The sequence below is a fragment of the Curvibacter gracilis ATCC BAA-807 genome (genome assembly GCF_000518645.1).
Taxonomy (GTDB): domain Bacteria; phylum Pseudomonadota; class Gammaproteobacteria; order Burkholderiales; family Burkholderiaceae_C; genus Curvibacter; species Curvibacter gracilis.
Map to the genome: position 1 here is coordinate 172,242 of NZ_KI912466.1, position 113,457 is coordinate 285,698.

The following is a 113,457-nucleotide window of genomic DNA, read 5'->3' on the forward strand; positions in this document are numbered from 1 at the left end:
TGGCCGCCACGCGCTGGCGCAGGTAGTCGCCCGCCGTGATGGCCGGGTACTTCTTCGCCGGGCCTTCGATCACCGCATCGCGGTTGGCCTGGCAGAAGAAGGCCACGCTGTAGCGGGGCCCCATGTACTCGCCGGGTTGGGGGTTCTTCACGCGGTGGAAGTTCGAGGGCAGCAGGTCGTCGCTCCAGCGCATCAGCATGTCGCCGATGTTGCAGGTGATGGCCGCCTCGTCGGGCTCCACCGAGGTCCAGGCCTGCGAATCCATCTCCTTGCCCGGGCACACCTGCAGGCCACCCTGGCCCGGGCGCTGGAACAGCAGGGTCAGGCAGTCGAAATCGGTGTGCGCGCCGGCACGCCACAGGTCCAGATGGGCCTGGGCCTCGGGCGGGATGGCGTAGTAATGCAGCAGGCGCAGCGTGCTCTGGTACTCGGGGCTGGCGGGATCGTGCGCACCGGTGAAAAAGTCACTGGCAAAGCCCAGCTTGTCGGCAAAGCACGACAGCACCTTCATGCCCAAGGCCCAGCAGTCGGCCTCGAAGGCCAGCATGGTGGCCTTGAAGCCCGGCAACTCGGCCTCGCTGGGCCACAGGCCCGCCATGTGGGGGCGCGTGATCTGATACGACTCCTTCTGGTCCGGCGTGCCGGTGCTGGGCCGCACCTGGGCCTTGGTCTCCCAGCCCACGTTGTTGGCCTTCTGGTGCGGCCACTGGGCCTTCACGGCATCGGGCAGGGCAAAGAAGCGCTCTGAGGTGGCAAAGGCCTCGCGCACCGCCGCCAGGTCGATGCCGTGGTCCACGATCTGGAAGAAGCCGACGTCCACGGCGGCCGACCACAGCTCATCGGCGATCTGGGCCTTGCGCTGCTCATAGTCGGCCAACGAGATGCGGCGGATCTCACGCTGGCCGGTTTCAGAGCCCAGGGCGCCCATGCGCGACTCCTTGACCAGTTCAGACTGGGCCGAGGCGGTGGGGGAAACAGGGGAATCAGAGGTCATGGAAGACAAAAGGGTGGCAGTGCTCATTCGGGGCTCCTTGAATCGGAATCGGTGGGTGTGACAACACAGCCCGCGCCCCGGAGACACCCGCCCTTTCCATCGGAAGTATTCGATCGAAGACGATCCGAATCGATCCAGCCGGCCGGGCAGGCCCCTGAAGCGCATGCGGGCACCGGCTTCCTGGGAAGCAGGCCCCGCCGGGCCTCAAGAGCAATTCCCGGTCTGCCCCAGGCCCGGCACACCGGCCGGATCGGGCAGCTGAACGCTTCTACTCTTGCCAGCGATCAAGCAGGTTTCAGGCCAGGCCCAGGCGGCCTGACACGCACCAGCGTGGCGCAGAACGCCTCAGGCCGGTGCCGGTTCCTGCGCTGGAGAGGCCCTTGATCGCACTTCGTGCCCTCGTGTGGCGCCCCAGCCGAGGTGGCATGAAAACTGCACCCGGTCCCGCTCAAGAGTAGAAGCGTTCAGCGGCCCAGCCGCCCGGAAATTGCTCTTGAAGTCAGGCGCAGGCCACCGGGTTGCCCCACCCGGTGCAGCGCTGCCTTCAGGATGCGGGCCGGTCGCCCGGGCCGCATCCCGGGAGCGCGCCCGCCCGTGCCTCCCGACCCACGTGCCCCACACGCCACTTGAGGAGTGCTCTTTCCATGCAACGCCGTTCCCTTCTGCGCGCCAGCGCCGCCGCCACACTCGCCGTCACCGCCCCCCTGGTCACCCCCTGGGTGCGCGCCCAGGGCTCGCTGCAGAAATTCAAGTTCAACCTGGGCTGGAAGATCGAAGCCTCGGGCGCCGGCTTTCTGCTGGCCCAGCAACGCGGTTACTACAAGGACGTGGGGCTGGACGTGAGCATCGACACCGGCAACGGCTCGGCCGCCGCCATCAGCCTGGTGGGCAGCGGCGCCTACGACGTGGCCTCGGCCGACCTGTCGACCATGATCGAATTCAACCTGGCCAACCCGACGGCGCAGCTGCTGGCCGTGGCCATCCAGTACGACCTGAACCCCAACTCGATCATCGTGCGCAAGGACGGCCCCATCAAGAAGCCGGCCGATCTGGCCGGCAAGACCTTGCTGGGCCAGCCCTTCAACGCCTCGCGCAAGCTGTTCCCGGCCTTTGCCAAGGCCCAGGGCTTCGACCCCTCGGGCGTGAAGTGGGAGAACGTGTCGCCCGACATCGGCGACACCCGCTTCGTGAAGGGCGACTTCGACGGCGCGGCCTACTTCTTCTTCACCGGCCTGCTCAACCTCAAGGCGCGCGGCATGGGCCCCGAACAGCTCACGGTGTTCCGCTTCTCCGACCTGGGCATGAAGTCTTACGGCAACGGCCTGGTGGCCAACCCCAAGAGCCTGCAGGAACACCCCGACGCCATGAAAGCCTTCGTGAAGGCCACCACCCGCGGCTGGATTGAGGTGATGGCCGACCCGCGTGCCGGCGCCGCCGCCATCAAGACCCGCGAGCCACTGGCCAATGAAGAGCTGGAGTACGAACGCCTCAAGCTGATCGTGGACGGCACCATGAAGACCGCCGACACCCGCGCCAACGGCTGGGGCGCGGCCACCCCGGCACGGCTGCAGGCCACCATCGACGAGACCGTGACCGCCTTCGGCCTCAAGGGCTCGCCCACGCTGGCCGAGTTCTGGACCGACCGCTTCCTGCCCACGGCGGCCGAGCGCAAGCTCAAGGCCTGATCCGCCGCGCCATGCCCCCAGACAGCCGAGCCGCCACCATGCCGCAACTGCCCATCCTGGACCTGACCGATGCCCTGCTGCCGGGCGCCCCGCGCAGCGCCGACGTGGCGCGCCAGTTCGGCGCCGCAGCCCGCGATTCGGGCTTCTTCTACGTGCGCCACCACGGCGTGCCCGAGGCGCTGATCGCGCAGCAGTTCGCCCTGGCCGAGCAACTGCTGACCCTGCCGGCCAGCGTGCGCGAGGCCTTCTCGATCCGCCACTCGCCCTCCTCACGGGGCTTTGAGGCCCTGGGCGCCCAGACCCTGGACGCCCAGGCCCACCCCGACCTCAAGGAAAGCTTCTACTGCGGCCTGGCCTACCCCGACGACCACCCCTATGTGCGCGCCGGCTACCAGACCTACGGCCACAACCAATGGCCGCCGCAGCTGCCCGAGGCGCCGGCCCGCTGCGAGGCCTACATGCAGGCCATGCTGGCCCTGGCCCGCCGCCTGATGCAGCTGATGGCGCTGTCGCTGGGCCTGGCCGAAACCTACTTCGACCCCAGCAACGGCAGCCCCATGGTGACGCTGCGCATGGTGCGCTACCCGCCCCACCCTGAGGGCGCCGACGAGCGCACCTTCGGGGCCGGCGCCCACACCGACTGGGGCGCGCTGACCCTGCTGGCGCAAGACAGCCACGGGGGCCTGGAGGTGTGCACGCCCTCGGGCGAGTGGATCGATGCCACGCCCCTGCCCGGCACCCTGGTGGTCAACCTGGGCGACATGATCCCGCGCTGGACCAACGGGCTGTATCACTCCAACCCGCACCGGGTGCGCAACCGCCACTCGGGCGGGGCGGCCCGGCACTCCATCCCCTTCTTCTACGAGCCCGACTACCTGGCCCCGATCGAGCCCGTGCCCGGCACCGTGGCCCCGGGCGAGACGCCGCGCTACAGCCCCTGCACGGCGGGCGAGCACCTGCGCCAGATGTACCTCAAGACCTACGCGCCCGCGGCCCTCCCACCCTCCACCACACCCGCCACCGCCACCACCTCTGCCCCCGCTGCGCAGGCCACCGCATGAAACTCTGGTTCAACCTGTTCACCCCCGACCCGCAGGCCCTGCTCGACTTCTACCAGGCCCTGCTCGGCCTGCCCGAGGCCGTGGCCAGCCGCTCGCCCATCTACCGGGCGCTGGAGACTGAAGACTTCCAGTTGGGCTTCAATGCCCGCCCGGCCTACGAGCTGCTGGGCCTGCCCGAGCGCGCCCCGGCGCTGGGCAGCGTGCCGCCGGTGACGGCCTACTGCACCTTCATGCTCGACACGGCCGAAGCCGTGAGCCGCTGCGCCGAACGCGTGGCAGACCTGGGCGGGCGCCTGATCAAGCCGCCCTACCCCACCTACTACGGGCAATGGCAGGCGGTGCTGGCCGACCCGCAGCACAACGTGTTCCGGCTCAGCGCCCTGGGCCTGCCAGCGGGGGTGCCCACGCCGGCGTTTCCGCTGCCGGATTGAGGGGGCCTGGCGCCCCACCCCCAGCGGGCCCTGACACGGCAGCCAGAATCCTTGGCGCGGAGGGCCCAAGCGCTCCGAGGCCTCTTCGGCTCACCTACACTCCAACGCATGTCCTGGCACGCCCGACTCGATCTCCAATACCGCCTGCAAGCCAGCCCCGTGGCCTCCGGGGCCAGCGCCGATGCTCCGGCCTCGCGCACCGTGGCCCACCACCAGCATGACGGCCCGCTGCGCATCCTCAAAAGCCTCTACCCCGAGGGCCCGATCTGCCACAACGTGCTGGTGCACCCGCCCGGCGGCCTGGTGGGGGGCGACACGCTGGACATCCGGGTGCAGGTCGAGCCGGGGGCCCACGGCCTGGTGACCACGCCGGGCGCGACACGCTTCTACCGCTCGCTCGGCGAGCCGGCCCTGCAACGCAGCAGCCTGCACCTGGCCGAGGGCGCGCGCCTGGAGTGGCTGCCGCTCGAAGCCCTGGCCTACAACGCCTGCGACGCGCACAACGAGCTGCGCATGCACCTGGCCCCCGGCGCCGAGCTGATGGGCTGGGACATCACCGCCCTGGGCCTGCCCCACGCCAACCAGCCTTTCGAGCAGGGCAGCTTTGCCCAGCACATCGAAGTGCCCGGCGTGTGGCTGGAGCGCGGCCGCATCGCGGCCAGCGACACCCGGCTGCTGCAAAGCCCGCTGGGCCTGGCCGGCCAACGCTGCGTGGGCTCGCTGTTCCTGGTGGCCGGCAGCCCCCTGGGCCGCGCACGCAGCGAGCAGGCCCTGGCCCTGGCCCGCGAAGCCAGTGCCGGCCACACGCTGGCCGACTGGAGCGGCGCCACCTGCCCCAATGAGCAGGTGGTGGTGGTGCGCGTGCTGGGCCCGCAGGTCGAGCCCGTGATGCAGCTGCTGCGCGCCGTCTGGGCGAGCTGGCGCAGCCAGCTGTGGCAACTGGGCAGCACCCCGCCGCGCATCTGGGCCATGTAGGGGTGGCCGGGCCACGCCGGGCCGCGCTGGGCTTAGACTGCCCCGACCCACCGGAGGTCCCGCATGAACCCTTCTGCCGCCGCAGCACACCCTGTGCGCCCCCCCAGCACCGACCTCCAGGTGCTGGCCTTTGACATCTTCGGCACCGTGGTCGACTGGCACGGCAGCATCCGCGCCGAGGTCGAAGCCCTGGCCCCGGGTGTGGACGGCGACGCCTTCGCCAACGCCTGGCGCGCCGGCTACAAGCCGGCCATGGCGCGGGTCATGAGCGGCGAGCTGGGCTGGACCCGCATCGACGAGCTGCACCGCCTGATCCTGGACGAGCTGCTGCCCCGCTTCGGCCTGGCCCAGCTCGACGAGCCGGCGCGCCAGCACCTGAACCGTGCCTGGCACCGGCTGAACCCCTGGCCCGACAGCGTGCCCGGCCTGCACCGGCTGAAGCAGCGCTACACCCTGTGCACGCTGTCCAACGGCAACCTGGGCTTGCTGACGGACATGGCCAAGCGCGCCGGCCTGCCCTGGGACTGCATCCTGAGTGCCGAGGTGTTCCGGGCCTACAAGCCCGACCCGGCCACCTACCTGGGCGTGGCCCGCGTGTTCGACGTGGCCCCCCATCAGGTGATGCTGGTCGCCACCCACCACGACGACCTGGCCGCCGCACGCCAATGCGGCCTGCGCACGGCCTACATCGAGCGCCCGCTGGAGCATGGTGCGGCCCACCCCAAGGACAGCACGCCCCAGCCCGGCAACGAGCTGCACTGCGCCAGCCTGCTGGCCCTGGCAGACCAGCTGGGTTGTTGAATGAACCCGCCGCCGCAGGGGGCGGCCCAGATCAAATCAATTCAGATCGCCACCAACTGGCGCACGCCCTTCTCGGCCATCTCGCTGCCCGGGCCCCGGGCGATCACCTCGCCGCGCTCCATCACCAGGTAGTCGTCGGCCAGTTCTTCGGCAAAGTCGTAGTACTGCTCGCACAGCAGGATGGCCATGTCGCCGCGGTCGGCCAGCATGCGGATCACGCGGCCGATGTCCTTGATGATGCTGGGCTGGATGCCTTCGGTGGGCTCGTCCAGGATCAGCAGGCGCGGCCCGGCAGCCAGGGCCCGGGCGATGGCGAGCTGCTGCTGCTGCCCGCCCGAGAGGTCGCCACCGCGGCGGTGCAGCATCTGCTTGAGCACCGGAAACAGCTCGTACAGCTCGGCCGGTACCGGGGTGCTGCCAGGCTTGTAGGCCAGGCCCATGCGCAGGTTCTCTTCGACCGTGAGGCGGGCAAAGATCTCGCGGCCCTGGGGCACAAAGCCGATGCCGGCCCGGGCCCGTTCATAAGGCGTGGCCTTTTCGATGGCCCGGCCGTCGAACTCGATGCTGCCGGTCTTGATGGGCACCAGGCCCATCAGGCTTTTCAGCAGGGTGGTCTTGCCGACGCCGTTGCGGCCCAGCAGCACGGTGACTTTGCCGAGGGTGGTTTGCAGGCTCACGTCACGCAGGATGTGGGAGCCGCCGTAGTACTGGTTGATGTTCTTGACGGTCAGCATGGTGGGATCTCCGGTGTTACCGGGTTGAGGGATCGAGCGGTCTGCTGCATCTGCTGCGTCGCTGCGCTCTTAAGCTTCTGCTCTTCGGTTGAGGTCGGAGGCCGGGATTGCGCCCCGGCGGGCGCCTCACTTTCTTTGTCTCGCCAAAGAAAGTAAGCAAAGAAAGGCGACCCGACGTGCACGCCCTGCTGCGCAGGGTCCGCTGCGCTGCTCAACTTGGGCGGGGTCTCGCTAAACTCGCTGCGCTCAAACAGACGCGAGCCCTTTATCCGCCCAAGTCTGCGCTGCTCGCCGTGCCCGACGGGAGGTGGGGTACGGGAACCGACGGCTGCTGCTGCGCAGCGACGCCTGTTTGTTTCAATCGGAGGGCGCGGCTGCTTCGCAGCGCGGGGGCACATGGGCGCTCTGCCCAACACATCAAACAGCGACACACCAGCGCCGCTGGATGCACAGGCACTCCTGATTTCGTCAGTACCTTCGCAAGCTCGCCCGCTCCCGATCCCGCTTGCCCCGTGGGGCAGGGCCGAGCAGCGGAGTGCCAGGTGGATAAGGGCTCGCGTCTGTTTGAGCGAAGCGAGTTTAGCGAGACCCCACCTGGCGCGAGCAGCGCAGGGAACCACGAAGTGGCCCTGACTTCGGGTCGCCTTTTCTTTGGCTACTTTCTTTTGGCGAAGCAAAAGAAAGTGGCTCGGCCGCCGGGACGAACCCCCGGCCTCCGCCCTCGAACAAAGAGCAGCAGAAACAGAGCGCAGCGGCAGCACGGAACCTGCAACGAGTGGACAAGGCACAGCATCCATTTGCCCCCCCACCAGAGACGCCCCATCCTCCGCCCAGAAACGAAGAGCAGAAGAAACAGAGCGCAGCGAAGGGCGGACGCCAAACATCAACACGCCCTCACCTCCCAAGGTAAACCTCAATCACCCGCTCATCCGCCTGCACCTGGTCCAGCGTGCCCTGCGCCAACACCGACCCATCACACAACACGGTCACGATGTCGGAAATGGTCCGGATGAAGCTCATGTCATGCTCGACCACCATCAGCGAGTGCTTGCCCTTCAACGTCAGGAACAGCTCGGCCGTGCGGGCCGTCTCTTCATCGGTCATGCCGGCCACGGGCTCGTCGAGCAGCAGCAGCTTGGGGTCCTGCATCAGCAGCATGCCGATCTCCAGCCATTGCTTCTGACCGTGGCTCAGGTTGCCCGAGAGCCGCGACACCGCATCAGCCAGGTGGATGGTGTGCAGCACCTCGGCCAGGCGGTCTTTCTGGGCCGAGTCGAGCTTGAAGAACATCGAGGCGCGCACGCCCTTGTGCGTCTTCAGCGCCAACTCCAGGTTCTCGAACACCGTCAGATGCTCGAACACCGTGGGCTTCTGGAACTTGCGCCCGATGCCCAGCTGGGCGATCTCGGCCTCGCGGTAGCGCAGCAGGTCGATGGTGCTGCCGAAGAACACCTTGCCCTCATCGGGCCGGGTCTTGCCGGTGATGATGTCCATCATCGTCGTCTTGCCCGCACCGTTGGGGCCGATGATGCAGCGCAGCTCGCCCGGGGCGATGTCCAGCGACAGCTTGTTGATGGCCTTGAAGCCGTCAAAGCTCACGCTCACGTCCTCCAGGTAGAGGATGCGGCCGTGGCTCACGTCCACCTCGCCGGGCACCATCACGCGGCCGAAGCCGGCCGTGCGGCCCCCCGATTCGGTGTTGTTCTTGCCACTTTCCAGTGCGGCCATGCGGGCTTCGACGCGGCGCGCGCCCTGCTCCAACAGATCTGGCGTCATTTGCCGCCCCCTTCACGAATCTTCTTCACCAGGCCCACCACACCGTGCGGCAGGTACAGGGTCACCGCGATGAACAGCGCCCCCAGGAAATACAGCCAGAACTCAGGCGCCGTCACGGTCAGCCAGCTCTTGGCGCCGTTGACGATGAAGGCCCCGATCACCGGCCCGATCAAGGTGGCACGCCCGCCCACCGCGGCCCACACGGCCATCTCGATCGAGGCCGCGGTGCTCATCTCGCTGGGGTTGATGATGCCCACCTGGGGCACGTACAAGGCCCCGGCCACGCCGCACATCACGGCCGACAGCGTCCAGATGGTGAGCTTGTAGGGCAGCGGGTTGTAGCCCGAGAACATGACCCGGCTCTCGGCGTCACGGATCGCCTGCAGCACGCGGCCGAACTTGCTGCGGATCAGCCAGCGCGCCATCAGGAAGAAGCCCAGCAGCGTGAGCCCGGTCAGCACGAACAGCGTCATGCGCATGCTGGGGGTGGCGATGGGCAGGCCGAGGATGCGCTTGAAATCGGTGAAGCCGTTGTTGCCACCAAAGCCGGTCTCGTTGCGGAAGAACAGCAGCATGGCCGCGAAGGTCATGGCCTGGGTGATGATCGAGAAGTACACGCCCTTGATGCGCGAGCGGAAGGCGAAGAAGCCGAACACCAGTGCCACCAGGCCGGGCACGAGCACGATCAGCAGCAGCGTGGCCACAAAGCTGTCGGACAGCGCCCAGTGCCAGGGCAGCGCCTTCCAGTCGAGGAACACCATGAAGTCGGGCAGGTCGCTCTTGTAGTTGCCGTCGCGGCCGATCTGGCGCATCAGGTACATGCCCATCACATAGCCGCCCAGGGCGAAGAACAGGCCATGCCCCAGGCTCAGGATGCCGGTGTAGCCCCAGATCAGGTCCATGGCCAGGGCCACGATGGCGTAGCACATGATCTTGCCGATGAGGGCCACGGCGTAGTCGCTGAGGTGCAGGGCGCTGTCGACCGGCACCAGCAGGTTGAGCGCCGGGGCCACCGCGCAGACCACGATCAGGGCCAGCAGAAAGGCGCCCCAACCGGCTCCGGACAGCAAAGGCGCTGGCGCCGGCAGGGTGAACGATGACGGGGAGGAAGTGCGTGAAGAGTGGGTCATGATCATGGTCATTGGATACGCTCCTGGTTCAGGCTTCGGCGGAGCGGCCCTTCATCGCGAAGATGCCTTGCGGGCGCTTCTGGATGAAGACGATGATGAACACCAGCACCGCGATCTTGGCCAGCACGGCCCCGGCGATGCCTTCGAGGAACTTGTTCAGGATGCCCAGGCCGAGCGCGGCGTACACCGTGCCGGCCAACTGGCCCACCCCGCCCAGCACCACCACCATGAACGAGTCCACGATGTAGCCCTGGCCCAGGTCGGGGCCCACATTGCCCACCTGGCTGAGTGCACAGCCGGCCAGACCGGCGATGCCCGAACCCAGCGCGAAGGCGTAGGTGTCGATGCGGGCGGTGTTGACGCCCATGCAGGATGCGATCGGACGGTTCTGCGTGACGCCACGCACAAACAGGCCCAGGCGGGTCTTGCCGATCAGGAAGGCCATGGCCAGCAACACGGCGGCGGCAAAGGCGATGATGATGATGCGGTTCCAGGGCAGTTGCAGATTGCCCATGAGCACCACGCCGCCACTCATCCAGCTGGGGTTTTCCACGCCCACGTTCTGGGCGCCGAAGACCGAGCGCACCAGCTGCATCAGCATCAGGCTGATGCCCCAGGTGGCCAGCAGGGTTTCGAGCGGGCGGCCATACAGGAAGCGCAGCACGCTGCGCTCGAGCACAGCCCCCATCAGGGCCGAGGCGGCAAACGACACCGGCACGGCGGCCAGCAGGTACCAGTCGAAGGCGCCGGGCAGGTACTTCTGGAACAGGCCCTGCACCACATAGGTGGCGTAGGCGCCGATCATCATCAGCTCGCCGTGGGCCATGTTGATCACGCCCATCAGCCCGTAGGTGATGGCCAGGCCCAGGGCCACCAGCAGCAGGATGGAGCCCAGGCTGATGCCCGAGAACAGCGCACCCAGGCGGTCGCTCCAGACCAGCGAGGCCTCGATCCTCTGCAGCGAGACCTGGATCACGCCTTTGACTTCGGGGTCGGTCTCGTCTTTCAGGCGCTCCACCAGCACGGTCTTGGTGCTGGCGTTGTGGCTGTCGCCCAGCAGGCGGGCGGCCTCGACGCGCTTGGCCCGGTCGCTGCTGCCCAGCAGGATGCGGGCACGCACCAACGTGAGTTGGTCCTTCAGGCTGGCCACGGTCTCGCCGGCCAGCGCTTTTTCAATCAGGGGCAGGCGGGCCTCGTCGGTTTCCGCCTCCAGGGTCTTGAGGGCCTCGCGGCGCAGCTTCTCGTCGGGCGAGAGCAGCTTGAGGCCGGCCAGCGCGGCATCAAGCTCGGCGCGCATGCGGTTGTTGTTGATGACGTCTTCGGCATCGTCGGGCAGCGCGCTTTCGGTGCCGGTGGCGGGGTCGATGCCCTTGCCATCACGCACCAGCCAGACCTGCACCGACTTGTCGCCGGCCTTGATCTTGACGGCGTCGTCGGCCAGGGCCTGGATCAGGGCCACGGTCTTGTCGTCGGGGTTGGCCGTGGCCTTGGCCAGGGCTTCAATGCGGGCGTCGGTGTCGCCGGCGGCCAGGGCCTGGGCCAGTGCGGGCTCCAGGGCGTGGGCCTGGAGGCTGGTCAGCACGGCGGCGAGTAAGAGGAGAAATCGGGTCAGCATGGCGCCTCGGCAATCAGGATCGGGCGCCGCACCCGGCAGCCAAGCCGGTGCGGCGCCCAGGGGACCTGCAAGGCGGGTTGCAGGTCGGTCTAAGCGGGGTGGGTGGTCCACCCCGCATCAGGCCTCAGAAGGCTCTCACTTCTTTTCAGGTTCGTCGGCCTTCTTGTCGTTGCCTTCGATGTAGGGGCTCCAGGGCTTGGCCTTGACCGGGCCCGGGGTCTTCCAGACCACGTTGAACTGGCCGTCAGCCTTCACTTCGCCGATGAACACCGACTTGTGCAGGTGGTGGTTCTTTTCATCCATCTTGGACACGATGCCGCTCGGGGCCTTGAAGGTCTGGCCGGCCATGGCGGCGATCACCTTGTCCACATCGGTGCTCTTGGCCTTCTCGACGGCCTGCTTCCACATGTTGATGCCGATGTAGGTGGCTTCCATCGGGTCGTTGGTCAGCGGCTTGTCCTTGTGGCCGGCCACGTTGTGGGCCTTGGCGTAGGCGCTCCACTTCTTGATGAACTCGTCGTTGGTCGGGTTCTTGATCGACATGAAGTAGTTCCAGGCGGCCAGGTGGCCCACCAGCGGCTTGGTGTCCACGCCGCGCAGTTCTTCTTCACCCACCGAGAAGGCCACCACCGGCACGTCCTTGGCCTTCAGGCCGGCGTTGCCCAGTTCCTTGTAGAAAGGCACGTTGGAGTCGCCGTTGATGGTGGACACCACCGCGGTCTTGCCGCCCTGGCTGAACTTCTTGATGTCGGCCACGATGGTCTGGTAGTCGGAGTGGCCGAAGGGGGTGTACTTCTCGTCGATGTCCGATTCCTTCACGCCCTTGCTCTTCAGGTAGGCGCGCAGGATCTTGTTGGTGGTGCGGGGGTACACATAGTCGGTGCCCAGCAGCACCCAGCGCTTGGCCGAGCCGCCGTCCTTGCTCATCAGGTAGTCGACCGCAGGGATGGCCTGCTGGTTGGGAGCGGCACCGGTGTAGAACACGTTCTTGCTCAGCTCTTCACCTTCGTACTGCACCGGGTAGAACAGCAGGCCGTTGAGCTCTTCCACCACCGGCAGCACCGACTTGCGGCTCACCGAGGTCCAGCAGCCGAAGATCACGGCGACCTTGTCCTGGGTCAGCAGCTGCTTGGTCTTCTCGGCGAACAGCGGCCAGTTGGAGGCCGGGTCCACCACCACGGGCTCGAGCTTCTTGCCCAGCACGCCGCCCTTGGCGTTGATTTCTTCAATCGCCATCAGCACGGTGTCTTTCAACACGGTTTCGGAAATGGCCATGGTGCCCGACAGGCTGTGCAGCACGCCGACCTTGATGGTGTCTTCGGCGGCGTGGGCCGGGATGGCGCTGATGCCCGCCAGCGCGACGGCGGCGGTGAGGGCCTTGAGGGTGAAGCGACGTTGCATGAGGGGACTCCGGTTGAGGTTGGATCGTTGCGTCACCGCGGCGGGGGCCAGAGAAATCAGTGACGACGGAAGTGATCGTAGGAACCGGGGGGCGATGCGGAAATACGCCGGGTGGCGTATGCGGTGTCTTGAACCGCCCTTCAGGCTCGGCGGTCCTCGCCCATGAAACGTCGCGTCAATCCAACACAGCTGTCACCCAGAGCAACCTTTGAGCGGCATCAAAAATGCCGCCTGTCGAACAAGGGCCAGCCAAACGCCCCATAATGTTCGATGACGTTTCTGCCAGATTCATCAGTACGTTTCGTCTCGATCCCACTCTTGCCAACACCACCTATCAAGCGATACATGCGCTGCAAGCAACCGTGACAACACCAGCCGTACAACGCCTTGACCGACGGATTTTCCGGGGCTTGTTCGGTTTCTCGGCCTACCTGCTGCCAGCCCTGATCGCGCTGTTGTCCCTGTGGGCGCTCATCAGTTGGCCCTCGATGTATCCCGAGGCGGACTCCAGGAAAGTCACATTTCAGGCGGTGCTCCCTGAGCGCGACCTGACAGATCCCTTGCGCGCGGCGCGCCTGCTGGAGAATGCTCCTCGGGTCGATTTTTTGGACACGCATCTGTCTGAAATGCCTGTCTGGTTTTCATTCCGGATCGACAACCAAAAAAATGAAAAAGATGAAACCATTGAGTTTCCATCTCGCCATTTGACAGAACTGGCGTGCTGGGATTCAGAAAGCTACCGTGCATTGGGCCAGGCCACCAGGGAAGGCACCCAGGGAGAGCTGCAGGCCATCCGAAGCGGCTTCTCCTATACACCGGACAGCACCGACCCCACGATCGGCTTGCTTTGCAAAGCCCGGTTCATCGGCCCCGCCCGCCTCACTGTGGAGCTTTGGAAAAAATCAGAGCTCGACAAGGCTGCACGGGTCTATGAGCACAACTCGGCCTTGCTCGACGGGGGCCTCATCGTGCTGTCGCTGTTCGTGTTCATCACGGCCCTGATCAACCGCAACAGCACCTATTTGCTGTTTTCCGTCTGGCTGATCGTCAATCTCCGGATGGGTGCCCTGTCGGCTGGCTGGGACGTGCAATGGCTGGGGCGTGTGATTCCGCATGAAGTGCTGCTGCGCATCCGACTGATCACGGTGGCGCTCCAGTACGCGGTGACCTACACCCTGTACCGCAAGCTTTTCCACGACCACCTGGATCGTGTGGGGTATCAGCCTTTGCTGAGACTGGCGCAATGGAGCTGCTTGCCGCTGCTGGCCATGTCCTTGGTGCTGTCCTACCAAGTCTTCCTGCCCATTGTCTGGGTAGCGGTGAGCCTTGGGGCCGCCACATTGGTCTTTTTTGTATTTCGCATCTTGATGCAAACCCGGTCACCGGTGGCCGTCTGGTACGGCGCCTCGATCATGATCATGCTGGCGGCCAGCGTCTATGAAGTGGCTGCTGCTGCGATGGGCATCAAGTCCTTGATCGGCTCGGTCAACAGTGTGACTGCAGCGCTGTCGTCCAGCCTGCTCGCATCGCTGGCCATCGCGGCCCAGATGCGTGAAGAGCACCATCACCGTTTGCAGGCCCAGGCAGAATTGCAGCACGCCTACACAGTGATCCCGATTGGCCTGTTCACGCTCAATCTGGACGGCGAATTCCTGAGTGCCAACCCGGCGCTGCAGAGCCTGCTGGGCCCCGCTGTGCTGGCTCCGGGCAGCAAGCGCTGGGATCAGTACTTCCCCCGAGACAGCTGGCATCGCCTGCTGCACATGCTGGACGCCCAGACCGATGCCGAAATCGAATTGGAAAGCACTCGCGAGGGAAGAAATGCGGAAAGCAAGAAATTTCTGATCAAGGCCACCTTGGCTGGCGACCGGATTGAAGGCTCACTGGAAGACATCACGGAACGTGCTCGCGCCACGGCACGCCTGCAATACCTGGCGCACCATGACCCCCTGACCAAGATACTGAACCGCACCGGCATCCAAGGCGTGCTGGAGGATGCACTCAATCGCACCCAAGGCACAGAGACCTTGACGCTGGCCTATCTGGATCTGGATCGTTTCAAACTGATCAACCATCTTTACGGTCACGCCGCAGGCGATGAAATCCTGCGCCAGGTCTCTGCACGGGTGACCAACATGCTCACGGGCACCATGCAACTGGGTCGCATGGGCGGCGATGAATTCCTGCTCACGATGCCGGACACCCGGATTGCCCACGCCACACTGCTGTGCCAAGGCATCGTCAACAGCATCAGCAGCCGCCCTTACAAGGTGGGAGACCACGCCTTCCATGTGCGCGGCTCCATTGGCTTGATCGAGGTGGCGCGCGGGACGTCCTCCAAAGATGCCATCTCGACCGCGGACCGCGCATGCCGGGAGGCCAAGGTCAGTCACGGCAGCCACCTCGTGGTGTTCGAGCGCGACTCCAAGCTCTTCCAGGCCCATGATGCCGAAATGCGATTGGTGGGACAGTTGTCGGCCACCAGCACGGTGCCCGATGGGCTGTACCTTGAAATGCAGCCCATCATGTCGCTGCAGCGTCCGATGGACTCCCTCAATTTCGAGGTTCTGCTGCGCATGCGTGATGCCAACGGCCAGATCGTGCCCACGCCCCGCCTGATTGCGGCCGCCGAATACGCAGGTCGCATGGGCGTGATCGACCGCTGGGTTCTGTCCCAAAGCCTGAGCTGGCTCAGTGCGCATCAGGCTGACTTGAAGAACACTCTTTTTGTCTGCATGAACCTGAGCGGAGCCTCTCTCAATGATGAGCGCTTCGTTCAGGAAGTCAGCCGACTTTTGGAGGCCTACCCCGAGGTGGCCCCGTCGATCTGCCTGGAGATCACCGAGAGCATTGCGCTGCATGACCTGGAAAACACGCGCCGCTTCATCGACCGGGTTCGCGGCCTGGGGGCCAAAGTTGCCCTGGATGATTTCGGTGCCGGATACACCTCGTTTTCCTACCTCAAGGACCTGCCTGCCGATCTGCTGAAGATTGACGGCAGCTTCATCGTCAACATGAACCAGCACCCGGCCAACGTCGCCATTGTCGAAGCCATCGTCAACCTGGCCCGCAACCTGGGCATGAAGACGATTGCGGAGTGGGCGGAGGATTTCGCCACGGTCCAAGCCCTGGCCGAAGCCGGCGTGGACTATGTGCAAGGCTACGCCATCGCCCGATCGATGGCGCCGGAAGACATTCTGACCGCCCAGTCCTCCGGGCACTTCGTGGCCGAAAACGTCATGGCTCAATACCAGCAGACGTTGAAGGACACGAGACTGGAAACGGGGCTGTCATTGCCCTCACGCCTTCACTGAGGCAGCCTGGCCGCAGTGCCGAGGCTGGAAGGCTTCGGTGAAGGTTTGACCGTACTGACGTCAGGACCGGGCTGATCCAGCATCAGGTCCGGGTGCTGCGTCTGCACCATGAATTTGTAAAGCGGATGCCCTGCGCGTGCCCAACGTGCCTCCGCAGTCGCCACGTCAAAGCACATGATGCGATGGGGCAGGTTGCTGACGTGGCGCAGTGGTACATAGCCCTGACCAGGAAACACGTCCTGGAAGAGCAAGCGCTGGTATTGGCGGTCGATCGGTGAACGCCCTGCAATCACCATCCAGTCAATGCCGGAATTCAGGCAATACAGATAGAAGGCCTTGAACAACACCGTCTTCACGAGGTGCCCAGTCATGCCTTCGGTCACGCCCAGCCGGGCGGCTTCCGCGGAATTGCCTTGGCACAACCAATCCGGCAACTGAACCGACTGCTCCAGTGGGAGTGGGTCGCGGCGGTTGGTGTGAATCCGGATGGTGCCCAGCGGCGAGCCATCCAGCCGAGACTCCGCCAGCAGCACGGCGCACTCATCGCTGAAGTCCGACAACTCAGGCTGGCGAAGCTGTTCGGCAAACTCGGGCAGGTGCCGCGCATAGGCCGCATGACGGACCGCCACCGCCTTGGCCAACTCGTGCTCGGTGCGCACCAGGCGCACCGTGAAAGGAAGCCGCTCCTCCGACATGACCATCACCCCATCGCCATGCGCTGGGAAGGTTTGTGGAAGTGTGCCCGACATGCGGATTTCCGAAGCCGGGAACGGGTTGATCACTGCAGCCATGAAGGCCTCCTATGGGAATGGGTGTGGGTGGGAGAAGAAAGGCACGCATCCACTCTAGAGTGGAAGCTCTACTTGCAAGCCCGCGAAAACGGCTAGGAAAGTGCCCCAATTCAGGGAGCGCACAAAATTGATGAAAGTCAAAATGAGGAGCGCATTGCGTCTCGCGCATAACCCTCTGCACATCCGGCATGAACGGCGCGGCATAACCCGCTTCACGGCGTGCATAACCCTTGGCGGTCGGGTGGCCCCAGGCGTACCGTAGAGGCTCTGTTCACCCAAGCGAGACCCGCATGAATCAGCCCCTCTCCTACGTCCACCCCACCGCCAACAGCCCCTGGGGAACCTACCTGTCCCAAGTCGACCGCGTGCTGCCCTACCTGGGCCACCTGGCTCGCTGGTCGGAAACCCTGAAGCGCCCCAAGCGCGCCCTGATCGTGGACGTGCCGATCGAGATGGACGATGGGCGCATCGCCCACTTCGAGGGCTACCGCGTGCAGCACAACCTGTCGCGCGGCCCCGGCAAGGGCGGTGTGCGCTTCCACCCCGATGTCACGCTGGAAGAGGTGATGGCCCTGTCGGCCTGGATGACCGTGAAGTGCGCGGCCGTGAACCTGCCCTATGGCGGCGCCAAGGGCGGCATCCGTGTCGACCCCAAGCTGCTGTCGCAGCAAGAGCTTGAAAAAGTCACCCGCCGCTACACCAGCGAGATCGGCGTGATCATCGGCCCGCAACAGGACATCCCGGCGCCCGACGTCAACACCAACGCCCAGATCATGGCGTGGATGATGGACACCTACTCGATGAACACCGGCACCACCGCCACCGGCGTGGTCACGGGCAAGCCCATTCACCTGGGTGGCTCGCTGGGCCGGGTCAAGGCCACCGGCCGCGGCGTGTTCGTCACCGGTCGCGAAGCCGCCCGCCGCCTGGGCCTGAACCTGCAGGGGGCACGCGTGGCCGTGCAGGGCTTTGGCAACGTGGGCTCGGTGGCCGCTGAGCTGTTTGCCGAAGCCGGCGCCAAGATCGTGGCGGTGCAGGACCACACCGGCACCATCTACAACCCCAATGGCCTGAACATGGCGCAGCTCCTGCCCCAGTCACGCGCCAAGGGCGTGGCCGGCTTTGCCGGCGCCGAAGCGATTGCCGACGAAGAGTTCTGGGATCTGCCGGTGGACATCCTGATCCCCGCCGCCCTGGAAGGCCAGATCACCGCGGCCCGCGCCCAGCGCCTCAAGGCCCGCCTGGTGCTCGAAGGCGCCAACGGCCCCACCGTGCCCGAGGCCGACGACATCCTGGCCAGCCGCGGTGTGCTGGTGGTGCCCGACGTGATCTGCAATGCCGGCGGCGTGACCGTGAGCTACTTCGAGTGGGTGCAGGATTTCTCCAGCTTCTTCTGGGACGAGGACGAGATCAACCAACGCCTGGACCGCATCATGGGCAATGCCCTGCAGCAGATCTGGGACACGGCCGACCGCCACAAGATCACGCTGCGCACCGCCACCTTTGCCGTGGCCTGCGAGCGCATCCTGACGGCCCGCCAGGAACGCGGCCTCTACCCCTGAGCGCCCGCCCCGGCCCTGGACGCGCCGGGGCTCAGCCCCCGGTGGCGCTCAAGGCCACCGGGCCAAGGCCTGCAGCCGCTCCAGGTCCTTGATCACGATGCGGTTGTAGGTGGCCTCCAGCACACCCTGGGCGATCAACTCGCCCATTTCGCGGTTGATGGTCTGGCGCGACACCCCCAGCATGGCCGCGAGGTCATGCTGCGACAGGCGCACCCGCAGGGCCAGGCCCTCGGGCTCCGAATTGCCATAGAAGGCGGCCAGACGCAGCAACGTCACCACCAGCCGCTGCGCAATGCCCCCCAGGGCCCGTTCATGCAAGGTGGCCAGGCTGTAACGCTGCCTTTGCAGCGCCAGGCGGGCCACCTCGCGCCACAGCGACGGCTGGCTGCCCAGCACCTCCAGCACCACCTCGCAGCCCAGGTGCACGATCACAGAATCCTCATGGGCGTGGTAGTCGTAGGGCAGCGGCACATCCTCCAGCAAACGCACCAAGGGCGCAATGTGCCCCGGCCCCAGCAGGCCATGCACGAACTTGCGCCCCTCGGCATCGACGCACCCCACCTCCAGGCAACCCGACACCACGCACAGCAGTTCGCGCGCCTGTCGGTCATGGGCCAGCACCTGGGTGCGCCGGCCATAGCGCCGCAGGCGGGCCTGGGCGGCCAGCCGGGCCCGGACCTCGTCGGGCCAGGGGCCGAACAATTCGTTCCAGCGCAAGGCCCGGTTGATCAGGCCGCCATCCGTGACCGCGGTAGTGGCGACAGGGAGGTCATCGGGCCACGGGGGGACCGAATCAGAAAAGGACATGAGCTACTTTCCGGCGCCACAGACGGAGCACTGTCGGCGCGCTGACAGATTTGGGTGGCGTGACTTTTGATCATAGGTTCCGCTTCCGGTGGCCCAGGCGCTGCCGGGCCCTCGGCCCCCCTGACGGCTTGTCTCCGAGGACGAAGCAGCCCCCCTCGCAGGCTGCCCGAGGTCCCCTCGGGCGGCCGGTCGGCCCACGTCTGCTCCAGCGACCGACAAGCCCGTCCAACTTCAGCATGCCCTGGCCAACCAGACCCACCCGATCGCCAAAAAACACACCCATGCCTCTGCCCCTCGGCCCTCATCTCGACCGCCCGAATGCGGTCACAAGCTCCTCACTCAAAGCCCGCAGACCGGCTGCGAATGGCCCCACTCATGCCCTGGCACACGGCCTGGCGGCGCTGCTGGGGTTCTGCTCCAGCCTGGTGCCGACCGCCCAGGTCGCAGCGGCCGTGCCCTACCCACAACGACCTGTGACCGTGGTGGTGCCCGCCAGCCCGGGCGGCGGCACCGACGCCGTGGCCCGCGTGATGGCCGAGGCCCTGAGCCGGGCCCTGGGCCAACCGTTTGTGGTGCAGAACCAGCCCGGCGCCAATGGCCTGCTGGGCAATGCCTGGGTGGCGCGTGCACAGCCCGACGGCTACCGGCTGCTGTTCACCTACGGTGCCACCCTGATGGTGAACCCCTTGCTCTACCGCCATCCCGGCTACGACCCGCTGCGCGACTTTGAACCGGTGGCCCAGATCGGGCGGGGCGGCACGCTGCTGCTGGTGTCGACCCGGTTACCCGTGCACACGCTGGACGAGTTCGTGCGCTACGCCCGCAGGCGACCGAACCAGCTCAGCTACTGCTCCTGGGGCCAGGGTTCGGGTGGGCACCTGGCCATGGCCAGCCTGCTGCAGGATGCCCGCCTGGACCTGGTGCACGTGCCCTACAAAAGCAGCGCGGCCTGCGTCAACGACCTGCTGGGTGGCCAGGTGGGCGCGGCCTTCGCAGACGCCACGCTGGCTCTGGTGCCGGTGCGCGAAGGCCGGCTTCGCGCCCTGGCCGTGAGTGCGGAAGAACGCCTGCCCGCCCTGCCCCAGGTGCCCACCATGAACGAGTCGGGCCACCCGTTCACGGCCTATTCATGGATGGGCCTGTTCGCACCGGCCGGCACGCCGGCGGCCATCGTCAAGCAACTCAACTCGGTGCTGAACCGGTGTTTGCAGCAGCCCGCGGTGCGCCAGCGTCTGGCCGCCTTGCAGCTGACCGAACTGCCCACGCTCACCCCGGCGCAATTCAAGGCCACGCTGGAGCAGGACATGGTCGAATGGGCCCGCGTGGTCCACAAGCTCGGTCTGCAGCCCGAGTGAGCCGGGGCCCAGGGCCTGGCCCCTCAGCCCTCGAACTGCGGGTGCAGTTGGCGGATGCGGTTCATGGCCATGCCGGCCGCGGCAGTGCGGGTTTCCACGCCGAGCTTGGCGTACACCCGCTCCAGGTGCTTTTTCACGGTGGCCGGGCTGGCGCCCAGGATGTCACCGATGTCGCGGTTGATCTTGCCCTTGACCACCCAGTACAGCACCTCGGCCTCGCGCGCGGTGAGCTTGAAGCTCAGGCTCATGGCCTCGATCACCGCGTCGTCCGACACCTCCTGCATCACGATCAGCCAATCGCCACCGCCTTCGCTGTCACCCGTTTGCTGGTGCAGGCGGAAGGTGAGGCGGCGCGGGCCCTGGTCGTGGTTGAGCCGGGGCGGCTCGATGCTGGCCTGGGCGTCGGGCAGGTGACGCCGCAACCAGCTCACCACCGGCTCGGGCGTGACAGGTGCGGCGGTGCCGAAGTAGCGCATCAGCAGGTCGCGCGCCAGCGGGGTCTGCCACATCAGGCGGCCATCGCTCACGCGCACGGTGATGCTGGCGTAGCCGAAGGCATCGAGCGCGTTGCGGGCCTGGCCGGCCTGCCGGGCTGCCTGGCGCGCCTGGCGGGCGCCCTGCAGGTGCACGCTCATGCGGGCCAGCACCTCCTTGGGCTTGATGGGCTTGGTCACGTAGTCCACGCCACCACTCTCCAGCGCAGCCACCAGGTGCTCGGTCTCGGTCAGCCCGGTCATGAAGATGATGGGGATGTGCGCGGTGCGGGGCTCGGCCTTAAGGCGGCGCGCCACTTCAAAACCATCCATGCCCGGCATCATGGCATCGAGCAGCACCACATCGGGCAGGGCCTGACTGGCGCGCTGCAGCGCGGCCTCGCCCGAGGTGGCCACCAGCACGGTGTAGCCCGACTCGTCCAGCGCGTCGTGCAGCATGGCCAGGTTGTCAGGCACATCGTCCACCACCAGCACCACATCGCTGTTGGCCCGGTCCAGGGTCTGATCATAGGAAGGCGCGTTCATGGCGAGGGAGGCGAGGGGTCCGTGTCGGAAGCAGAAGAAGGCGATTGTGCCGTGATGGCCTCGGCCAGCGCCTCGAACTGGAAGCCCCGCGCCAGCGGGCGCAAGCCCTCCACCCAGGCGGCACAGGCGGGCTCGTGGCGCTCGATGTCGGCCAGAGCGTTCATCACGCCGCGGTAGTAGCCCAGGGTCACGGCCTCCAGCAGCACCTTCAGGCGAGGCGCGCTGGGGCGGGCGCCGCTGTCGGATGGTGGCTCGGCCGGGTGCTCGGGCACCAAGACGGGCGGGTTGGATGCAGCAGGCGCCGGGGCTGGCTGCGCCTGCCCAGGTCCCTGCCACACCAGGCCCAGCCGGCGCTCCAGCCAGTCCAGCAGCTCGCTGTGGCGCACCGGCTTGACCAGAAAGTCTTCTGGCGCAATGCCCACGTCGTTCTCCAGCCCCTTGTCGAAGGCATTGGCCGACACGATGGCCACCTGGGCCTGGCTGTGGCCCGCCGCACGCAGGCGCCGCACGGTCTCCCAGCCATCGATGCCGGGCATGGCCAGGTCCATGAACACCGCGTCGGGCGCATAGCCTGCGGCCAGCAGGTCCAGTGCATCGTGGCCGCTGGCGGCGGTGCGCAGCTCGAAGCCCAGGGGTTGCAGCAGCTGCACCAGCAGCTCGCGGTCGGGCTCTTCGTTGTCCACCACCAGCAGGCGGCGCCGTGGCCCCAGGTAGCCGCTGCGCTGCGCCGCGGCCGGGGCCTGGGCCGGCGGGTGTTGCAAAGCACTGTCGTGCACCTCGGGCAGGAACAGCCGCACCCGGAACACCGAGCCCTGGCCGGGCGTGCTGTCCACCGACAGCTCGCCGCCCATGAGGTCGGTCAGCATCTTGGCGATCGTCAGGCCCAGGCCAGCCCCGCCCGAACCGGCGCTGGCGGTGGTGCCGCGCGCAAAAGGCTCGAAGATGCGCTGCAGCTCGGCGGCGGTCATGCCCGGGCCGGTGTCGTGCACCTCCAGCGTGGCCATCTCGCGGCCATGGCGCACCCGGAAGCTGACCTGACCACGCGCCGTGAACTTGATCGCATTGCCCAGCAGGTTGATCAGGATCTGGCGCAGGCGCTTTTCGTCGGCGCGCACCACCTCGGGCAACTCGCCCAGGGCCTCGAACTGAAAGCGCAGGCCCTTGGCCGCGGCCTGCAGCTCGAACAGGCCGGCCACATCGTGCACAAAGTCGGCGAAGCGCATGGGCCGCACCTCCAGCGTCATCTTGCCGGACTCGATGCGCGCCACATCCAGCGTGCCCTCGATCAGGGTCAGCAGGTGCTCGCCGCCGCGCCGGATCACGTTCACCGCCTGTTTGCGGTGGGGGGGCACCCCGGGGTCTTCGCCCATCAGCTGGGCATAGCCCAGGATGCTGTTGAGCGGCGTGCGCAGCTCATGGCTGATGGCGCTGATGTAGCGGCTCTTGGCCTGGTTGGCCTGGTCCGCCTGCTGGCGCGCCCGCTCGGCCACCTGGCGTGCGGTCTGCAGGGCCTCGTCGGTCTGGCGGTGCAGCTCGATTTCGCGCATCAGCAGCCGGGTCTGGCGGTTGGATTCCTCCTGCGCCACCTGCCGGCTCTTGTGCGCCAGCACCAGCCACCAGGCCACGATGCCGGCGATCACCAGCATGGCCATGTAGGCCTTCAAAAAGCCGGTGCGCAGCGACAACTGCCCCAACGGCTCCAGCGGCAGCATGTCGCCCAGGGTGCGCAGCTCCTGGTGGTAGAGCAGGCCGAACACCGTGGCCAGCAGGGGCACGATGATCAGCATCAGCAACAGAAAATGCCCCAGCCCGGTGTCCAGATAGGGCCAGATGCGGCGTGGCAGCAGCCAGCGCAAGGCCCCCGACCACTGGGCCGACAGGCTGGCGTGGGGCTTGCACAGATCGCCGCAGCGCGCATCCAGCGTGCAGCACAGCGAGCAGATCGGCCCGCGGTAGGCCGGGCAATGGGCCATGTCGGGGGCCTCGTACTCGCTCTCGCAGATCACGCAGCGGCGCAAGGCGGTGCTGGGGTCGGCGCCGGCCACGGGCGGGGCCTCGCTGTGCCGCGCGATGTAGTAACGCCCCCCGGTCAGCCAGGCCAGCAGCGGCGAGGTGAGCATGGCCGTGCCCAGCGCGATCAGGGCCGAGAAGGCCTGGGCCAGCGGCCCGAACAGGCCCAGATGGGCGCTCACCGACAGGGCCGAGGCCAAGGCCATGGCCCCCACCCCGACCGGGTTGATGTCGTACAGGTGGGCCCGCTTGAACTCGATGCCCGGCGGGCTCAGGCCCAGGGGCTTGTTGATCACCAAGTCGGCCACCACCGTCATCATCCAGGCGATGGCGATGTTCGAGTACAGGCCCAGCACATCGCCCAGGGCCTCGAACACGTTCATCTCCATCAGCATGAAGGCGATCAGGGTGTTGAACACCACCCACACCACCCGCCCCGGGTGGCTGTGGGTGACGCGCGAGAAGAAGTTCGACCAGGCCAGCGAGCCCGCATAGGCGTTGGTGACATTGATCTTGAGCTGCGACAGCACCACAAAGATGGCCGTGGCCGCCACCGCCCAGCCATAGCGCGGAAACACATACTCGTAGGCGGCCAGGTACATCTGGTTGGGGTCCACCGCCCGATCTGGCGGCACCATGTGGGTGATGGCCAGATAGGCCAACAGGGCCCCGCCCAGCATCTTGGCCACGCCCACCAGCACCCAGCCGGGCCCCCCGGCCAGCACGCCGGCCCACCACCGGCCCGGGTGGGCCGGGTCGGGTCGGGGCATGAAGCGCAGGTAGTCGGCCTGCTCGCCCATCTGGGTGATCAGCGCAATGCCCACGGTCGATGCCGCACCAAACAGGTGCATATCAAAGCCCGCAAAATCCCGCCCCTCACCACCGTAGTGCGTGATGCCGGCAAACGCACCAGGATCGCGCAGCAACACCGCCACAAAAGGCACTACCAGCATCACGATCCACAGCGGCTGCGTCCAGACCTGCAGGCGGCTGATCACCGACACCCCGTGCGTCACCAGCGGGATCACCACCAGCGCGCACACCAGGTAGCCCCAGGACGGCGGGATGCCCAGCGCCAACTCCAGCGCATAGGCCATGACGGCCGCCTCGAGTGCAAAGAAGATGAAGGTGAACGAGGCATAGATCAGCGAGGTCAGCGTCGAGCCGATGTAGCCGAAGCCCGCGCCCCGGGTCAGCAGGTCCATGTCCACGCCATAGCGCGCCGCGTAAACGCTGATGGGCAGGCCGGCCAGAAAGATCACCAGCCCCGTGGCCAGAATGGCCCACAGGGCGTTTTCGAAGCCGTACTGCACCAGCAGCGTGGCGCCCACCGCCTCGAGGATCAGGAACGACGCGGCCCCGAAGGCCGTGTTGGCCACCCGGAAGATCGACCAGCGCCGAAAGCGCTGCGGTGCAAAGCGCAGCGCGTAGTCCTCCAGGGTCTCGCGCACCACCCAGCTGTTGTAGTCGCGCCGGATCTTGACCACCTGCTGAGGCGCCCCGGCGTCGCCACCCGCGGGGGTGTCGGCGTCTGGCTCGGTCGATGCGGCCGGCCCTGGCGGTGTCTCGGTTGCCCTCATGCGTGCTGAACTCCTTGGTCTGGTCGGCTGGCAGGCCGCGGTTGCGGCCCCGGCTCCCTGTGATGCCCCAGAGCGGTGCAGCATTCATGCCATGCGCCCAGCCGCGGCTCGGGGACCGACTGTCTCCGAGTTTGGAGGTTTTTTTGCATCGAACGGGAACTTGTACGCCGCAACGAACACAATCGAGGCTGTCAACACGCCAGACACCCACCCAACCCCTTCCACCATGCGCCTGCTCCTGCTTTGCCTGCTCTCAGTGCTGCTGCTCGGCTCGACCCTGCTGCAAGGCGAGAGCGCAGCCTGGGCCGGCGAGCCCGAGCTGCTGCAAGGGGATGTGCTGCTGGTGACCTCGCCCTGCGAGGTGCTGGCCGACGAGCCCGACACCCTGGACGAAGAACTGCGCACCGCCGTGCGCCTGTACCAGCCCCCGGTCACCAACGACGACCGCACCGAAATGTTCTGGGCCCCCGAAGAGCCCCAACTGGACGCCCCTGTCCACACCAGCGCCCCCGCGCCCTTCTCGGTGCGGCTGAGCAGCGTCTGCCCCCGGCCCCTGCTGCGCCCACCGCGCCTGCTGGCCTGAGGCCCGCGCCCGCCTGACGGCCCGGCGCAGCCCTCCCCCCCTAGCCTGATCTCGCCTGCCGATCCGGCGCCTGTTGAAACAGGTGCCGGCCCCGCGACGCCTGAGCGCGTTGCGCAGGCACGGCCCCCGTATCTCTTCACGGCCTTGTGCCGCCCCTGCCATGCACGTTTCTGATTCATCCCTGCCCCGTCGCCTGCCCAGACTGGTGCTGCTCACCGCTGCCCTGGCGCTGGGCGGCGTCACGCCCAGCCTGGTCCAGGCCCAGGCTCAGGCCCAGACAACACCTCCCTCCACCCAGCGCACCGACGAGATCCCGGTGATGGGCCTGGAACAACTGACCCGCCTGGTGCTGCAACACAACCCCGAACTGCTGGCCGCCCTGCAGGCGCGGCAGACCGCCGCGGCCGGCGTGACCAGTGCCGGCGCCCTGCCCAACCCCCGGCTGGAGGTGAGCGGCGGCCACAACAGCGCCCGACTGCCCTCGGCCAACCCAGGCCAGGTGCAGACCTGGGCGGTGTCGCAGCTGATCGAGAACCCGGCCCTGCGCAGCGCCCGCCAGGACGCCGCCCGGGCCGGCGTGAGAGGCAGCGCCGAACAGGCCGAGATCACGCGCCAGGCCTTGATCGCCCAGGTGCAGTTGCGCGCCTATGAGGCCCTGCTGCGCCAGGCCGAAGCCGCCAGCGCCAGCGAATCGCTGGCCTTGCTGGAGCAGGTGCGCGAGCGCGTGCGCCTGCGGGTGGACAGTGGCGAGGCCCCGCGCTACGAAATCATCAAGGCCGATGCCGAAATCATCAACGCCCGCCAGCGCCAGCATAGCGCGGCCCTGCAGGCCGAGCAGGCCCTGCTGAGCCTGAACCGCCTGGCCGCCGGCCAGTTGCCCGAGCGCTGGCGGCTGCAGGCCTCGCTGGACGATGCGCCGGCGCTGCCCGGCCTGGGCGCGCTGCGCGCCCAGGCCGATGAGCGCAACCCCGAGCTGCGCGCCCTGCAGGCCGAGATCCAGCGCGCCCAGGCCCGGCTGGCCGAGGCCCGCGCCGGCCGCTGGCCCGGCCTGGAGCTGCGCTACAGCCAGACGCGCGACCCCGAGATCCGCCAGAACCAGCTCGGGGTGAGTGTGCAGATCCCGCTGCTGGACACGCGCAGCGGCCCCCGTGCCGAGGCCGAATCCGAGCTGCTGCGCCTGCAGGGCCGGCTGGACGGGCGCCGCGCCGAACTGGGCCAGCAAGTGCTGCTGGCCTGGAAATCCCTGGAGCTGGCCCGTGGCCGCACCGAGGCCCTGAGCCAGGGCGCCGTGCGCGAGGCCGAGGCCGCCCTGCGCGTGGCCCAGGCCGCCTACCGCTACGGCGAGCGCGGCATCCTCGATGTGCTGGACGCCCAGCGCGTGCTGCGCAGCGTGCGGGCCGACCTGCTGGATGCGCGCTACCAGCAACAGGTGGCGCGCATCGAGCTCGAACTGCTGGCCGGCCGCCACGGCGAGGCCGAACTCCTTGCCCCCACCCCTGCCACGCCCGCCGCCCCGGCCTCGGCCACCCAGCAGCCCTGAGGCCCCACACCCCATTCCATGAAACCGATCATGAACACCTTCAAACTCCCTCCCCTGCCCCTGGCCACCCTGAGCACGTTGGCCTTGGCCCTGCTCTGCGCCTTCACACTGAGCGCCTGCGGCCCTGCCGACAAGCCCGCACCCGTCGCAGAGACCCCGGCCACCGACCCGCTGGAAGTGCGGGTCAAACCCGAGATGGCGGCCCAGTTCCAGGTGCAGAAACTGGCCCCGGTCGCCCTGGTGCCCACCCAGGACGTGGCCGGCCGCATCGAGGCCAATGACCGCCTGGTGACCCGCATCGGCGCCTCGGTCACCGGCCGCGTGACCGATGTGCTGGCCGAGGTGGGCGACCGCGTCAAGACCGGACAGGCCCTGGCCCATGTGGCCAGCCCCGAGCTGACCACGGCCCAGCTGGCCTTCCTGCGTGCCCATGCGGCCAGCCAATTGGCCGAGCGCGCCGTGGAACGCGCCCGCCAGTTGATCCAGGCCGATGTGATCGGCTCGGCCGAACTGCAGCGCCGTGAATCCGAACTGAGCATCGCCCGCGCCGAGCTGCGCGCGGCCGGCGACCAGCTGCAGCTGATGGGCCTGCCCGCAGGCGCCATCGAGCAGTTGCGCAGCCAGGGCACCCTGGCCGCCAAGACCGCCGTGGTGGCCACGCTGTCGGGTGTGGTGATCGAGCGCCAGGTCAGCCGAGGCCAGGTGGCCCAGCCGGGCGACCCGCTGTTCACCGTGGCCGACCTGGGCAATGTCTGGGTGGTGGGCGGCCTGCCTGAGCAGGCGGCCCGTTCGGTGCAGCCGGGCCAGGCGGTGGAGATCGAGGTGCCGGCCCTGGGCGCCCAGCGCCTGCAGGGCAAGATCGTCTACGTGGGCGACACCGTGTCGCCCGAGACTCGCACCGTCACCATCCGCACCCAGGTCGACAACGCCCGCCGCGACCTCAAGCCGCAGATGCTGGCCACCATGCGCATTGCCGCCGCGCCGCAGCAGGTGCTGGCCGTGCCCAGCGCCGCCGTGGTGCGCGAGAACGACCGCGACCACGTGTTCGTGCGCCAGGCCGAGGGGCGCTACCGCCTCACGCCGGTCGAACTGGGGGCCGCCAGTGGCGCACTGCGCCCCCTGCTCAAGGGCCTGCCCGAGGGCAGCGAGGTGGTGGTCGAAGGGGCCTTCCACCTGAACAACGAGCGCAAGCGCGCCGAACTGGAGTAAGCCATGGTTGCCTCCCTGATCCGTGCCGCGCTGAGCCAGCGCCTGGTGGTGGTGGTGCTGGCCCTGGTGCTGTGCGCCTTCGGCGTGCGCGAAGCCACGCGACTGTCGGTGGACGCCTTCCCCGACGTGACCAATGTGCAGGTGCAAGTGGCCACCGAAGCCCCCGGGCGCTCGCCCGAGGAGATCGAGCGCTTCGTGACCGTGCCCCTGGAGATCGCCATGACCGGGCTGCCCGGCCTGGTCGAGATGCGCTCGCTCAACAAGAGCGGCCTGTCCATCATCACCCTGGTGTTCACCGACTCCACCGATGTGTACTTTGCCCGCCAGCTGGTGACCGAGCGCCTGATCGAGGTGACGCCTCGCATGCCGGCCGGCATCGTGCCGGTGCTGGGCCCGGTCTCCACCGGCCTGGGCGAGGTCTACCAGTACACGCTCGAAAAGCCCGACGACGGCCAGCGCGCGCTCACCCCTGAAGAGCTGGCCGAGCGCCGCACCGTGCAGGACTGGGTGCTGCGCCCCATGCTGCGCTCGATCCCGGGCGTGGCCGAGATCAACTCGCAGGGCGGCTACGTCAAGCAGTACCAGGCCCTGGTCGACCCCGGGCGGCTGCGCCACTACGGGCTGTCGGTGCAGCAGGTGGTGCAGGCGATCGCCAGCAACAACGCCAACGCCAGCGGCGGCATCCTGCCGCAGCTGACCGAGCAGTACCTGATCCGCGGCCTGGGGCTGATCCGCACGCTGGACGACATCGCCAACATCGTGGTCAAGGAACAGGCCGGCGTGCCGGTGTATGTGCGCGATGTGGCCACCGTGCAGCTGGGCAGCGAGGTGCGCCAGGGCGCCATCATCAAGGGCGGCTACACCGAGGGGGTGTCGGGCATCGTGCTGATGATGCGCGGCGGCAACGCCAAGCAGGTGGTGGGCAGGGTGAAAGACCGGGTGGACGAGATCAACCGCCAGGGCCTGCTGCCCGACGGGCTGCAGATCGTGCCCTACTACGACCGCACCGAGCTGGTCGACTCGGCCCTGTTCACGGTGGGCAAGGTGCTGGTCGAGGGCATCTTCCTGGTGGTGTTGGTGCTGTTCATCTTCCTGGGCGATGTGCGCTCCAGCCTGATCGTGGTGGCCACCCTGGTGATCGCACCCCTGACCACCTTCATCCTGATGAACCGCTATGGCATCTCGGCCAACCTGATGTCATTGGGGGGGCTGGCGATTGCCATCGGCCTGATGGTGGACGCCACGGTGGTGGTGGTCGAGAACGTGTACCACCGCGTAGGCCAGGCCGGCGCCGGCATGGGGGCGCGGGTGCGCGCCATCCTCGACGCCACCACCGAGGTGGCCACGCCGACCATCTTCGGCATGGCCATCATCATCCTGGTGTTCCTGCCGCTGATGACGCTGCAGGGCATCGAGGGCAAGATGTTCGCCCCGCTGGCCCTGACCATCGCCATGGCCCTGGCCGTGTCGCTGGTGGTGTCGCTGATCCTGTCGCCGGTGCTGTGCGCCTACTTCCTCAAGGGCGGTGCCGACCACGACACCCGGCTGATCGCCTTCCTGAAGCGCCACTACCTGCGCCTGCTGGACGGCGCCACGCTGCGCAGCCGCCTCACGCTGGGCGTGGCGGTGGGCCTGCTGCTGGGCTCGCTGGCGCTGTTTCCGCTGCTGGGCAAGTCCTTCATGCCCACCATGAAGGAAGGCGCGCTGACGCCGCAGATCAACCGCGTGCCCAGCATCTCGCTGGACGAATCCATCCGCATGGAAATGAGCGCCATGAAGGCCGTGGCCGAGGTGCCGGGCGTGCGCATGGTGGTGTCCAAGCTGGGTCGGGGCGAGTCGCCCGCCGACCCGGCCGGGCCCAACGAGTCCGACCCCATCGTGCTGCTGGACCCGAAATCGGGCCGCACCCAGGACGAGATCGACGAGGACATCCGCCAGCGCCTGTCCAGCATCCCGGGCGTGCAGATCGTGCTGTCGCAGCCGATCTCCGAGCGGGTGGACGAGATGGTGACCGGGGTGCGCTCGCAACTCGCCATCAAGGTGTTCGGCGACGAACTGGGTGAGCTCAAGCGCCTGTCCGAGCAGGTGGCACGGGTGCTGAAAAGTGTGGACGGCAGCCGCGACATCCGCATCGAGCGCCTGTCGGGCCAGCAGGCGCTGACGGTGGATATCGACCGCAAGGCCATCGCCCGCCACGGCATCAACGTGGCCGATGTGCACAGCCTGATCGAGACCGCCATCGGCGGCAAGGAAGTGACCACCCTGTACGAGGGCGAGCGCCGCTACAACGTGGTGGTGCGCTTCCCGGCGGCGGCGCGGCAGAGCGCCGAGGCCATCGGCAACACCTTGCTGACCACGCCCGACGGCGCCCAGGTGCCGCTGTACTCGGTGGCCCGCATCGAGCTGGTGGACGGCCCGGCGCAGATCAGCCGTGAAAGCGGCAAGCGCCGCGTGGTGGTGGGCGCCAACGTGGAAGGCCGCGACCTGGCCGGCTACGTGGCCGAGGTGCAGCAGCGCCTGGCCCAGGAGGTGCGCCTGCCCGAGGGCTACGAGTTCCGCTTCGGCGGGCAGTTCGAGAACATGGAGCGCGCCATGGGCACGCTGGCGGTGATCGTGCCGCTGACCATCGCGGCCATCTTCTTCCTGCTGTTCCTGCTGTTCAACTCGGTGCGCCTGGCCAGCCTGATCATCCTGGTGCTGCCCTTTGCCTCGATCGGCGGCCTGGTGGGCCTGTTCGTGACCGGCGAGTACCTGAGCGTGCCGGCCTCGGTGGGCTTCATCGCGCTGTGGGGCATTGCGGTGCTCAACGGCGTGGTGCTGGTGACCTGCATCCGGCGCCTGCGCGAGGACGGCCTGGAGGTGGCCGCCGCGGTGCGTGAAGGCTGCGTGCAGCGCTTCCGCCCCGTGATGATGACGGCCACCGTGGCCCTGCTGGGGCTGGTGCCGTTTCTGTTTGCCACCGGCCCGGGCTCGGAGGTGCAGCGCCCGCTGGCCATCGTGGTGATCGGGGGCCTGATCTCCTCCACCCTGCTGACCCTGGTGGTGCTGCCCACGCTGTACCGCTGGTTCGACGAAAAACCCACCGAAGCCTGAAGGAGACCGCCATGAAGGAAATCCGAGCCATCGTGCGGCCCAGCCGCCTGAACCGCCTGCGCGACGCGCTGCGCGCCATCCCCAACTTTCCGGGGGTGACCCTCTTCCGGGCCGAGGGCTTCACCGCCCCGGCGGCGGTGGACAAGCGCAGCGTGCGCGACGAGCTGACCGACTTCAGCCCCAAGCTGATGGTGTCGGTGCTGGCCCAGGCCGAGATGGTGGAGACCATCCGCCAAGCCATCATCCAGGCCTGCCAGACCGGACAGATCGGGGACGGCCTGGTCTGGGTGGTGGACATCGACGAGACCCACCGCATCCGCGACGGCAGCGCGGTGTGAGCTGAGCCTCACAGCCTGCTGACGCGCTCAAGGTGGCGGCATCGCCGCCCGCCTCGTTCAAGGTGGCGGCATCGCCGCCCGCCCCGTTCAAGGTGGCGGCATCGCCGCCACGTAGGGCGCGTCGGTCAGGGTGCGCAAGAAGGCCACCAGGTCGTCGATGTCCTGCTCGCTCAGCGCGGGCGGCTGGTCGGGGCGGCGGTTCAGCGGTGGCGAGTTGACGTTCACATTGCCGCGGTGGGCACGGGCCACGTCCTCGAACACGTTGCCCGAGGCATACCACTGGCCGGGCTTGATCGAGCGCGTGTTGTAGAAGGCCACCGCGTCGCGCAGCGAGTGCAGCACGCCGTTGTGCATGAAGCTCTGGCGCAGCGCCACGTTGCGCAGGCCCGGCGTGCGCAGGTAGGCGCACCATTGCTGCGGCTCGGGCCACTGCTGGGCCCGGGCCGTGGCGCACAGGCCCTCATCGAAGTGGCCCGGTTGGCGGTTGGGCGCCAGGGCCCGGTTGCGCGGCACGGCGATGGCGTCATAGCCGAAGTCGGTGAACAGCGAGCGCTCGGGCCGTGAAGCAGTGTCCGACAAGGCGTGGCACGAGGCGCAGTTGCCCTTGTCGGGGTTCTTGAACAGCGCCAGGCCGCGCATCTCGGGCGGGCTCAGCGGCGTGCGATCCCGCAGGTAGGCATCGAAGCGCGAGCTGAAGGGTGCCATCTCGTCGCTTTGCAGGTAGGCCTCGAAGGCGGCGCCCAGGGCCCGCACCAAGGCCTCGGGGTCGCGCAGCACGGCGGGGCCGAAGGGGGCGACACCACTGTCAGCCAGCGACTGGGCCAGGCCGTTGCGGCGCAGGCGCTGCAGCAACTGGCGCGGGCTGCCGTTGTTCATCTCGTGCGGGTCGAACAGCGGCCCACGTGCCTGCTCGGCCAGGGTGTCGGCACGGCCGTCGGCCATCAGGCCGCCGAAGGGCGAGGGATAGGGGGCGTCGTCGTCTTGGTAGAAGTGACGGCGCGGCACATAGCGCACATACAGCAGCGAGGGTGCGTTGCGCAGGCTGAACTGGCCGGCGCGGCTGCCGCGCGGCGTGCCCGGCCCACCGGCCAGGGCCTGCGGCCCGGGCATGAAGGCGCGGGCCGGGTCGTGGCAGCTGGCGCACGAGGCGCCAGCGGGTTCAGACAGGCGCGGCTCGACAAACAGGCGCCGGCCCAGGGCCACCAGGGCCGGGTCGGGCGCGAAGCGGGCGCTGGTGGCGTCGTACTTGGCGGCCACCAGCGGGCTGCGGCCGATCGCGGACAGCACCTTCTGCGCGCCACCGCCCGAGACCAGCACCACGCTGTCGGGGGCGGCCAGTGCCCCGAGCGACACGCTCAGGGCCAGCAGCCCAGTGAGCAGCGACCTCACGGCGTCAGGAAGCCGGTCTTGTCGCAGCTCAGCGCCTTGCCCGACTGCACGCAGGTGGCCATCAGCTTGCCGGCGGCGCTGTAGGCCTTGAAGGTCCAGCCCGTGGCGGGGGCCGCGTTGCGGTCCATCACCATGAAGCCGAAGCTGGCGCTGTGCGTGATGCGGTCGATGGTGGCGCCGACAGCCGGCGTCAGGCCGGTGGGCAGCGGGTCGGGCAGGGCCACGTCCAGCGAGTCGCCGCCATTGCCCGTGACCAGCGTGGCCGGGTGGCCCGAGGCGAAGTTGATGGCCTGGAAGTCATGCACGTGGCCGTGCAGGGCCACGTTGACGCCCGGCGGGTAATAGGCCTGGGCGTTCAGGCTGCTCATGGCCGACTGCAGGGCCAGGTTGCCCGGTGCCGGGGTGCTGCCGGCCACCGGGGCAAAGGCCAGGATGGGGTGGTGGTTGGTGAAGATCGTGTTGACCATGCCGGTCTTGGCGGCCAGGCTGCCCACGGTCTGGAACTGCTTCTGGTAGATGGCGAACTGGGCATCGGTGGGCTTGAGCGCGGCCGAGCCGGTCTTGGCCGAGTCGAACACCACGACCTGGGAATCACTGCCCAGGGCGACGGCGTAGGGGTCGTTGTAGTTGGCCGTGCCGTCGTTGACCGGGTCATCGCAACTGCGGGCAGCCGAATAGCTGCGCACGTCCAGGAAGCGGTACCAGCCCTGGCCGGCGCGCGCGCACTCCTCGTGGTTGCCGCGCACCACCACCCAGGGGGCGGCCGCCAGCAGCGGGGCAGCGGGCTGGAACAGGTCGGCCAGCCAGGTGTCCCAGCCGTAGCCCCAGGGGCTGCCCTGGCAGCCGGCCACGTCGCTGGGGCAGGCGTTTTCGCGGTAGTGGTAGTCGCCGATGTGCAGCACCAGGTCGGGGGTCATCGAGGCGGCCACCTTGGACAGGCTGGCAAACGGCCAGGCCACCGGGTCGCTGCAGGCCTGCCAGGCGGCGCCGGCCTTCTTCATGCGGCAGCCGGTGTCGGCCAGCACCAGCACACGCTGGGGATTGGCCTTGGGCACGGGCAGCGCGCGGTTGGCCACGGCCACCTTCTGCGCCCCGCTGGGCAAGTTGGCTTCGCACACCGAGACCGGGAAGGCCGAGGGCTTGGAGTCCACCGGGTCGCTGGCGGTGGTGCGCTGTGCTGCGGTGCCGGGGCCCACGCGCAGGTTCATGCGGGTGGCATTGCCGTCCACCACCAGCAGCGGGCAGGCAGCGTTGGCGCTGGTGGCTCCGGTGGTGCTGGTCGGCGGGGTGTAGCTGGTGACCACACGGGCGATGGCCTGGTTGCTGTCGCCCATCTCCACCCAGGCGGCCTGGATGTTGGCGTCGCCGCTGGCGGCGTCGGGTGAGCTGTCGCCCGTGCAGCCGGGCAGCACCAGGGCCGCGCCCAGGGTGGACAGGCCGGCCAGCCAGACCAGGGGGTGCTGTTTCAGTTGTTTCATGGTGGGTTCTCCGTCCTCGGTAAACCCAGCACCGTACGGGGGCGCTGTTTCAAGGTCGTGACAAGGCCGAAACCCAGGCTTTGCCGGAGCCTTCGCGCCAGCGGCACAGGGCTCGGGCACCAGCCTGGTGCACCACCGGGCAAGATTCCTGCTTTAACATTTGGAGACATCCAGACTGACCGATATCGAGGCATCCCCATGGAATTGACCCCCCGGGAAAAAGACAAGCTGCTCATCTTCACCGCTGCCCTGCTGGCCGAGCGCCGCAAGGCCCGGGGCCTGAAGCTGAACTACCCCGAGGCGGTGGCCTACATCAGCGCCGCCGTGATGGAGGGCGCACGCGACGGCAAGACCGTGGCCCAGCTGATGAGCGAGGGTCGCACCCTGCTCAGCCGCGACGAGGTGATGGAGGGCATCCCCGAGATGATCCCCGACATCCAGGTCGAGGCCACCTTCCCGGACGGCACCAAGCTCGTCACCGTGCATCAACCGATTCCTTGAGCCCGCGACAGGAGAACCACCCCATGATTCCCGGCGAACTGATCATCGACGAGGGCGAGCACGCCCTGAACACCGACCGCCCCACCGTGACCCTGCTGGTGCGCAACACCGGCGACCGGCCGATCCAGGTGGGCTCGCACTACCACTTTGCCGAGACCAATGCGGCGCTGGGCTTTGACCGCGCCGCCGCGCGCGGCATGCGGCTGAACATCGCCTCGGGCACGGCCGTGCGCTTCGAGCCGGGGCAGGAGCGCACCGTCGAGCTGGTCGCGGTGTCGGGCAGCCGCCACATCTACGGTTTTCGCGGCCTGGTGCAGGGCGCCCTCTGAACCCCGCAGGCAAAGGACACACCATGAGTTCCATTTCACGCCGCGCCTACGCGGAAATGTTCGGCCCCACCACGGGTGACCGCATCCGACTGGCCGACACCGACCTGATCATCGAGATCGAACACGACCACACCCTGGCCGCCGGCAGCTATGGCGAAGAGGTGAAGTTCGGCGGTGGCAAGACCATCCGCGACGGCATGGCGCAAAGCCAGCGCGCCCGCGCCGAAGGCGCCGTCGACACCGTGCTGACCAATGCCGTGATCCTGGACCACTGGGGTGTGGTGAAGGCCGACATCGGCCTGAAGAACGGCCGCATCGTGAAGATCGGCAAGGCCGGCAACCCCGACACCCAGCCCGGGGTGGACATCATCATCGGCCCGGGCACCGAAGTGATCAGCTGCGAAGGCAAGATCGTCACCGCCGGCGGCATCGACACCCACATCCACTTCATCGCCCCGCAACAGATCGAAGAGGCCTTGTGCAGCGGCATCACCACCATGATCGGGGGCGGCACCGGCCCGGCCACGGGCACCTTTGCCACCACCTGCACGCCAGGCCCCTGGAACATCGAACGCATGATGCAGGCGGCCGACGCCTTTCCGATGAACCTGGGCTTTCTGGGCAAGGGCAATGCCAGCCTGCCCACCGCGCTGCACGAGCAGATCGATGCGGGCGCCATCGGCCTGAAGCTGCACGAAGACTGGGGCACCACGCCCGCGGCCATCGACAACTGCCTGAACGTGGCCGAGCTGACCGACACCCAGGTGGCCATCCACACCGACACGCTCAATGAATCGGGCTTTGTCGAGGACACGGTGGCCGCCTTCAAGGGCCGCACCATCCACACCTTCCACACCGAAGGCGCGGGCGGCGGCCATGCCCCCGACATCCTGCGCGTGGTGGGCGAGGCCAATGTGCTGCCCTCGTCGACCAACCCGACGCGGCCCTACACCATCAACACCCTGGACGAGCACGTGGACATGCTGATGGTGTGCCACCACCTGCACGCCAACATCGCCGAAGACCTGGCCTTCGCGGAAAGCCGCATCCGCAAGGAGACCATCGCCGCCGAGGACATCCTGCACGACCTGGGGGCCATCAGCATGTTCAGCTCGGACAGCCAGGCCATGGGCCGGGTGGGCGAGGTGATCCTGCGCTGCTGGCAGACCGCGCACAAGATGAAGCAGCAGCGCGGCAAGCTGCCGGCCGACACGGCGCGCAACGACAACTACCGGGCCCGGCGCTACATCGCCAAATACACCATCAACCCGGCGATTGCGCACGGCATCGGCCACATCGTGGGCAGCGTCGAGGAAGGCAAATGGGCCGACCTGGTGATCTGGAACCCGGCCTTCTTCGGCGTCAAGCCCTCGCTGATCCTCAAGGGCGGCTTCATCGCCATGGCCGCCATGGGCGACCCCAACGCCAGCATCCCCACGCCCCAGCCGGTGCATTACCGGCCCATGTTCGGCGCCTTCGGCGGGGCCATCGCCAAGGGCTCGCTCACCTTTGTGTCGCAGGCCGGCCTGGCGGCGGGCATCGACCAGCGATACGGCCTGCACAAGACCCTGGCCGAGGTGAAGAACATCCGCAACGTGGGCAAGAAGGACATGCTGCTCAACGACTATGCCCCGCGCATGGAAGTGGACGCCCAGACCTACGAGGTGCGCGCCGACGGCCAGTTGCTGACCTGCGAGCCCGCCACCAGCCTGCCGATGGCGCAGCGCTACTTCCTGTTCTGAACCCAGGCTGCCCTCAGGGCCGGGGCCGAGGCGTTAAAGTTTCGGCCCCCGTTCTCACTTTCCCGTCTGGATTGCCGACCATGCTGCAGATCTCCAAAATCATCCCCGGTGGCCAGGGCCTGGCCCCCGTGCTGCTCAAGCGCGCCCACAGCCTCGAACTGGACTGGGACGTGCGCCAGAAAAGCCGCTTCGACGCCACCGACTCGGGCGGGCGCCACCTGGGCGTGTTCCTGCCGCGCGGCACCACGGTGCGCGGCGGCGACGTGCTGGTGGCCGAAGACGGCTCGCTGGTGCGCGTGATCGCGGCGCCGCAACCGGTGCTGCGCATCACCCCCTGCAGCAGCCACGGCAGCCCCTTCGACCTGGTGCGGGCCGCCTACCACCTGGGCAACCGCCACGTGCCGATCGAGCTCAAGCCCGACCACCTGAAGATCGAGCCCGACCACGTGCTGGCCGACATGCTGCGCAGCATGCACCTGATCGTGAACGCGGTGGACGAATCGTTCGAACCCGAATCGGGTGCCTATGGCGACCACGGCGGGCACCACCACGGGCATGGACACGACCATGACCACGGCCATGAGCACCACGACCACGGTCACAAGCACGCGGCCCACGAGCCCGGCCCCGGCGCCCCGCACGAGCACACGCAGGACTGCGGCCACGACCATGCACACGACCATGGGCACGAACACCAGCACGGGCATCAGCACCCCCACACGCACGATCACAACCACGATCACCCGAACGACCACGGCCACGACCACGGCCATGAACACGGCCCGGGCTGCGACCACGACCATGGGCACCGGCACTGACGCCCCTTGCCCGGCCCTGCCCAGCCCCGGCACGGCCGGCCTGCTGTCGCTGATCTGGCTGGCCTCGCCGGCCCTGCCGGTGGGCGGTTTCTCCTACTCCGAGGGGCTGGAGGCCGCGGTCGAATGGGCCGGGGTCAGCAGCGAAGCCACGGCCGCCGACTGGCTGCTGGACCAGTTGCACCTGGGCCTGGCCCGCGGGGACTTGGCCGTGCTGGCGGCCAGCGTGCAGGCACTGCGCGCCGACCGGCTGGACCGGGTGGCCGAACTCAACCAATGGGTGCTGCACACCCGCGAGACCAGCGAGTTGCGCCTGCAAAGCGTGCAGATGGGCCGCTCGCTGATCGACTGGCTGCGCAACCTGCAGCCCGCCCAGGCCGAACGCGTGCAAGGCCTGGGCCTGAGCTACCCGGTGGCCTTTGCCGCGGCGGCCGCGGGCAGCCCCGCCAGCACCGCCGACATCTGCGCCGCCTATGCCTTTGGCTGGTGCGAGAACATGAGCCAGACCGCCATCAAGGCCGTGCCCCTGGGCCAGAGCGCGGGCCAGCGCATCCTGGCCCGGCTGGCGGCCGAGATTCCGGCCGCCGTGGCCGGGGCCATGGCCCTGGACGATGCCGGCCGCCAGGCCTTCACCCCGCGGCTGGCCGTGCTGTCGGCCCGCCACGAAACCCAGTATTCCCGGCTTTTCAGAAGCTGACCCTCCAACCGAGATCCCCCATGAGCACCGCCCTGCACCACATCCCCGGCCGCACCAAGAAACTTCCGCCCCTGCGTGTGGGCATCGGTGGGCCCGTCGGCTCGGGCAAGACCACCTTGCTGGAGATGCTGTGCAAGGCCATGAGCCCGCATTACGACCTGATCGCCATCACCAACGACATCTACACCAAGGAAGACCAGCGCCTGCTGACCGTGAGCGGCGCCCTGCCGGCCGAACGCATCCTGGGCGTGGAGACCGGCGGCTGCCCGCACACCGCCATCCGTGAAGACGCCTCGATCAACCTCGAAGCCATCGACCGCATGCTGGCGCAGTTCCCCGAGGCCGACGTGGTGTTTGTCGAGTCGGGCGGCGACAACCTGGCCGCCACCTTCAGCCCCGAACTCAGCGACCTGACGATCTACGTGATCGACGTGGCCGCGGGCGAGAAGATCCCGCGCAAGGGCGGCCCCGGCATCACCAAGAGCGACCTGTTCGTGATCAACAAGACCGACCTGGCCCCCCATGTGGGTGCCAATCTGGCGGTGATGGAAGCCGACACCCAGCGCATGCGCGGCAAGAAGCCCTATGTGATGACCAACCTGAAAACCCTCAGCGGCCTGACCCAGGTGGTGGAATTCATCGAGACCAAGGGCATGCTCAAGGCCTGAGCCCCCACCCCAGTGAGCGCCGGGTGACACACCGCTGATCACCCTCCTGCCGCCGCCTGCACCGCCCCCGGCGGCGCCACGCCGGGGGCCCGCAGCGGGCCGAAACACCCTGAATTGCGGCCATCAAATCCAGGCGTCGTGTCTAAGTGCTTGTTTTTGAACGCCTCTCCTGATAAGTTCGTAACAAATTGAACAATGCCCTTCAGGGGCGGGAGAGGCTATGTACGTACGTTTGTTTGTTCTGATGGTGCTGGTGGCTTTCAGCTATTACGCCGGCGTGTCACCCAACACCCGGAACCACGGTTTCAACACGGTGGTGGCCTACTCGCTGCTGGTGTTCGGCCCGCTGCTCTACGTGCTGCCCACTTACGAGGCCTTCCGCAGCCGGCAACCCAAACGCCTGACGATCGCCTTGTTGAACATTTTTCTGGGCTGGACCGTGGTGGGCTGGGTGGCAGCCCTGGTGATGGCCGTGAAGAAGCCCGAGGTCGCGCTGCCTGATGGCGAAGAAAGCGGCTACTTCGACAGCGAACTGCTGGTGCGTGGCTTCTCCATCATCCCTTGCCCGAAATGCGGCGAGAAGGTGCGGGACGACGCCGTCAAGTGCAAGCACTGCGGCACCAGCCTGACGCCCGCCAACTGAGGTTCAAGCCCCCCGGACCGGGGGCGCTCCCCGCCTCGGCAGCCGCACCACCGCCAGCAGGCCCCCCCCATCAGGCCGGTTGCGCAGCTGCAACTGGCCCTGGTGGCGCAGCGCGATGTCGCGCGCGATCGACAGCCCCAAACCCATGCCCCCACGGTGGCGCTGGGCGGCGCCCTCCAGGCGTACAAAGGGCTGGAGCACGCGCTCCAACTCGGCCTCGGGCAGGCCCGGGCCATGGTCGCGCACCTCGATGCCGACCTCGCTGCCATCGTCCCAGAGAAAGATCTCGGCCTGCACGCCGTAGCGGATCGCATTGCCCAGCAGGTTGCCCAGGCAACGCCGCAAGGCCAGCGGCTGCACCAGCAAGGCCCCGGCCCGCCCATGCACCGGCACCCAGTGCCCGCAGGCCTGCTGGTCGTCGGCCAGGCTGTCGACCAGGGCCTTGATGTCCATCCACACGGGCGGCTCAGGGGCGGCCACGCCGCGCAGGTGGTCCAGCGTGGTGGTGATCAAGGCGTCCATCTCGGCAATGTCGCGCCGGAACAGGCTGCGGTCGGCCGCATCGTGCAGGCGCTCGGCGCGCAGGCGCAGCCGGGTGAGCGGGGTGCGCAGATCGTGCGACACCGAGGCCACCACCCGGTCGCGCTCCTGCAGGCGCTGCTGCAAGGTGGTCTGCAACTGATTGAAGACCCGGCTGGCCTCCCGGAACTCGGTGCTGCCGTCCTCCGGCAAGGGGGGGCGCTCCAGCCCCTGGCCCATGGCCCGGGCGGCCAACACCAGGCGCTCGATCGGGGCGGCACAGCAGCGCGCCCCCACCCAGGCCGCCAACACGGCGGCCAGCAGCCCCAGCGCCCACTCCAGCGCCCCCTGCCAGGACAGCGGTGCCGCCCCCCACGGCCCAGGCCCCTCCAGATCGAACACCCAGGCGTGCAAAGCCAGCAGCAAAGGCCCCAGCAGCAACTGCCCCACCACCGCCATGCCCACCATCACCCAGGCCAGGCGGCCGAACAGCGAGGCCGGCAGGCAGCGCCTGAGGCGGGCCCGCCAGCGCGACGGCTGCAAAAAGGGCTGGAACACGAGGGTGAACATGGCGCGCCTGTGGGAGGGGTGGGCTCAGGGCTGCCAGCCCATGCGGCCCTGCACATTGCGCACGTTGAACAGGTAGCCCGCCCCGCGCACGGTCTTGATGAAACGCGGCTCGCGCGGGTCATCCCCCAGCTTCTGACGCAGGCGCGACACCAGCAGGTCGATGCTGCGCTCGAACACCTCCATCGAGCGCCCCCGCGCGTCCTCCATCAACTGATCCCGGCTGCAGATGCGCCGCGGCATCGACAAAAAGGTGCACAGCAGCCTGAATTCGGCATTCGACAAGGGCGTGACCACCCCCTCGGGCGTGATCAGATGGCGTGCCATGCGGTGCAGCTGCCAGCCGTCAAAGTGCACCACCTCGGACTCCTCGGGCGGTGGCGCCTGGCCGCTGGTGATGCGGCGCAACACGGTCTGGATGCGGGCCACCAGCTCACGCGGCTCGAAGGGCTTGCTCATGTAATCGTCGGCCCCCATCTCGAGCCCGATCACGCGGTCGTAGGGGTCACCCCGGGCGGTGAGCATGATGATCGGGATGCGCGAACGCGCGCGCAACTCGCGCGCGAGGGCCAGGCCATCAGTGCCGGGCAGCATCACGTCCAGCACCACCAGATCGACAGGCTGCGCCGCCAACACCATGCGCATGGTGTCGGCATCGCGCGCCGTGTGGGCCGTGAAACCGAAGCGCGACAGGTATTGGGCCAGCAGTTGGGTGATGTCTGCATCATCGTCCACCACGAGGATGTGTTGCATGGGCAATCGAGAGCGAAAGACGCCGAAGTCTACGCACCGCCACACCCCTCAAAGCCACTCAAATAGGCCCTGAATACCCCGCTGTTCCCGCCTTAGAAACGTGGTTTGTAAGCATCTGCTTACAGTCCTGACATACCCCGCGTACCGCAGGCGCGGACAGTTGAAAGACCTGTGTCTGGCCGATTCACAGACCGGCCTCGGTACCTGCCAAGCGCCCTCCCCAGCCCAAATCGCCCCCCAAGGCCGGCTACAATGCGCGGCGAAGGAAGTGTGGCAGAGTGGTCGATTGCACCGGTCTTGAAAACCGGCGGCCCGAAAGGGTCCGTGAGTTCGAATCTCACCGCTTCCGCCAGTTACCCGCCCAAGTTGTTTCGGCAACTTGGGCGTTTTCTTTTGGGATCAGCCAAATAGGCCTCGGCCAGCCGGGGCCCCACCCGTGCGACAGAGCACCCGTGGGACAGGGGCAGCATCCGCTCCGACCGTCTGGGCCCCGTACCTCTGTGCCCCGTCCCTCAGCGCCCTCCCCTCAAGCCAGCCCATACCCCGCGTGCGAGAACGGCGTCTGGCGCAGGCGCTCGCCCGTGGCCTTGGCAATGGCGTTGGCCACGGCTGCGCTCATGGGGGCGTAGGGGGGCTCGCCCATGCCGCCCCAGACCTCACCCCCGGTGGGCACCAGGATGGGGATGATCTGCGGCGTCTGGCGCAGCTGCAGCAGCGGGTAGTCGGCCAGGTTGGCCTGTTGCACGCGGCCGTCGCGCAGGTTGATCTCGCTCATGAACAGGGTGGTCAGCGCGTAGATCACATTGCCTTCGATCTGGGCGCGGGCCGAGTCGATGTTGGCCACATGGCCGGGGTCGACCGCCACCCAGACCTTGTGCACGGTGACCACCTTCTGTGCCGACACCGACAGCTCGACCACCGCTGCGGCGTAGCTGCCGTAGGCGTCCTGCACGGCCAGGCCCTGCGCCCGGCCCTTGGCCAAGGGCTGACCCCATTTGGCAGCACTGGCCACGGCCTGCAGCACCTTGCGGTCGCGGCTGTCGGGGGGCAGCAGGTCCAGGCGGCCTTGCAGAGGGTCTTTGCCGGCGGCGGCCAGCACCTCGTCCAGAAAGCATTCGCGGGCAAACGGGTTCTGTGAATGGAAGACCGAGCGCCAGAAGCCCACCGGCACGTTGATGTCGCACAGGCCGTGGCGCACGTCCAGGGCCGGCACCTGGTAGGGCATGTCGTGAAAGGATTCGCCGGCCTGGAAGTCCTGCCCGTTCTTCAGGGCCTCGGGGCGGATGGCCGCGACGATGGATTGCGAGGCCAGCAGTGCCTGCCAGGCCACCAGTTGGCCGCCCGCATCGAGCACCGCGCGCTGGCGGTACAGGGCGGCCGGGCGGTAGAAGTCGTGCTGCATGTCTTCCTCACGGCTCCAGAGCAGCTTGACCGGCACACCGGGCAGGGCCTGGGCGATCTGCACCGATTGGCGCACAAAGTCCTGAAAGCCCCCGCGCCGACCGAAGCCGCCACCCAGGTAGGGGCGGTGCACCTTCACCTGCTGCACCGGCAGGCCGGCGGTCTTGGCCGCCACCGCCAGCGTGGCCTCGGCGTTCTGCGTGGGGGCCCAGACCTCCAGCGTGTCGCCCTGCAGCAGGCTGGTGCAGTTCTGCGGCTCGAGGGTGAAGTGGCTCAGGTAGGGCACAAAGTACTCAGCCTCCAGCACCTTGCCGGCCCCCGCCTCGGCCTGGGCCTTGGCAAAGTCGCCCACTTGCCGCAGGGGCCGCGCGGCCTGGGTGCCGGCCTCCAGCAGCTTGCGCACGGCGGCGTCATCGAGTTTGTCCTGGCCCTTGTAGTCCCAGGCGATCTTGAGGGCCTTGGCGGCCTGCTGGGCGCGCCACCAGTTGTCGGCCACCACGGCCACGAAGTCGGGGCCCGTGACCACCTTCTTCACGCCGCGGCGGTTCTTGACGGCGCCGTCGTCCACGCTGGCGGGTGCGCCGCCGAACACCGGGCATTGCACGATGGCGGCGTACAGCATGCCGGGCAGGCGCACATCGATGCCGAACACCGCGCTGCCGTTGACCTTGGCGGGGATGTCCAGGCGCGGGATGGGCTTGCCGATCAGGCCCCATTCCGAGGGTGCCTTGAGCTTGACCGACTCGGGCACCGGCTGCCGGGCCGCCTGGGCGGCCAGGGCGCCATAGCTGAGGCTGCGCTGGCTGGCCGGGTGGCTCACGCGGCCGGCCTTGGCCACCACCTCGGTGATGGGCACGCCCCACTGTTGGGCGGCCGCCGCCTTGAGCATCTCGCGGGCCACGGCGCCGGCCTTGCGCATCACGGCCTGCGAATCGCGGGTGCCACGGCTGCCGCCGGTGGCAAAGGTCACGTACACCTTGTTGCGGGCCAGGTGCTCGCTGACCGAGGCGAACTCCATGCGCACATCAGCCCATTGGCACTCAAGCTCTTCGGCCAGCATCATCGGCAGGCTGGTGCTGGTGCCCTGGCCCATTTCGGCGCGGGCCACTTCGCAGATGACCTGGTTGTCGGGTGTGATGCGGATCCAGGCGTTGATGTCGACGGCGTCCGAGGGGGCCGGGCCGGCCTTTTGCGCCATCGCGGGCAGGTGAAAGCCCAGTGCGAAGCCCGTGGCGGCTGCCGCACCGGCCTTGAGAAAACTGCGGCGCGAAGCGGGCAGCACGTCAGACGGGTTGGGGGGGAGGATGGGGGTGTTCATGCCGACCTCCTCAAGCGCGGGCCTTGCCCAGTTGGGCGGCCTCGTGGATGGCCGCCTTGATGCGGGGGTAGGTGCCGCAGCGGCACAGGTTGGTGATGGCGGCGTCGATGTCGGCATCGGTGGGGCGCGGCTTGCGCGCCAGCAAGGCGGTGGCGGCCATCAACATGCCCGACTGGCAGTAGCCGCACTGCGGCACCTGCTTGGCGATCCAGGCCTTTTGCAGGGCCGAGGTGCCGCGCAAGCCCTCGATGGTGGTGATCTTGCGGCCCACGGCGGCGCTGGCCGGCAGGCTGCAAGAGCGCACGGGCTCGCCATCGAGCAGCACGGTGCAGGCCCCGCACATGGCCACGCCACAGCCGAACTTGGTCCCGGTGAGGCCGGCCTCGTCCCGAATGGCCCATAGCAAGGGCATGTCGGTTTCGATGTCTAAAGACACGGTTTTGCCATTCAAGGTGAGCTGCATGGAAAGCCTTTCTGTGGAGGTGTGCGGGGGCGTGGCAGACCGGGCCAGCAAGCGGCCTGGCAGACCAGCGCCATGCATTGTGATCAGGCCATGATTCGCGGATCAGGGCGAGAGGGGATTCCCCCTGCGGGCCACTCTGGTTCAGGGCCTCACGGGGCAAAGCCACAGAGGGCCACGACCAGGGATGCAGGGCGGAAAGGGCGGAAAGCAGCAGGAGTCGAACCTACCCAGGAGCGGCTGACGCCCCTGACCGGGTTTGAAGCCCGGGCACACCACCGGGTGTGTATGCCTTCCAGAACCGCAGGCCGCCGGGTGGCCGGCCTGGGTCAGAAATGGAGGCCCTGCCGCAGCGCAGGGCCGGTGCAGGGTGGCTGGATTCTACCGGTGCCCTGCCCTGCTTTCAGGCCACCGGGGCTTGTGTTGTGGGCAGGGGGCTGACCTGCCAATGCGCGTCGGGGCGCAGCAGGTGGGCGTCGCGCACGCGGCGGGTGTAGCCCACGCGGTCGAAGAACTCCAGGATCTGGATGGCGCGCTTGCGGCCCAGGCCGGTGGCGTCGCGAAAGGTGGCGGCCTCGACCAGGCCCTGGGGCTGTTCGGCGGCCAGGCGCGCCACCAGGGCGGCCAGCTCGTCCATGGCGCTGGCGGCGTAGAACAGGTCTTTCACCACCTGGAACACCAGCCCCTGGCGGGCCTGTTTGCGCAGCAGTTGGCGCACCCCTTCTTCGGTGTCGTGGTGGTCACGGGCCAGGTCACGCACCCAGGGCGGGTCGTAGCGGCCGGCCTGCAGGCTGCCCTGCACTTGTTGCCACAAGGTCTGCTCGGCGGCACTCAGTTGCACGCGGTGGCCGGGCAGGTGCAGCCAGGCCCCCGTCTGGGCGATCTGCTGCTCGCCCAGCAAGGTGTCGATGAGGCCGCGCCACAAGGCCTCGTGCTGGGGCTGCGCCAGGCCCGGCAGGGCCATGCGGCGCAGGCGCGCGGCGTTGAGCCCCGGCTCGTCGGGGTTCTTGTCATGAAACTGGGTCAGGCGGGCCAGCACCTGTTCGCGCAGGGGCTGCCAGCGCACGGGGTCGATCAGCAAGGCGTCGTCCGCCCCCAGGGGGATGGCGATGGCCAGGTCCTCCAGTTCGGTGGGCGCCAGCGCCCGGCCCAGCAGGCGCTGCAGCTGCGAACGCGGCAGGCCCAGCGCGGCGCTGGCGATCAGGGGGCGCGCATCGCCTGTGCTGACCAAGGCTTCGAGGGCGTCCAGCGTGGCCGTGCGCTCGGGACTGCGGCGTTTGCGCTCGGGGGCCTCGGGGTCGAGCACCCAGCCGCCGGCAATGGTGCGGCTGGCCTGGGCATTGCGCAAGATCAGGCGGTCGCCGGGCAGCGCAAACACGGGCGCATCGAGCACCAGCTGGGCGCGCACCTCGGTGCCGGGCTCGATGCGCTCGCCCTGCAGCAAAGCCACATGGGCCGTGAGGTGGGCGGTGCCCAGGTGCAGGTGCACGGGGGCCCATTGGGCCAGGGCCGGGGCGTCGGGCAGCAGGCGCAGGTGCACGGCTATGCGTCGGCTGGCCTGCAGGGCGCGTGGGTCGGCGATCCAGTCGCCGCGGCGGATGTCGTCTTTGCCGATGCCCACCAGGTTGAGGGCGCAGCGCTGGCCCGCATGGCCTTCGGGCCGGTTCTGGTTCTGGGCGTGCAGGCTGCGCAGGCGCACGCTCTGGCCGCTGGCCGAGTGCTGCAGGGTGTCGCCCACCTGCACCTGGCCGCCGAACACGGTGCCGGTGACCACGGTGCCCTGGCCGGCCAGGGTGAAGACCCGGTCCACCGCCAGCCGGAACAGGCCGTGCCGCGGCCGGGCCGGCGCCGCCTGGGCCAGCGTGTGCAGGTGCTGGCGCAAGACGGCCACGCCCGGGTCATCAGGCTGCTGGGCCGCGGTTTCGAACACCGGGGCACCGGCCAGCGGGGTGGGCGCCAGCAGCGCGGCGATGTCGGCCCGCACCTGGGCACGGCGTTCGGGGCTGGCGCGGTCGGCCTTGCTCAGGGCCACGGTGGCCTGGCGCACGCCCAGCAGCAGCACGATGTCGAGGTGCTCACGGGTCTGCGGCATCAGGCCGTCGTCGGCGGCCACCACCAGCAGGGCATGGTCGATGCCCACAGCGCCGGCGGCCATGGTGTGCACAAAGCGTTCGTGGCCGGGCACGTCGATGAGGCCCAGCACCTCGCCATCGGGCAGCGGGGTGTAGGCATAACCGAGTTCGATCGAGATGCCGCGCTCTTTTTCTTCCTTGAGGCGGTCGGTGTCCACGCCGGTGAGAGCGCGCACCAGGGTGGTCTTGCCGTGGTCGATGTGGCCTGCGGTACCGATGATCATGGGCGGCTCAGGCAGTCGGGGCGGACCGGGCCAGTGCGGCGCCCAGCTGGGGCAGCTGCGCCTCGAAGACGGCCTGGTCGGCCGCCTCCAGGCAGCGCAGGTCCAGCCACAGGGCGTCGTCTTGCGTGCGGCCGATCACGGGCCGGGGCAGTTGGCGCAGCGCGGCTTCCAGCTGCTGCAGCTGGCGGCCGGCGTGGCGCGCCTGCACCGGGGTCAGGCGCAGGCCCTGGCTGGGCAGCAGGTCCACCGGCAAGGCACCGCTGCCGATCTGGCTGCTCATGGCGGCCACCTCCACGCTCCAGCGCGGGCCCACGGCGGCCTGCACCAGAGGCTGCAGCGCCAGGGCCTGGGCCTGCATGTCGGCCAGCGGGCGGGTGAACAGGCGCAGCGTGGTCAGGCGCTGGGCCAGCAGGTCGGGCGACAGGTACAGGCGCAGCACCGGCTCCAGTGCGGCCAGGGTGAGCTTGCCCACGCGCAGGGCGCGCTTGAGCGGGCTTTTCTTGATCTGGGCGATCAGGTCCTTGCGGCCCACGATCAGCCCGGCCTGCGGGCCACCCAGCAGCTTGTCGCCACTGAAGGTGACCAGGTCGGCCCCGGCCGCGATGGTTTCGCGCACCGTCACCTCGTGGGGCAGGCCCCAGGGGCGCAGATCGACCAGGGTGCCGCTGCCCAGGTCCACCACCAGGGGGCACTGGCGGGCATGGGCGATGGCGGCCACCTCGGCCTCGGGCACGCTCTTGGTGAAGCCGGTCACCTCGTAGTTGCTGCAATGCACCTTCATCAGCAGCGCGGTCTGCTCGCCCACGGCGTTCTCGTAGTCGCGCGCGTGGGTGCGGTTGGTGGTGCCCACCTCGACCAGGCGGGCCCCGGCGCGGGCCATGATGTCGGGGATGCGGAAGGCACCGCCGATCTCGACCAGCTCGCCGCGCGAGACGATCACCTCACGGCCGGCGGCCAACGCGCTCAGCGTGAGCAGCACGGCGGCGGCGTTGTTGTTGACCACGGTGGCGGCCTCGGCGCCGGTCAGCTCGCACAGCAGGTCTTCGACCAGGTCGTCGCGGTCACCGCGGCCCCCGGTGGCCAGGTCGTACTCGAGGTTGGCCGGGGTGGTCAGGGCCTGCACCACCGCCTCGACGGCCTCTTGCGGCAGCAGGGCCCGGCCCAGGTTGGTGTGCAGCACGGTGCCGGTGAGGTTGAACACCGACCTCAGGCGCGGCGCAAAGCGCCGGGCCAGGTGCTTTTGCACGCCCTGCACCAGGGCCGCCTCGTCGGGCAAGGCCGCATCACCCGCCTGCTCGCGCCAGGCCTGGCGCGCCCGGGCCAGCACCTGCCGGATGGCCTCGGTGAGGGCCTCCTTGCCGTAGGGGCTCAGCAGCGCTTGCAGCTCGGGGTGCTGCAGCAGCCGGTCCACCGAGGGCAGGCTGGCCAGGGTGGGGGCAGAGGGAGAACGGGAGGCCTCGGGCTGGGTCATGAAGTGGAAGGTGAGAAAACTCAGGACAGGTCGGGCGGCAGGGCTGCGTCATCGCCCTCTTGCGGCTCGGCCACGGCCACGAACAACAGGGGGTTGGGGCTGGCGCGCTGGAAACGGGTCTCGCCCATCAGCAGGTCCAGGGTCAGGCTGGCCAGGTCGTCGGCCAGGGGTTCGGCCTGGGGGTCTTTCTCCTGGTTGACCAGCTTGCGGTAGGTGCCGCATTCGCTGCAGGTTTCGGCCGTGACCACGCCCTTGTCGTTTTCGATGCCCTGGTAGGCCACGCCCTTGGTGGATTCGCAATGCGAGCACTTGACGCGCACCATGTGCCATTCGGTGGCACAGGTGCCGCAATGCAGGTAGCGGTGGCCGGCCGCCTGGCCCCCGATGCGCAGCACGCTGGCCACCGGCGCGCTGGCGCACACGGGGCAGACGCTGGCGGTGTCGGTGTAGGGCACATCGGCCTCGGTGAGCTGGCTGGCCAGCCGGGTGAAGCTGACCTGCAGGGCCGCCATGATGAAGGGCGAGATGCCCACATCACGGGCCGAGCCCTCGCCTTGCAGCAGCTTGCGAGCGATGTCGTCGCGCTCGGCGTGGCTGAGCTCGCGCAGGGCGCCCAGCAGCGGTTGCAGGGCCTCGGGCAGGCCGTCTTCACGGGCCAGGGTGGCGATCAGGCTGTCGAGCACGGCGTGCCAGGCCGGGTCCAGGTGGTCCTGCGCGGGCATCAGGGGCATGCCGTGCTGCTGGGCGCGGGCCTTGACCTCGTCGGCCAGGGTGGGCACCGGCACGCTGGCCACGGCCTGGTGCTGGGCGTCCACGATCTTGGCCACGAACAGCAGGTAGTCGGCAATCGGGTTGCCCTCGGCCAGCTGGCGCAGGCGGGCGGCGCGCTCGGCAAACAGCGAACTGGCGGCAGGCGGCAGCACCCGGGGGAAGCGGGTGTGGTCCAGGGCTTCGATGTCACCGGGTTGAAGAATGCGTTGCATGGAAATGTGTCCCAAAAAAGCAGCCGCCGGCGCGCCAACAGCAGGCGCCCGGCGGCAGTGAGCCCGATCAAGGGCGTTGAACAGACCGGTGGATCAGCTGTTGTCGCCCGTCATCTTGCGGTACCAGCCGCGGTGGTGCTGCTTGGCCCAGGCCCGGGTCACGGTGCCGTAGAGCATGGCCCGGATGGTACCGCGGGTCCAGATGGCGGCGTAGATGTGCATCAGGATGAGCCCGATCATCCACACACCGGCGGCGGCGTGCAGCAGCGAGCTGATGCGCACCACGTCGGCCGGCAGCTTCCACCAGGCACGCCACATGGGCAGACCCGACAGGAACAACACCACCATGCCGCCCACCAGGCCCCAGAACAGCAGCTTCTGGCCGCCGTTGTACTTGCCTTGCTCGGGCATGTCGTGGTCGTTGCCGTCCACCATCTTGCGGACGTTCTTCAGCCACTCGACATCGCGCGGCTCGACCACGTTCAGGCGCCAGAAGCGCAGGCCCATGATCACGAAGAAGGCCATCATCACCACCCCGATGTAGGGGTGCAGGATGCGGGTCCAGGGCCCGCCGCCGAACAGCTGGGTCAGCGGGAAGAAGGCCGGGTGGAAGAACGCCAAGCCCGACAAGGCCAGCAGGATGAAGCAGATGCCCACCACCCAGTGGTTGGCACGCTCGGAGGCGTTGTAGCGCTGCAGGTCACGAGGGTTGCGTCTCATGGTGCGGTCTCCTGGTTGGCTTGAGCCTGGGCCTCGCGGTCCTTGGCTTCCATTTCATCTTCCAGCTCCTTGGACACGTCGTTCGGGCCCTTGGTGATGTAGTGAAACAGGCTGCCCACCGCGGCGGCGCCGAGAGCGGCCATGGCCAGCGGCTTGGCCACGCCCTTCCACAGGCCCACGAAGGGGCTGATCTTGGGCGAATCGGGCAGGCCATGGTAGAGCGAAGGCTTGTCGGCGTGGTGCAGCACGTACATCACGTGGGTGCCGCCCACCCCGGCCGGGTCGTACAGACCGGCCTGGTCGAAGCCACGCTCCTTGAGGTCAAGAATGCGCTCCTCGGCCTGGTCCTTCATGGCCTCTTTGGTGCCGAACATGATGGCGCCGGTGGGGCAGGTCTTGACGCAGGCCGGCTCCATGCCCACCGCCACGCGGTCCGAGCACAGGGTGCACTTGTAGGCCTTGTTGTCCTTCTTGGAGATGCGCGGCACGTCGAACGGGCAGCCCGTCACGCAGTAGCCGCAGCCGATGCAGTTTTCCTCCTGGAAGTCGACGATGCCGTTGGCGTACTGGACGATGGCACCGGGCGAGGGGCAGGCCTTGAGGCAGCCCGGGTCTTCGCAGTGCATGCAGCCGTCCTTGCGGATCAGCCACTCCAGGTTGCCGCTGGCCTCGTTCTCGTACTCGGAGAAACGCATCACGGTCCAGGACTGGGCGCTGAGGTCGGTCGGGTTGTCATACACCCCGGCCGCCGCCGTGCCCACGTCGTCGCGCAGGTCGTTCCACTCCATGCAGGCCGTCTGGCAGGCCTTGCAGCCGATGCACTTGGAGACATCGATCAGCTTGGCCACCTCGCCCGCATGCGCAGAGCGCGCACTGGGCGAGGGCGTGGTGGTGGCGGAGCGGCGCTTGATATCGAGAGATTGCAGAGATGACATCAGGGGCTCCTCAAACCTTCTCGACCTTGACCAGGAAGGTCTTGAACTCAGGCGTGTTGCTGTTGCCGTCGCCCACGAAAGGCGTCAGCGTGTTGGCCAGGAAGCCCGGCTTGGTCACGCCCTTGAAGCCCCAGTGGATGGGGATGCCCACGTGCTGCACGGTCTTGCCCTCGATCTGCATCGGCTTGATGCGCTTGGTCACCAAGGCCACGGCCTTGATGTAGCCGCGCTTGGAGCTGACCTTGACCATCTCGCCCGTCTTCACCCCCACCGACTCGGCCAGGCTTTCGCTGATCTCGACGAACTGCTCGGGTTGCGTGATCGCGTTGAGCAGCGAGTGCTTGGTCCAGTAGTGGAAGTGCTCGGTGAGGCGGTAGGTGGTGCCCACGTGCGGGAACTCCGAGGCCTTGCCGAAGGTGTCCCAGATGCCGGGCAGCACGCGCGCGGCGGGGCTGCTGGTGGCCTTGGGGTTCTTCGGGTGCATGGGGTTGTAGCCCAGCGGCGTGTCGAACGGCTCGTAGTGGGTCGGGAAAGGCCCTTCGTTCATACCCTTGCGCGCAAAGAAGCGCGCCACGCCTTCGGGGTTCATGATGAAAGGGCCGGTGCCCGTGTCCGGGCCCAACGTGGCGCCGATGTCGGGCACGTCGGCCCCCGTCCAGGCACTGCCGTTCCAGCCGATCAGCTTGCGGTGCGGGTTGAAGGGCTTGCCCGCCACATCGCAGGAGGCGCGGTTGTACAGCACCCGGCGGTTGGCCGGCCAGGCCCAGGCCCAGTTCAGCGTGTTGCCGATGCCGGTCGGGTCGGAGTTGTCGCGCCGCGCCATCTGGTTGCCGGCGCTGGTCCAGCAGCCGGTCCAGATCCAGCAACCGCTTTGCGTGCTGCCGTCGTCGCGCAGCTCACCAAAGCCGCTGAGCTGCTCGCCGGCCTTGCGGAGCACCTTGGTCGGGTCCTTGGGGTCGTTGAGCTGCACCAGCGCGCGCCCGTTGAACTCCTTGGCCACCTCTTCGGGCCGCGGCTCCTCGGGGTCGGCATAGGGCCACCACAGGTTGGCAATGGGGTCGGGGAACTTGCCGCCCTCGGCCTTGTACAAGGCCTTCAGGCGCAGGTGCAGCTGCGACATGATGTAGATGTCGGTCTTGGCCTCGCCCGGCGGCTCGGCCGCCTTCCAGTGCCATTGCAGCACGCGCGAAGAGCTGACCACCGAGCCCTCTTCTTCGGCAAAGCAGGTGGTGGGCAGGCGGAACACCTCGGTCTGGATCGAGGCCGTGTCCACATCGTTGTACTCGCCGTGGTTCTTCCAGAAATCGGCGGTCTCGGTGGCCAGCGGGTCCATCACCACCAGGAACTTCAGCTTGGACAGCCCGTTGCGAACGCGGTCCTTGTTGGACAGCGCCGCCAGCGGGTTGAAGCCCTGGGCGATGTAGCCGTTGACCTTGCCCTGGTTCATCAGCTCGAAGATCTGCAGCATGTCGTACTGCTTGTCGAGCTTGGGCAGGTAGTCGTAGGCCCAATTGTTCTCGGCCGTGGCGGCCGGCCCCCACCAGGACTTCATGAGGCTGACGTGGAACTTGGGGTAGTTCTGCCAGTAGCTCATCTGCCCGGGGCGCAGCGGCATCTGGGTGCGCGCCGCGATGTACTTGCTGTAGTCCTGCTCGGCCTGGCCGGGCATGGTCAGGTAACCAGGAAGGCTGGCCGACAGGATGCCCAGATCGGTCAGCCCCTGGATGTTGGAGTGACCGCGCAAGGCGTTCATGCCGCCACCAGCGATGCCGATGTTGCCCAACAGCAGCTGCACCATGGCGCCGGTGCGCAGGATCTGCGCGCCGGTGGAGTGTTGCGTCCAACCCAGCGCGTACAGGATGGTGGCCGCACGGCCGGCCTGTGCCGTCGAGGCCAGCTTCTCGCACACGTGCAGGAACTTGGCCTTGGGCGTGCCGCAGATGCTCTCCACCTTCTCGGGGGTGTACTCGGCGTAATGCTTCTTCAGCCACTGGTACACGCAGCGCGGGTGCTGCAGCGTCGGGTCGGTCACCACATAGCCGTCGTGGCCGATTTCGTAGTCCCAGCTGGCCTTGTCGTATGTGCGCTTTTCGGGGTTGTAGCCCGAGAAGATGCCGTCGTCGAAGGCGAAGTCTTCGCGCACGACAAAGCTGAAGTCGGTGTAGTTCTTGACGTACTCGTGGTGGATCTTGTCGTTGGTGAGCAGGTAGTTGATCACCGCGCCCAGGAACACCAGGTCGCTGCCCGAACGGATCGGGGCATAGAAGTCGGCAATCGATGCCGAGCGATTGAAGCGCGGGTCGACCACCATCAAGTGCGCCTTGTTGTGCGCCTTGGCCTCGGTCACCCATTTGAAGCCACAGGGGTGGGCTTCAGCGGCATTGCCGCCCATGATCAAAATAACGTCCGCGTTCTTGATGTCGACCCAATGGTTCGTCATCGCTCCACGGCCAAACGTCGGGGCAAGACCTGCCACCGTCGGGCCGTGTCAGACACGTGCTTGGTTGTCGAGTGCAAGAAGGCCCCAGCTGCGGGCCACTTTGTGCGTGATGTAACCGGCCTCGTTGCTGGCGGCCGAGGCGGCCAGCATGCCGGTGGTGAGCCAGCGGTTCACCGTCAGCCCGTCGTCGGTCTTCTCGACGAAGTTGGCGTCTCGGTCTTCCTTGAGCCGCTTGGCGATGCGGGTCAGCGCGTCGTCCCAAGACAGGCGCTTCCATTCGTTGGAGCCCGGGGCGCGGTACTCGGGGTACTTGAGGCGGTTCGGGCTGTGCACGAAATCGAGCAGGCTGGCGCCCTTGGGGCACAGCGTGCCGCGGTTCACCGGGTGGTCCGGATCGCCTTCGACGTGGATCACCGACAGCTTGGCGTTCTTGGCGCCATCGCCCAGCGAATGCATGAGGATGCCGCAACCCACCGAGCAGTAGGTGCAGGTTTGACGGGTGACGGTGGTGGCCGCCAATTTGTATTGACGGACTTCCGCCAAGGCTGTGCTGGGTGAGAAACCCATCAGGGCCAGGCTGGAGCCCGCCAGAGTCGAACCAGTCACTTTCATGAACTGGCGTCTGGAGAGTTGCACCATGGGGGTACCTTCTTGTTTGGAGCAGGCCGAAATTCTAGGTTGAAGCCGCGACCCACAGTTGCAAATTAACGCGAAACGCGAGAGATTTCCATGGGTATTTCACGCATATCAAGCAATTTTCGGCGATTATTTACCCGTTATCTCTCGAAAGAGTTTTGATAATCTGGTGAAATTGACACATTCAAAAAACTTATCAACCATCCAGCCCCGCATGGATACCGCTTGAATATCCCCGGCCTTGAAAGATGAATTTATATTCGTCTATGATGCGCCGACATGAAACCCAAGGACGAAGAAAAGCTGCGCGCCATCGCCGAGGCCACCTTCACCCTGGTCGAGCAGACCGGGCTGAGCGGCTTGACCATGGCCGCCATCGCCCGTGAGGCCGGCCTGGCCACGGGCACGCTCTACGTCTATTTCAAATCCAAGGAAGAGTTGATGGTGGGCCTGTACGAGCAGGCCAAACGCCAGACGGCGGCCAGCCTGATGCAGGGCGACAACCCGGCCGCCCCCTTCCGCCAGCGCTTTCGCCACATGTGGGACAACTGGCTGGAACACCGGCTGGCCCATTCGGCCCAGGTGGTGTTTCTGGAGCAGTACTACAACTCGCCCTGGTTCAGCGAAGCCAGCCGGCAGCTGTCGGCCCAGTTGATCAAGGGCTGGGTCGAGTTGATCGACAACGCCAAGGCCCAGCAGATCCTCAAAGACGTGCCCACGCCGCTGCTGATCAGCAGCTTTGCCGGCTCGGTGCGCGAAACCGCCCAGTTGCTGCGCAGCGGCACCTTGAGCCACACCCCCGAGCAGCTCAACATGGCCTTCGGGCTGTGCTGGGACGGCATCAAGGCCTGACGCCGCCCGCCCTGAACACCGAGCACCCATCCGCCTTTTAACCGAATATATATTCACCCAAAGAGGACCCACCCCATGAGCACCTTGAACATCAACGGACAGAACCACGAGGTCGACGTCGACCCCTCCACGCCGATTCTCTGGACCCTGCGCGACACCCTGGGCATGACCGGCACCAAGTTCGGCTGTGGCGCGGCCCTGTGCGGCGCCTGCACCGTGCACCTGAACGGCCAGGCGATCCGATCCTGCGTGACGCCGGTGTCGGCCGCCAGCGGGCAGAAGATCACCACCATCGAGGCCGTCACCGGCGGCAGCGACAAGGTGGGTCAGGCCGTGCACCAGGCCTGGGTGAAGCACGACGTGGCCCAGTGCGGCTACTGCCAGAGCGGCCAGATCATGTCGGCCACCGCCTTCCTCAAGACCCTGCCGCGCGGCAAGCTGCCCAGCGAGGCCGAGATCGACTCGGCCATGGCGGGCAACATCTGCCGCTGCGGCACCTATGCGCGCATCCGCGCCGCCATCACCGACGCCGCCAAGGCCCTGGCCTGAACCTCAGAAGGAACACCCCATGAACTTCGACCAAGCCACCTTCGAACTGCCGCGCCACCTGCAGGCCCTGATTCAACGTGAGCAAGGCGCCAGCGCCCCCGCCTCTGGCGGCCTGCCGCGGCGCAGCTTTCTGAAACTCGGCGCCCTGAGCGGCTTTGCGCTCGGCGCCTTCCCGCTGGCCACGCTGGCCCAGGACGCGGCCAAGCCCGCCGGCCTGAAGCCCACGCAGCAGCCCTCGGCCTTCCTGCACATCGCGGCCGACGGCAGCACCACCATCACCATCAACCGCCTGGACTTCGGCCAGGGCGTTCAGACCTCGCTGCCCATGATCCTGGCCGAAGAGCTGGACGCCGACTGGTCCCGGGTGAACAGCGTGCACGGCAGCAACGACCCGGCCTATGTCGACCCGCTGTTCGGCATGCACATCACGGGCGGCTCGGGCTCGATCGCGCACTCTTACACCCAGTACCGCGAGCTGGGCGCCCGCGCCCGCGCCATGCTGGTGCAGGCCGCAGCGGCCCGCTGGAAGCTTGACCCGGCCAGCCTGCGCACCCACAAGGGCCAGGTGATCGGGCCGGCTGGCCAGCAACTGGGCTACGGCGAACTGGCCGAGGCCGCCATGGCCCTGCCGGTGCCCGCCAGCGTGACGCTGAAAGACCCGAAAGACTTCCAGCTGATCGGCCAGCCCACGGGCCGCCTGGATGCGGTCGCCAAATCAAGCGGCCACCAGGACTACGGCATCGACGTGCGCCTGCCCGGCCTGCTGACCGCCGTGGTGGCGCACCCGCCGGTGTTCGGCGCCAAGCTGCAGTCGCTGGACGACAGTGCCGCGCGCGCCATCAAGGGCGTGAAGGCGGTGCTGCGCATCCCGGCCGACCGGGGTGGAGAGGCCGTGGCCGTGCTGGCCGAAGGCTACTGGGCCGCCAAGCAGGGCCGCGACGCCCTCAAGCTGGCCTGGGACAGCAGCGCGGTCGAGAAGGTGGACAGCGCGCGCCAGCTGGCGCAGTACCGCGCCCTGGCCACGCAGCCAGGCCCGCGCCGCTTCGACGCCGATGTGTCGGGCCTGGACAAGGCACCGCACAAAATCAGCGCCGAGTTCGTCTTCCCCTACCTGGCCCACGCGCCCATGGAGCCGCTGAACTGCACCGTGCGCGTCGAGGCGGGCAAGGCCGAGCTGTGGGTGGGCACGCAGATGCCGGGCCTGGACGGCCTGGCCGCCGCCACCGTGCTGGGACTGCCGCCGCAGAACGTGCAGGTGCACGTGCAGATGGCGGGGGGCGGTTTCGGGCGCCGCGCCATCCCCAGCAGCGACTACGTGGTGGAGGCCGCCCAGGTGGCCAAGGCCGCCCTGGCCGCGGGCATCAGCGCCCCGGTGCGCCTGCTGTGGAGCCGAGAGGACGACATCAAGGGCGGCTACTACCGCCCCATGCACCTGCACACGGCCCGCATCGGCTTTGACGGCCAGGGCCGCATCCAGGCCTGGGACCACGTGATCGTGGGTCAGTCGATCCTGGCGGGCACAGCTTTCGAGCCCATGATGGTCAAGAACGGCATCGACGGCACCGCGGTCGAAGGCATGAAGGAGCCCTACGAGATCCCGATGCGCCTGACCGTGCAGCACCCCAAGGTGAACGTGCCGGTGCTGTGGTGGCGCAGCGTGGGCTCGACCCACACCGCCTTCGTGATGGAGACGCTGATCGACGAGATCGCCCGCACCACCCGGCAAGACCCGGTGGCCTACCGCATGAAGCTGATCGGCGAGCAGCACCCGCGCCACAAGGCCGCGCTGCAACTGGCGGTCGACCAATCAGGCTACGGCAAGAAGAAGCTGGCCCCCGGCCGCGCCTGGGGCGTGGCGGTGCACGAGTCGTTCAACTCGGTGGTGGCCTATGTGGTCGAGGCCTCGCTGAAGAAGGGCGTGCCCACGCTGCACAAGGTGACGGCCGGCGTGCACTGCAACCGGGTGATCAACCCGCGCAGCCTGGAAGCCCAGGTGCAGGGCGCGGCGCTGATGGGCCTGTCGATGTGCCTGCCCGGCGCCGCCATCACCCTGAAGGATGGCCAGGTCGAGCAGAGCAACTTCGGTGACTACGCCGTGCCCCGCATCACGGCCATGCCGCAGATCGCCGTGCACACCGTGCTCAGCGACGATGCCCCGACCGGCATGGGCGAACCGGGCCTGCCACCGTTGGCCCCGGCCTTTGCCAATGCCGTGGCGCGCCTGAGCGGCAAGCCCGTGCGCGAGCTGCCTTTCAAGCAGGGTTGAGCACGCCCCCCGGCCTGCCGGCCCTTCAGCCGGTTGGCCGGGCCCGCTGCTTCTTGCGGGCGTACATCGCCAGATCGGCCTGGCGCAACAGGGCTTCGGCCTGATCACCGTCGTCCGGGCACAGCGCCACGCCGATCGAGGCCCCCACCTGCAGCTGCAAGGACTCGACCAACAGGGGGGCCGCCAGGGCCTGCTGTACACGCTGCGCCAATTGGCGGGCCTGCTCGCGGCCCTGCACGCCACGCTGCAGCACCGCGAATTCGTCACCCCCCAGGCGGGCCACAAAGTCGGCCTCGCGTGAAACGCCCCGCAGAGCTTCGGCCACGCCCACCAGCACCTGGTCGCCCACCGCATGGCCATGCCGGTCATTGATGGGCTTGAAGCCATCGAGGTCCAGGTACAACACGGCGCAGCCGATGCCGGTGCGCCGGGCCAACGAGACCTCGGCCTCCAGGCACTCCATGAACACGGCCCGGTTGATCAAGCCGGTGAGCGCGTCGTGGTGCGCGGCAAAACGGATGCGCTCCTCGTCCCGCTTGCGCTGGGTGATATCGTTGACCGTGCGCAGCAGACTGCCGTCTTCGATCGGGATGTTGCGCACTTCGATCATCCGGCCACTGGCGCACCGGCGCTCGTAGCGTGGCAAGTGGGGCGAGCGCCCACCCGCCTGCACATACTGTTGCACCAGCTCAGGAGCACCGTCGAACTCTCGACGCTGGCGCTGGTGGTCCAACACCGTGTCCAGACTCAGACGCTGCCCCAGCCATGAGGCGGGCAAATCCAGCAACTCATAGAAATTCAGATTGCTCAGCTCGATCGTGCCATCGGCACCGATCAGGGCAATGCCCTGATCCAGGTTCTCGACCGTGGCCTCCAGCAGCACAGATTTGTGGCGCAGCTGCTGTTCGCGTTCACGCGCCAGGCGTTCAGCCGCTTCCAGGCGCTGTTGTTGACGTTTGATTTCGGAGATATCGACGTGGGCATAGAAAGCCTCGCCGCCGCCGGTAGGCCGGGCAATCACGCGGCAAAAGCGGTTGCCTGGCAAGGGCAGCTCAAACGGTGCCCCGGAAAACCGCAGATGGTCCTTCAGCACCTGCAAGCCCGTGGCATACAGTTCGTGATCGGCCGTGCCGGCCGCCAACTCCTGCTGCCAGGCCGCCTCGAACACCTGCTCGAAGCCGCTGCCCACAGCCGACTGCCGATCACGCAAGCCGTACATCAGGACAAACGATTCATTGACCCACTCGATGCGGCCACCATCCAGGCCACACACCATCAAGGCGTCAGGCACCTTGTCCAGCAACACACCGCCGCCCGCAGGCAGGGCAGCGGGCGCTCCACCCGGCAAGGTGGCCTGGGGGGCCAGAGTCGATTCGCTGCGCCAAAGGCGCATGCGCCCCACGCCGGGCACCGGCAGCGAAGACACCCGCAGTCGCCGCCCCAGGTGCTCGAACTCGTAAGGCTGGCTCTGGTGCTGGTGGCGCTCGATGCCGGCCTCGATGTAACGCTCGATGCCACTGAGCTCCTGGGGGCTGAGGCGCCCGCTGTAGAAGCGCCGCAGGTTGACGCTGTAGTGCTCGCCCTCGTGCACCTGCCCCTCGTGCTCGGGGAAGAAGCGGAAGAAGCAACGGTTCCAGGCCAGCGCCCGGTCCTGGTCATCGAAGACGCACATGGCGATCTCCAGACCATCGAGGATTTCGCCAAAGGTTTTCAGTTGCTGCAGCATCGGGCTCCCGGGCCGAAGGGCCCCCAGGCCGATCCGCCTGGGGTTCGAGCACCATGATAAGCGCCGTTCGTCGGCTCAGGTCTCCGAAATGACCCTCTGTCCGCCGTCGCCGGGCACGAGGTCCAGGCGCTGATAAAGGGCTGCCAGCGCCTCAGCCACCGCCCCGACCACCGACACCGCGTTGCTGGGGTGGGCGATGCAATCGGTGCTCCAGACCTGGCCCACGCCGGCCGCCTGCAGGCGCTGCAGCGCGTCGCCGGCGAACAGCGCGTGGGTGACGGCCACATCCACCGAACGGGCGCCGGCCGCCAGCAGCAAACGGGTGGCCTCGATCAAGGTCTGTCCTGAGCTGGCCACATCGTCCATCAGCACCACGGCGCGCCCGGCCACGGTCAACTCGGGCAGCGCAATCTCGACATGGCGGTCACCATGGCGCAGCTTGCGGCACACCGCATGGGCCCAGCCATGGGCCTGGGCCGCGCTGCTCACCCATTGCAGCGACTCTTCATCGGGGCCCAGCAGCAGCACATCCTGGCGTTGCGAGGCCACCCAGGCGCCCAGCAGGGGCGCACCGCTGAGCACGATGGCGTCCGCCAGGGGCACGGCCTCGTGCAGGGTGGCTACCCGGTGCAGGTGCGGGTCGACCGTGATCAGGGCATCGAACAGGCCGGCCAGAAAGCGGCCCACGGTGCGCTGGCTGACGGCCTCGCCCGGGCGGAAGGCGATGTCCTGGCGCATGTAGGCCAGGTAGGGGGCCACCAGGCTGAGGTGCCGGGCGCCGAGCTGGCGCGCGGTGTCGGCCAGCAGCAGCAACTCGACCAGTTTCTCGTTGGGCTGGTGCAGCGAGCGCCACACCACCACCCGCGGCGGCAAGGCAGGCGGCAGGCGCAGACGCCACTCGCCATCGGGAAAGCGGTGGCGCTCCACCACCGCCAGGCGCAGGCCGCTGGCCTCGGCGGCACGGCGGGCCACGTCCAGTTCGTCGTCAAAGCACAGCAGCGCACCGGGTTCTTGAGCAGGGGTCATGGGCCATCCTTCCAAAACTTCATCGTGATCGTCATCAGGATTCGACAAACACATGGGGCACCGCCCCCACCGCACCGATCTGCACCCCCTGGCTGCGCTGGCAGGCCTGGCGGGCAAACTCGAGGTCGGCACCAAAGCCCGCATGCACGCGGTACAGCACTTCGCCCGGGGCCACCGGCTCGCCCAGCTTGCGCAGCAGATCCACCCCGGCGACCTGCACATGGGGGGCTCCGGCCAGGCGGGCGATGCGGGCAATCTGCAGGTTGTCGATGCTGGTGACCACGCCGGCCTCGGTGGCGCGGGCCTCGAAGCTCAGCGCACCCAGCGGCGGGTTCTGGTAATCGAAGCCGCAGGCGCCCTGGGCCTCGATGATGGCGTTCATCTGGGTCAGGGCGCGGCCGGACTCGAGGATGTCGCGCGCGATCGCATAGCCCTCGCCGCCGCGCACATCGGGGTGGCATTCGATCAGGCGGCCAGCCAGGCGCAGCGACTTCTGGCGCAGGTCCTGCGGGGCTTCGGGGTCGTTCTGCAGCACCTGCATCACGTCGCGCGCCTCCAGCACCGGGCCGATGCCACGGCCGATGGGCTGGCGCCCGTCGGTGATGACCACGTCCAGCGACAGGCGCATGCGGCTGGCCACGTACTCGAACAGGCGGCGCAGGCGCTGCGCCTCCGGCATGGAGCGCACCTTGGCGGTGGGGCCGATGGGGATGTCCAGCACCAGGTGGGTGGCGCCGGCGGCGATCTTCTTGGACAGGATGGAGGCCACCATCTGCCCCGGCGAATCGATGGACAGCGGGCGTTCGACCGAGATCAGCACATCGTCGGCCGGCGACAGGTCGGCCGTGCCGCCCCAGGCCAGGCAGCCGTGGTGCTGGCGCACGATGTCGGTCAGGCGGTCAAAGGGCAGCTCGACGCGGGCCAGCACCTCCATGGTGTCGGCCGTGCCCGCAGGCGAGGTGATGGCGCGCGACGAGGTCTTGGGAAACACCAGCCCATAGGCCGCCACGATGGGCACCACCAGCATCGAGGTGCGGTTGCCCGGGATGCCGCCGATGCAGTGCTTGTCCACCACCACGGGCTGGCGCCAGTCGAGGCGGCGCCCGGTCTTGACCATGGCCTCGGTGAGAAAGTAGACCTCCTCGCGGTCCAGCTCGCTGCGGTTGCTGGCCACCACAAAGGCGGTGAGTTCGATCTTGGAGTACCGGTGCTGGGCGATGTCACGGATGATGGCGTCGAAATCGGCCTGACCCAGGCGCTCACCGTCGAGCTTGCGAAACAGTGCCGGGATCGACTCGGGCGGCTCGGCCTGCGACACATAGGCGGGGTGGCCGTCTTCCACGCCCAGTTGGGCAAAGGCATCCTGCGACAGACCGACCTCGCCGCAGCCCACCAGGCCGGGGTCGTCCACCACATTGAGGGTGGCCAGGATGCGGCGCCCGTTGGTGCGCACCTCGACCTTGGACAGGGCCTGGAAGCCTTCGGCGCGGTAGACATCGCAGTCGCGGTTCAGGTAGGCGACGTTCTCGCGGTAGGTGTCGATGGCCAGGCGCCGCAGTTTCAGGCTGGGGCTGGGGGGCACCGTGGCCGGGTTCGGCGCCGGGGTCGGTGCAGGCACGGGTTCACTCATGCAGACTCTCCTTCAAGGGCCAGGGCCTCCTGCCTGGCGCCAGCCCATTGTCCACCCTGAACAGGGCCGCCGGGCCCGCCGTGGCACCCAGGTGACGCAGCCCGCCAGGACTGGGCTGATTCAAGTCAGAGAGAAGTCACGATGATGGTGACGCGGCGGTTCTGCTGGCGCCCGGCCTCGCTGCGGTTGTCTTCGATCGGGCGGCTGAAGCCAAAGCCCTGGTGCCGCACCTGGGCCGGCTCGAAACCACGCTCCACAAAGGCCTGGGCCACCACCTGGGCGCGCCGCTCTGACAGGCGCTGGTTGTAGGCCGCCGTGCCCTGGTTGTCGGTGTGTCCTTCGATGGCCAGCCGGGTGATGCCCAGGCCGCGCAGCGTGCGGGCCAGACGCTCGATGGCGGCCAGGGCCTCGGCCGACAAGGAGGCATCGTCCACCGGGAACACCACCCGCCCGGCCAGGTCCAGCTCCCAGCCCTGCTCGGTGGGCCGGAAGCCGAGTTCACGCAGGGCCGCTTCGCGGGCGTCAGGCGCCGCCAGGACTTGGGCTGGGGGCGGCGCGGGGGGCGGGCTCGCGCAGCCGCCCAGCAGGCTCGACAGGCTCAACAAAGCGATGACCTGCGACAGGCTGCCAAGGGGTAGGAAAACGCGGTGGGATCGCTTATCAGGGGTCATGGAGGTCTTCCGTCAGATCAGGCCAGGGGCAAGGGCCTCACAGCGGCGCCGGCTCGGATTGAGCGGCTGCCAAGGGCTGCCGCCCCTGAGCGCGGAGCTTGTCGCGGTACATCGCGGCATCGGCGGCGCGCACCAGTTCGTCCACGCTGGTGCCCTGGGCCGGGAACAAGGCGGTGCCGATGCTCACGCTCAAGGGCAGGGTCTGCCCGCTGTCCAGCCGCAGCGGCTGGACCAGGGCCGCGCGCAGGCGGTCCACGCAAAGGCGCACCTCCGACTCGTCGCCCACCGGGAACAGCACGGCCAGGAACTCGTCACCCCCATGGCGGGCCACGAAGTCGGACTCGCGCAGGGCCGACTGCAGGCGCTGCGCCAGCTCGATCAGCAGCGCGTCGCCCACGGCATGGCCCAGGGTGTCGTTGACCTGCTTGAAGCGGTCCACATCGATGAACAGCACCGCCGCCTGCCCGCCCTGGCGCTGGCACCGCTCGAACACGGAAGCCAGGTGCTCGAACAGGTGGCTGCGGTTGGGCAGCCCGGTGAGCGCATCGTGCAGGCTGGCGTGGCGCAGCGACTCGTTGCTGCGGCGCAGGTCGTTGTGGCGCGCGGCCACGCGACGCTGCTGCCGCTGCAGCTCGACCAGCAGGGCATTGAAGTCGTCAGCCAGGGCATTGAGCTCTTGCACCGGGGTGGCCTGCGCGCGGCGATCGAAGGACCGGCTGGTGCGCACGGCGCGGGTCAGCTCCACCATGGCGCGCAAAGGCTGCACGATCAAGGCCGTGAGGTGGCGCGACACGGCCAGCACCACCAGCGCCGTCACGGCCACGCAAGCCAGCAAGGCCAGCAGCAGCAGGCCCAGGTTGCCGAGCAGCACGCGGCCGTCGGAGCGCAGCTGCACCTCGCCCAAGTCACCCGCTCCAAGCCCACCGCCCAAGACTGGCGCCCTCACCGGCTGTGGCATGAACAGCTCGGCCACGCGCCGCGCCAGACGGTCGAAGGCGCCTTGGCCCGGGCGCTCCACCTGCAACAGGCGCTGCCCGCGCGCGTCCAGCACCGTGACCGAGGCCAGTTGCTCGCGCTCGGCCAGTTGCTCGGCGAGCTCGCGCAGCGCCTCCAGATCGCGGAATCGGATCGCGGGTTCACCCGCAAAGGCCAGGGAATGGGCGGCCATGGCCAGGGCGTGCCGGGCGTATTGCTGCAGCGAGTACAGGCTGGCCGCGCTCATGAACAGACCGGCACAGACCAGGGCCACGCCGGCGCTGCGCCACTGGCCCAGGCGCACCAGGCGGGCCACGCTGCGCACGGGCCGAGTCTCTGCCGGCTGCAGCCGATGGCGGGGCGTTGGCGAGGGCGGGCTCATGGGCGCCCTCCCGACGGTCGCACCGTGAGTTGCAGCAGCCGGGCATTGACGCGCAGGCCACTGTAGGCAATGGCATCCAGATTGGCCTTGATCTGCCAGCCCTGCGGCCCTTGCAGCAGGCAGAACTTGCCACCGTAGGAGCAGAAGTCATCACCCTGCCCCAGGGTCAGGATGGGGTGGCGGTTCAGGCGCAGCAGCAGCGGTTGCAGACCGCGCACCGGCATGGCGCCGAAGTAGATCGCCTGGCAGTCGAGCAGGCTGTCGGCCAGGTCGGCACGCAGGCTGCGCAGCGTGCTGTGCACCGGCGGCACGGCCTGGGCGCCCTGGGCGTCCAGCTCGCGCGCCAGGGCCACCGCGTCGGTATCGCCGTCGTTCAGGCACAGGCGGTGGCTGGCCAGGGGCTGGGGCCAGCGGGTGTAGTGCAGGATGCCCAGCAGCAGCTCAGGCAGGGCCGGCGATCGGGAATTCAGATTGCCCGGGCCGACCGCAGACGCATCGGCGCTGCCCTGGGCAGGTGCCAGCGTGGCACAGGCCGACAGGGCCATCGCCAGGGTGGCAGATCGCCAGGTCGGTAAGCGCAAACGGGTCAGCATGGATCGGAACCAGGCCCAGGGCGGGGGCCCCGGGCATCTGATACCGATTCTAGGAAGCGCCTTTCAGCAAGCACCAAGCGCCAAACTCAGGAAACAGGCCGCTTTGCGCACAAGTTCACGCAAGATGGCGCCCGTTCGGGGCCCACGGCGCCATCGGCGCCTCAGACCTGCGCCTCAGACCCGTGCCGGCAGCACCGTGCCCACGCACTCGCCAAAACCGATGCGCGCCGCACCGGGCTTCTCGCACCAGCCGCGCAGCACCACGGCGTCGCCGTCTTCCAGGTACACGCGCTGCTCGCCGTTGGGCAGTTGCACCGGGTTCTTGCCGCCCTGGGTCAGCTCGATCAGCGCGCCGGCCTGGTCCAGCGTGGGGCCCGACAGGGTGCCGCTGCCGAACAGGTCGCCCGGCTGCAGGTTGCAGCCATTGATGGTGTGGTGCGTGAGCATCTGGGCCACAGTCCAGTAGGCATGGCGGTAGCTGGTGCGGCAGATCACGGCCGCCGCCTGGGCAGCCTCGCGCAGGCGCGGGGTCTGCAGGCCGACCTCGAGCTGGATGTCGAAGGCGCCCTGCTCGCGGTTGGCGGCCGAATCCAGGTAGGGCAGCGGTTGCGGGTCGCCCTCGGGCCGTGTGAAGGCCACCCGGTACGGGGCCAGGGCCTCCAGGGTGACGATCCAGGGCGAGATCGTGGTGGCGAAGTTCTTCGACAGGAAGGGGCCCAGGGGCTGGTACTCCCAGGCCTGGATGTCGCGCGCCGACCAGTCGTTGAGCAAGCAGATGCCGAACACATGGTCTTCGGCCTGGCCCATGGGCACGGGCTCACCCAGTGGGTTGCCACTGCCCACGAAGATGCCCAGCTCCAGCTCGATGTCCAGCCGCTTGCAGGGCCCGAACACGGGTTGGCTGGCGCCCGGCGGCATGGTCTGCCCCTGGGGGCGCGCAAAGCGCTGGCCCGAGACCCCGATGCTGGAGGCACGGCCGTGGTAGCCGATGGGCACCCACTTGTAGTTGGGCAGCAGCGGGTTGTCCGGGCGGAATTGCTTGCCGATGTTGGTGGCGTGGTGCACCGAGGTGTAGAAGTCGGTGTAGTCACCGATGCGGGCCGGCACGTCGTACTCGGCCTCGGCCTGGGGCACCAGGGCGGCCTGCAGGGCGGCCTGCTCGGGCGCGCCTTTGCGCAGGGCACGCGACAGGGCCAGGCGCAACGCGCTCCAGGCCGGTGCGCCCAGGGCCATCAGGGCGTTGAGCTTGTCCTGGCCGGCGGCCTGCACGGCTTGCGCCGCCGGGCCGGTGAACACGCCGCTGGCGGCCACGGCCGCCAGGTCCAGCACCTGGTCACCAATCGCCACGCCACCGCGCCAGGCTTCGTTGCGCCCGGTGCGGCGGAAGACGGCGAAGGGCAGGTTCTGGAGGGGGAAATCAGTGCCGGCCACCTGGGCCGAGGCCACCCAGCTGCGCAGGGCCGGGTCGTGGGTTTCGTTGAGAAGCGTCATCGTTGAATCAGTGGGAGCCTGTGAGGGTGTGGGTGCGGAAAAACGGCGGGCTCAGGCCTGGCTCATGCTGCCGTCGTGCATCCAGGCAGCGTGCTTGGGGGCGCGCTTGGTCTGCGACCACTCTTCGATCATGTCCCACTTCACCTCGTCGAGCTTTTTCATCATCTCGGGGGTGCCGGTGTCGGCCGCCAGTTCCAGGCGGTGGCCATTGGGGTCGAAGAAGTAGATCGACTTGAAGATGGTGTGGTCGGTGGGGCCGATCACCTCGATGCCGGCGGCTTCCAGGCGGGCCTTGGTGGCGATCAGGGTGTCCACCGAATCGACCTTGAGAGCCAGATGCTGCACCCAGGCCGGGGTGTTGCGGTCGCGGTCCATCGGGGGTTGGCTGGGCAGCTCGAAGAAGGCCAGCACATTGCCATTGCCCGCGTCCAGGAAGATGTGCATGTAGGGGTCGGGGGCCTTGGTCGAGGGCACTTCGTTCTCGGCGATGGCGAGCACGAACTTCATGTCCAGGTGCTTTTCGTACCACTGCACGGTTTGCTTGGCATCGATGCAGCGGTAGGCGACGTGGTGAACTTTTTGAACCAGCATGTTGAGGTCTCCGTAAGCGTTGTGTCTGGCGATGATCGTCGGGGGATTTGTCGTCGGGCACTCGCCATGAGGCCCGGGGCAATGCCATTGGAATGGATCACCAACTATCATGCAAGCCGTTTTATTCGATCAATTTATAGGTTAATCCGATGAATGTGACCTTGCGGCAGTTGCGGGCCTTTCTGGCCGTGGCGCGCACCAGCAGCTTCACCCTGGCCGCCGAGAGCCTGTACATCTCGCAGTCGGCCCTGTCGGGCCTGGTGAAAGAGCTGGAGCAGTCGATGGGGGTGCGCCTGATCGACCGCAGCACGCGCCGCGTGCACCTGACCGAAGCCGGCGAGCGCCTCAGCCCGATGCTGGAGACCGTGCTGCACGACCTCGACGAGGTGCTGCACCGCGCCGTGGACGACAGCACCAGCCAGAAAGGCGTGGTGCGGGTGGCCGTGTCGCAGCTGCTGGCCTCCACCCTGATGCCCGACCTGATCGCCCGCTTCCAGGCCGAGCACCCGGGCGGCTCGGTGAAGCTGGTGGATGTGCCGGTGGAAGACGTGATGGCCCGGGTGTTCTCAGGCGAGGTGGACATCGGCATCGGCCCCGAGCGCGAGCCCAACTCGGACATCACCTCGGCCCACCTGTTCGATGGGCCCTTCATGGCCGTCTTCCCGCCCACGCACCCGCTGGCCAAGCACAAAAGTCTGCGCTGGACCGATCTCAAGCCCTACCCCGTCATCGGCCTGCAAGGCCAGTTCACCGAACGCCTGGCCCAGGACCTGCGCGCCGCCGACCCCGACTTCCAGTTTGTGCCGAGCACCGAGGTGGCCTACATGTCCACCGCCTTGTCGATGGTGCAGGCCGGCCTGGGCGTGGCCCTGTGCATCCCCTACGCCGCCCCCCTGGTCACGCTCTACGGCCTGAGCATGATGCCCCTGGGCCAGCCCGAGGTGCGCCGCAGCTTCGAGGTCTTCACCCGCCGCGGCCGCTCGCTGTCACCGCTGGCCCAGGCCTTTCTGGACGACATCGGGCCGAAGATCAGGGGGATGGCGTATCTGGGGTGAGCGAGGACGGGGCCTCAAAGATCCTTCAACGCCACCTCGATATGCTCACGCACCAGGTCGGCGCTGCCCAGCCGCTGCGCGTTCAGCAGCGCGAGTTTGACCAGGAACAATTCAGATTTTTCAGGGCCAGCCTGGTCGATGGCGCTGGCCAGGGCGTCGTAGACGTCCTCCAGGCCGGACAGGGGCAGGGATGGGGTGGTTTCAGCGGTCATGGCAGAGGTCTCGGGGTTCATTGCGGCAGGGCGGTGTTCAGGGCCGCCTGCAGGCGATGGGCGTCCAGCGTGAGCCAGCGGGCGCACACATGTTGGTCGGGGCGCAGCAGGTAGGCCGCGCCACTGGCGGGCACACCGTAGCGCTGGCGGAAGTGGCCGTCGGCGTCGGGCAGGCTGAGGTCGGCACCGGCCACCGGGCCGGGGGCGCCCACGGCGATCACCTTCAGGGGCAGGCCGCGCGCGCGGGCACCGGCCACCACCTGCTGCAGGGACTCGGGCAGGGCCGGGGCCTCGGTGAAGTACAGCAGGTCAAAGCCGCCGCCCAGGTGATCGAGCAGAAAGTCGTCGGCTGAGAGCCGGATGTTGCGCGGTGGCGCGCCGTGTGCCGGGCCGGCGGTGAACAAGGCGTTGTCGTCGCCCGCGCTGTTGAGCATCGAAGCGCTGTACTCGTGCGGGCGCGAGGTGCGCCAGTGGTAGAGCGGGCGCACGAATTCCTGGCTCAGCGAGAGCGACAGCACCGCGTCGCGCAGCAGCCGGAAACCACGGCTGGGCGGGGTCATGAAGCGGGTGCTCTTGCCGGCTTCGTCGATGATCTCGCGCGCGGCGCCCACGCGCTCGGCGCTGTAGTTGGCCAGCAGCTTCTCGCTGGCCAGGCCCTTGGCCACCAGGCCCAGTTGCCAGCCCAGGGCCTGGGCGTCCTGGAAGGCGGTGTTGGCGCCGCGCACGCCGAAGATGGGCAGCAGGTGGGCCGCATCGCCGGTGAACAGCACGCGCCCGTGCACGTAGTCAGGCAGGGTCAGGGTGCGGGCCGAGTAGACCGAGCTCCAGTCCATCTCCCACGGCGTGCCGGCGTGGCCGATCATGGCCAGTTGGGCATCGATGCGGGCCTTGAGCGACTCGGGCCGCAGGGCCTGCTCCGGGGTTTCGCCCGGGGGCAGTTGGTAGTCGACGCGCCAGATGCCATGCGGTTCGCGGTGCATCAGGATGGTGTTGCCGGGGTTCCAGTCGGGGTCGAAGAAAGCCAGGCGCTCGGTGGGCAGAGGCAGGGCGATGCGGATGTCGGCGATCACGAAGAAGCCTTCGTAAGACGCCCCTTCCATCTTCAATCCCAAGGCGGTGCGGATCTCGGAGCGCCCGCCATCGGCGGCCACCAGCCAGTCGGTGTCCATCGCGTAAGGGCCTTCGGGCGTGTCGATCTGCAGGTGGGCCACGCCCTCTTCCTGTTCGATCTGCACCAGCTTGTTGCCCCAGCGGAAGTCGATCAGGGGCTGGGCCGCGCAGGCGTCCAGCAGGTACTCCTCCATGTACTGCTGCTGGATGTTGAGCATGGGATAGAAGCGGTCATCGCTGTCGTGCGGCGCCTCCATGCGGAACACGCGCTGCCCCCGGTAGTACGAGTTGCCGAAGCGCCAGGGCAGGCCCTGCTCGCTCATGCGGTGCGCCACGCCCACCTGCTGCAGGATCTCCATCGAGCGGCGCGTGAAGACGATGGCCCGGCTGCCCTGCGACACCTGCAGCTCGCTCTCCAGCACCACGCTGGGCACGCCATGGCGGGCCAGCTCCAGCGCCGTCACCATGCCGGCCGGGCCCGAGCCCGCGATCACCACGCGCTGGCGGGCCTGGGGCGGGTGGGCCGAGGGCAGCCAGGGGGCAAACACCTGATAGGGGTAATAGATCGAGGGCCGGGCTTCGGTGGTGGGCTGGTGCATGGTGATGTCAGTGCTCAGAAAGAAAAGGAAGGGGCGGGCGGTCGGCCTCAATCCAGCTTGATGCCGCTGGCCTGGATGACCTGGCCCCACTTGGCGCGCTCGGCCGCCGCGTAATCGGCCATCTGGCGCGGCGTGCCGGGAATGGATTCCAGCCCCAGGGTCTGCAGCCGGGCCTTGACGGCGGTCGAGCCCAGGGCGCCCAGCAAGGCCGTGTTGAGCTTGGCGACCACCTCGGGCGGCGTGCCGGCCGGGGCCACCAGGCCTTGCCAGGCATAGGCCTCAAAGCCCTTCAGGCCCTGCTCCTGCAGCGTGGGGATGGTCTCGAAGTTGGGCACCCGGCGCGGGCTGGCCACGCCGATCGGGCGCAGCTTGCCGGCCGCAATGAACTGGTAGCCGCTGGCGGTGTCGACAAACATGAAGGGCACCTGACCGGCCACCACGTCCTGCACCGCCGGGGCGGCCCCGCGGTAGGGCACATGGGTGAGCTGCAGGCCTGCCTGGGCGCGGAGCAGCTCGGTGGCCAGGTGGTGCGGGCTGCCGGCGCCCGGGGTGGCGTAGTTGGCGCCGTTCTGGGTCTTGGCCCAGGCTCTGAACTCGGCCAGCGTCTTGACCGGCACCTGGGGATTGACCACCAGGATCATCGGAAAGCGCACCGTCAGGCCGATGGGGGCGAAGTCTTTTTCGGCGCTGTAGGCCAGCTTGGCGTACAGGAACGGGTTGGCCGCCAGCGTGGCCGTGTCGGCCGACAGCAGCACGTAGCCATCGGCCTTGGCATGGGCCACGTACTCGGCGCCGATGTTGGTGGCTGCGCCGGGCTTGTTGTTGATGACGATGGGCTGGCCCAGCGCCTTGCCCATGGCCTCGGCCAGGGTGCGCGCCACCACGTCGGTGCCGCCGCCGGCGGGGTAAGGCACCACCCACTCGACGGGCTTGGCGGGATAGGGTTCGGCCGCGACGGCAGGGGCAGCCACGCCGGCCAGGGCCAGAAGCAGCCAGGCGCGGCGGGGCAGTGTGAGGTGGGGCAGGTGCATGGTCAGTCTCTTGGGTGTGGGGAAGGCTTTTGTCTTGCCGCTCGCGCCGGCGGCGTTTTGCCCTGGATCAAACGACAGACCGGAATTTAAGCCATTTAGTTGCGCGCACAACTAGGTGATTGCCCCAATGGTTGCGCCCGCAACATCAACCATGCCCCACCCCGCCGGAAAGCCCGCCCCGCCTTGCTAACTACAAAACCGCATAAGAACCATTGTTCTTATTCGTTCGCGTTTGGATCGCGGGTTTTCAGAATCTGACCATTCCATAAAAAACCCCCAACCTCATTCCATCGGAGCCCACACCATGTCCAGCCGTCGTTCCTTCTTCCGCCTGCCCCTGCTGGCTGCCGCCGCCGCCATCCTGGCGACCGGCACCTTGACGGCCCTGCCGGCCGCAGCGCAGACCGTGAACCTGCTCAATGTGTCGTACGACCCGACACGCGAGCTGTATGTGGACTACAACGCCGCCTTCGCCAAGTACTGGAAGGCCAAGGCCGGCCAGGACGTGTCGATCAAGCAATCGCATGGCGGCTCGGGCAAGCAGGCCCGCTCGGTGATCGACGGCATCGACGCCGACGTGGTCACGCTGGGCCTGGGCGGTGACGTGGATGCCGTGGCCAACCACGGCGGCCTGATCGCCAAGGACTGGATCAAGCGCCTGCCGCACAACAGCTCGCCCTACACCTCGACCATCGTGTTCCTGGTGCGCAAGGGCAACCCCAAGGGCATCAAGGACTGGGACGACCTGGTCAAGCCCGGCGTGGCCGTGATCACCCCCAACCCCAAGACCTCGGGCGGTGCCCGCTGGAACTACCTGGCCGCCTGGGAATACGCCAAGCGCCAGTACGGTGGCGACGCCAAGGCCAAGGAGTTCGTGGGCAAGCTCTACAAGAACGTGCCGGTGCTCGACACCGGGGCCCGTGGCTCGACCATCACCTTCGTGCAACGCGGCGTGGGCGACGTGCTGCTGGCCTGGGAGAACGAGGCCTTCCTGGCGCTGAAGGAGTTCGGCGCCGAGAAGTTCCAGATCGTGGCCCCCTCGATCAGCATCCTGGCCGAGCCCTCGGTGGCCGTGGTCGACAAGAACGTCGACAAGAAGGGCACCCGCAAGGTGGCCGAGGCCTACCTGAGCTACCTCTACTCCGAAGAAGGTCAGGACATCGCGGGTCGCAACTTCTACCGCCCCACCGATGCCAAGGCCAAGGCCAAGTACGCCTCGCAGTTCCCGCCGCTCAAGCTGTTCACCATCGACGAAGCCTTCGGCGGCTGGACCACGGCCGACAAGGCCCACTTTGCCGACGGCGGCTCGTTCGACCAGATCTACTCGCCGCGTTGAGACCCGACGCGCCCACCCACTGAACCTGGAGCACTCCGGCCATGACCCACGCCTTGAACGCCCTGCCCGATGCGGCACTGGACCAACTCTTTCGCAGTGCCCGCACCGTGCACGCCTTCAAGCCCGTGCCCGTGCCGGACGAGACGCTGCACGCGCTGTATGAGCTGCTGAAATGGGGCCCCACCGCCTTCAACGCGCAACCGGCACGCTTTGTGTTCGTGCGCAGTGCCGAGGCCAAGGCCCGCCTGAAGCCGGCCCTGTCGGCCGGCAACCAGGCCCAGACCGAGGCGGCCGCCGTGAGCGTGATCGTGGCCCAGGACAGCCGCTTCCAGGAGCACCTGCCCAGCCAGTTCCCGGCCTACGACGCCAAACCCCTGTTCGACGGCAACGCCGCCCTGGCCCAGGCCACGGCCTTCCGCAACAGCAGCCTGCAAGGCGCCTACCTGATCCTGGCCGCCCGCGCGCTGGGGCTGGACGCCGGCCCGCAGTCGGGCTTCAACCCGGCCGCCGTGGACGCCGCCTTCTTCCCGGACGGCCGCTACAGCACCAACTTCATCGTCAACCTGGGCGTGGGCGACCCGGCGGGCACCCACCCGCGCGGCCCGCGCCTGGCCTTCGAGGCCGTGGCCGAGATCGTCTGACGCCAACCCCTCTGTTGCAACGCCTCTTTTTCCAACCCGTTCTTTTCACTTTTCAGAAAGCAAGCCATGTCCATCCAAGCCATCAACGTCCGCAACCAGTTCAAGGGCAAGGTCCGCGAAATCATCCGCGGTGATGTCGTGTCCGAAATCGATGTCGAAACCCCCTGGGGCATCGTCACCTCCGTCATCACCACCCGCTCGGTGGACGATCTGGGCCTGACCATCGGCTCCGAGGTCGTGGCCCTGGTGAAGTCGACCGAAGTGTCGATCGCCAAGCTCTGATCCCCGGCGTTCACTGACAACAAAAAAACCACCCCCGTCATGAGCCCATCCCCTCGCCAAATGCACCTGGGGGCCTTCCTGTTCGGGGTGGGCCACCATCTCGCAGCGTGGCGCCATCCGGACGTCGATCCGGCCGGCGCCGCCAGCCTGGCGCACTACCAGCGCCTGGCACGCCTGGCCGAAGCCGCCAAGTTCGACGCCATCTTCTGCGCCGACAACGTGGGCCTGTCCGACGCGCCAGCCCACCTGCTGGCGCGCAACGCCCTGCCCTACATGCTGGAGCCGCTGCAATTGCTGACGGCCCTGGCCGGCGCCACCGAGCGCATCGGCCTGGTGGCCACGGTGTCGACCAGCTACTTGCCGCCCTACCACCTGGCCCGCAAATTCGCCACCCTGGACCGCCTCAGCGAGGGCCGTTCAGGCTGGAACCTGGTCACCTCAGGCTCCGACTTCGAGGCCCGCAACTTCGGCCTGGACCAGCAGGCCGACCACGCCAGTCGCTACCAACGCGCCCATGAATACGTGAAAGTGGCCCAAGGCCTGTGGGACAGCTGGGAGGACGACGCCTTCCGCTTCGACGCCCAGGCCGTCCAGTTCTTCGACCCGGCCAAGCTGCACCGCGTGAGCCATGAGGGCCCGCACTACTCGGTGCACGGCGCCTTGCAGACGCCGCGCCCCGTGCAGGGCTACCCGGTGATGGTCCAGGCCGGCTCGTCGGAAGACGGCCAGAACCTGGCCGCCGAGACCGCCGAGCTGGTCTTCACCGCCCAACAGACCGTGGAAGAGGCGCGTGCCTTCTACCAGGGCCTGAAGGCCCGGCTCCCGGCTTTCGGACGCTCCCCGGACGCCCTGAAGGTCCTCCCCGGCGTGTCCACTTTCGTGGGCCGCAGCGAGGCCGAGGCACAAGACAAATACGAAGCCCTGCAGTCGCTGATCGACCCCGCGCAAGGCCTGGGTCTGCTGTCGGCCTTCCTGGGTGGGGTGGACCTGTCGGGCTACCCGCTGGACGGCCCGTTGCCCGAGCTGCCGCGCACCGAAGGCTGGCAAAGCCGGCAAGACCTGTTCAGCGCCATGGCGCGCCGCGAGAACCTCAGCCTGCGCCAGCTCTACCAGAAGGTGATCTCGGCCCGTGGCCACTGGACCCTGGTGGGCACGCCCGTGCAGATCGCCGACCAGCTGGAGCACTGGTTCCAGACCGGCGCCGCCGACGGCTTCAACGTGATGGGCCCCACCCTGCCCCACGGCCTGAGCGACTTCATCGAGGGGGTGCTGCCCGAGCTGCGCCGCCGCGGCCTGTTCCGCACCGAGTACACCGGCCGCACCCTGCGCGAGCACCTGGGCCTGCCCCGGCCGGCGCACCCGGCCGTCCTGGCTCGCCAGGCCATTCAAGCCACCGAGGTCGAGGCCAGCCCGGCCTGACGCCCCAGGCCCGCTCGCGCGGGCCTGCCCTGCCCAGCCATCGTCCCCTGGCTCGGCCAGGAGAACCCAACCCAGAGCACCGAACCATGTCCGCCACGCTTGCCCCCCAAACCTCTGCCGCTGCCACGGCACCGGCCCAGACCTTCGACATCCGCCCCTTTGACGGCGCGCTGGGCGCCGAGGTGATCGGCCTGGACCTGTCGCGCCCGGTCAACACCGACGACTTCCGCCGTATCCACCAGGCCCACCTGGACCACCACGTGCTGGTGTTCCGCGACCAGGCCAGCCTCACGCCCGATCAGCACGTGGCCTTCAGCGGGCGCTTCGGCCCGCTGCAGATCCATGTGCTCAACACCTTCGCCCTGCCAGGCCACCCTGAGGTGCTGATCGTCTCGAACATCCTCGAAAACGGCAAACCCATCGGCCTGGGTGATGCTGGCGTGTTCTGGCACTCCGACCTGTCGTACAAAGAGAAGCCCAGCCTGGGCTCGCTGCTGCATGCGCACGAACTGCCCTCCGAAGGCGGCGACACCCTGTTCGCCAACCAGCACCTGGCCTGGGACACCCTGAGCGCCGAGCTGAAGAAAACCATCGCGCCCCTGAAGGCCGAGCACCACTACCTGGCCCGCTATGCCGAGCTGCAGGCCCGCAGCCCCTGGCGCCCCAACCTGAGCCCCGAGCAGGTGGCCCAGGTCAAGCCCGTCGCCCAGCCCGTGGTCCGCACCCACCCCGAAACCGGACGCAAGGCGCTGTTCGTCAGCGAGCATTTCACCACCCGCATCCTGGGCGTGCCCGAAGACGAAAGCCGGGCCCTGCTGGCCGAGTTGTTCGCCCACAGCGTGCAGCCGCAGTTCCAGTACCGCCACCAGTGGCAGCCGCACGACCTGGTGTTCTGGGACAACCGCTCGGTGCTGCACCTGGCGGCCGGCACGCCCGACCACCTGCGCCGCAAGCTCTACCGCGTGACCATCGAAGGTGACGTCGCCTACTGAGCCCTTCCCGCCCCTAGTCCCAACACCGTCATGAAACACACTCTTTCCCGTCGCCTGGCACGGCGTGCCGCCGCCCTGGCCAGCAGCACCGCCCTGCTGCTGAGCAGTCTCGCCCCCCTGCAGGCCCAGGCCGCCGAAGGCCAGCTGCGCATTGCCGAGCAGTTCGGCATCGTCTACCTGCTGCTCAACGTGGCGCAAGACCAGAAGCTGATCGAAAAGCACGGCAAGGCCGCCGGCATCGACATCCAGGTTGAATTCGTCAAGCTGTCGGGCGGCGCCGCCGTCAACGATGCCCTGCTGTCGGGCTCGATCGAGGTCGCCGGGGCTGGCGTCGGCCCCTTGTTCACCCTGTGGGACCGCACCCGCGGCAAGCAGAACGTGCGCGGCGTGGCCTCGCTGGGCAACTTCCCGTACTACCTGGTCACCAACAACCCCAAGGTCAACAGCATTGCCGACTTCACCGGCCTGGACCGCATCGCCCTGCCGGCGGTGGGCGTGTCGGTGCAGTCGCGCATCCTGCAGATGGCCGCGGCCAAGAAGTGGGGCGATGCCGAGTTCGACCGCCTCGACAAGCTCAGCGTGGCCCTGCCCCACCCCGAGGCAGCCGCCGCCATCATCAAGGGCGGCACCGAGATCACCGCCCACTTCGGCAACCCGCCCTTCCAGGAGCAGGAGCTGGCCGGCAACCCGCAGGCCCGCGTGCTGCTCAAGAGCTACGACGTGCAAGGCGGCCCCTCGTCGGCCACCGTGCTCTACGCCACCGAGAAGTTCTACAAAGACAGCCCCAAGACCTACAAGGCCCTGGTGGCCGCCCTGGACGAAGCGGCCCAGTTCATCACGGCCAACCCCGAGAAGGCGGCCGACACCTACCTTCGGGTCACCCACGCCAAGACCGATCGCGATCTGCTGCTGAAGATCATCCGCAACCCCGAAGTGCAGTTCAAGACCACGCCCCAGAACACCCTGGGCCTGGGCCAGTTCATGCACCGGGTGGGCGCGATCAAGAACAAGCCCACCTCGGTCAAGGACTACTTCTTTGACAGCCCCGCCGCCCAGTCGGGCAACTGAGCACGGTGCCCCGCATGCCTGACACCCCCCGCCCGACCCAGCCCGCCCCCTGGCTGCAGATCGATGGCGTGAGCCTGGAGTACCGCAGCCCGCAGCGCGTGGTGCGCGCCACCCACCAGATCAGCCTGGACGTGCACCAGGGCGACCGTTTCGTGTTGCTCGGCGCCTCGGGCTGCGGCAAATCCACCCTGCTCAAGGCGATTGCCGGCTTCATCACCCCCACCGAAGGCGAGATCCGCCTGCAGGGCCAGCCCGTGCGCGGCCCCGGCCCCGACCGCATGGTGGTGTTCCAGGAGTTCGACCAGTTGCCGCCCTGGAAGACGGTACTGGCCAACGTGATGTTCCCGCTGCTGGCCTCGCGCCGCCTGGGCCGCGCCGAGGCGCGCGAACGCGCCCTCGATGTGCTCGACAAGGTGGGCCTGGCCTCGTTTGCCCACGTCTACCCGCACCAGCTCTCGGGCGGCATGAAGCAGCGCGTGGCCATTGCCCGCGCCCTGGCCATGCAACCCCAGGTGCTGCTGATGGACGAACCCTTCGCCGCGCTGGACGCCCTGACCCGGCGCAAGATGCAAGAGGAGCTGCTCGCCCTGTGGGACGCGCTGCGCTTCACCCTGGTGTTTGTCACCCACTCCATCGAAGAGGCCCTGGTGGTGGGCAACCGCATCGGCCTGCTGTCGCCCCACCCGGGCCGGGTGCGCGCCGAGATCAACAGCCACGCCTTTGACCTGCACAGCGCCGGCAGCCCCGACTTCCAGGCCGCGGCCCAACGCATCCACCACCTGCTGTTCGAAGAGGCACCGCACCAGGCAACCCTGCTGAATGCCGATCAGGCCGCCCCCTGGAGAAACGCTGCATGAGCACCCCAACGACCGCCTTGCCGACGCCCCCGGTGCGCCCCGAATACGAACGCACCCTGCCCCCGCTGCCCGGCATCCCGCTGGCGCGCCCCCTGCCCCTGGCCGCCCGCGCCTGGCAACAGCCCGGCCTGCGCCGCGGCCTGATCCTGCTGCTGCTCGCCGTGCTGTGGGAGGCGCTGGCCCGCTGGCAGGACAACGACCTGCTGCTGCCCACCTTTGGTGCCACCGCCCGCGCCCTGGTCGAAGGCCTGCTCAGCGGCGAGCTGCTGCAGCGCGCCCAACTCTCGCTGGCCGTGCTGCTCAAAGGCTACCTGGCCGGCATGGCCCTGGCCCTGGGCCTCACCACCCTGGCCGTGTCCACCCAGTTCGGCCGCGACCTGCTGGCCACCCTGACCGCCATGTTCAATCCCCTGCCCGCCATCGCCCTGCTGCCCCTGGCCCTGCTGTGGTTCGGCCTGGGCCAGGGCAGCCTGGTGTTCGTGCTCATCCACTCGGTGCTGTGGCCACTGGCCCTCAACACCTATGCCGGCTTCCAGGCCGTGCCCGAAACCCTGCGCATGGCCGGTCGCAACTACGGCCTCACCGGCATCCGCTACGTGGTGCAGATCCTCATCCCGGCCGCCCTGCCCGCCATCCTCTCGGGCCTGAAGATCGGCTGGGCCTTTGCCTGGCGCACCCTGATCGCGGCCGAACTGGTGTTCGGCGCCACCTCGGGCAAGGGCGGTCTGGGCTGGTACATCTTCCAGAACCGCAACGAGCTCTACACCGACAAGGTCTTCGCCGGCCTGGCCCTGGTCATCGTCATCGGCCTGCTGGTCGAAAGCCTGGTGTTCTCCACCCTGGAGCGGGTCACCGTGCGGCGCTGGGGGGTGCAGCGCTGAGGGGCGCCTTCACACATTCAACACCTCGACACGCATCAGACACTTCCCTCATTAGAAAGAGAGAAATCATTCTTTTGAGTTTTGAAAGCCCGTCTTTAGAGTGCTTGTCAGCCGCCGATTCACTGCGATGCGGCCTCGATAAGACCCAGAAAGGCTTTCAAGATGTCTGTTGCCACCCCTGTCGAAAACACCCTTCCCGAAGCCCTGAGCGCAGCACATGCCGCGGCCCAGGCGGCCGGTCTGCCCTATGCGGGCGGCGTCACGCCCCAGCAGGCCTGGGCCCTGTTTGAAGCCGGCGACGCCGCCCTGGTGGATGTGCGCTCGACCGAAGAGCGCAAGTTTGTCGGCCACGTGCCGGGCAGCCTGCATGTGGCCTGGGCCACCGGCACCGCGCTGACGCGCAACCCCCGCTTCACCCGCGAGCTGGAGGCCAAGGTGCCCAAGCACGCCCCGGTGCTGCTGCTGTGCCGCAGCGGCAAGCGCTCGGCCCTGGCGGCCGAGGCGGCGGCCAAGGCCGGGTTCACGGCGGTCTTCAATGTGCTCGAGGGCTTCGAGGGCGAGATCGATGCCGCCCAACATCGGGGCGGCAGCGATGGCTGGCGTTTCCGCGGCCTGCCCTGGGTGCAGGACTGAGCCCACCCCCTCTTTTCCCCTTCTTGCAGAACGCGCCCACCCATGACCTTGCATGCCCTGCCCTTGCCCCACCCGACGGACGCGCCTGAGGTGCGCCCATCCCCCTTCGACGTGCACCAGGTGGTGCGTGAGCTGGCCGAGGCGCGACGGCGCTGGCGCGAATCGCAGCAACGCTCCAACGAGCCCGGTGGGCGCGAGCTGCCCTCGCGTGAGGCGCTGACCCAGATCCTGGACCTGCTGCGCGGCGCGTTGTTCCCGATGCGCCTGGGCCCACCGGATCTGCGCCAGGAGGGTGAGGATTTCTACGTGGGCCACACGCTGGACACGGTGCTGCAGTCGCTGCTCAGCCAGGTGCAGCTGGAGCTGCGCTACGCCCACAAGCACGAACCCTCGGTCGATGCCGCCACGCTGGAGCTGCGCGCCGAGCAGATCGTGCGCGACTTTGCCCACTCGCTGCCGGGCTTGCGCGAACTGCTGGACAGCGATGTGCTGGCCGCCTACGCGGGCGACCCGGCAGCACGCAGCGTCGACGAAGTGCTGCTGTGCTACCCCGGCATCCAGGCCATGATCCACCACCGCGTGGCGCACCGTCTGTACGAGCTGGGCGTGCCCCTGCTGGCACGCATCGTGGCCGAGCTGGCGCACAGCGAGACCGGCATCGACATCCACCCCGGTGCCCGCATCGGGGCCGGCTTCTTCATCGATCACGGCACGGGCGTGGTGATTGGCGAGACCGCCGTCATCGGCGAGCGCGTGCGCATCTACCAGGCCGTCACGCTGGGAGCCAAGAGCTTCCCCACCGATGACGAGGGCAACCCGCAAAAAGGCCTACCGCGCCACCCCATCGTCGAAGACGAGGTGGTGATCTACGCCGGCGCCACCGTGCTGGGCCGCGTCACCCTGGGCCGGGGCTCCACCGTGGGCGGCAATGTGTGGCTCACGCACGACCTGGCACCGGGCACCCACATCACCCAGGCGCGTTCACAGCATGGCCAGGCCGAGGTCAACCCCTGAGCACCCCATGAGCACCCCATGAGCACTCAATTGCCCCAACTCTTCGGTCTGGCCGTGCGCCAGCAACGCGAACGCCTGGGCTGGTCGCAGGAGCGCCTGGCCGAAAGTGCCGACCTCAACCGCAGCTATGTGGGCGAGCTGGAGCGCGGCCAGGCCGTGCCCTCGCTGATCACGCTGGACAAGCTGGCCCGTGCCTTGGGCCAGAGCCCCAGCAACCTGCTGGCCCAGACCGAACGCCTGTCGCAACAAAGGCTGATCAGCGGTCTTCGCTTGACGGCTATAGCCTGTTGAACGCCGCTCGAAGCCGCCAGACACTGCCAGCTGACATTTTTTCCTTTCAACCACTGCGGAGTCTTCCATGTCGGAACATCAAAACGCCCAGGCAGCCCTCAGCGACAGCGCTGCACGGCAACTGGCCAATGCCACCAAGACCGTTCCGGTCCTCTCCACCATCAGCCCGCGCTGGCTGACGCACCTGCTGCAATGGGTGCCCGTCGAGGCCGGCATCTACCGCCTCAACAAGGTCAAGAACCCCGAAGACGTGCTGGTGGCCTGCGCCAAGCGCGATGAGTCCGAGCTGCCGCAGACCTTCGTCGACTACGAAGACGCGCCGCGCGAGTACTTCCTGAACGCGGTCTCCACCGTGCTCGATGTGCACACCCGCGTCAGTGATCTGTACAGCAGCCCGCACGACCAGATCAAGGAACAGCTGCGCCTGACCATCGAGACGATCAAGGAAAAGCAGGAAAGCGAACTGATCAACAACCCCGACTACGGCCTGCTGGCCAATGTCGCGCCCTCGCAGATCGTCTACCCGCTGACCGGCGCCCCCACCCCCGACGACCTGGACGAGTTGATCACCAAGGTCTGGAAAGAGCCCGCCTTCTTCCTGACCCACCCGCTGGCCATCGCCGCCTTCGGCCGCGAATGCACCCGCCGCGGCGTGCCGCCCCCGACCGTGAGCCTGTTCGGCTCGCAATTCCTGACCTGGCGCGGCATCCCACTGATCCCCAGCGACAAGGTGCCGGTGGCCGACGGCAAGACCAAGATCCTGCTGCTGCGCGTGGGCGACAAGCGCCAGGGCGTGGTCGGCGTCTACCAGCCCGGCCTGGCCGGCGAACAGAGCCCGGGCCTGTCGGTGCGCTTCATGGGCATCAACCGCAGCGCCATCGCCAGCTACCTGATCAGCCTGTACTGCTCGCTGGTGGTGCAGTCGGATGACGCCCTGGCGGTTCTGGAAGACGTTGAGATCGGCAAGTTCCATGACTACCCTGACACCTACAAGTGAGCTCGCGCTGCCGGGCGGCTCGGCACCGCCGGGCCTGCCTGATGTGGCGACGCTGACGCGCCTGGCCGGCGAGTTCTTCTCGGCCCTGCCCGGCGGGCTGCCCAAGCCCACGGCGCCGCAGGCCCTGGGGGGCGTGCCCGCGCCAGCCAATGTGCTGCCCGGTGGCACCTCCACCGGCCCGCTGACGCAGGGCCCGCAATTGCCCGGCACCCTGGCGCCGGGGGCCAATGTGGCGCCCAACAACCCGCAAAGCGTGCTGTCGCTGGGGGCTTCCACGCCCTCGCTGCAGCCGCACGCGGCCGCGCCCAACGGCCTGCCCGACACCGCCGTGGTGGCCGCCCCAGCACTGGACAGCCGCTTCGGCGGCCAGGCCCTGGGCGTGCCCCAGGTGGCGGCTGCGCCGAGCGCCCAGCCCCCCTCCACGCCGTCCACACCGTACTACTTCCTTGGCGAAGCCAGCGGCTACCCCAGCACCGGCCCGGCCGTGGCAGCACCGCGGGATGACCGCGTGAGCGCCCAGTCCTTCGGCCTGCCCGGGGCGGACGAGCTGCGCGCCCTGCTGAGCAGCAGCAAGAGCCCGGCAGGCTCCCAGGCGGCCGCGCCGGCGGGCACCGGCTCCAGCTACTACTTTGTGCCCAGCGCGAGCGACAGCGTGGGGGGTGCCAGCACCCCCCTGCCTCACCAGCAGGCCGCACAACGGCCGGCCGGCTTGGACGTGAACGCGGTGCGCCGTGACTTCCCGATCCTGCAGGAGCGCGTCAACGGCAAGCAACTGGTGTGGTTCGACAACGCCGCCACCACGCACAAGCCGCAATCGGTGATCGACCGTCTGGCCTACTTCTACGCCCACGAGAACTCCAACATCCACCGGGCCGCGCACGAGCTGGCTGCCCGCGCCACCGACGCGTACGAAAGTGCGCGTGAAAAGGTGCGGGCCTTCATCGGCGCCCAGTCGGTGGACGAGGTGATCTTTGTGCGTGGCGCCACCGAGGCCATCAACCTGGTGGCCAAGACCTGGGGCGTACAGAACGTGGGCGAAGGCGACGAGATCATCGTCTCCAACCTGGAGCACCACGCCAACATCGTGCCCTGGCAACAGCTGGCGGCGCAAAAGGGTGCCCGCATCCGCGTGATCCCGGTGGACGACACCGGCCAGGTGCTGCTCGACGAGTACCGCAAGCTGCTCAACCCGCGCACCAAGATCGTGGCCGTGACCCAGGTCTCGAACGCGCTGGGCACGGTGGTGCCGGTGCGCGAGATCGTGGCCATGGCGCATGCGGCCGGGGCCCGGGCCCTGGTGGACGGGGCCCAGTCGGTCAGCCACCTGCGCGTCAATGTGCAGGAGATCGGTGCCGATTTCTTCGTGTTCTCCGGGCACAAGATCTTCGGCCCCACCGGCATCGGCGTGGTCTATGGCCGGCGCGAGCTGCTCGACACCATGCCGCCCTGGCAAGGTGGCGGCAACATGATTGCCGACGTGACCTTTGAGCGCACGGTGTTCCAGCCGCCGCCCAACAAGTTCGAGGCCGGCACCGGCAACATCGCCGACGCGGTGGGCCTGGGCGCCGCCCTCGACTATGTGCAGCGCATCGGCCTGGACAACATCGCGCGCTACGAGCACGACCTGCTGGCCTACGCCACCCACCTGCTGGCGCCCATCCCGGGCGTGCGCCTGATCGGCACCGCCGCCGACAAGGCCAGCGTGCTGTCCTTTGTGCTCAAGGGCTACACCACCGAAGAGGTGGGCCGGGCCCTGAACGAAGAGGGCATCGCGGTGCGCTCGGGCCACCACTGCGCCCAGCCCATCCTGCGCCGCTTCGGCGTGGAGGCCACCGTGCGCCCCTCGCTGGCGTTCTACAACACCTGCGAAGAGGTGGACCGCTTCATCGCGGTGGTGCGCCGCCTGAGCAGCGGCCGCGGCTGACCCACTCAGTCAGCATCAGCCCCAAAACAAAGCCGACCCGGGCTCAGGCCTGGGTCGGCTTTTTTCATGAGGCCAGGGCCGAGGCCCCTGGCGATTCAAGCCTTGAACAGCTTGTCGAAACGGCGGTCCCACAGCGGGGCCACCTCGGCCGGGCCGTCCAGCACGCCGAGCTTCTGGAAGGTGTCGGCCACGTCCTGGTGTCCCTTCACCACGCTGTCGGACACCGCACGCAGATCGAAATCGGCGCTGCGGTTGTTCCACAGCTCGATCAGGTCGCCCACCGGAATGCGGGTCTCGTCGGCGATCACGCGGGCGTACTCCAGGTAGTTCTGATTGGCCCACAGGTAGGCACGGCGCAGGCGCAGCAGGTAGTCGCTGATGGCGGCCTGGGTGGCAGGCTGGCTGATCGACTTGGGGTTGGCGTAGATGGGGAAGTTGCCCGACAGGTAGCCCACCCCGGTCTTGAGCACCCGCGCGCCGTACTTGAGGCGGGCGATCTGGCCGTTGTAGCCATAGATGGCCCAGGCATCGAGGTCGCCCCGGTCGAAGGCCGACAGGCCGTCGGCCGGGCTCAGGTTGATGGCCTGGATGTCCGAGAAGCTCAGGCCGGCCTCAGCCAATTGCTTGCTCAGAAAGTAGTGCGCGGTGGTGGCACGCACATAGCCTACCCGCTTGCCCTTGAGGTCGGCGATGCTGCGGATGGCCGTGTCCTTGCGGGCCACGGTCACCTGGTTGTTCAGGTCTTCACGCACCACCGCGATGAAGCGCACCTGGGCCTTCTGCCGGGCCGCGAACAGGGCCGGGATCTCGCTGCCCGAGCCCAGGTCCAGCGCGTCGCCGTTGAGCGCCTCGATGTGCAGCACACCGTTGTTCAGCTCGCGCCATTCGATCTTGTAAGGGGTGTCGGTCAGCTTGGCCGCCGTCAGCAGGGCACGCCAGTTGCCCTTGTAGGTGCCGATGCGCAGGGTCACCTTGGAGAGTTCGGCCGGGTCCACCGTGGAGGCCGGGCTGGCGGCCTGGGCCAGGCCGCCTGGCAGCCAGGCAGGCGCCGTGAGGGCTGCGCCCAACAGGTGACGGCGGGAAAGCAAAGAGTCGGTCTTGTTCATGGAGGGTGGGTTGGTGTTGGGGGTCTGAAAAGAAGAACGGTGGCGCATGCCCGTCAATAGCCGCGCTGGGCATCGACCAGATCAGCCAGCGGCTCGCCCTTCAGGTAGCGCTGGAGCTGGTCGATGAACTTGTCGGCCGTGGCGGTCTGCACCTCGCCTGCCGCCCATGAGATGTGGGGCGTCAGACGCACGCGGGGATGGGTGTACAGCGGGTGGCCGGCCGGCAAGGGCTCGGGGTCGGTCACGTCCAGGGTGGCCGCGCCCAGGCGACCGCTGTCCAGCGCCTGCAGCAGGGCCTCCTGATCGACCAGGGCACCCCGGGCGATGTTCACCAGGTGCAGGCCGGGCCGCGCATGGGCCAGGGCCTCGGCGTTGATCACATGGCGCGACTCGGCGGTGATGGGCAGCGCCAGCACCAGGTGGTCCACCTGGGCCAGCAGTTCGGGCAACGAGCGGGCCTGGGCCACGCCCGGCTCACCCAGGGGCGCGGCACTGCGGCGCAGCGCCGTGACCTGCATGCCAAAGGCCAGGGCGCGCCGGGCCACGGCCTGGCCGATGGCGCCAAAGCCCAGCAGGCCCAGGTGCTGGCCGGCCAGCAGGCGCAGCGGCTGGGCCTCGGCCCGCTCGAACTCGCGCCGCCATGCCTCGGGGCTGTTCACGCGGCGCTCGGCCCAGGGCTGGTTGTGCGCCAGCAGGGCCGACAGCACATAGTCGGCAATCGGGGTGGCGGCCACGCCACGCGCGCAGCTCACCTGGGGCACCTGCAGCAGCCAGGGCGGAAAAAAATCCACCCCCACCGAGGCGGTGTGCACCCAGCGCAGCGTGCCCGGCCAGCCCGACGGGGCCTGCGCCGGCGCCTGCCGCCAGCCGTGGCCGGGCGCCGTCAGCAGCACATCGGCCTCATGCGCTCTGGCCCAACCGGGGGCCTCGCGGTCATTGATCACCACCAGGCGCGGGTCCACCGCGGCAATCCGCTCGCCCACCGCCTCGCCCAGCGGGTTCAGCACCACCAGGCGGTCCGAATTCGGCGCGCCCATCAGGCCGCCACCGCCTCGGTGGCCGCTGCGGGTGCGGGCGCAGAGGCTTGCGCCTGAGCCTGTTCACGGGCCACGGTGTAACGGTTGGGCGGCACCGGCAGCCCCAGGTGGGCGCGGAAGGTGTCGTGCGGGTACTCGGTGCGGTAGATGCCGCGCGCCTGCAGCAGTGGCACCACCAGCGCCACAAAGTCTTTCAGCGAGGTGTTGGGCAGGGCTTCGAAGAAGTTGAAGCCGTCGGCGCCCTCGTTCTCGAACCAGCGCTGGATCTCGTCGGCCACCTGCTCGGCCGTGCCCACAAAGGTGCGCTTGGGCGCGGCATGCCACTGGGCCACCTGGCGCAGCGTCCAGCCGCGCTCGCGTGCCACCTGCTTGATGCGGTCGCTGGCGGCCTGCTGGCTGTTCTTGCCGATATCACCCAGGTCAGGAAAGGGCTCGTCGAGCGGGTAGACCGAAAAATCGTGGTCGTTGAAGGGCCGGGCCAGCGCGGCCAGGGCGTTCTCGATGGGCACCAGCGAGGCGGCGATCTGGTACTTGGCCTCGGCCTCTTCGGCAGTGCGGCCCACGATGGGACGGATGCCGGGCAGCAGGAAGACCTGGGCCGGGTCGCGGCCGGCGGCGGCCACACGGGCCTTCACGTCGCGGTAGTAGGCCTGGGCCTCGGGCAGGGTGTCGGCATGGAAGAAGATCGCGTCGGCCCGCCGGGCCGCGAAGTTCTTGCCGTCTTCCGAGGCACCGGCCTGGAAGATCACCGGCTGCCCCTGGCGCGAGCGGGCGATGTTCAGCGGCCCCTCGACCTGGAAGAACTCACCCTGGTGGTCCAGGCGGTGCAGCTTGGCCGGGTCGAAGAACTGGCCGGTGGCCTTGTTGCGCACCAGGGCATCGTCCTCCCAGCTGTCCCACAGGCCTTGCACCACATCCAGGTGCTCGTTGGCCAGGCGGTAACGCACATCGTGCGCGTAGTGCTCGGCCTGGCTGTAGTTGCGCGCGCTGCCGTCCAGCCACGAGGTGACCACGTTCCAGCCGGCGCGACCACCGCTGATGTGGTCCAGCGAGGCGAACTGGCGCGCCACGGTGAAGGGCTCGCTGTAGCTGGCCGTGACCGTGCCCACCAGGCCGATCTTGGAGGTGACCGCGGCCAGGGCCGACAGGATGGTGAGGGGCTCGAATCGGTTCAGGTAGTGCGGGCTGGAGCGCTCGGTGATGTGCACGCTGTCGGCCACAAACAGGAACTCGAAGCGCCCCTGTTCGGCCAGCTGGGCCTGCTCGGCATAGAACTTGAAATTGACGCTGCCGTCGGCCAGCGCGGCCTCGTGGCGCCAATCGCCCCAGCCGGCGCCCACGCCATGCAGCACAAAGCCGAGTTTGAGTTGTCGTGTTGTCATGAAAGACCTTTCGGGGATGAATGGAACTGAGATGCGACACCGTAGGCGCCGCAGACCCCTTAGCCAACGAAGATTTGCGGTGATCGATATGTGCCGGGTGCCAGGTTCCCGGCACGGGGTGGGTTCAGTCCGCCAGGGCGGGCACGGCAGGCTGCGCCGCACCCAACAGGGGCCAGGGCTCGGGCGGTGGTGGCGGCGGCGGGGGCGGTGGCGCGGTGGCCGCCAAGCGGGTGGGGGCACGGCCTTCGTCCAGCGCGGCACGCACCACGCCTGCCGTGAGGCTGGGGGCAAAGGCCTCGATGAATGACTCTTCATACGAGCGCAGGTAGGTGCCCGAACGCACGGCCAACCGGGTCAGGTTGAAGCCGAACAGGTGGCTGGCATCCAGCGCGCGCAGGCCTTTGTCGCGCAGCGGGTCGAAGGCCATGCTGGCCACGATGCCCACACCCATGCCCAGCTCGGCGTAGGTCTTGATGACGTCGGCGTCCATGGCGGTCAGCGCGATCTCGGGCTGCACCTGGTGGTGCGCAAAGGCCTCGTCGATGTGCGAGCGGCCGGTGTAGCCGGTGTCGTAGGTGATCAGCGGAAACTCGGCCAGGCGGCTCAGCGTCACCGGGCCGTCGTGCTGCAGCAGCTCGTGCCCGGGCGGGACCACCAGCGAGTGGCTCCAGCGGTAGCAGGGCAAGGCCACCAGGCCCTCGAACTGGGCCAGCGCCTCGGTGGCGATGCCCACATCGGCCTCGCCCGCCAGCAGCATGGCGGCCACCTGCTGGGGCGTGCCCTGGTGCAGGTGCAGCCGGATTTCGGGGAAGTGCTGCGAGAACTGCTTGACCGCCCGCGGCAGGGCGTATCGGGCCTGCGAGTGCGTGGCCGCCACCGACAGCTGGCCGCTGCGCGGCGCCACGTACTCCTGCCCGGCCTTGCGCAGGTTGTGGCTGTTGAGCAGGATGCGCTCGATGATGGGCAGCACATGGCTGCCGGGCTCGGTCAGGCCCGTGAGGCGCTTGCCCACGCGCACGAACAGCTCGATGCCGAGCTCATCCTCCAGCTCGCGGATCTGCCGGCTCACGCCGGGTTGCGAGGTGTTCAGGGTCTGGGCCACCTCGGTGAGGTTGAAGCCGCGTCGCACGGCCTCTCGCACCGATCGGAGTTGCTGGAAGTTCATGGCGGATGCGTCCTGGGGGTTGGGTCACTTCATAGGCCTCGACAGCGTCGATGGCCTCTGAAAAGGACGCGATTCTTCGCCAGTTGCCCGCCGCAGAAAACGAATATTTGGGCAGCACCTTATCGCCAAAACGAGCAAGCAAAAGCACCCGCCCAGCACCGATGGCCAGGCCCTTTTCAGGGCCCGGCCATGCGGGTGGCGGGCAGCACGCGGGCTGCACCGAAGGGCTCAGGCTGGCGTGTTCAAAGCCCCAGTGCGCGGCGGCCCGCCGCGATGTGCACGCTGTCGTCCTGCGGGGTGTGCACCACGCCGCACTGCACGTCGCGCAGGTGGCGTTCCAGCGGGTTGCGCCGGGCCAGGCCGTGGTTGCTGCTCAGGGCCACGGCCTGCTGCACGGCCTGCAAGGCATTGTGCGTGGTGACCGACTTGACGATGCCGCTGTCGGCGTAGTTGGGCTCCAGGCCGGCTTCCAGGTCGGAGACCAGGCTGTCGATCAGACGTTGGTTCACCTTCAGCAAGGCCTCGATCTGGCCCAGGTGCTCCTGCGCCCGTGGCAAGGTGGACAGCGCCGCGCCGAGGCTGCTGGGTTTGCGGTCGTGCAAAAAACCCACCACCCAGTCGCGGGCGGCGCGGGCCACCCCGGTGTACAAGGCCGCAAAAAAGGCGGCCATTTCACCTTGCATCAGCAGGTCGCCCTGGCCCCAGTCGGCCGGGGCACGCAGCTCCAGCGGCGCGTCCGCGGGCAGCAACACGTCTTCGAAGACGATGTCGTGGCTGCCGCTGGCGCGCAGGCCCAGGTGGTCCCAGGTGTTCTCGATGCGGGTGCCGGGCAGGCCGGCGGGTACCAGGAAAAAGCCGGTGCGCGGCTGCTCGTCGTCGGTGCGGGCCCAGACCAGGTACCAGGCCAGGATCGGTGCTCCGGTGGAGTAGATCTTGCGCCCCGACAGGCGCCAACCGCCGTCGGGCTGACGCCGGGCGATGGTGGCCGCCAGACCGCCGCGCGCAGGCGTGCCCAGCTCAGGCTCGACCCGCAGGGCATTGGACAGGCTGACACGCTGCAGCGAATCCTGCACCACGCGGCGCGCCAGCGCCTCGGGCCAGGGCTTGTGGCGCCGGCCCATGCCACGGTGCTGCATGTACTGCATGGTCAGCACCAGGGCGGTGGCCGGGTCGCCATGCGCCACGGCACCCACCACATCGGTGAGCTGGCCCAGGCTGGCGCCCTGCCCGCCATAGGCCACCGGGGCGGCCAGGGTCAGCAGGCCGGCAGCATGCAGGTCGTCGAAGTTGCGGAACGGGAAGCTGCCATCCAGGTCATGCGCCGGCGCACGGGCCGCGAACTCGACGGCCAGGGCGCGTGCGGTCTGGCCCCAGCTCAGCGGGGCGTTCACTGCAGCACCTCGGGTTGCTCGCGCACGATGATGTCGTAGAAGCCCTTGAACGAGAACTCGGCGCCGCCCGGGCGGCCGACCTGGCTGTGGGTCAGCACGGCCACGTCATGCGGGATCGGCTGCGGCTTGCCGGCGGCTTCGGCCAGCAGCTGGGTGTGGCAGGCGTTGTCCAGCGCGATGTACCACCAGGCGGCCGACTCGACCGAGGGGCCGGCGGTCAGGATGCCGTGGTTCTTCAGGATCACGGCCTTGCGCTGGCCCAGCGCCTTGCCGATGCGGAAGCCCTCGTCGGTCTCCAGCACCACGCCGCTGAAGGTGTCGAACAGGGCGTGGTCCTGGTAGAAGGCGCAGCCGTCCTGGGTCAGGGGGTCGAGTTCACGACCCAGGGTGGACCAGGCCTTGCCGTAGGTCGAATGGGTGTGGGCCGCGGCCACGATGTCGGGGCGGGCCTCGTGCAGCGCGGCATGGATGGCGAAGGCGGCCCGGTTGAGCGGGCCCTGGCCCACCACGATCTCACCCTGCGAGTTGACCAGCAGCAGGTCGGACACCTTGATCTGCGAGAAGTGCAGGCCCAGGGGGTTGACCCAGAAGTGGTCGGTCAACTCGGGGTCGCGCGCCGTGATGTGGCCGGCCAGACCGTGGTCAAAGCCAAAGCGGGCGAACAGGCGGAAGGCCACGGCCAGGCGCTCCTTGCGGTGGCGGCGCTCGGCCTCCACGCTGGTGCGGGCCGGGGTTTCATCGAACCAGTCCTTGCGTTGTGGGTTGGGGTTGCGCACCAGGGTGAGCGAAGGGGTTTGCAGAACAGCAGACATGGGGGTGCTCCTTCAGGCGGCTTTGAGTTGCGCTTGGGCAGCGGCGGCGGCATCGCGCTCGGCGACCTTCTGGCGCACCAGCGGCAGCAGTTCGCGCCCGTAGTCGATGGCGTCCAGCAAGGGGTCGAAGCCCCGGATCAGGAAGGTGCTGATGCCCAGGTCGTAGTACTTGAGCAGGGCGTCGGCCACCTGCTCGGGCGTGCCCACCAGGGCGGTGGTGTTGGAGCGGCCGCCAGTTTCGCGGGCGATCGCCGTCCACAGGCGTTCGTCCACCCGGTCGCCCTGGGCCGCATCGGCCAGCAGGCGGCGCGCGCCCTCGCTTTGCTGCGGGCCGCCGCGGGCAAAGCCCTGCAGCGAGCGCACGCGGCGCGTGTCTTCGAGGATGCGTTCAGCCCGGGCCCAGGCCTCGTCCTCGGTGCGGCCCAGGATGGGGCGGAAGGAGATGCTGAAGTCGATCTCACGGCCATGCTGGGCGGCCGAGGCGCGCACCCGGCGCACCAGGTCGCCGGCCTGGGCCAGCGACTCGCCCCACAGGGCATAGACGCTGGCGTGCTTGCCCGCCACCTGCAGCGCGGCCTCGGAGGCGCCGCCGAAATAGATCGGCAGGTGCGGCTGCTGCAGGGGCTTGACCTCGGACCAGCCGCCCTCGATGCGGTAGAAGCGGCCTTCGTGGTTCAGGGGCTTGTCGGCCGTCCAGATCTGGCGCAGCACGCTCAGGTACTCGTCGGTGCGGGCATAGCGGTCGTCGTGGCCCAGGAAGTCGCCATCGCGGCGCTGGTCTTCGTCCGAGCCACCGGTGATGTAGTGCACGGCCACGCGGCCGTCGGTGTACTGGTCCAGCGTGGCCAGCTGGCGCGCCGTGACGGTGGGTTGCTGCAGACCCGGGCGGTGCGCCAGCAAGAACTTGATGCGCTGGGTGACCGAGGCCGCGTAGGTGACCGCCAGCAGGTTGTCGGGGCTGGTGGCATGCGCCGGCACCAGGATGCGGTCAAAGCCGGCGTGCTCATGGGCCTGGGCAAACACTCGCACAAAGTCGCGGTCGATCACCGGGCCGCGGCGGGGGAAGGTTTCAGAGACTTCGTGCGGCTGGATCATGCCGATGAACTGGACACTCATGGGGGACTCCTGTGTTGGAAGGACGGTGAAGGGCTTCACGGATGGCCTCACGATAGGCCGCCGCCGCCCCCGCAACAACGAAGCAAAACGCGTGAGGACATGCGCTTTCGGCATGTCCGTGCCGCGCGCAACAAGCGCTAGTGCGGGACGCCACCCCGGCGCGGTGCCACCGGGTCGGCGTCCATGGCAGCCACCAGGGCGCCGAGCGGGTCCGCGTCCTGTGCCTGCGAAGGGGGTTGCCGGGCCTCGACCGATCCCGTGCGGCACACCAGATCGGCGGCCGACCAGACCTGCCCCGCCGGGGCGCGGGCCCGCAGCCAGCCCTGGCGGTCCACCAGCAACTGCTGCGCCGGGGTCTTGCCCCGGGCTGGGTCCTGAGGCTGGCCCAACACCAGGGCCAGGGCCTGCTGAAAGTCCGCCGCCTCGGCCTCGATCACCCGGCAATCGCTGCCGAGGGCTGCGCCCTGCCCCACCGCCAGCACGCGCGGGTCCAGCGGCAGCGCCACACCCGGGCCGCTGGCCACCAGCAGGCGCTGCCCCTGCAAACTGCGCAAGGGGCGCAGCTCCGGCGCCACGCCACAACGCACCTGGGCATCGGGCAGGCGCACCGGCAGCTCCCAACGGCCTTCACGCGCCAGGGTCTGACCCGAGGCCTGGGCCTGCAGAAAATCGAGCACGGCCCAGGTGTCGGCCTCACTCAGGGCTTGGGCAAAGCCGGGCATGGTGGTCTGGCCATCGCGGTCTTGCAGGCCGTGACGCACACGCCACCACAGCTCGCCCTCCAGGCGTTGCCACAGCAGGCGCCCATTGAGCCGCGGTGGCCACATGGGCAAGGCAGGCGCATCGGGCCCTTCACCGCCACCATCCGCGGCGTGGCAGCGCTGGCAATGCTGGTGGTACACGGCCTGACCGCGCACGATGGAACGGGCGCTGAAGCCGCTGTCACTGACATGGAAGCTGCTGGGCAGCGCCGGCCCGGCCAGCAGGCCGAACACGCCCCAGGGCGCGGCGGCCAGCAAGGCCACTGCAGCGACCAGGCCAGGCCAGCGGGCTCGCCGCCAAAAGACCGCCAGCCCCATCAGGGGGAATGCGATGGCCAGGGCTGCAGCGCACAGCAACAGGCGGCGTGCCTGCCCGGGCTCGAACACCATCAGTTCGCCATGCAGGCGCTGCGCCCAGGGCCACACCGGCTGGCCGGCCAGCGGTTCGCTCAGGCCCAGGGCAAACCACAGCCGGCGCAGGGCATCCTGCACCTCGTACAGCGCGCCGAGCACGGTGTTGACCTGCTCGGGCGTGGGGGTCCAGTCGATCACGCGCTCAGCCCGACTCCAGCCACGGACCTCACCAGCTGGCGTCCAGACCCAGGTGGGCCAGGGCCTGGTGACGCAGCTCGGCCAGACGCGGGTCACCGCGGTGGCGCGGATAGGGCGCCTCGTTGACCAGCTCGGCCACGATGCGCGAGGGCCGGTCCGACAGCACGATCACGCGCTGGGCCAAGAAGAAGGCCTCCTCCACATCATGCGTGACCAGCAGGGCTGAGAAGCCCTGGCGCTGCCACAGCGCCAGCAGCTCGGTCTGCATGGTCAGCCGGGTCAGCGAGTCGAGCTTGCCCAGCGGCTCATCCAGCACCAGCAGGCTGGGGTCGTTGACGATGGCACGCGCCAGCGCCACGCGCTGCGCCATGCCGCCCGAGAGCTGGTGCGGGTAGGCCTTGGCGAAGTCCTGCAGGCCCACCAGCTTGAGCGCGGCCTCGACCCGGGGCTGCAGCGCCGCCAGCGTGCCGCGCGCCTGCGGCCCCAGGGCCACGTTGTCGCGCACGGTGCGCCAGGGGAACAGCGTGGGGTCCTGGAACACCACGATGCGCGACGGATCGGGCCGGGTGACCGGCACACCATCGTGCAGGATCTGCCCCGCACTGGGCGGCTCCAGCCCGGCCACCAGACGCAGCAGGGTGGATTTGCCGCAACCGCTGGGCCCGAGCAGGGCCACGAACTCGCCGGGGCGGATGTGCAGGCTCACGCCATCGACCACCGGCAAGGGGCCGGCCGGCCCGTCGAACTGGTGGCTGACCTGCTCGATGTGGATGTCGGCCCCAGCAGGCTTTGCCACGGCGCTTTGCAGCGCGGCACTCGAGGATCTCACCATTGCACCACCCCCTTCTGCCAGGACAGCACGCGATCGCGCACGGTGAACAGCAAGGTGATAACGCCCGAGAACAGCAGCGCCATCACCAGCAGGGCGCCATACATATTGGGGTAGCTGGCCCAGCCCTGGGCCCAGGTCAGGTACCAGCCCAGGCCGGATTTGACGCCCAGCATCTCGGCCACCACCAGGGTGGCAAAGGCATGGCCCAGGCCCATGAACAGGCCCACAAAGACCTGCGGCATGGCGGCCGGAATGGCCACGCGGAACACCAGGAAGGCGTTCGAAGCCCCCAGGGTGCGCGCCACGTCGTAGAACTGGCGGTTCACCGTGGCCACGCCCGACCAGGTCAGGATGGCCACCGGAAAGCCCGTGCCCATGGCGATCAGGAACACCGCGGTGGACCAGCTCGACGGGAAGAAATAGAACGAGATCGGCAACAGCGCGGTGGTCGGGATCGGGCCCAGCACACGCAGCACCGGGTGGATCCAGTAATGGGCACGGCGTGACCAGCCCATCAACACCCCCACCACAAAGCCCACGGCCGCGCCCGAGCCGATGCCCACGCCCAGCAGGATCAGCGAGTTGGCGGCGCTGTCGCTCAGGCGGCGCCAGTCGCTCACGTACACATCGGCCAGGCTTTGCGGCGGCGCAAAGAAGGGGGTGGGCAGCCAGCCCAGCTTGGCCGTGACCAGCTCCCAGGCCAGAAAGCCCACGCCCAGCACCGTGAGCCAGGGGCCGAAGCCGCGCAGGCGCTGCACCACCGGAGCGGCCAGACGCCCGCCCAGGCTCAGCACGGCCAGTGCGGCTGCCAGCCCCAGGCTGAACCAGCCGAACTCGGCGGTGTAGTTCCAGTCGCTGAAACCCACCGGCTTGTTCGGCCAGCCCAGGGTGAGCGCCCCCAGGGCGGCCCAGGCCACGGCCGCTGCCAGGCCGGTGGCCCACCAGGCCGAAGGCGCCGGCGACTCGCGCCGCAGCGGCAGACCGGCTGCGGCCGGGGCTGAATGCACGGTGCTGTTCATCACGCCGCTCCTCAGGACAGCACGTCGGCGTGCACGAACTCGGCAAAGCGCACCGGGTCGGTGGTGGGCTTGAGCACGCCCACCAGCTTGAAGTCACGGGCGAAGAACTCGATCTCTTTCTTCAGCGCCACACCACTGGGGTGGTGCTTGTGGGTCAGCGTGCCCAGCACGGTGCGCAGGTCGTCCACCGACACCTTGGAGTAGGGGCTGTAGATCTTGGCAGCTTCGTTGGGGTTGTTGGCCACGAAGTCGGAGGCCTCGTTGATCGAACGCGCCAGGGCGGCCGCAGTGGCGCGGTCTTCACGCGCCAGCTTGCCGCTGACCCCCAGCACGCAGCAGGTCTTGTCGGCGTACTCGCCACTCAGGTTGGTGGCCAGCTCGATCAGGCCCTTGGTCTTGCGCTCGATCACGAACAGGTTCGGGTCACCGTCGGCGATCGCGTGGGCCTCGCCCTTTTCCACCGCCACGCCCAGCAGGTCGCCGGGGAACTGGCGCCAGGTCACGTCCTTCTCAGGGTCGATGCCGGCCTTGGTGAACAACACCGAGAAGAAGTTCTTGCCCGGGCTGTTCAGGTCCGACACCGCAATGGTCTTGCCCTTGAGCTTTTGCAGGCTGGTGACCCCGGCCGGGCCATAGCCCACCAGGCGGGTGCAGCCGCCGTGTGAGCTGCTGACCAGCTTCACGTCGAAGCCCGACTCGAGCGGCTTGATCCAGCGGTGGATCATGCCCAGGCCGGCATCGGCCTTGGAGGTGGCAATCGACTCCAGCAACTGGTCGGTGGAGCCGGTGTAATTGATGAGCTCGACATCCAGGCCGTTTTTCTCGAAGATGCCGCGCGTGATGGCCACCGGCACCGGGGCCAGGCACACGGCATTGGCGTTCCAGGCCAGCTTGACCGGGCGCAGCTTGCCGGCCGCCAGCACCTGGCTGGCGCCCACGCCGGCCACGGCCGACAGGCCCAGCGCGCCCACCGAGCGCAACAGGCGACGGCGCGAAGGCAGGATGATCGAAGACGCAGAGGCGTTGAGGGGTGTTGTCATGGGAACCTTTCAGTCTGGGCGGGTCGTTCAGGCCTTGGCAGGCCCGTGCGGGCCGCGGCGCAGGCCGCAGGCGCCGCTGCTGGGAGCGGATTTGACAGAAATCATTCGCCCCATGGAAATAAGAAAACCGGCCATGCTTATGAAGAAGTTGCCAAGCGCGCCGCGGCGCATTGCGCTCCAATACAGGCTGCCCCTGAAGCCGGGCCGCCCCGTCCCCTGATTTCCTGCCCCAGAAGCCCATGAGCCAGAACACCCCGCCCCAGCAGTCCAACTTGCCCCACTTGCCCCGTCTGCGCGAGTTCGTGCAGCAGTTCACCCGCCTGATCGACACCGGCGCCGACGAAGCGCGCCTGCTGCACGAAGGCGGCGCGCTGCTGGCCGCCCTGGTGGCCCACGACGACTGGCTGCCCACCGAACTGAGCCAGCCCCACCCCGAGCACTACCAGCAGTACCTGCTGTACGCCGATGCGCGCGAGAACTTCTCGGTGGTGAGCTTTGTGTGGGGCCCGGGCCAGGCCACACCCATCCACAACCACACGGTGTGGGGCCTGATCGGCATGCTGCGCGGCCAGGAACGCTCGCAGGCCTATGCCCAGGACGCGGCCGGCCACTGGCGCCCCACGGGCGAGGCCCACGAGCTGCACCCGGGCCAGATCGACGCCGTGTCGCCCCGCATCGGTGACGTGCACCGGGTGAGCAATGTGCTGGCCGACCAGGTGTCGATCAGCATCCATGTGTACGGCGCCAACATCGGGGCCGTGAAGCGCTCGGTGTTCCTCGAAGACGGCACCGAGAAGCCCTTTGTGTCGGGCTACAGCAACCGCAGCCTGCCCAACCTGTGGGACCGCTCGGCCGAGGTGCGCGCCAGCCTGCAAGGCTGAGCGGCCGCCCCGTCCTCCCGCTTTCGACACTCCCCCTTCATCCAAAACAAGAAACTGCACCGTGACCACTGCCCTGCCCACCACCCCCTACGCCCAAGTCCGCGAACACCTGCTGGCCGGGCGCGAGATCGCCCTGCTGGATGTGCGCGAGGAAGACCCCTTTGCCCAGGCCCACCCGCTGTGGGCCGCCAACCTGCCCGTGGGCCGCATCGAGCTCGATGCCTGGACCCGCATCCCGCGCCGCGACACCCCGGTGGTGGTGTTCGATGACGGCGAAGGCCTGGCCGAGACGGCCGCGCGCCGCCTGCAGGCCCTGGGCTACAGCGAGGTGTCGCTGTTGGCCGGCGGCCTGCAGGGCTGGCGCGATGCAGGCGGCGAGCTGTTCCGCGACGTCAACGTGCCCAGCAAATCCTTTGGCGAGCTGGTCGAGGCCGAGCGCCACACCCCCTCGCTGCCCGCCGAAGAGGTGAAAGCCCTGATCGAAAGCCAGGCCAATGTGGTGGTGCTGGATGCGCGCCGCTTCGACGAATACCAGACCATGAGCATCCCCAGCGGGGTGAGCGTGCCCGGGGCCGAGCTGGTGCTGCGCGCCGCTGCCCTGGCGCCCGACCCGAGCACCCACATCGTGGTCAATTGCGCAGGGCGCACACGCAGCATCATCGGCACCCAGTCGCTGGTGAATGCCGGCCTGCCCAACCGCGTCACGGCCTTGCGCAACGGCACCATCGGCTGGCTGCTGGCCGGCCAGAAGCTGGACCACGGCGCCAGCCGCCGTGCCCCCGAGGTGAGCCCCGAGCAACAAGCCCGCGCCGCCGCGCAGGCCCGCGCCGTGGCCGACCGCGCCGGGGTGCGCCGCGCCACGCTGGCCGATCTGCCCGCCTGGGCGGCTGAAACCAGCCGCACCACCTACCGCTTCGATGTGCGCACGCCCGAGGAATTTGCCCACGGCCACCTGCCGGGCTTTCGCAGCGCCCCCGGCGGCCAACTGGTGCAGGAGACCGACCACCAGGCCCCCGTGCGGGGTGCGCGCATCGTGCTGGCCGACACCGATGGCGTGCGCGCCAACATGAGCGCCTCGTGGCTGGCCCAGATGGGCTGGGAGGTGCATGTGCTCGACCCACTGCCCGCACGGGCCCTGACCGAGACGGGCTCGGCCCCCACCGCCGTGCCCCCGCCCGAGCAGCCGATCCCGCTGATCTCGGTGGCCACGCTGCAGGGCTGGCTGGCCGAGGGCAGCGACACGGTGGTGATCGACTTCACCCCCAGCGCCAATTACGTGAAACGCCACATCCCGGGCGCCTGGTGGGCGCTGCGCTCGCAGCTGGCCCAGGGCCTGGCCCACATCCGCCGCCAGCAGCCCGGTGCGCAGCGACTGGTGCTGACCTGCGGCAGCTCGGCCCTGGCCGCCTACGCGGTGGCCGAAACCGCGCGCCTGAGCCCGGGGCTGAGCGTGTCACTGCTGGACGGCGGCACCCAGGCCTGGATCGAAGCCGGCCTGCCGCTGGAAAGCGGCGAAACCCGACTCGCCGCCCCCCGCATCGACCGCTACCGCCGCCCCTATGAAGGCACCGATGCCCTGCGTGAAGCCATGCAGGGCTACCTGGACTGGGAGTTCGGCCTGGTCGAACAACTGGGCCGCGATGGCACGCATGGCTTCAAGGTGATCTGAGGCACACCCCCAGGCGGGTGTTGCATTTACTCTTTTCAGAACTAAAATTTATTTACGCCTTTTAAGAGTATTTTTCACCACACCTGGGAGCGCCATGAAGCACCTCCTGCTGTCATCGCTGCAATGGGGGCAGTTGATGCGATCCGCACGCAAGCGCATGGGGCTCAACCAGCACGAGTTGGGTGCCCGTGTGGGCCTGAGCCAGGCACGCATCTCCAAGATGGAGCGCGAGCCCCAGAGCATCACCCTGGACCAGTTGCTGGCCTTGCTGGGCACGCTCGGCCTGGAACTCACCGTGCAAGAGCGGCCAGACAACAGCGCTGCCGACCCCGCTGCGCCGCAGGCCTCCGGCAACGAAGTGGCTTGGTGAGATGGGCCGCGCCTCGCACCAACGCGCCCTGAGCACCTCTGCCCAAGCCCTGTCGCGCATGCCGCCGGAATGAGCTGAAACGGCAACAGTGGCACGAACAATCAATCCGCCTGGAACCCCGAGGCCTTGATCACCGGCTCCCAGCGCTTGGCCGAGGCCGCGCCGCGGCTGGCCAGTTCTTCGGGCGACTTGCCCACGGGCAGAAAGCCCATGGTGGCCAGGCGCTCGCGCACATCGGGCAGGGCCAGCACCTTGGCCAGGGCCTGGTTCCAGCTGGCCACGGCCGCGGCCGGGGTGCGGGCCGGGGCGTACAGGCCGTTGAAGCCCATGCCCGAAATGGCGGGGTAGCCCTGCTCGGCAAAGGTGGGCACATCGGGCAGCTGCGGCACGCGCTGCTCGGACGACACCGCCAGCACCCGGATCTTGCCGGCGCGGTGGCCTTCGACCAGGGAACTCATGACGTCGATGTCGGCACTGATCTGCCCGCCCATCAGGGCCAGCACGGCGGGGGCGCTGCCCTGGAAGGGGATGTCCTCCATCTTCACGCCGATGGCCTCGCCCAGCACCATGCCGAAGAAGTGGTGCGGCGCGCCGCGCGCCGGGATGCCGTAGTTGGCCTGACCCGGGTTCTTGCGTGCCCAGGCCACGTACTCGGCCAGGGTCTTGGCCGCGGGGGCGGTGCCGGCGGCCAGGGCAAACGGAAACTCCGACACCGTGCCGATGGGCAGCAGGTCGCGCTGCGGGTCGTAGCTGAGCTTGCGCATGGTGTAGGGGTACAGCGCCACCAGCGCATCCGGCCCCAGCATGACCACGCTGCCGTCTGCGGCTGAATTCTTCAGCACCTCCACCGCCAGCCGGCCGCCGGCGCCGGGCTTGTTGTCGACCAACACCGGGCGCTTGAGTTCGTCCTTGAGCTTTTCGGCCAAGACCCGTGCCAGGGCATCGAACGAGCCCCCGGCCGGAAAGCCCACCAGGATGCGCGCCGCGGGGCCTTCGGGCTGGGCCTGGGCCGCCGGGCTCAGGCCCAGGGTGGCGGCCACGAGGGCAGCGCAGGCGAGGCCGCGGCGGGTGAGGGATGAGGTCTTGGGGTTCATGGCTTGTCTCTTTGGGATGTGGGTTTTGAGGGGCGGTGCTGCCGCTCAGCAGCCGCGGGTGATCGGGGTGTGCACCGGCTTGTGGCGCAGGCCCAGGCGCAGCAGCTCGAGCTTGGCCAGGGCCTGGCGGTGCACCTCGTCGGGGCCGTCGGCCAGGCGCAGGGTGCGCTGGTCGGCGTACGAGAAGGCCAGCGGAAAGTCCTCGCTCACGCCGCCCCCGCCGTGCGCCTGGATGGCCCAGTCGATCACCTTGCAGGCCATGCTGGGGGCCACGATCTTGATCATGGCGATCTCGGCCTGGGCGGCCTTGTTGCCCACGGTGTCCATCATCCAGGCGGCCTTGAGTGTGAGCAGGCGGGCCTGCTCGATCAGGCAGCGGGCCTCGGCGATGCGCTCGTGCCATACGCCCTGCTCGGCCACGGCACGGCCGAAGGCATGGCGGCTGGCCAGGCGCTGGCACATCAGCTCAAACGCCCGCTCGGCCGCCCCGATGGAGCGCATGCAGTGGTGGATGCGCCCCGGCCCCAGGCGGCCCTGGGCGATCTCGAAGCCCCGCCCCTCGCCCAGCAGCAGGTGGGCCACGGGCACCCGCACATCGGTCAGCGAGACTTCCATGTGGCCGTGCGGAGCGTGGTTGAAGCCGAACACCGACAGGGCACGTTCCACCTTCACGCCCGGGCTGTCGGCCGGCACCAGGATCATGGACTGCTGCTGGTGGCGCGCGGCCTCGGGGTTGCTCTTGCCCATCACGATGAACAGCGCGCAGTGCTGGCTGCCTGCCCCGGTGGACCACCACTTGCGGCCATTGATCACGTACTCGTCGCCCTCGCGGCGGATCTCGCACTGGATGTTGGTGGCGTCGGACGAGGCCACCTCGGGCTCGGTCATCAAAAAGGCCGAGCGGATCTCGCCGCGCAGCAGGGGCTCCAGCCAACGGTCTTTCTGGGCCTCGGTGGCGTAGCGGTCCAGGGTTTCCATGTTGCCGGTGTCGGGGGCGGCACAGTTGAAGACCTCGCTGGCCCAGTGCACCCGGCCCATCACCTCGCACAGCGGCGCGTATTCGAAGTTCGACAGGCCCTCGGGGACGCGCGGCGAGTGCGGCAGAAACAGGTTCCACAGGCCTTGCGCGCGGGCCAGGGCCTTGAGGCGCTCGACCGTGGGGCAATGGCCCCAGCCTTCGGGGCCGAAGCTGCCCTGGGCGGCCGCCTCGCGCGCCACCTGGGCCTCATTGGGCAGGATGTGCTCGTTCATGAAGGCCTGCAGGCGCTGACGCAGCTCGGCGGTCTTGGGGGGTTCCTGGAACAGATTCATGGCGTTCTTCATGGGGTTCTTTCAGAAGGTGGATCGAAAAGGCTCAGCCGCTCACCAGGCGCCAGCCACGCTCGGCCACGGCACCGGCCTGGGCCGACACCTCACGGGCGATGGGGCTGGCGGCCGTGCCGTCCTGCACGCGGCGGGCAATGCCTTGCAGGATGGCGCCCAGGCGGAACAGGTTGCAGGCGAGGTAGAAGGGCCAGTCGGCCTGCACGGCGGCCAGGTCGTCGCGGCCCATGCGGGCCAGGTAGCGCGCCACAAAGTCCTGCTCGGTGGGGAGGCCCAGCGCCGCCAGGTCCAGCCCGGCCAGGCCCTGCAGCGGGCCCGGGGGGTGGTGCCAGGCCATGGCGTGGTAGGCCAGATCGCTCAAGGGGTGGCCCAGGGTGGACAGCTCCCAGTCCAGCACGGCCAGCACGCGGGGCTCGCTGGGGTGGAACACCATGTTCTCCAGGCGGTAGTCGCCATGCAGCAGGGCCAGGGCCTGCGGATCGCGCGCCGAGGCCGGGATGTGGGTGGGCAGCCATTCGATCAGGCGCTCCATGGCCGGCAGCTCGGTGGTCTGACTGGCGCGGTACTGGCGCGTCCAGCGGGCGATCAGGCGCTCGAAATAGGCCTCGGGGCGACCGAAATCCTGCAGGCCGCGCGCCCGCCAGTCCACCCGGTGCAGGGCCGCGAGCACGCGGTTGGCCTCGTCGTGGACGGCGGCGCGCTCGGCCGGGCTCAGGCCTGGCAGCGAGGCCTCGCGCAACACCCGGCCCGGCACAAAGGCCATCAGGTAGAAGGCGGCGCCGATGACCGACTCATCGGCGCAGAACTCATGCACCTGGGGCACAGGCACCTCGCTGCCCTGCAAGGCCTGCAACACCGCGAACTCGCGCTCGATGGCATGGGCCGAGGGCAGCAGCGCGGCCTGGGGCCCGGGTTTGGCACGCAGCACGCGCTGGCTGCCGTCGCCCGCCGTCAAGAGCCAGGTGGGGTTGGACTGGCCGCCGGCCAGTCGACTCAGTTGCAGGCCGGCGGCGGCGGCCGGCCAATGGGGGGCCAGCCAGGCCTGCAGGGCAGGCCCATCGGGCGACAGCGGGCTTTTGGGGGCAGTTTCGGTGGCCATAAATCCTTCTTTTGTCGCATTGTCGGACAATTAGACAGTACGACGTAACACCGAGAAAACCCCGAGCGTCACGACCGCGACAAGGCCAGTACCCGGCCCGCCGCGCGCCGGGGCTGTGCGGCGGCACGGGCTACACTGCGCAACCCAGCCCTCCTCCGCCCTGCCAACCTTGCCCATGGACATCGAAAAGCTGCAGTTCTCACCCGCCTACCGACTGGTCTCGGAAGACCTGAGGCGGCGCATCGTGAGCGGTGAACTGCAGCAGGGCGAAGCCCTGCCCACCGAGACCGAGCTGGCCACGGGCTTTGGCGTGCACCGGTCGACCATCCGCGAGGCCTTGCGCCAGCTGGAGCAGGACGGCCTGCTGCGGCGCGACGGCAAGCGCCTGCTGGCGGCCACGCCCGAGCACAGCGCCCTGTCGCAGGCGGCCGAGCGCGCCCTGCGCATGCGACAGGTGAGTTTTCTGGACGTGTGGCAGGTGGCCTCGGCGCTGGAGCCGCTGTGCGCGGCACTCGCCGCCCCCCAGATCACCGAAGACGAACTGGCAGGACTGGAGGACAACCTGCAGCGCACCCGCGCGCTGCTGCAGGCCGGCGGCTCTCCGGTGGAGATCGACATCGAGTTTCAATCTCTGGTGGCCCAGGCCACGCACAACCAGGCCCTGCTGCTGGCCCGGGGGCCGATCAGCCAGCTGATGCTGGCGGGGTATGCCGCCATCGCGCCCCGGCTGCCCCAGTCGGGCGCCCGCCTGCTGGAGGTGCATGAACAGGTGACGGCCGCGCTGCGCCGCCACGACGCGGTCGAGGCCGAGGCCTGGACGCGCAAGCATCTGCAGGATTACCGGCGCGGCTGCGAGATCGCCGGCCTGGACATGCGACTGCCCATCCCGCCAGTGGGCTGACCAGCCGCAGAAATATTTTTCTCATTTATGTTGTGGGGGTTTTGGCCTGCTGCAGCAAAACAGCCCCACGATGGATGTTGTTACAAACATCCATGAATCGGGTCCACCCGGACCCAAGCATCGGGGAGGGCCTCTTGAACCTGTTCGCCGGCCTGACGCTGGACACACCCACGCTGGTCTTCTCGATCGGCGCGCTGGCGCTGTTCATGTCGGTGTTCGCCTTCAACACGGCTTTCGCCCTGCCGGCGCGCGACATGGGCCTGCGCAGCTGGGGGCGGGCCATGCTGGCGCTGTGTGGCGGCTTCATGCTGTTCTTTCTGCGTGGCCATGCGCCGCTGGTGCTCACCTTTTTACTGGCCAACGTGCTGGTGCTGCTGAGTTCGGTGATCTGTGTCGACGCGCATGCCCGCCTGCTGGAGCAACCCACCCCCTGGCGCAGGCTGGCCCTGGTGAACGCCCTGGGTGCACTGGGCACCGTGCCGGTTTACCTGGGCTGGCTGCCGCGCGGGGTGGCCATCTTCGCGGTATCGATGACGCTGGGAATCAACTTTGCGATCAGCGCTCACCTGATCTGGCGACGCCAGCCCGGCAACGGGTCGCGGGCCGGCATGCTGGCTGCGGGCATCCTGGCGTCCATGGCGGGGGCCTCTGCGCTGCGCGGCATCTACAGCATCAGCGGAGAACGCGCCAGCGTGCTGATCAGCTCGCAGCAATTGCCCCAAGTGGGCTCGCTGCTGCTGGGAGCCTTGTTCACCGTGGGCAGTTCGCTGGCCTTTCTGGCCATGATCAACGAACGCCAACAGCGCGAGCTGGAGGCGCGGTCACGCCGCGACGGGCTGACCGGGCTGCTCAACCGCACGGCCTTCTTCGAGGCGGCCCACGCCTATGTGGCCGAGCCAGGCGGAGAACGCTTCGGCGTGGTGATGATGGACATTGACTGGTTCAAGAAGATCAATGACCGCTACGGTCACGCCGCGGGTGACACCACGCTGACCCAGCTGGGGCGGCTGATCACCCAGCACACCCGCCTGTCCGACCTGGCCGGGCGCTACGGGGGAGAGGAGTTCTGCCTGCTGCTGAAAGACTGCACGCTGGCCGAAGCCCAGCGGGTGGCACAGCAGCTGGTGAGCGAAGCCGCCCGACAGAGCGTGCGACTGCCCGATGGCGGGGCATTGCACTTCACGCTGTCCGCGGGCTACGCCCAGCGCCAGGGGCTGCAAGAAAGCCTGGAGCAGACGATCAACCGCGCCGACCAAGCCCTGTACGAGGCCAAGCATGCCGGGCGCAATCGGGCTGTGGCCGCCCTGCCCATCGCCGTGCAGGAATCGGTGCCGGCCAGCCCGCAAGGCGGCAGCCCCGACGCAGTCGTCACCTCCCAGCCGGCCTGAGCGCACCGCACCAGGCCTCGCGCCGGCACCCGGCGGAGACAGGCGTGTCAGAAAAAGCCTGACAAAGACCCGACACAAAAGAGACAAGCGGCACAGGCAGAGGCCGACTTAATTTTTGATTGGGGGGTATTCACAATCCATTTCAACAGATCGACATTGCTTCATGCCCCCGGGCGAGGCGCCTCAGAAGGAGTTTGACCATGACCAGCGAACAAATGCTTGCCGAGATCCGCGAAGCCAACCTCACCTACCTGATGCTGGCCCAGTCCCTCATCCGCCTGGACAAGGCCGAAGCCATCTTCCGCCTCGGCCTCAACGAAGAGTCCGCCGACATCCTCTCCGCACTCTCCCCCTCCCAGGTCATGAAGCTCGCCTCGCGCAACACCTTGCTGGCACGCTTCCGCGTCGACGACGAACTCGTCTGGAGCCTGCTCACCAACCACAACACCCAGCAAAAGGTCGGCAACGAAGCCACCAACAAGCTGCACGCCAACATCCTCATGGCCGGCCGCCTCGCAGAAATCCTGTAAGCAGCCCTGCAGCTTCTGACCTTGACCCTGGAGACCCTCATGAGCACCTCTATCGCCACCGCCACCGCCGTCGAGCCCAGCACCGCCGCTCCCGCCGCCGCCGCCAAGGCCCCCGCCAAGAGCGTGCTCAATGAGTCGCGCCAGATCGAGCGCGCCGCCATGCTCATCCGCATGGGCGCCCGCATGCAGGTCCTCGAGTCCGAAACCACCCTCTCCTACGAGCGCCTCATCCGCCTGTACAAAGAGATCGCCGGCAAGTCCCCCTCCAAGGGCCAGTTGCCCTTCTCCACCGACTGGTTCCTCACCTGGCAGGAGAACATCCACTCCTCGCTCTTCCTGAACATCTACGAGTACCTGTCCAAGGCCGCCGACATGGACAGCATCGACCTGCTCACCAAGGCCTGGCGCCTGTACAACGAGCAGGTCCAGGCCGCCGAGATCGAGCCCCTGCTGTCTTTCACCCGCGCCTGGCGCCTGGTCAAGTTCGTCGACGCCGACATGCTCACCATGACCAGCTGCTCGCGCTGCAGCGGCAAGTTCGTCACCGAGCCCTACGAGAACGCACGCCACTTCCTGTGCGGCCTGTGCAACCCCCCGGCACGCGCCGGCAAGAGCAAGGCCAGCGGCGCGCTCATGGTGCATTGAATATGGCCCCCACGGTCGCGCACTTCGTGTCACTCCCTGCCCCCCAAAGGGGGCCCAGCCCGCCTTGGGGCGGCCCGGCGGCGGGCTGACCTCTTCGTTTTAAGTCTGCCGGATCAAGAAGGGGGCCTGATGGCCCTTTCATTTCGCCAAAACGCCCCGCCGGCTTGCGCCGCGGGGCGTTTTGTCGTTTGGGGCAACCCGCTGGATGTTGCCGCCGGCGACCGCGCAGATATTCAAATCCACTGATATTCAAACCGGCCCATGTGTGCCGGCGAAACCCTGCCTGGTCGGTCATGACCGGGCATTGGCGATTCTCAAAAATGCCGCCCCGATACAAGGGCGGTTTTATATCAACGCGCTTACATAAACCCTGACATGGGCCAGCCGTGCCAGCCCGTCGCGCCAGGCGCCTCGCAGCGCAGCGTCGGAAGTCACCGTGCACACCCCGTTTGGTAAAGATATTGAAGACACCACGTATCGACTCTGTAAATATAAATTTAATAATTTAAATATGTACCGAGAAAATGTTTGTTTGTATTTTGATACATGCATTTTCAGTCGGAATTGAAGCAAATCCAGCGGGTTTATCAAACGCCAGTTTCCGGGTCTGAAACCTACGATTCAGACACCCCAACTCTCTGGAGAAAACCCGTGAGCACCATCAACACCAGCAGCGCGTCCTATGCGGCCGGGCTGAGCCCCTACGAGATCAACAACAGGGCCTACGGGCCGGTCGTCGCCAGTGCCATTGGCCTGGTCGATGGGGCTTCCGAGGCCGCCAGCGCGGTCTACAACTTCAGCGCCGAGAGCCTGCAGGCGCTCAGCGACTCCATCAGCGGGAGCGCGGATTCGGTCAGCGCCAGCTTCAGCGACGCCGCCACCGCCGTCAGCAACGGCGTCGAAAGCGTGGTGAACACCGTCAGCGATGCGGCCAGCGAGGGCCTGCAGGCGGTAGAAGACCTGGGCAGCTCGGTCAGCAACACGGCCAGCGAAGTCACCAGCGCCGTCACCGATGCCCTGAGCAGCGCCACCAGCACCGTCACCGACGCCGTGAGCAGCGCGGCCAGCAGCGTGGGCGATGCAGCCAGCTCGGTGGGCAGCAGCATCAGCGACACGGCCAGCAGCATTGCGGCCTACGTGACCCTCGGCGCCCTGGGCACCAAGAGCTTGCTCGACACCACGGCCTGACCCCCTCACGCAGGAGACTCATCATGAAGGCAAGACTGGCACATCACCGTCCCCCCGCACTGCGCCGCAACGCCCGCCTGACACGGACCCTGGCCCGACTGGGCACGCTGGGCCTGGCGGCGGCTCTGGGGGGCTGCTCCATCCTCAGCCCGGTCCCCTTGCTGGAACTGGCCAAGGGCACGGCCAACGTGACCAGCGTGGCCGTTCAGTCGAGCTCCGGCAAGGCCAGCGACACGGTCTATCACCTGCACAGCACGGTCAAGACGGTGTGCATCGAATACAACCCCACCGCGCCCGTGGCCGATGTGGTGCCTGCGTTGCAGCTGGAGCTGCGCAAGCACGCGATCGAGAGCCGGGTCTACCAGGCCAATGCCTGGAACCAGCATTGCCCGGTGTGGCTGCGCTACACGGCCTACATGGACTGGGGCACCCAGCCCTACAACGACGAGTTGCGGCCGTACGTCAACAACATCTCGCTGACCCTGCACAACGACCGGGGCCAGGTGCTGTCGACCAGCAACTACCGCTTTGATGGCGGCGGCTTCAACTCCAGCAAGTGGGCCTCGACCCGCGACAAGCTGGGCCCCGTGGTGACGGCCCTGGTCACCGGTTTCGAATGACGGCCCAGCGCGGCCAAGGAGCTTCCATGCCTCAACTCTCACTCTCGTCCTCGCAGCGCCTGCTGATCCTGTGCGCGACAGCCGCCCTGCTCGGAGCTTGCAGCACCCCCACCCCGGTCAGCACCGTGCCCGGCCCGCTGACAGCCACCCCGCTGGCCGCGCCCCTGAACATCGAACGGGCCAACACCGGCTCGCTGTTCCAGCCCGGCATGACGACCGCCTCGCTGTTCACCGACCGGCGCAAACCACGCGCGGTGGGTGACACGCTCAAGGTCGACATTTCGGAAAGCATCAACGCCAGCAATGTGCTGACCACCGACAACAGCCGCAGCAACTCGATGAGCACCAAGGGCCCCGGCGTCAAGGGCGTGGGCAGCGGCATCATCCGCTCGCTGTTGAACCTGGACGCCAGCGCCTCGGGCAGCGACTCGTACAAGGGCAACGGCAAGACCACCGACGTGAGCAGCTTCACCGGCCAGCTGACGGCCACCGTGATCAACGTGTTGCCCAACGGCAATCTGGTGGTGGCCGGCGAGCGCAGCGTGGCCCTCAATGGTGGGGTGCGCACCCTGCGCTTCTCGGGCGTGGTCGACCCCAAGGACCTGGCCTCGGGCAACGTGGTGGCCTCGGCCGATGTGGCCAACGCCCGCCTCGAAGTGGCCGGCCAGGGTGACGTCTCCGAAGCGGCCTCGCGCAACTGGCTGCAACGGGTGCTCACCAACAGCCTGTCGGTCTGGTAACCACGGCAGGCCCGGCTCCGCGGCCCGCCAACGCAAGAAAGGAAAGGGTATGAAACAACACTTCATCCGATTGGGCCTGGCCTTGGGCCTGGCCAGCCTGGGGCCCGCGGGCCCGGCCCTGGCACTCGATGTGGCCGGGGTGCATTTCGACGACCAGATCGTGGTGGCGGGCAAGCCGCTGCGGCTCAACGGGGCCGGTGTGGGCTACCGCTTCCTGTTCAAGGTCTATGCCGTGGGCCTGTACCTGCCCGAGCGCCGCTTTTCAGCCCAGGAGGTGATGGGCAACGACGAGCCGCGCCGCATGGTGATCACCGCGCTGCGCGAGCTCAGCAGCAGTGACTTCAACGACGCCGTGATGAACCACTTCGGGCCGCGCGGCGAAGACCCCGACGCGCGCGCCGCACAGAAGGTGCTGCACCTGGGCCGCATCATCACCAGCCAGGCCCCGGTGCTGAAAAAGGGCGACAGCCTGACGCTGGACTGGCAGCCCGGTCAGGGCATGAGCATGAGCTACAACCAGAACGTCACCCCCCTGCCCGGGCACGACGTGGGCTTCTACAACACCTTGCTGGCCATCTGGCTGGGCGACAAGGCCTCGGACCCGACACTGCGCAGCCACCTGCTGGGCCGCCCCAGCGCCTCACGCGCCTCGGTCGACTGAGGGCCGGTCGCCCCCATCCCGGCGCTGCCAAGGCGCCTCACTGGGGGTGCAGACGCAGGGAATCCGCCAGCGCATCTGACCGGGCCGGCACCGCAGGGGCGCCGGGCTTGCGGCTGGTGCCCGCCTGGCCGCCCGGGCCCGTCTTGAGCTGGGCCTTGGCCGCCTCGCGATCGCGGATGCGCAACACCACGCCGCCCGCCGAGCGCTCGCCTTCCTGCCCCAGCATGGCCCGGGCCGGGCCCACGCCGCAGCGCAGGCGCAAGGCATCGATCTGGCTTTGCAGCTCGCCAGCCTGCCCCAACCGGGTCTGGTTGCGCGACACGATCTGGTGCGCCAGGTCGACCAGCTTGGTGTTCTGCGTGCGGCCGCCATCCTCCAGCAACTGAGCCACCGCGCCCTCGACATCGCCGCCCAGGCTGCGGCCCATGGCGGCTTCGGCCATGGCGTTGATCTGCTGCAGGCAGTCGCGCACCAGATCGGCATAGGGGGTGTGGCGCACGCAGGCATTGGCGATCAGCTCGGCCAGGCCCCGGGTGTTGGCAAAGCGCAAACCCACCTGCCGCACCCAGCCCTCGGCCTCGTTCACGCGCAGTTCGCGCTCGGCCAGCACCGACAGCAGATTGCAGACATTGCAGGCGGCTTCGAAGTCGAAGTCGGCGTCGTGCAGTTCGGCCGCCATCGCACGCAGCCCCGCCAGCACCTCGTCGTCGCGGCGGTGCAGCAGATGGCCCAGGATGTGCACCATGTCGCGGAAGCGGCGCACCCGGGCACTGCCCGCATGGCGTTCGGCAAAGCGCGCCAGGTCGGCCACGCAGCGGTCCAGGCCACGCCGGTCGCGCTCGTTGAGGTGGCAGAAGGCCAGCAACACCAGAGACTGGTAGTCGAAGAGCTTGGAGTTCACACCCAGGATGCCGGCGCGGGTCAGGGGCAGCTTGGCATTGGCCAGGTCACCGACGTAGTAGGCCATCATGCCGGTCTTCTGCAGACGTGCCACCGACTCGGGCGTGAGGTCGCTGGCGCGCCGGAAGCTGTCCATGGCGCCGCCGAAATCGGCCATTTCGACCTGGGCCCGGCCCAGCACGTCGTAGGCGTCGGCAAAACCGGTGTCGCGCTCGATCAGCTCCTGCAGGCTGGTCACCGCCTTGGTCGACTGCCCGGCCTCGATCTGGGCCCGCGCCACCCCCAGTTCGGCCCAGGGCGCCGGGCGCAGCGCCAGCACAGCCCGGTACAGGGTCTCGGCTTCTTTCGGGCGGCCCTGGCGCAGCAACAACTCAGCCCCGATGCGCGCCGCATACAGCCAGTAGGGCCCCTGGGTCTCGAAGCGCTGCCGGCACAGGTTGGCCGCCTCGTCGACCCGGCCATGCTCCAGGGCATCAAAGATCGGCAGCAGGTGGCGCTTGCGCAGACGCGCCAGGTTCAGCCGCTCGAACAGCATGGACGGTGTGAAAGGCTTGAGCAGGTAGCCGTCGAGGGCCGACTCGGCCGCCTCGGACACGGCGGCGTAAGAGGCCTCGGCCGTGACCATGAAGAACACGGTGGAAAACGGCAGCAGATGGGCCCGGCGCAGATCGTCCAGCAGGGTCTGGCCAGAATAGTGGTGCTCGGCAAAGAACTGCTCGCACAGCACGAAGTCGAACACCGTGTGCTCCAGCCGGTTGCGCGCATCCTGGATGCGGCTGCACTGGACCACTTCGCCGACCCCGAAATCACGCAACTGGCGCACCAGGATCGAACGCGACGTGGTGTTGCCGTCAATGACCAGCGCCTTGGTATTGGCAATTTCTCGCGGGTTTTCAGTCGCCATGGCTCATAAACAGGTATCGTCACCAGTTGTAACAGGGATCGCGCCCGATCCAAGTGCAAAAGTTTGCCGTTCATGCCCTTGAAAGGTAAAAGATCCGCGTTTTTGCGTTCTTTGGTGCCAGGGCGAACATCACTGAGCACGCTGCGCAGGCCCATCCCAGAAAGAGTCTCTCTTGACCGCGCTCATTGTTTCGGCCGCCGGCCTGTTTCTGCTGCTGTTCATCGCCTTGCTGTTGAGCCGACGCAAGCGGCCATCGGCGCGCACGCCATCCCCCCCATCGACCGCCCGCCCGGCCCAGGCCGCGGCTGCGCCGGCCGCCCCCTCAGCGCCCCGCCCCGCGCCCGCCCGCACCCTGCTGTCGCCACCCAGCGCCCTGGCCTCGTTCCAGCGCCTGGGGCGTGATCAGTTGTCAACGCAGCGCCAGGCCGCCATCACGGCCGCCCTGCAGCGGGTGGCCCAGCCTTCGCGGGCGCTGCACCAGTTGGTCTCACCCGATTTTCTGGCCCAGGCCAGCTCGGCCGATCTGGCCGAGCTGCTGCAGGGCGAACCCCAGGTCACGGCCAAGGTGCTGGCCACGGTCAACTCGCCGCTGTATGCCTTGCAGGCCCCGGTGGTGAGCCTGGGCCCAGCCATCACCTACCTGGGTCTGAACACCGTGCGCGGCCTGTGCCTGCACTACATGCTGGAAGACAGCTTCCAGAGCGGCGACAGCGGCCTGCGGCGCTACTTCGATCAGGTGTGGGGCGCCAGCAGCCTGGCCAGCGAGCTGTGCCTGCGCCTGGCCCAGGGCTGCCACCTGACGGACCCTGGCGCCCTGGCCACCCAGGTGGTGCTGTCCTTTCTGGGACGGCTTTCATTGGCCTCGGTGCTGCCCACGGACAAGCTGCTGGCCATGGCGCCCCTGGATCTGCTGGAGCGCACCCGGCTCGAACAGCAGCAAGTCGGCCTGGGGGCTTGCGAGGTGGGCTGCCTGCTGATGCAGGCCTGGCAGTTGCCCAAGGCCCTGATCGACGAAACCGGCGCCATCGACGCCCTGCTCTGCCCGCAGCCCCCCGCCTTGAGCCCACGCGCCGAAGGCCGGCTGGCCGTGGCCTACCTGAGCGCCCGCATCGCAGAGCAGATGATGTTCGGCGAGCTGGCAGAACCGGCCGCACTCGATTGGGCGGACGAAGCCCGGGTGGATCTCTTCCCGGTGCGCCAGGCCCTGTCCTTGCCGGCCCTGGCCCCCTTGCCCGAACTGCTGCAGGGCCAGGAGTTGAACCGCCATCTGAGGCAGATGCAGCAGGCGCTGCAGCCTCGGGGTTGAGCCCAGCGGCCAGGGCGGTCGGACAATCGCCAGAAATTTACAATAACGTTACTTTTAAGTCACAATCAGCACAGATCCCACCTTCCCTCCAGGCCTGCGGGCATCCATGCGATACACAGAATCCAAGGCCCGCAGCGCCGAGTTGCTGCGACTGACACTGGCCAACATGGGCCACCACACAGCCGCGTTCAACCCGATCACCTTCACGGTGTGGTACGAGCATGCCGCAGGCATCAACCCCAAGCTGAACGCCGACATGAGCCAGTGCCTGAGCAAGGGCCTGGCCATGGACGACGAGATGATGCTGCGCCTGTACCGCGAGCACATCACGCCGGCCGACACCGAGCAGATGGAGTTGATCGCCAATGAAATGCAACGCCTGATGCGCAGCATGTCGGACTCGGCCGCCGCCACGGGTCAACAGGCCGGCACCTTCGGGCAACAACTGACGGAATTGAACGAAGCGCTGACCGCCACCGACGACAGCCCGCTGAGCACCCAGGTGGCCCGCGCCCTGGAAGGCACCCTGGAAATGAAGGCGGCGGTCGACACGCTGCAAATGCGGGTGAATCAGAGCCAGGATGAAATCAAGCGCCTGCGCCAAGACCTGGAACGCACCCGCGAAGAGGCCATGCTGGACCCGCTGACCGGCCTGCTCAACCGCAAGGGCTTTGACCAGCGCCTGCAGGCCCTGCTGAGCCAGGCGCCCGACTCCGGCGAGAGCCACTGCCTGGTGATGCTGGACATCGACCACTTCAAGCGGGTGAACGACACCCATGGCCACCTGATGGGCGACCGCGTGATCCAGGGCCTGGGCGAGATCCTGCGCACCTCGGTGACCCGGCCCAGCCATGCCGTGGCCCGCTATGGCGGCGAAGAATTTGCCATCGTGCTGCCCAACACCAGCCGTGCCGAGGCCACCCAGATCGCCGAAACCATCCGAGCCCGCACCAAGGCGATGAAGCTGCGCAATCGATCGACGCAAGAGGTGGTGCTGACCGTCACCATCTCGAGCGGCATCGCCGCCCTGCGCCAGGGTGACGATGCGCACTCGCTGATTGCCCGTGCCGATGCCGCGCTGTATGCCTCCAAGAAGGGCGGGCGCGACCGCGTGACCTGCCAGTGAAGGGGCTGCCGCCCCCTCCCGCCGGCGTTCAGTAGGTTTCGAGGTGCAGGCGCCCCCCCTGGCGCAGGGCCGGGCCCACGCTGTCCCAGCTCAGGCCGGCCTGCTGGGCCACATCGCGCAAGGCCAGCACCACACCCTCCTCCATGGCCTTGAGGCCGCAGACGAAGAAGCAGGTGTCGG

At 68.2% G+C, this 113,457-nt stretch carries 99 protein-coding genes and 2 tRNA genes (2 of these 101 running past the window's edge); 51 read left to right on the top strand and 50 right to left on the bottom strand.

Features of this window, described 5'->3' with window-relative positions:
- A protein-coding gene (locus L880_RS0126405) for an isopenicillin N synthase family dioxygenase (protein WP_027478152.1) crosses the window boundary here: on the bottom strand, nt 1–994 show its 5' portion. The gene continues 17 nt to the left of window position 1, outside the view; the window shows 994 of its 1,011 coding nt (coding positions 1–994); it begins with the start codon at nt 992–994; its stop codon lies beyond the left edge, outside the window.
- Nucleotides 995–1,638: 644 nt separating this feature from the next.
- Between L880_RS0126405 and L880_RS0126410 the strand changes: the two genes are divergently transcribed.
- The 5 genes from L880_RS0126410 (at nt 1,639) to L880_RS0126430 (ending at nt 5,947) form a co-directional block, all read left to right on the top strand.
- Nucleotides 1,639–2,679: an ABC transporter substrate-binding protein gene (locus L880_RS0126410; protein WP_027478153.1), complete on the top strand. Its 1,041-nt coding sequence runs from the start codon at nt 1,639–1,641 to the stop codon at nt 2,677–2,679.
- 11 nt (nt 2,680–2,690) lie between these two features.
- Nucleotides 2,691–3,740, top strand: coding sequence for an isopenicillin N synthase family dioxygenase (locus L880_RS33715; RefSeq protein WP_245615384.1), 1,050 nt, complete (start codon nt 2,691–2,693; stop codon nt 3,738–3,740).
- Complete coding sequence (locus L880_RS0126420) at nt 3,737–4,171, top strand: VOC family protein (protein ID WP_027478154.1); 435 nt, start codon at nt 3,737–3,739, stop codon at nt 4,169–4,171. The genes L880_RS33715 and L880_RS0126420 overlap by 4 nt, the downstream gene beginning before the upstream one ends.
- A gap of 108 nt (nt 4,172–4,279) precedes the next feature.
- The gene (locus tag L880_RS0126425) at nt 4,280–5,146 is read left to right on the top strand and encodes an urease accessory protein UreD (protein WP_027478155.1); all 867 of its coding nucleotides are present in this window, start codon (nt 4,280–4,282) and stop codon (nt 5,144–5,146) included.
- A gap of 63 nt (nt 5,147–5,209) precedes the next feature.
- Nucleotides 5,210–5,947, top strand: coding sequence for a haloacid dehalogenase type II (locus L880_RS0126430; RefSeq protein ID WP_051443616.1), 738 nt, complete (start codon nt 5,210–5,212; stop codon nt 5,945–5,947).
- A gap of 41 nt (nt 5,948–5,988) precedes the next feature.
- Here the strand turns inward: L880_RS0126430 and urtE are convergent, their stop codons facing one another.
- From urtE to urtA, 5 genes are all read right to left on the bottom strand, one after another.
- Nucleotides 5,989–6,681 carry an urea ABC transporter ATP-binding subunit UrtE gene (urtE, locus tag L880_RS0126435; protein ID WP_019574793.1) on the bottom strand — a complete coding sequence of 231 codons (693 nt, stop codon included), beginning with the start codon at nt 6,679–6,681 and terminating at the stop codon, nt 5,989–5,991.
- Nucleotides 6,682–7,575: 894 nt separating this feature from the next.
- Complete coding sequence (gene urtD, locus L880_RS0126440; RefSeq protein ID WP_019574794.1) at nt 7,576–8,457, bottom strand: urea ABC transporter ATP-binding protein UrtD; 882 nt, start codon at nt 8,455–8,457, stop codon at nt 7,576–7,578.
- Entirely contained in the window at nt 8,454–9,587 is a 1,134-nt protein-coding gene (urtC, locus tag L880_RS0126445) for an urea ABC transporter permease subunit UrtC (protein WP_051443652.1), read from the bottom strand. Before urtC ends, urtD begins: the two co-directional genes overlap by 4 nt.
- A gap of 28 nt (nt 9,588–9,615) precedes the next feature.
- Nucleotides 9,616–11,202, bottom strand: a complete 1,587-nt coding sequence (urtB, locus tag L880_RS0126450) for an urea ABC transporter permease subunit UrtB (RefSeq protein ID WP_027478158.1) — start codon at nt 11,200–11,202, stop codon at nt 9,616–9,618.
- Between the two features lie 135 nt (nt 11,203–11,337).
- Complete coding sequence (gene urtA, locus L880_RS0126455) at nt 11,338–12,603, bottom strand: urea ABC transporter substrate-binding protein (protein WP_027478159.1); 1,266 nt, start codon at nt 12,601–12,603, stop codon at nt 11,338–11,340.
- A gap of 263 nt (nt 12,604–12,866) precedes the next feature.
- Here urtA and L880_RS33720 point away from each other — a divergent pair, with 263 nt between their 5' ends.
- Nucleotides 12,867–15,917 (top strand): EAL domain-containing protein, encoded by a 3,051-nt coding sequence (locus tag L880_RS33720; protein WP_084461681.1) that lies wholly within the window; start codon nt 12,867–12,869, stop codon nt 15,915–15,917.
- Here the strand turns inward: L880_RS33720 and L880_RS33725 are convergent.
- A complete protein-coding gene (locus tag L880_RS33725; protein ID WP_051443617.1) occupies nt 15,911–16,708 on the bottom strand; it encodes a hypothetical protein in 798 nt (265 codons plus the stop codon). The genes L880_RS33720 and L880_RS33725 overlap by 7 nt on opposite strands.
- Nucleotides 16,709–16,998: 290 nt before the next feature.
- Between L880_RS33725 and L880_RS0126470 the strand changes: the two genes are divergently transcribed.
- Entirely contained in the window at nt 16,999–18,270 is a 1,272-nt protein-coding gene (locus tag L880_RS0126470) for a Glu/Leu/Phe/Val family dehydrogenase (protein ID WP_027478160.1), read from the top strand.
- A gap of 48 nt (nt 18,271–18,318) precedes the next feature.
- Here L880_RS0126470 and L880_RS0126475 read toward each other — a convergent pair whose 3' ends face one another.
- Nucleotides 18,319–19,077 (bottom strand): Crp/Fnr family transcriptional regulator, encoded by a 759-nt coding sequence (locus L880_RS0126475; protein ID WP_027478161.1) that lies wholly within the window; start codon nt 19,075–19,077, stop codon nt 18,319–18,321.
- Nucleotides 19,078–19,358: 281 nt separating this feature from the next.
- On the opposite strand from L880_RS0126475, the gene L880_RS0126480 reads away from it, so the two are divergent.
- Entirely contained in the window at nt 19,359–20,432 is a 1,074-nt protein-coding gene (locus L880_RS0126480) for a Bug family tripartite tricarboxylate transporter substrate binding protein (protein ID WP_245615386.1), read from the top strand.
- A 23-nt stretch (nt 20,433–20,455) separates the two neighbouring features.
- Here the strand turns inward: L880_RS0126480 and L880_RS0126485 are convergent, their stop codons facing one another.
- Nucleotides 20,456–21,451: a response regulator transcription factor gene (locus tag L880_RS0126485; RefSeq protein WP_027478163.1), complete on the bottom strand. Its 996-nt coding sequence runs from the start codon at nt 21,449–21,451 to the stop codon at nt 20,456–20,458.
- Complete coding sequence (locus tag L880_RS0126490; protein ID WP_051443618.1) at nt 21,448–25,041, bottom strand: hybrid sensor histidine kinase/response regulator; 3,594 nt, start codon at nt 25,039–25,041, stop codon at nt 21,448–21,450. Before L880_RS0126490 ends, L880_RS0126485 begins: the two co-directional genes overlap by 4 nt.
- Nucleotides 25,042–25,267: 226 nt before the next feature.
- Here L880_RS0126490 and L880_RS0126495 point away from each other — a divergent pair, with 226 nt between their 5' ends.
- The 5 genes from L880_RS0126495 to L880_RS0126515 all read left to right on the top strand — a co-directional run bounded on the left by L880_RS0126495 (nt 25,268) and on the right by L880_RS0126515 (nt 31,804).
- Nucleotides 25,268–25,624, top strand: coding sequence for a hypothetical protein (locus tag L880_RS0126495; RefSeq protein WP_027478165.1), 357 nt, complete (start codon nt 25,268–25,270; stop codon nt 25,622–25,624).
- 160 nt (nt 25,625–25,784) lie between these two features.
- Nucleotides 25,785–27,164, top strand: a complete 1,380-nt coding sequence (locus L880_RS0126500; RefSeq protein ID WP_027478166.1) for a TolC family protein — start codon at nt 25,785–25,787, stop codon at nt 27,162–27,164.
- 30 nt (nt 27,165–27,194) lie between these two features.
- On the top strand, nt 27,195–28,373 hold the full coding sequence (locus L880_RS0126505; protein ID WP_051443619.1) for an efflux RND transporter periplasmic adaptor subunit: 1,179 nt from the start codon (nt 27,195–27,197) through the stop codon (nt 28,371–28,373).
- A 3-nt stretch (nt 28,374–28,376) separates the two neighbouring features.
- Nucleotides 28,377–31,466, top strand: a complete 3,090-nt coding sequence (locus tag L880_RS0126510; protein WP_027478168.1) for an efflux RND transporter permease subunit — start codon at nt 28,377–28,379, stop codon at nt 31,464–31,466.
- A gap of 11 nt (nt 31,467–31,477) precedes the next feature.
- Complete coding sequence (locus L880_RS0126515) at nt 31,478–31,804, top strand: P-II family nitrogen regulator (protein WP_027478169.1); 327 nt, start codon at nt 31,478–31,480, stop codon at nt 31,802–31,804.
- A gap of 87 nt (nt 31,805–31,891) precedes the next feature.
- Here L880_RS0126515 and L880_RS0126520 read toward each other — a convergent pair whose 3' ends face one another.
- Nucleotides 31,892–33,220, bottom strand: coding sequence for a cytochrome-c peroxidase (locus L880_RS0126520; protein WP_425389213.1), 1,329 nt, complete (start codon nt 33,218–33,220; stop codon nt 31,892–31,894).
- Nucleotides 33,190–34,671, bottom strand: a complete 1,482-nt coding sequence (locus L880_RS0126525; protein ID WP_027478171.1) for a metallophosphoesterase — start codon at nt 34,669–34,671, stop codon at nt 33,190–33,192. The genes L880_RS0126520 and L880_RS0126525 overlap by 31 nt, the downstream gene beginning before the upstream one ends.
- Nucleotides 34,672–34,869: 198 nt before the next feature.
- Here L880_RS0126525 and ureA point away from each other — a divergent pair, with 198 nt between their 5' ends.
- The 7 genes from ureA (at nt 34,870) to L880_RS33730 (ending at nt 40,066) form a co-directional block, all read left to right on the top strand.
- The gene (ureA, locus tag L880_RS0126530; RefSeq protein ID WP_019574812.1) at nt 34,870–35,172 is read left to right on the top strand and encodes an urease subunit gamma; all 303 of its coding nucleotides are present in this window, start codon (nt 34,870–34,872) and stop codon (nt 35,170–35,172) included.
- Nucleotides 35,173–35,195: 23 nt separating this feature from the next.
- The gene (locus L880_RS0126535; RefSeq protein WP_019574813.1) at nt 35,196–35,501 is read left to right on the top strand and encodes an urease subunit beta; all 306 of its coding nucleotides are present in this window, start codon (nt 35,196–35,198) and stop codon (nt 35,499–35,501) included.
- A 23-nt stretch (nt 35,502–35,524) separates the two neighbouring features.
- Nucleotides 35,525–37,243, top strand: coding sequence for an urease subunit alpha (ureC, locus tag L880_RS0126540; protein ID WP_027478172.1), 1,719 nt, complete (start codon nt 35,525–35,527; stop codon nt 37,241–37,243).
- A gap of 80 nt (nt 37,244–37,323) precedes the next feature.
- Nucleotides 37,324–38,061, top strand: a complete 738-nt coding sequence (gene ureE / locus L880_RS0126545) for an urease accessory protein UreE (RefSeq protein WP_027478173.1) — start codon at nt 37,324–37,326, stop codon at nt 38,059–38,061.
- Nucleotides 38,045–38,755, top strand: a complete 711-nt coding sequence (locus L880_RS0126550) for an urease accessory protein UreF (RefSeq protein ID WP_043330782.1) — start codon at nt 38,045–38,047, stop codon at nt 38,753–38,755. The genes ureE and L880_RS0126550 overlap by 17 nt, the downstream gene beginning before the upstream one ends.
- Nucleotides 38,756–38,775: 20 nt before the next feature.
- Nucleotides 38,776–39,423, top strand: a complete 648-nt coding sequence (gene ureG / locus L880_RS0126555) for an urease accessory protein UreG (RefSeq protein WP_027478175.1) — start codon at nt 38,776–38,778, stop codon at nt 39,421–39,423.
- 220 nt (nt 39,424–39,643) lie between these two features.
- Nucleotides 39,644–40,066 carry a superinfection immunity protein gene (locus L880_RS33730; RefSeq protein ID WP_043330784.1) on the top strand — a complete coding sequence of 141 codons (423 nt, stop codon included), beginning with the start codon at nt 39,644–39,646 and terminating at the stop codon, nt 40,064–40,066.
- Nucleotides 40,067–40,069: 3 nt separating this feature from the next.
- On the opposite strand, the gene L880_RS0126565 is transcribed toward L880_RS33730, so the two are convergent.
- Both L880_RS0126565 and L880_RS0126570 read right to left on the bottom strand, forming a co-directional pair.
- Nucleotides 40,070–41,155 (bottom strand): ATP-binding protein, encoded by a 1,086-nt coding sequence (locus tag L880_RS0126565; protein WP_027478176.1) that lies wholly within the window; start codon nt 41,153–41,155, stop codon nt 40,070–40,072.
- 24 nt (nt 41,156–41,179) lie between these two features.
- Nucleotides 41,180–41,905 carry a response regulator gene (locus L880_RS0126570; RefSeq protein ID WP_027478177.1) on the bottom strand — a complete coding sequence of 242 codons (726 nt, stop codon included), beginning with the start codon at nt 41,903–41,905 and terminating at the stop codon, nt 41,180–41,182.
- A gap of 264 nt (nt 41,906–42,169) precedes the next feature.
- Here L880_RS0126570 and L880_RS0126575 point away from each other — a divergent pair.
- Nucleotides 42,170–42,257: transfer RNA gene (locus tag L880_RS0126575), tRNA-Ser, on the top strand.
- Nucleotides 42,258–42,431: 174 nt separating this feature from the next.
- Here L880_RS0126575 and L880_RS0126580 read toward each other — a convergent pair.
- The 9 genes from L880_RS0126580 to fdnG all read right to left on the bottom strand — a co-directional run bounded on the left by L880_RS0126580 (nt 42,432) and on the right by fdnG (nt 54,628).
- Complete coding sequence (locus L880_RS0126580) at nt 42,432–44,624, bottom strand: xanthine dehydrogenase family protein molybdopterin-binding subunit (protein WP_051443620.1); 2,193 nt, start codon at nt 44,622–44,624, stop codon at nt 42,432–42,434.
- Nucleotides 44,625–44,634: 10 nt separating this feature from the next.
- On the bottom strand, nt 44,635–45,087 hold the full coding sequence (locus tag L880_RS0126585) for a (2Fe-2S)-binding protein (protein ID WP_019574822.1): 453 nt from the start codon (nt 45,085–45,087) through the stop codon (nt 44,635–44,637).
- A 201-nt stretch (nt 45,088–45,288) separates the two neighbouring features.
- A tRNA-Sec gene (locus tag L880_RS0126590) sits at nt 45,289–45,381 on the bottom strand.
- Nucleotides 45,382–45,487: 106 nt separating this feature from the next.
- Entirely contained in the window at nt 45,488–47,440 is a 1,953-nt protein-coding gene (gene selB / locus L880_RS0126595; RefSeq protein WP_027478179.1) for a selenocysteine-specific translation elongation factor, read from the bottom strand.
- 7 nt (nt 47,441–47,447) lie between these two features.
- Nucleotides 47,448–48,911, bottom strand: coding sequence for an L-seryl-tRNA(Sec) selenium transferase (gene selA, locus L880_RS0126600; RefSeq protein ID WP_027478180.1), 1,464 nt, complete (start codon nt 48,909–48,911; stop codon nt 47,448–47,450).
- 20 nt (nt 48,912–48,931) lie between these two features.
- Nucleotides 48,932–49,894 carry a formate dehydrogenase accessory protein FdhE gene (gene fdhE / locus L880_RS0126605; RefSeq protein WP_027478181.1) on the bottom strand — a complete coding sequence of 321 codons (963 nt, stop codon included), beginning with the start codon at nt 49,892–49,894 and terminating at the stop codon, nt 48,932–48,934.
- 93 nt (nt 49,895–49,987) lie between these two features.
- Complete coding sequence (locus tag L880_RS0126610; protein WP_019574826.1) at nt 49,988–50,614, bottom strand: formate dehydrogenase subunit gamma; 627 nt, start codon at nt 50,612–50,614, stop codon at nt 49,988–49,990.
- Nucleotides 50,611–51,549 carry a formate dehydrogenase subunit beta gene (gene fdxH, locus L880_RS0126615; RefSeq protein ID WP_027478182.1) on the bottom strand — a complete coding sequence of 313 codons (939 nt, stop codon included), beginning with the start codon at nt 51,547–51,549 and terminating at the stop codon, nt 50,611–50,613. Before fdxH ends, L880_RS0126610 begins: the two co-directional genes overlap by 4 nt.
- A 10-nt stretch (nt 51,550–51,559) precedes the next feature.
- Nucleotides 51,560–54,628, bottom strand: a complete 3,069-nt coding sequence (gene fdnG, locus L880_RS0126620; protein ID WP_157463078.1) for a formate dehydrogenase-N subunit alpha — start codon at nt 54,626–54,628, stop codon at nt 51,560–51,562.
- Nucleotides 54,629–54,904: 276 nt separating this feature from the next.
- Here fdnG and L880_RS0126630 point away from each other — a divergent pair, with 276 nt between their 5' ends.
- The 3 genes from L880_RS0126630 to L880_RS0126640 all read left to right on the top strand — a co-directional run bounded on the left by L880_RS0126630 (nt 54,905) and on the right by L880_RS0126640 (nt 58,292).
- The gene (locus tag L880_RS0126630; protein WP_027478184.1) at nt 54,905–55,477 is read left to right on the top strand and encodes a TetR/AcrR family transcriptional regulator; all 573 of its coding nucleotides are present in this window, start codon (nt 54,905–54,907) and stop codon (nt 55,475–55,477) included.
- A gap of 75 nt (nt 55,478–55,552) precedes the next feature.
- Nucleotides 55,553–56,026 (top strand): (2Fe-2S)-binding protein, encoded by a 474-nt coding sequence (locus tag L880_RS0126635; protein ID WP_019574831.1) that lies wholly within the window; start codon nt 55,553–55,555, stop codon nt 56,024–56,026.
- A 19-nt stretch (nt 56,027–56,045) separates the two neighbouring features.
- A complete protein-coding gene (locus L880_RS0126640) occupies nt 56,046–58,292 on the top strand; it encodes a xanthine dehydrogenase family protein molybdopterin-binding subunit (protein ID WP_027478185.1) in 2,247 nt (748 codons plus the stop codon).
- A gap of 25 nt (nt 58,293–58,317) precedes the next feature.
- On the opposite strand, the gene L880_RS0126645 is transcribed toward L880_RS0126640, so the two are convergent.
- The 8 genes from L880_RS0126645 to L880_RS0126680 form a co-directional block, all read right to left on the bottom strand.
- Nucleotides 58,318–60,018 carry a sensor domain-containing diguanylate cyclase gene (locus L880_RS0126645; RefSeq protein WP_027478186.1) on the bottom strand — a complete coding sequence of 567 codons (1,701 nt, stop codon included), beginning with the start codon at nt 60,016–60,018 and terminating at the stop codon, nt 58,318–58,320.
- 75 nt (nt 60,019–60,093) lie between these two features.
- A complete protein-coding gene (locus tag L880_RS0126650; protein ID WP_027478187.1) occupies nt 60,094–61,044 on the bottom strand; it encodes a ribose-phosphate pyrophosphokinase in 951 nt (316 codons plus the stop codon).
- Between the two features lie 34 nt (nt 61,045–61,078).
- Nucleotides 61,079–62,674 (bottom strand): thymidine phosphorylase family protein, encoded by a 1,596-nt coding sequence (locus L880_RS0126655; RefSeq protein ID WP_245615387.1) that lies wholly within the window; start codon nt 62,672–62,674, stop codon nt 61,079–61,081.
- Between the two features lie 125 nt (nt 62,675–62,799).
- On the bottom strand, nt 62,800–63,345 hold the full coding sequence (yfiB, locus tag L880_RS0126660) for an outer membrane lipoprotein YfiB (RefSeq protein ID WP_084461686.1): 546 nt from the start codon (nt 63,343–63,345) through the stop codon (nt 62,800–62,802).
- 37 nt (nt 63,346–63,382) lie between these two features.
- A complete protein-coding gene (dgcN, locus tag L880_RS33735) occupies nt 63,383–64,702 on the bottom strand; it encodes a diguanylate cyclase DgcN/YfiN (RefSeq protein WP_084461688.1) in 1,320 nt (439 codons plus the stop codon).
- Nucleotides 64,699–65,295, bottom strand: coding sequence for a regulatory sequestration protein YfiR (gene yfiR, locus L880_RS0126670; protein ID WP_084461690.1), 597 nt, complete (start codon nt 65,293–65,295; stop codon nt 64,699–64,701). Before yfiR ends, dgcN begins: the two co-directional genes overlap by 4 nt.
- Before the next feature lie 174 nt (nt 65,296–65,469).
- Nucleotides 65,470–66,786, bottom strand: coding sequence for a fumarylacetoacetase (gene fahA, locus L880_RS0126675; RefSeq protein ID WP_027478191.1), 1,317 nt, complete (start codon nt 66,784–66,786; stop codon nt 65,470–65,472).
- 51 nt (nt 66,787–66,837) lie between these two features.
- Nucleotides 66,838–67,377: a VOC family protein gene (locus L880_RS0126680; RefSeq protein ID WP_019574840.1), complete on the bottom strand. Its 540-nt coding sequence runs from the start codon at nt 67,375–67,377 to the stop codon at nt 66,838–66,840.
- Nucleotides 67,378–67,526: 149 nt separating this feature from the next.
- Here L880_RS0126680 and L880_RS0126685 point away from each other — a divergent pair, with 149 nt between their 5' ends.
- The gene (locus L880_RS0126685; protein WP_027478192.1) at nt 67,527–68,432 is read left to right on the top strand and encodes a LysR family transcriptional regulator; all 906 of its coding nucleotides are present in this window, start codon (nt 67,527–67,529) and stop codon (nt 68,430–68,432) included.
- A 14-nt stretch (nt 68,433–68,446) separates the two neighbouring features.
- Here the strand turns inward: L880_RS0126685 and L880_RS0126690 are convergent, their stop codons facing one another.
- From L880_RS0126690 to L880_RS0126700, 3 genes are read right to left on the bottom strand one after another with little or no spacing between them, the layout of a single operon-like run.
- The gene (locus tag L880_RS0126690; protein WP_027478193.1) at nt 68,447–68,644 is read right to left on the bottom strand and encodes a hypothetical protein; all 198 of its coding nucleotides are present in this window, start codon (nt 68,642–68,644) and stop codon (nt 68,447–68,449) included.
- Between the two features lie 17 nt (nt 68,645–68,661).
- Complete coding sequence (locus L880_RS0126695; protein WP_027478194.1) at nt 68,662–70,353, bottom strand: FAD-dependent monooxygenase; 1,692 nt, start codon at nt 70,351–70,353, stop codon at nt 68,662–68,664.
- 47 nt (nt 70,354–70,400) lie between these two features.
- A complete protein-coding gene (locus L880_RS0126700) occupies nt 70,401–71,384 on the bottom strand; it encodes a Bug family tripartite tricarboxylate transporter substrate binding protein (protein WP_043330788.1) in 984 nt (327 codons plus the stop codon).
- 304 nt (nt 71,385–71,688) lie between these two features.
- Here L880_RS0126700 and L880_RS0126705 point away from each other — a divergent pair, with 304 nt between their 5' ends.
- The 13 genes from L880_RS0126705 (at nt 71,689) to L880_RS0126765 (ending at nt 83,719) form a co-directional block, all read left to right on the top strand.
- Nucleotides 71,689–72,720, top strand: a complete 1,032-nt coding sequence (locus L880_RS0126705; RefSeq protein ID WP_027478196.1) for a sulfate ABC transporter substrate-binding protein — start codon at nt 71,689–71,691, stop codon at nt 72,718–72,720.
- A gap of 41 nt (nt 72,721–72,761) precedes the next feature.
- A complete protein-coding gene (locus tag L880_RS0126710) occupies nt 72,762–73,361 on the top strand; it encodes a malonic semialdehyde reductase (RefSeq protein ID WP_043330790.1) in 600 nt (199 codons plus the stop codon).
- A 66-nt stretch (nt 73,362–73,427) separates the two neighbouring features.
- The gene (locus L880_RS0126715) at nt 73,428–73,643 is read left to right on the top strand and encodes a TOBE domain-containing protein (RefSeq protein ID WP_019574849.1); all 216 of its coding nucleotides are present in this window, start codon (nt 73,428–73,430) and stop codon (nt 73,641–73,643) included.
- A gap of 39 nt (nt 73,644–73,682) precedes the next feature.
- Nucleotides 73,683–75,062 (top strand): LLM class flavin-dependent oxidoreductase, encoded by a 1,380-nt coding sequence (locus L880_RS33740; protein WP_043330793.1) that lies wholly within the window; start codon nt 73,683–73,685, stop codon nt 75,060–75,062.
- Nucleotides 75,063–75,148: 86 nt separating this feature from the next.
- On the top strand, nt 75,149–76,054 hold the full coding sequence (locus tag L880_RS0126725) for a TauD/TfdA dioxygenase family protein (protein ID WP_019574851.1): 906 nt from the start codon (nt 75,149–75,151) through the stop codon (nt 76,052–76,054).
- Nucleotides 76,055–76,084: 30 nt separating this feature from the next.
- Nucleotides 76,085–77,122, top strand: a complete 1,038-nt coding sequence (locus L880_RS0126730) for an ABC transporter substrate-binding protein (protein ID WP_027478198.1) — start codon at nt 76,085–76,087, stop codon at nt 77,120–77,122.
- A 14-nt stretch (nt 77,123–77,136) separates the two neighbouring features.
- On the top strand, nt 77,137–77,979 hold the full coding sequence (locus L880_RS33745) for an ABC transporter ATP-binding protein (RefSeq protein ID WP_051443623.1): 843 nt from the start codon (nt 77,137–77,139) through the stop codon (nt 77,977–77,979).
- Nucleotides 77,976–78,860, top strand: coding sequence for an ABC transporter permease (locus L880_RS0126740; RefSeq protein WP_027478199.1), 885 nt, complete (start codon nt 77,976–77,978; stop codon nt 78,858–78,860). Before L880_RS33745 ends, L880_RS0126740 begins: the two co-directional genes overlap by 4 nt.
- Before the next feature lie 162 nt (nt 78,861–79,022).
- Complete coding sequence (locus tag L880_RS0126745) at nt 79,023–79,493, top strand: rhodanese-like domain-containing protein (RefSeq protein ID WP_027478200.1); 471 nt, start codon at nt 79,023–79,025, stop codon at nt 79,491–79,493.
- Nucleotides 79,494–79,535: 42 nt separating this feature from the next.
- Entirely contained in the window at nt 79,536–80,507 is a 972-nt protein-coding gene (gene epsC / locus L880_RS0126750; RefSeq protein WP_027478201.1) for a serine O-acetyltransferase EpsC, read from the top strand.
- 18 nt (nt 80,508–80,525) lie between these two features.
- The gene (locus tag L880_RS0126755) at nt 80,526–80,798 is read left to right on the top strand and encodes a helix-turn-helix domain-containing protein (protein ID WP_027478202.1); all 273 of its coding nucleotides are present in this window, start codon (nt 80,526–80,528) and stop codon (nt 80,796–80,798) included.
- 67 nt (nt 80,799–80,865) lie between these two features.
- Entirely contained in the window at nt 80,866–81,795 is a 930-nt protein-coding gene (locus L880_RS0126760) for a family 2A encapsulin nanocompartment shell protein (RefSeq protein WP_019574858.1), read from the top strand.
- Nucleotides 81,770–83,719 (top strand): family 2A encapsulin nanocompartment cargo protein cysteine desulfurase, encoded by a 1,950-nt coding sequence (locus L880_RS0126765; protein ID WP_027478203.1) that lies wholly within the window; start codon nt 81,770–81,772, stop codon nt 83,717–83,719. The genes L880_RS0126760 and L880_RS0126765 overlap by 26 nt, the downstream gene beginning before the upstream one ends.
- 95 nt (nt 83,720–83,814) lie before the next feature.
- Here L880_RS0126765 and L880_RS0126770 read toward each other — a convergent pair whose 3' ends face one another.
- The 11 genes from L880_RS0126770 to L880_RS0126820 all read right to left on the bottom strand — a co-directional run bounded on the left by L880_RS0126770 (nt 83,815) and on the right by L880_RS0126820 (nt 95,932).
- Complete coding sequence (locus L880_RS0126770) at nt 83,815–84,825, bottom strand: ABC transporter substrate-binding protein (protein ID WP_027478204.1); 1,011 nt, start codon at nt 84,823–84,825, stop codon at nt 83,815–83,817.
- Nucleotides 84,826–84,878: 53 nt separating this feature from the next.
- Nucleotides 84,879–85,862: a D-isomer specific 2-hydroxyacid dehydrogenase family protein gene (locus tag L880_RS0126775; RefSeq protein WP_027478205.1), complete on the bottom strand. Its 984-nt coding sequence runs from the start codon at nt 85,860–85,862 to the stop codon at nt 84,879–84,881.
- On the bottom strand, nt 85,862–87,244 hold the full coding sequence (locus L880_RS0126780) for an LLM class flavin-dependent oxidoreductase (protein WP_043330795.1): 1,383 nt from the start codon (nt 87,242–87,244) through the stop codon (nt 85,862–85,864). The genes L880_RS0126775 and L880_RS0126780 overlap by 1 nt, the downstream gene beginning before the upstream one ends.
- 124 nt (nt 87,245–87,368) lie before the next feature.
- On the bottom strand, nt 87,369–88,409 hold the full coding sequence (locus tag L880_RS0126785) for a CysB family HTH-type transcriptional regulator (RefSeq protein ID WP_027478207.1): 1,041 nt from the start codon (nt 88,407–88,409) through the stop codon (nt 87,369–87,371).
- Nucleotides 88,410–88,651: 242 nt separating this feature from the next.
- Complete coding sequence (locus tag L880_RS0126790) at nt 88,652–89,800, bottom strand: acyl-CoA dehydrogenase family protein (protein ID WP_027478208.1); 1,149 nt, start codon at nt 89,798–89,800, stop codon at nt 88,652–88,654.
- Nucleotides 89,797–90,612 (bottom strand): class II aldolase/adducin family protein, encoded by an 816-nt coding sequence (locus L880_RS0126795; protein WP_027478209.1) that lies wholly within the window; start codon nt 90,610–90,612, stop codon nt 89,797–89,799. The genes L880_RS0126790 and L880_RS0126795 overlap by 4 nt, the downstream gene beginning before the upstream one ends.
- 12 nt (nt 90,613–90,624) lie before the next feature.
- Nucleotides 90,625–91,728, bottom strand: a complete 1,104-nt coding sequence (locus L880_RS0126800) for an LLM class flavin-dependent oxidoreductase (protein ID WP_027478210.1) — start codon at nt 91,726–91,728, stop codon at nt 90,625–90,627.
- A gap of 137 nt (nt 91,729–91,865) precedes the next feature.
- A complete protein-coding gene (locus tag L880_RS36710) occupies nt 91,866–93,041 on the bottom strand; it encodes a c-type cytochrome (protein WP_281174790.1) in 1,176 nt (391 codons plus the stop codon).
- A gap of 28 nt (nt 93,042–93,069) precedes the next feature.
- Nucleotides 93,070–93,873 carry an ABC transporter ATP-binding protein gene (locus L880_RS0126810; RefSeq protein WP_027478212.1) on the bottom strand — a complete coding sequence of 268 codons (804 nt, stop codon included), beginning with the start codon at nt 93,871–93,873 and terminating at the stop codon, nt 93,070–93,072.
- A complete protein-coding gene (locus L880_RS0126815) occupies nt 93,867–94,892 on the bottom strand; it encodes an ABC transporter permease (protein ID WP_027478213.1) in 1,026 nt (341 codons plus the stop codon). The genes L880_RS0126810 and L880_RS0126815 overlap by 7 nt, the downstream gene beginning before the upstream one ends.
- An 11-nt stretch (nt 94,893–94,903) precedes the next feature.
- On the bottom strand, nt 94,904–95,932 hold the full coding sequence (locus L880_RS0126820; protein ID WP_043330799.1) for an ABC transporter substrate-binding protein: 1,029 nt from the start codon (nt 95,930–95,932) through the stop codon (nt 94,904–94,906).
- 239 nt (nt 95,933–96,171) lie between these two features.
- Here L880_RS0126820 and L880_RS0126830 point away from each other — a divergent pair, with 239 nt between their 5' ends.
- The 3 genes from L880_RS0126830 to L880_RS0126840 all read left to right on the top strand — a co-directional run bounded on the left by L880_RS0126830 (nt 96,172) and on the right by L880_RS0126840 (nt 98,852).
- Nucleotides 96,172–96,813: a cysteine dioxygenase family protein gene (locus L880_RS0126830; RefSeq protein ID WP_051443624.1), complete on the top strand. Its 642-nt coding sequence runs from the start codon at nt 96,172–96,174 to the stop codon at nt 96,811–96,813.
- A gap of 61 nt (nt 96,814–96,874) precedes the next feature.
- Nucleotides 96,875–98,482, top strand: a complete 1,608-nt coding sequence (locus L880_RS0126835; RefSeq protein WP_027478217.1) for a rhodanese-related sulfurtransferase — start codon at nt 96,875–96,877, stop codon at nt 98,480–98,482.
- A gap of 94 nt (nt 98,483–98,576) precedes the next feature.
- Complete coding sequence (locus tag L880_RS0126840; RefSeq protein ID WP_027478218.1) at nt 98,577–98,852, top strand: helix-turn-helix domain-containing protein; 276 nt, start codon at nt 98,577–98,579, stop codon at nt 98,850–98,852.
- 101 nt (nt 98,853–98,953) lie between these two features.
- Here L880_RS0126840 and L880_RS0126845 read toward each other — a convergent pair whose 3' ends face one another.
- The 3 genes from L880_RS0126845 to L880_RS0126855 are packed head-to-tail and all read right to left on the bottom strand — an operon-like array spanning nt 98,954 to nt 102,368.
- On the bottom strand, nt 98,954–99,946 hold the full coding sequence (locus tag L880_RS0126845; RefSeq protein ID WP_027478219.1) for a Bug family tripartite tricarboxylate transporter substrate binding protein: 993 nt from the start codon (nt 99,944–99,946) through the stop codon (nt 98,954–98,956).
- 45 nt (nt 99,947–99,991) lie between these two features.
- Nucleotides 99,992–101,257 carry an acyl-CoA dehydrogenase family protein gene (locus L880_RS0126850; protein WP_027478220.1) on the bottom strand — a complete coding sequence of 422 codons (1,266 nt, stop codon included), beginning with the start codon at nt 101,255–101,257 and terminating at the stop codon, nt 99,992–99,994.
- Between the two features lie 43 nt (nt 101,258–101,300).
- A complete protein-coding gene (locus L880_RS0126855; protein ID WP_027478221.1) occupies nt 101,301–102,368 on the bottom strand; it encodes a phosphotransferase family protein in 1,068 nt (355 codons plus the stop codon).
- Between the two features lie 175 nt (nt 102,369–102,543).
- On the opposite strand from L880_RS0126855, the gene L880_RS0126860 reads away from it, so the two are divergent.
- From L880_RS0126860 to L880_RS0126895, 8 genes are all read left to right on the top strand, one after another.
- A complete protein-coding gene (locus L880_RS0126860; protein WP_027478222.1) occupies nt 102,544–103,269 on the top strand; it encodes a FadR/GntR family transcriptional regulator in 726 nt (241 codons plus the stop codon).
- Between the two features lie 134 nt (nt 103,270–103,403).
- Entirely contained in the window at nt 103,404–104,657 is a 1,254-nt protein-coding gene (locus L880_RS0126865; RefSeq protein WP_027478223.1) for a GGDEF domain-containing protein, read from the top strand.
- Nucleotides 104,658–104,857: 200 nt separating this feature from the next.
- Entirely contained in the window at nt 104,858–105,187 is a 330-nt protein-coding gene (gene flhD, locus L880_RS0126870; protein WP_019574875.1) for a flagellar transcriptional regulator FlhD, read from the top strand.
- Nucleotides 105,188–105,226: 39 nt separating this feature from the next.
- On the top strand, nt 105,227–105,832 hold the full coding sequence (gene flhC, locus L880_RS0126875; protein ID WP_084461696.1) for a flagellar transcriptional regulator FlhC: 606 nt from the start codon (nt 105,227–105,229) through the stop codon (nt 105,830–105,832).
- 651 nt (nt 105,833–106,483) lie between these two features.
- Nucleotides 106,484–107,020, top strand: coding sequence for a hypothetical protein (locus tag L880_RS0126880; protein WP_027478224.1), 537 nt, complete (start codon nt 106,484–106,486; stop codon nt 107,018–107,020).
- Between the two features lie 23 nt (nt 107,021–107,043).
- On the top strand, nt 107,044–107,640 hold the full coding sequence (locus L880_RS0126885; RefSeq protein WP_019577079.1) for a hypothetical protein: 597 nt from the start codon (nt 107,044–107,046) through the stop codon (nt 107,638–107,640).
- Between the two features lie 26 nt (nt 107,641–107,666).
- Complete coding sequence (locus tag L880_RS0126890) at nt 107,667–108,380, top strand: flagellar basal body L-ring protein FlgH (RefSeq protein WP_043330801.1); 714 nt, start codon at nt 107,667–107,669, stop codon at nt 108,378–108,380.
- Nucleotides 108,381–108,429: 49 nt separating this feature from the next.
- On the top strand, nt 108,430–109,041 hold the full coding sequence (locus L880_RS0126895; RefSeq protein WP_027478227.1) for a chalcone isomerase family protein: 612 nt from the start codon (nt 108,430–108,432) through the stop codon (nt 109,039–109,041).
- 37 nt (nt 109,042–109,078) lie between these two features.
- Here L880_RS0126895 and L880_RS0126900 read toward each other — a convergent pair whose 3' ends face one another.
- A complete protein-coding gene (locus tag L880_RS0126900; RefSeq protein ID WP_027478228.1) occupies nt 109,079–110,845 on the bottom strand; it encodes a response regulator in 1,767 nt (588 codons plus the stop codon).
- 172 nt (nt 110,846–111,017) lie between these two features.
- On the opposite strand from L880_RS0126900, the gene L880_RS0126905 reads away from it, so the two are divergent.
- Nucleotides 111,018–112,151 carry an HDOD domain-containing protein gene (locus L880_RS0126905; RefSeq protein WP_027478229.1) on the top strand — a complete coding sequence of 378 codons (1,134 nt, stop codon included), beginning with the start codon at nt 111,018–111,020 and terminating at the stop codon, nt 112,149–112,151.
- Nucleotides 112,152–112,257: 106 nt separating this feature from the next.
- Nucleotides 112,258–113,277: a GGDEF domain-containing protein gene (locus L880_RS0126910; RefSeq protein WP_027478230.1), complete on the top strand. Its 1,020-nt coding sequence runs from the start codon at nt 112,258–112,260 to the stop codon at nt 113,275–113,277.
- A 28-nt stretch (nt 113,278–113,305) separates the two neighbouring features.
- On the opposite strand, the gene boxA is transcribed toward L880_RS0126910, so the two are convergent.
- Nucleotides 113,306–113,457, bottom strand: partial view of a benzoyl-CoA 2,3-epoxidase subunit BoxA gene (boxA, locus tag L880_RS0126915; protein ID WP_027478231.1) — the end only. The gene runs 1,132 nt beyond the window's last position; only the last 152 of its 1,284 coding nucleotides appear in the window; its start codon lies beyond the right edge, outside the window — the gene reads right to left on this strand; it ends in the stop codon at nt 113,306–113,308.

What these genes read in the sequence shown, in the direction of transcription:
- L880_RS0126410 (WP_027478153.1), top strand. Translation starts at nt 1,639, where the DNA reads ATGCAACGCCGTTCCCTTCTGCGCGCCAGCGCCGCCGCCACACTCGCC.
- L880_RS33715 (WP_245615384.1), top strand. Translation starts at nt 2,691, where the DNA reads ATGCCCCCAGACAGCCGAGCCGCCACCATGCCGCAACTGCCCATCCTG.
- L880_RS0126420 (WP_027478154.1), top strand. Translation starts at nt 3,737, where the DNA reads ATGAAACTCTGGTTCAACCTGTTCACCCCCGACCCGCAGGCCCTGCTC.
- L880_RS0126425 (WP_027478155.1), top strand. Translation starts at nt 4,280, where the DNA reads ATGTCCTGGCACGCCCGACTCGATCTCCAATACCGCCTGCAAGCCAGC.
- L880_RS0126430 (WP_051443616.1), top strand. Translation starts at nt 5,210, where the DNA reads ATGAACCCTTCTGCCGCCGCAGCACACCCTGTGCGCCCCCCCAGCACC.
- urtE (WP_019574793.1), bottom strand. Translation starts at nt 6,681, where the DNA reads ATGCTGACCGTCAAGAACATCAACCAGTACTACGGCGGCTCCCACATC.
- urtD (WP_019574794.1), bottom strand. Translation starts at nt 8,457, where the DNA reads ATGACGCCAGATCTGTTGGAGCAGGGCGCGCGCCGCGTCGAAGCCCGC.
- urtC (WP_051443652.1), bottom strand. Translation starts at nt 9,587, where the DNA reads ATGACCCACTCTTCACGCACTTCCTCCCCGTCATCGTTCACCCTGCCG.
- urtB (WP_027478158.1), bottom strand. Translation starts at nt 11,202, where the DNA reads ATGCTGACCCGATTTCTCCTCTTACTCGCCGCCGTGCTGACCAGCCTC.
- urtA (WP_027478159.1), bottom strand. Translation starts at nt 12,603, where the DNA reads ATGCAACGTCGCTTCACCCTCAAGGCCCTCACCGCCGCCGTCGCGCTG.
- L880_RS33720 (WP_084461681.1), top strand. Translation starts at nt 12,867, where the DNA reads ATGTTCGATGACGTTTCTGCCAGATTCATCAGTACGTTTCGTCTCGAT.
- L880_RS33725 (WP_051443617.1), bottom strand. Translation starts at nt 16,708, where the DNA reads ATGGCTGCAGTGATCAACCCGTTCCCGGCTTCGGAAATCCGCATGTCG.
- L880_RS0126470 (WP_027478160.1), top strand. Translation starts at nt 16,999, where the DNA reads ATGAATCAGCCCCTCTCCTACGTCCACCCCACCGCCAACAGCCCCTGG.
- L880_RS0126475 (WP_027478161.1), bottom strand. Translation starts at nt 19,077, where the DNA reads ATGTCCTTTTCTGATTCGGTCCCCCCGTGGCCCGATGACCTCCCTGTC.
- L880_RS0126480 (WP_245615386.1), top strand. Translation starts at nt 19,359, where the DNA reads ATGCCTCTGCCCCTCGGCCCTCATCTCGACCGCCCGAATGCGGTCACA.
- L880_RS0126485 (WP_027478163.1), bottom strand. Translation starts at nt 21,451, where the DNA reads ATGAACGCGCCTTCCTATGATCAGACCCTGGACCGGGCCAACAGCGAT.
- L880_RS0126490 (WP_051443618.1), bottom strand. Translation starts at nt 25,041, where the DNA reads ATGAGGGCAACCGAGACACCGCCAGGGCCGGCCGCATCGACCGAGCCA.
- L880_RS0126495 (WP_027478165.1), top strand. Translation starts at nt 25,268, where the DNA reads ATGCGCCTGCTCCTGCTTTGCCTGCTCTCAGTGCTGCTGCTCGGCTCG.
- L880_RS0126500 (WP_027478166.1), top strand. Translation starts at nt 25,785, where the DNA reads ATGCACGTTTCTGATTCATCCCTGCCCCGTCGCCTGCCCAGACTGGTG.
- L880_RS0126505 (WP_051443619.1), top strand. Translation starts at nt 27,195, where the DNA reads ATGAACACCTTCAAACTCCCTCCCCTGCCCCTGGCCACCCTGAGCACG.
- L880_RS0126510 (WP_027478168.1), top strand. Translation starts at nt 28,377, where the DNA reads ATGGTTGCCTCCCTGATCCGTGCCGCGCTGAGCCAGCGCCTGGTGGTG.
- L880_RS0126515 (WP_027478169.1), top strand. Translation starts at nt 31,478, where the DNA reads ATGAAGGAAATCCGAGCCATCGTGCGGCCCAGCCGCCTGAACCGCCTG.
- L880_RS0126525 (WP_027478171.1), bottom strand. Translation starts at nt 34,671, where the DNA reads ATGAAACAACTGAAACAGCACCCCCTGGTCTGGCTGGCCGGCCTGTCC.
- ureA (WP_019574812.1), top strand. Translation starts at nt 34,870, where the DNA reads ATGGAATTGACCCCCCGGGAAAAAGACAAGCTGCTCATCTTCACCGCT.
- L880_RS0126535 (WP_019574813.1), top strand. Translation starts at nt 35,196, where the DNA reads ATGATTCCCGGCGAACTGATCATCGACGAGGGCGAGCACGCCCTGAAC.
- ureC (WP_027478172.1), top strand. Translation starts at nt 35,525, where the DNA reads ATGAGTTCCATTTCACGCCGCGCCTACGCGGAAATGTTCGGCCCCACC.
- ureE (WP_027478173.1), top strand. Translation starts at nt 37,324, where the DNA reads ATGCTGCAGATCTCCAAAATCATCCCCGGTGGCCAGGGCCTGGCCCCC.
- L880_RS0126550 (WP_043330782.1), top strand. Translation starts at nt 38,045, where the DNA reads ATGGGCACCGGCACTGACGCCCCTTGCCCGGCCCTGCCCAGCCCCGGC.
- ureG (WP_027478175.1), top strand. Translation starts at nt 38,776, where the DNA reads ATGAGCACCGCCCTGCACCACATCCCCGGCCGCACCAAGAAACTTCCG.
- L880_RS33730 (WP_043330784.1), top strand. Translation starts at nt 39,644, where the DNA reads ATGTACGTACGTTTGTTTGTTCTGATGGTGCTGGTGGCTTTCAGCTAT.
- L880_RS0126565 (WP_027478176.1), bottom strand. Translation starts at nt 41,155, where the DNA reads ATGTTCACCCTCGTGTTCCAGCCCTTTTTGCAGCCGTCGCGCTGGCGG.
- L880_RS0126570 (WP_027478177.1), bottom strand. Translation starts at nt 41,905, where the DNA reads ATGCAACACATCCTCGTGGTGGACGATGATGCAGACATCACCCAACTG.
- L880_RS0126580 (WP_051443620.1), bottom strand. Translation starts at nt 44,624, where the DNA reads ATGAACACCCCCATCCTCCCCCCCAACCCGTCTGACGTGCTGCCCGCT.
- L880_RS0126585 (WP_019574822.1), bottom strand. Translation starts at nt 45,087, where the DNA reads ATGCAGCTCACCTTGAATGGCAAAACCGTGTCTTTAGACATCGAAACC.
- selB (WP_027478179.1), bottom strand. Translation starts at nt 47,440, where the DNA reads ATGATCATCGGTACCGCAGGCCACATCGACCACGGCAAGACCACCCTG.
- selA (WP_027478180.1), bottom strand. Translation starts at nt 48,911, where the DNA reads ATGACCCAGCCCGAGGCCTCCCGTTCTCCCTCTGCCCCCACCCTGGCC.
- fdhE (WP_027478181.1), bottom strand. Translation starts at nt 49,894, where the DNA reads ATGCAACGCATTCTTCAACCCGGTGACATCGAAGCCCTGGACCACACC.
- L880_RS0126610 (WP_019574826.1), bottom strand. Translation starts at nt 50,614, where the DNA reads ATGAGACGCAACCCTCGTGACCTGCAGCGCTACAACGCCTCCGAGCGT.
- fdxH (WP_027478182.1), bottom strand. Translation starts at nt 51,549, where the DNA reads ATGTCATCTCTGCAATCTCTCGATATCAAGCGCCGCTCCGCCACCACC.
- L880_RS0126630 (WP_027478184.1), top strand. Translation starts at nt 54,905, where the DNA reads ATGAAACCCAAGGACGAAGAAAAGCTGCGCGCCATCGCCGAGGCCACC.
- L880_RS0126635 (WP_019574831.1), top strand. Translation starts at nt 55,553, where the DNA reads ATGAGCACCTTGAACATCAACGGACAGAACCACGAGGTCGACGTCGAC.
- L880_RS0126640 (WP_027478185.1), top strand. Translation starts at nt 56,046, where the DNA reads ATGAACTTCGACCAAGCCACCTTCGAACTGCCGCGCCACCTGCAGGCC.
- L880_RS0126645 (WP_027478186.1), bottom strand. Translation starts at nt 60,018, where the DNA reads ATGCTGCAGCAACTGAAAACCTTTGGCGAAATCCTCGATGGTCTGGAG.
- L880_RS0126650 (WP_027478187.1), bottom strand. Translation starts at nt 61,044, where the DNA reads ATGACCCCTGCTCAAGAACCCGGTGCGCTGCTGTGCTTTGACGACGAA.
- L880_RS0126655 (WP_245615387.1), bottom strand. Translation starts at nt 62,674, where the DNA reads ATGAGTGAACCCGTGCCTGCACCGACCCCGGCGCCGAACCCGGCCACG.
- yfiB (WP_084461686.1), bottom strand. Translation starts at nt 63,345, where the DNA reads ATGACCCCTGATAAGCGATCCCACCGCGTTTTCCTACCCCTTGGCAGC.
- dgcN (WP_084461688.1), bottom strand. Translation starts at nt 64,702, where the DNA reads ATGAGCCCGCCCTCGCCAACGCCCCGCCATCGGCTGCAGCCGGCAGAG.
- yfiR (WP_084461690.1), bottom strand. Translation starts at nt 65,295, where the DNA reads ATGCTGACCCGTTTGCGCTTACCGACCTGGCGATCTGCCACCCTGGCG.
- fahA (WP_027478191.1), bottom strand. Translation starts at nt 66,786, where the DNA reads ATGACGCTTCTCAACGAAACCCACGACCCGGCCCTGCGCAGCTGGGTG.
- L880_RS0126680 (WP_019574840.1), bottom strand. Translation starts at nt 67,377, where the DNA reads ATGCTGGTTCAAAAAGTTCACCACGTCGCCTACCGCTGCATCGATGCC.
- L880_RS0126685 (WP_027478192.1), top strand. Translation starts at nt 67,527, where the DNA reads ATGAATGTGACCTTGCGGCAGTTGCGGGCCTTTCTGGCCGTGGCGCGC.
- L880_RS0126690 (WP_027478193.1), bottom strand. Translation starts at nt 68,644, where the DNA reads ATGACCGCTGAAACCACCCCATCCCTGCCCCTGTCCGGCCTGGAGGAC.
- L880_RS0126695 (WP_027478194.1), bottom strand. Translation starts at nt 70,353, where the DNA reads ATGCACCAGCCCACCACCGAAGCCCGGCCCTCGATCTATTACCCCTAT.
- L880_RS0126700 (WP_043330788.1), bottom strand. Translation starts at nt 71,384, where the DNA reads ATGCACCTGCCCCACCTCACACTGCCCCGCCGCGCCTGGCTGCTTCTG.
- L880_RS0126705 (WP_027478196.1), top strand. Translation starts at nt 71,689, where the DNA reads ATGTCCAGCCGTCGTTCCTTCTTCCGCCTGCCCCTGCTGGCTGCCGCC.
- L880_RS0126710 (WP_043330790.1), top strand. Translation starts at nt 72,762, where the DNA reads ATGACCCACGCCTTGAACGCCCTGCCCGATGCGGCACTGGACCAACTC.
- L880_RS0126715 (WP_019574849.1), top strand. Translation starts at nt 73,428, where the DNA reads ATGTCCATCCAAGCCATCAACGTCCGCAACCAGTTCAAGGGCAAGGTC.
- L880_RS33740 (WP_043330793.1), top strand. Translation starts at nt 73,683, where the DNA reads ATGAGCCCATCCCCTCGCCAAATGCACCTGGGGGCCTTCCTGTTCGGG.
- L880_RS0126725 (WP_019574851.1), top strand. Translation starts at nt 75,149, where the DNA reads ATGTCCGCCACGCTTGCCCCCCAAACCTCTGCCGCTGCCACGGCACCG.
- L880_RS0126730 (WP_027478198.1), top strand. Translation starts at nt 76,085, where the DNA reads ATGAAACACACTCTTTCCCGTCGCCTGGCACGGCGTGCCGCCGCCCTG.
- L880_RS33745 (WP_051443623.1), top strand. Translation starts at nt 77,137, where the DNA reads ATGCCTGACACCCCCCGCCCGACCCAGCCCGCCCCCTGGCTGCAGATC.
- L880_RS0126740 (WP_027478199.1), top strand. Translation starts at nt 77,976, where the DNA reads ATGAGCACCCCAACGACCGCCTTGCCGACGCCCCCGGTGCGCCCCGAA.
- L880_RS0126745 (WP_027478200.1), top strand. Translation starts at nt 79,023, where the DNA reads ATGTCTGTTGCCACCCCTGTCGAAAACACCCTTCCCGAAGCCCTGAGC.
- epsC (WP_027478201.1), top strand. Translation starts at nt 79,536, where the DNA reads ATGACCTTGCATGCCCTGCCCTTGCCCCACCCGACGGACGCGCCTGAG.
- L880_RS0126755 (WP_027478202.1), top strand. Translation starts at nt 80,526, where the DNA reads ATGAGCACTCAATTGCCCCAACTCTTCGGTCTGGCCGTGCGCCAGCAA.
- L880_RS0126760 (WP_019574858.1), top strand. Translation starts at nt 80,866, where the DNA reads ATGTCGGAACATCAAAACGCCCAGGCAGCCCTCAGCGACAGCGCTGCA.
- L880_RS0126765 (WP_027478203.1), top strand. Translation starts at nt 81,770, where the DNA reads ATGACTACCCTGACACCTACAAGTGAGCTCGCGCTGCCGGGCGGCTCG.
- L880_RS0126770 (WP_027478204.1), bottom strand. Translation starts at nt 84,825, where the DNA reads ATGAACAAGACCGACTCTTTGCTTTCCCGCCGTCACCTGTTGGGCGCA.
- L880_RS0126775 (WP_027478205.1), bottom strand. Translation starts at nt 85,862, where the DNA reads ATGGGCGCGCCGAATTCGGACCGCCTGGTGGTGCTGAACCCGCTGGGC.
- L880_RS0126780 (WP_043330795.1), bottom strand. Translation starts at nt 87,244, where the DNA reads ATGACAACACGACAACTCAAACTCGGCTTTGTGCTGCATGGCGTGGGC.
- L880_RS0126785 (WP_027478207.1), bottom strand. Translation starts at nt 88,409, where the DNA reads ATGAACTTCCAGCAACTCCGATCGGTGCGAGAGGCCGTGCGACGCGGC.
- L880_RS0126795 (WP_027478209.1), bottom strand. Translation starts at nt 90,612, where the DNA reads ATGTCTGCTGTTCTGCAAACCCCTTCGCTCACCCTGGTGCGCAACCCC.
- L880_RS0126800 (WP_027478210.1), bottom strand. Translation starts at nt 91,728, where the DNA reads ATGAGTGTCCAGTTCATCGGCATGATCCAGCCGCACGAAGTCTCTGAA.
- L880_RS0126810 (WP_027478212.1), bottom strand. Translation starts at nt 93,873, where the DNA reads ATGGTGAGATCCTCGAGTGCCGCGCTGCAAAGCGCCGTGGCAAAGCCT.
- L880_RS0126815 (WP_027478213.1), bottom strand. Translation starts at nt 94,892, where the DNA reads ATGAACAGCACCGTGCATTCAGCCCCGGCCGCAGCCGGTCTGCCGCTG.
- L880_RS0126820 (WP_043330799.1), bottom strand. Translation starts at nt 95,932, where the DNA reads ATGACAACACCCCTCAACGCCTCTGCGTCTTCGATCATCCTGCCTTCG.
- L880_RS0126830 (WP_051443624.1), top strand. Translation starts at nt 96,172, where the DNA reads ATGAGCCAGAACACCCCGCCCCAGCAGTCCAACTTGCCCCACTTGCCC.
- L880_RS0126840 (WP_027478218.1), top strand. Translation starts at nt 98,577, where the DNA reads ATGAAGCACCTCCTGCTGTCATCGCTGCAATGGGGGCAGTTGATGCGA.
- L880_RS0126845 (WP_027478219.1), bottom strand. Translation starts at nt 99,946, where the DNA reads ATGAACCCCAAGACCTCATCCCTCACCCGCCGCGGCCTCGCCTGCGCT.
- L880_RS0126850 (WP_027478220.1), bottom strand. Translation starts at nt 101,257, where the DNA reads ATGAATCTGTTCCAGGAACCCCCCAAGACCGCCGAGCTGCGTCAGCGC.
- L880_RS0126855 (WP_027478221.1), bottom strand. Translation starts at nt 102,368, where the DNA reads ATGGCCACCGAAACTGCCCCCAAAAGCCCGCTGTCGCCCGATGGGCCT.
- L880_RS0126860 (WP_027478222.1), top strand. Translation starts at nt 102,544, where the DNA reads ATGGACATCGAAAAGCTGCAGTTCTCACCCGCCTACCGACTGGTCTCG.
- flhD (WP_019574875.1), top strand. Translation starts at nt 104,858, where the DNA reads ATGACCAGCGAACAAATGCTTGCCGAGATCCGCGAAGCCAACCTCACC.
- flhC (WP_084461696.1), top strand. Translation starts at nt 105,227, where the DNA reads ATGAGCACCTCTATCGCCACCGCCACCGCCGTCGAGCCCAGCACCGCC.
- L880_RS0126885 (WP_019577079.1), top strand. Translation starts at nt 107,044, where the DNA reads ATGAAGGCAAGACTGGCACATCACCGTCCCCCCGCACTGCGCCGCAAC.
- L880_RS0126890 (WP_043330801.1), top strand. Translation starts at nt 107,667, where the DNA reads ATGCCTCAACTCTCACTCTCGTCCTCGCAGCGCCTGCTGATCCTGTGC.
- L880_RS0126895 (WP_027478227.1), top strand. Translation starts at nt 108,430, where the DNA reads ATGAAACAACACTTCATCCGATTGGGCCTGGCCTTGGGCCTGGCCAGC.
- L880_RS0126900 (WP_027478228.1), bottom strand. Translation starts at nt 110,845, where the DNA reads ATGGCGACTGAAAACCCGCGAGAAATTGCCAATACCAAGGCGCTGGTC.
- L880_RS0126910 (WP_027478230.1), top strand. Translation starts at nt 112,258, where the DNA reads ATGCGATACACAGAATCCAAGGCCCGCAGCGCCGAGTTGCTGCGACTG.